The 104,295-nt window shown below is 59.4% G+C and carries 72 protein-coding genes and 5 pseudogenes; 31 read left to right on the forward strand and 46 right to left on the reverse strand.

Annotated features, from left to right (window positions below; translation table 11 throughout):
- Positions 1 to 272: 272 nt before the first annotated feature.
- The 6 genes and pseudogenes from ALO80_RS17130 to ALO80_RS17150 all read right to left on the reverse strand — a co-directional run bounded on the left by ALO80_RS17130 (position 273) and on the right by ALO80_RS17150 (position 8,547).
- A complete protein-coding gene (locus tag ALO80_RS17130) occupies positions 273 to 1,310 on the reverse strand; it encodes an LLM class flavin-dependent oxidoreductase (RefSeq protein WP_055009852.1) in 1,038 nt (345 codons plus the stop codon).
- A gap of 229 nt (positions 1,311 to 1,539) precedes the next feature.
- A pseudogene (locus ALO80_RS30890) lies at positions 1,540 to 1,685 on the reverse strand (fumarate hydratase C-terminal domain-containing protein); the annotation flags it as partial.
- 88 nt (positions 1,686 to 1,773) lie between these two features.
- Positions 1,774 to 4,224, reverse strand: coding sequence for an RHS repeat-associated core domain-containing protein (locus ALO80_RS17135; protein ID WP_055009853.1), 2,451 nt, complete (start codon positions 4,222 to 4,224; stop codon positions 1,774 to 1,776).
- On the reverse strand, positions 4,221 to 6,830 hold the full coding sequence (locus ALO80_RS17140) for a hypothetical protein (protein ID WP_055009854.1): 2,610 nt from the start codon (positions 6,828 to 6,830) through the stop codon (positions 4,221 to 4,223). Before ALO80_RS17140 ends, ALO80_RS17135 begins: the two co-directional genes overlap by 4 nt.
- A 118-nt stretch (positions 6,831 to 6,948) precedes the next feature.
- Positions 6,949 to 7,971 carry a hypothetical protein gene (locus ALO80_RS17145; RefSeq protein ID WP_055009855.1) on the reverse strand — a complete coding sequence of 341 codons (1,023 nt, stop codon included), beginning with the start codon at positions 7,969 to 7,971 and terminating at the stop codon, positions 6,949 to 6,951.
- A gap of 240 nt (positions 7,972 to 8,211) precedes the next feature.
- Positions 8,212 to 8,547: a hypothetical protein gene (locus ALO80_RS17150; protein ID WP_055009856.1), complete on the reverse strand. Its 336-nt coding sequence runs from the start codon at positions 8,545 to 8,547 to the stop codon at positions 8,212 to 8,214.
- 323 nt (positions 8,548 to 8,870) lie between these two features.
- Between ALO80_RS17150 and sfnG the strand changes: the two genes are divergently transcribed.
- Positions 8,871 to 9,971, forward strand: a complete 1,101-nt coding sequence (gene sfnG, locus ALO80_RS17155) for a dimethylsulfone monooxygenase SfnG (protein WP_055009857.1) — start codon at positions 8,871 to 8,873, stop codon at positions 9,969 to 9,971.
- 333 nt (positions 9,972 to 10,304) lie between these two features.
- Positions 10,305 to 11,897 (forward strand): sensor domain-containing diguanylate cyclase, encoded by a 1,593-nt coding sequence (locus ALO80_RS17160; protein WP_055009858.1) that lies wholly within the window; start codon positions 10,305 to 10,307, stop codon positions 11,895 to 11,897.
- A gap of 28 nt (positions 11,898 to 11,925) precedes the next feature.
- Here ALO80_RS17160 and ALO80_RS17165 read toward each other — a convergent pair whose 3' ends face one another.
- Both ALO80_RS17165 and ALO80_RS17170 read right to left on the reverse strand, forming a co-directional pair.
- Positions 11,926 to 15,069 (reverse strand): efflux RND transporter permease subunit, encoded by a 3,144-nt coding sequence (locus ALO80_RS17165; RefSeq protein ID WP_055009859.1) that lies wholly within the window; start codon positions 15,067 to 15,069, stop codon positions 11,926 to 11,928.
- 34 nt (positions 15,070 to 15,103) lie between these two features.
- Entirely contained in the window at positions 15,104 to 16,264 is a 1,161-nt protein-coding gene (locus ALO80_RS17170) for an efflux RND transporter periplasmic adaptor subunit (protein WP_055009860.1), read from the reverse strand.
- Positions 16,265 to 16,444: 180 nt separating this feature from the next.
- Between ALO80_RS17170 and ALO80_RS17175 the strand changes: the two genes are divergently transcribed.
- A complete protein-coding gene (locus tag ALO80_RS17175) occupies positions 16,445 to 17,002 on the forward strand; it encodes a TetR/AcrR family transcriptional regulator (protein ID WP_055009861.1) in 558 nt (185 codons plus the stop codon).
- Between the two features lie 15 nt (positions 17,003 to 17,017).
- Here ALO80_RS17175 and ALO80_RS17180 read toward each other — a convergent pair whose 3' ends face one another.
- The 11 genes and pseudogenes from ALO80_RS17180 to ALO80_RS17230 form a co-directional block, all read right to left on the reverse strand.
- On the reverse strand, positions 17,018 to 18,412 hold the full coding sequence (locus tag ALO80_RS17180; RefSeq protein WP_055009862.1) for an isochorismate synthase: 1,395 nt from the start codon (positions 18,410 to 18,412) through the stop codon (positions 17,018 to 17,020).
- Positions 18,409 to 18,729 carry an isochorismate lyase gene (locus ALO80_RS17185; RefSeq protein ID WP_054988058.1) on the reverse strand — a complete coding sequence of 107 codons (321 nt, stop codon included), beginning with the start codon at positions 18,727 to 18,729 and terminating at the stop codon, positions 18,409 to 18,411. The genes ALO80_RS17180 and ALO80_RS17185 overlap by 4 nt, the downstream gene beginning before the upstream one ends.
- Before the next feature lie 3 nt (positions 18,730 to 18,732).
- The gene (gene ybtE, locus ALO80_RS17190) at positions 18,733 to 20,313 is read right to left on the reverse strand and encodes a yersiniabactin biosynthesis salycil-AMP ligase YbtE (protein ID WP_055009863.1); all 1,581 of its coding nucleotides are present in this window, start codon (positions 20,311 to 20,313) and stop codon (positions 18,733 to 18,735) included.
- An 11-nt stretch (positions 20,314 to 20,324) separates the two neighbouring features.
- A complete protein-coding gene (locus ALO80_RS17195) occupies positions 20,325 to 21,089 on the reverse strand; it encodes a thioesterase II family protein (RefSeq protein WP_055009864.1) in 765 nt (254 codons plus the stop codon).
- A gap of 4 nt (positions 21,090 to 21,093) precedes the next feature.
- Positions 21,094 to 22,176 carry a Gfo/Idh/MocA family oxidoreductase gene (locus ALO80_RS17200; RefSeq protein WP_055009865.1) on the reverse strand — a complete coding sequence of 361 codons (1,083 nt, stop codon included), beginning with the start codon at positions 22,174 to 22,176 and terminating at the stop codon, positions 21,094 to 21,096.
- A pseudogene (locus ALO80_RS17205) lies at positions 22,173 to 31,686 on the reverse strand (SDR family NAD(P)-dependent oxidoreductase). Before ALO80_RS17205 ends, ALO80_RS17200 begins: the two are co-directional and overlap by 4 nt.
- Positions 31,673 to 32,899 (reverse strand): MFS transporter, encoded by a 1,227-nt coding sequence (locus tag ALO80_RS17210; RefSeq protein WP_055009867.1) that lies wholly within the window; start codon positions 32,897 to 32,899, stop codon positions 31,673 to 31,675. Before ALO80_RS17210 ends, ALO80_RS17205 begins: the two are co-directional and overlap by 14 nt.
- Positions 32,896 to 39,054, reverse strand: a complete 6,159-nt coding sequence (locus ALO80_RS17215; protein ID WP_055009868.1) for a non-ribosomal peptide synthetase — start codon at positions 39,052 to 39,054, stop codon at positions 32,896 to 32,898. The genes ALO80_RS17210 and ALO80_RS17215 overlap by 4 nt, the downstream gene beginning before the upstream one ends.
- A 60-nt stretch (positions 39,055 to 39,114) precedes the next feature.
- Positions 39,115 to 40,860, reverse strand: coding sequence for an ABC transporter ATP-binding protein (locus tag ALO80_RS17220; RefSeq protein WP_055009869.1), 1,746 nt, complete (start codon positions 40,858 to 40,860; stop codon positions 39,115 to 39,117).
- Positions 40,857 to 42,638 carry an ABC transporter ATP-binding protein gene (locus tag ALO80_RS17225; protein WP_055009870.1) on the reverse strand — a complete coding sequence of 594 codons (1,782 nt, stop codon included), beginning with the start codon at positions 42,636 to 42,638 and terminating at the stop codon, positions 40,857 to 40,859. The genes ALO80_RS17220 and ALO80_RS17225 overlap by 4 nt, the downstream gene beginning before the upstream one ends.
- Before the next feature lie 155 nt (positions 42,639 to 42,793).
- On the reverse strand, positions 42,794 to 44,797 hold the full coding sequence (locus tag ALO80_RS17230; RefSeq protein ID WP_055009871.1) for a TonB-dependent receptor: 2,004 nt from the start codon (positions 44,795 to 44,797) through the stop codon (positions 42,794 to 42,796).
- A 146-nt stretch (positions 44,798 to 44,943) separates the two neighbouring features.
- Between ALO80_RS17230 and ALO80_RS17235 the strand changes: the two genes are divergently transcribed.
- Positions 44,944 to 45,891, forward strand: a complete 948-nt coding sequence (locus ALO80_RS17235; protein ID WP_055009872.1) for a helix-turn-helix transcriptional regulator — start codon at positions 44,944 to 44,946, stop codon at positions 45,889 to 45,891.
- On the opposite strand, the gene ALO80_RS17240 is transcribed toward ALO80_RS17235, so the two are convergent.
- Positions 45,879 to 48,377 (reverse strand): TonB-dependent receptor plug domain-containing protein, encoded by a 2,499-nt coding sequence (locus ALO80_RS17240; RefSeq protein WP_055009873.1) that lies wholly within the window; start codon positions 48,375 to 48,377, stop codon positions 45,879 to 45,881. The two genes, ALO80_RS17235 and ALO80_RS17240, sit on opposite strands and share 13 nt — an antisense overlap.
- A 392-nt stretch (positions 48,378 to 48,769) precedes the next feature.
- Here ALO80_RS17240 and ALO80_RS17245 point away from each other — a divergent pair, with 392 nt between their 5' ends.
- The 6 genes from ALO80_RS17245 (at position 48,770) to ALO80_RS17270 (ending at position 54,852) form a co-directional block, all read left to right on the forward strand.
- Complete coding sequence (locus ALO80_RS17245) at positions 48,770 to 49,375, forward strand: SCO family protein (RefSeq protein WP_054985043.1); 606 nt, start codon at positions 48,770 to 48,772, stop codon at positions 49,373 to 49,375.
- Entirely contained in the window at positions 49,369 to 49,863 is a 495-nt protein-coding gene (locus ALO80_RS17250; protein WP_082441020.1) for a copper chaperone PCu(A)C, read from the forward strand. Before ALO80_RS17245 ends, ALO80_RS17250 begins: the two co-directional genes overlap by 7 nt.
- A gap of 243 nt (positions 49,864 to 50,106) precedes the next feature.
- Entirely contained in the window at positions 50,107 to 50,925 is an 819-nt protein-coding gene (locus tag ALO80_RS17255; RefSeq protein WP_055009874.1) for an energy transducer TonB, read from the forward strand.
- 113 nt (positions 50,926 to 51,038) lie between these two features.
- Complete coding sequence (locus tag ALO80_RS17260; protein ID WP_054985046.1) at positions 51,039 to 51,767, forward strand: MotA/TolQ/ExbB proton channel family protein; 729 nt, start codon at positions 51,039 to 51,041, stop codon at positions 51,765 to 51,767.
- Position 51,768: 1 nt separating this feature from the next.
- Complete coding sequence (locus ALO80_RS17265) at positions 51,769 to 52,170, forward strand: ExbD/TolR family protein (RefSeq protein WP_055009875.1); 402 nt, start codon at positions 51,769 to 51,771, stop codon at positions 52,168 to 52,170.
- Between the two features lie 279 nt (positions 52,171 to 52,449).
- Positions 52,450 to 54,852 carry a TonB-dependent receptor plug domain-containing protein gene (locus tag ALO80_RS17270; protein ID WP_055009876.1) on the forward strand — a complete coding sequence of 801 codons (2,403 nt, stop codon included), beginning with the start codon at positions 52,450 to 52,452 and terminating at the stop codon, positions 54,850 to 54,852.
- 272 nt (positions 54,853 to 55,124) lie between these two features.
- On the opposite strand, the gene ALO80_RS17275 is transcribed toward ALO80_RS17270, so the two are convergent.
- Complete coding sequence (locus ALO80_RS17275; RefSeq protein WP_055009877.1) at positions 55,125 to 56,162, reverse strand: ABC transporter substrate-binding protein; 1,038 nt, start codon at positions 56,160 to 56,162, stop codon at positions 55,125 to 55,127.
- Positions 56,163 to 56,395: 233 nt separating this feature from the next.
- On the opposite strand from ALO80_RS17275, the gene ALO80_RS17280 reads away from it, so the two are divergent.
- The 3 genes from ALO80_RS17280 to ALO80_RS17290 all read left to right on the forward strand — a co-directional run bounded on the left by ALO80_RS17280 (position 56,396) and on the right by ALO80_RS17290 (position 59,353).
- A complete protein-coding gene (locus tag ALO80_RS17280; protein WP_054985050.1) occupies positions 56,396 to 57,211 on the forward strand; it encodes a class II aldolase/adducin family protein in 816 nt (271 codons plus the stop codon).
- A 70-nt stretch (positions 57,212 to 57,281) separates the two neighbouring features.
- Entirely contained in the window at positions 57,282 to 58,190 is a 909-nt protein-coding gene (glsB, locus tag ALO80_RS17285) for a glutaminase B (RefSeq protein ID WP_055005549.1), read from the forward strand.
- Positions 58,191 to 58,255: 65 nt separating this feature from the next.
- The gene (locus tag ALO80_RS17290; protein ID WP_055009878.1) at positions 58,256 to 59,353 is read left to right on the forward strand and encodes a DUF1615 domain-containing protein; all 1,098 of its coding nucleotides are present in this window, start codon (positions 58,256 to 58,258) and stop codon (positions 59,351 to 59,353) included.
- Positions 59,354 to 59,360: 7 nt separating this feature from the next.
- Here the strand turns inward: ALO80_RS17290 and ALO80_RS17295 are convergent, their stop codons facing one another.
- Positions 59,361 to 59,786, reverse strand: coding sequence for a DUF1810 domain-containing protein (locus ALO80_RS17295; RefSeq protein WP_055009879.1), 426 nt, complete (start codon positions 59,784 to 59,786; stop codon positions 59,361 to 59,363).
- Positions 59,787 to 59,873: 87 nt separating this feature from the next.
- On the opposite strand from ALO80_RS17295, the gene ALO80_RS17300 reads away from it, so the two are divergent.
- The 6 genes from ALO80_RS17300 to ALO80_RS17325 all read left to right on the forward strand — a co-directional run bounded on the left by ALO80_RS17300 (position 59,874) and on the right by ALO80_RS17325 (position 67,582).
- The gene (locus ALO80_RS17300) at positions 59,874 to 61,685 is read left to right on the forward strand and encodes an ABC transporter ATP-binding protein (protein WP_055009880.1); all 1,812 of its coding nucleotides are present in this window, start codon (positions 59,874 to 59,876) and stop codon (positions 61,683 to 61,685) included.
- A gap of 90 nt (positions 61,686 to 61,775) precedes the next feature.
- The gene (locus ALO80_RS17305; RefSeq protein WP_055009881.1) at positions 61,776 to 62,813 is read left to right on the forward strand and encodes an NADP(H)-dependent aldo-keto reductase; all 1,038 of its coding nucleotides are present in this window, start codon (positions 61,776 to 61,778) and stop codon (positions 62,811 to 62,813) included.
- Positions 62,814 to 62,879: 66 nt separating this feature from the next.
- Positions 62,880 to 63,680 carry an SDR family oxidoreductase gene (locus ALO80_RS17310; RefSeq protein WP_055009882.1) on the forward strand — a complete coding sequence of 267 codons (801 nt, stop codon included), beginning with the start codon at positions 62,880 to 62,882 and terminating at the stop codon, positions 63,678 to 63,680.
- On the forward strand, positions 63,673 to 65,499 hold the full coding sequence (locus ALO80_RS17315; protein ID WP_055009883.1) for a glycoside hydrolase family 15 protein: 1,827 nt from the start codon (positions 63,673 to 63,675) through the stop codon (positions 65,497 to 65,499). The genes ALO80_RS17310 and ALO80_RS17315 overlap by 8 nt, the downstream gene beginning before the upstream one ends.
- 193 nt (positions 65,500 to 65,692) lie before the next feature.
- A complete protein-coding gene (gene norR / locus ALO80_RS17320) occupies positions 65,693 to 67,243 on the forward strand; it encodes a nitric oxide reductase transcriptional regulator NorR (protein WP_055009884.1) in 1,551 nt (516 codons plus the stop codon).
- 114 nt (positions 67,244 to 67,357) lie between these two features.
- Positions 67,358 to 67,582, forward strand: a complete 225-nt coding sequence (locus ALO80_RS17325; RefSeq protein ID WP_054985059.1) for a DUF6555 family protein — start codon at positions 67,358 to 67,360, stop codon at positions 67,580 to 67,582.
- Between the two features lie 21 nt (positions 67,583 to 67,603).
- Here the strand turns inward: ALO80_RS17325 and ALO80_RS17330 are convergent, their stop codons facing one another.
- On the reverse strand, positions 67,604 to 69,022 hold the full coding sequence (locus tag ALO80_RS17330; RefSeq protein WP_055009885.1) for an MFS transporter: 1,419 nt from the start codon (positions 69,020 to 69,022) through the stop codon (positions 67,604 to 67,606).
- A 316-nt stretch (positions 69,023 to 69,338) separates the two neighbouring features.
- On the opposite strand from ALO80_RS17330, the gene ALO80_RS17335 reads away from it, so the two are divergent.
- Complete coding sequence (locus tag ALO80_RS17335; RefSeq protein WP_162491686.1) at positions 69,339 to 70,646, forward strand: Nramp family divalent metal transporter; 1,308 nt, start codon at positions 69,339 to 69,341, stop codon at positions 70,644 to 70,646.
- 61 nt (positions 70,647 to 70,707) lie between these two features.
- Positions 70,708 to 72,159 carry an MFS transporter gene (locus tag ALO80_RS17340; RefSeq protein ID WP_055009887.1) on the forward strand — a complete coding sequence of 484 codons (1,452 nt, stop codon included), beginning with the start codon at positions 70,708 to 70,710 and terminating at the stop codon, positions 72,157 to 72,159.
- Positions 72,160 to 72,163: 4 nt separating this feature from the next.
- On the opposite strand, the gene ALO80_RS17345 is transcribed toward ALO80_RS17340, so the two are convergent.
- The 5 genes from ALO80_RS17345 to ALO80_RS17365 form a co-directional block, all read right to left on the reverse strand.
- Positions 72,164 to 72,364 carry a hypothetical protein gene (locus ALO80_RS17345; RefSeq protein ID WP_055009888.1) on the reverse strand — a complete coding sequence of 67 codons (201 nt, stop codon included), beginning with the start codon at positions 72,362 to 72,364 and terminating at the stop codon, positions 72,164 to 72,166.
- Between the two features lie 154 nt (positions 72,365 to 72,518).
- Positions 72,519 to 72,722, reverse strand: a complete 204-nt coding sequence (locus ALO80_RS17350; RefSeq protein ID WP_054985064.1) for a hypothetical protein — start codon at positions 72,720 to 72,722, stop codon at positions 72,519 to 72,521.
- A 63-nt stretch (positions 72,723 to 72,785) separates the two neighbouring features.
- On the reverse strand, positions 72,786 to 73,274 hold the full coding sequence (locus ALO80_RS17355; RefSeq protein ID WP_055009889.1) for a DUF3828 domain-containing protein: 489 nt from the start codon (positions 73,272 to 73,274) through the stop codon (positions 72,786 to 72,788).
- A 344-nt stretch (positions 73,275 to 73,618) separates the two neighbouring features.
- Positions 73,619 to 73,927 (reverse strand): RcnB family protein, encoded by a 309-nt coding sequence (locus ALO80_RS17360; RefSeq protein ID WP_054985066.1) that lies wholly within the window; start codon positions 73,925 to 73,927, stop codon positions 73,619 to 73,621.
- A 74-nt stretch (positions 73,928 to 74,001) separates the two neighbouring features.
- Positions 74,002 to 74,883 (reverse strand): SDR family oxidoreductase, encoded by an 882-nt coding sequence (locus ALO80_RS17365; RefSeq protein ID WP_055009890.1) that lies wholly within the window; start codon positions 74,881 to 74,883, stop codon positions 74,002 to 74,004.
- 88 nt (positions 74,884 to 74,971) lie between these two features.
- Between ALO80_RS17365 and ALO80_RS17370 the strand changes: the two genes are divergently transcribed.
- From ALO80_RS17370 to ALO80_RS17400, 7 genes are all read left to right on the forward strand, one after another.
- The gene (locus ALO80_RS17370) at positions 74,972 to 75,430 is read left to right on the forward strand and encodes a winged helix-turn-helix transcriptional regulator (protein WP_055009891.1); all 459 of its coding nucleotides are present in this window, start codon (positions 74,972 to 74,974) and stop codon (positions 75,428 to 75,430) included.
- A 138-nt stretch (positions 75,431 to 75,568) separates the two neighbouring features.
- The gene (mrdA, locus tag ALO80_RS17375; protein WP_054985069.1) at positions 75,569 to 77,458 is read left to right on the forward strand and encodes a penicillin-binding protein 2; all 1,890 of its coding nucleotides are present in this window, start codon (positions 75,569 to 75,571) and stop codon (positions 77,456 to 77,458) included.
- Positions 77,459 to 77,608: 150 nt separating this feature from the next.
- Positions 77,609 to 79,327 carry a ubiquinone-dependent pyruvate dehydrogenase gene (poxB, locus tag ALO80_RS17380; protein ID WP_055009892.1) on the forward strand — a complete coding sequence of 573 codons (1,719 nt, stop codon included), beginning with the start codon at positions 77,609 to 77,611 and terminating at the stop codon, positions 79,325 to 79,327.
- A gap of 415 nt (positions 79,328 to 79,742) precedes the next feature.
- Positions 79,743 to 81,659: a methyl-accepting chemotaxis protein gene (locus ALO80_RS17385; RefSeq protein WP_055009913.1), complete on the forward strand. Its 1,917-nt coding sequence runs from the start codon at positions 79,743 to 79,745 to the stop codon at positions 81,657 to 81,659.
- Positions 81,660 to 82,251: 592 nt separating this feature from the next.
- Complete coding sequence (locus ALO80_RS17390; protein ID WP_055009893.1) at positions 82,252 to 82,569, forward strand: hypothetical protein; 318 nt, start codon at positions 82,252 to 82,254, stop codon at positions 82,567 to 82,569.
- A gap of 214 nt (positions 82,570 to 82,783) precedes the next feature.
- Positions 82,784 to 83,302, forward strand: a complete 519-nt coding sequence (locus ALO80_RS17395) for a chalcone isomerase family protein (protein ID WP_055009894.1) — start codon at positions 82,784 to 82,786, stop codon at positions 83,300 to 83,302.
- A 17-nt stretch (positions 83,303 to 83,319) separates the two neighbouring features.
- On the forward strand, positions 83,320 to 83,853 hold the full coding sequence (locus tag ALO80_RS17400) for a DUF3833 domain-containing protein (protein ID WP_055009895.1): 534 nt from the start codon (positions 83,320 to 83,322) through the stop codon (positions 83,851 to 83,853).
- 36 nt (positions 83,854 to 83,889) lie between these two features.
- Here the strand turns inward: ALO80_RS17400 and moaA are convergent, their stop codons facing one another.
- The 9 genes and pseudogenes from moaA to ALO80_RS17445 all read right to left on the reverse strand — a co-directional run.
- Positions 83,890 to 84,888 (reverse strand): GTP 3',8-cyclase MoaA, encoded by a 999-nt coding sequence (gene moaA / locus ALO80_RS17405; protein WP_055009896.1) that lies wholly within the window; start codon positions 84,886 to 84,888, stop codon positions 83,890 to 83,892.
- Between the two features lie 294 nt (positions 84,889 to 85,182).
- A complete protein-coding gene (locus tag ALO80_RS17410; RefSeq protein ID WP_055009897.1) occupies positions 85,183 to 86,529 on the reverse strand; it encodes a cation:proton antiporter in 1,347 nt (448 codons plus the stop codon).
- A gap of 149 nt (positions 86,530 to 86,678) precedes the next feature.
- Positions 86,679 to 87,731 carry an ABC transporter substrate-binding protein gene (locus tag ALO80_RS17415; protein WP_055009898.1) on the reverse strand — a complete coding sequence of 351 codons (1,053 nt, stop codon included), beginning with the start codon at positions 87,729 to 87,731 and terminating at the stop codon, positions 86,679 to 86,681.
- A complete protein-coding gene (locus tag ALO80_RS17420; protein WP_055009899.1) occupies positions 87,728 to 88,912 on the reverse strand; it encodes an NAD(P)/FAD-dependent oxidoreductase in 1,185 nt (394 codons plus the stop codon). Before ALO80_RS17420 ends, ALO80_RS17415 begins: the two co-directional genes overlap by 4 nt.
- A complete protein-coding gene (locus ALO80_RS17425; protein ID WP_055009900.1) occupies positions 88,909 to 90,285 on the reverse strand; it encodes an FAD/NAD(P)-dependent oxidoreductase in 1,377 nt (458 codons plus the stop codon). Before ALO80_RS17425 ends, ALO80_RS17420 begins: the two co-directional genes overlap by 4 nt.
- Complete coding sequence (locus tag ALO80_RS17430; RefSeq protein WP_054985079.1) at positions 90,282 to 90,572, reverse strand: (2Fe-2S)-binding protein; 291 nt, start codon at positions 90,570 to 90,572, stop codon at positions 90,282 to 90,284. The genes ALO80_RS17425 and ALO80_RS17430 overlap by 4 nt, the downstream gene beginning before the upstream one ends.
- Positions 90,573 to 90,588: 16 nt before the next feature.
- Positions 90,589 to 91,383 (reverse strand): ABC transporter permease, encoded by a 795-nt coding sequence (locus ALO80_RS17435; RefSeq protein ID WP_055009901.1) that lies wholly within the window; start codon positions 91,381 to 91,383, stop codon positions 90,589 to 90,591.
- 3 nt (positions 91,384 to 91,386) lie between these two features.
- The gene (locus ALO80_RS17440) at positions 91,387 to 92,259 is read right to left on the reverse strand and encodes an ABC transporter permease (protein WP_055009902.1); all 873 of its coding nucleotides are present in this window, start codon (positions 92,257 to 92,259) and stop codon (positions 91,387 to 91,389) included.
- A pseudogene (locus ALO80_RS17445) lies at positions 92,256 to 93,173 on the reverse strand (ABC transporter ATP-binding protein); the annotation flags it as partial. The gene ALO80_RS17440 and the pseudogene ALO80_RS17445, both read right to left, overlap by 4 nt.
- A 102-nt stretch (positions 93,174 to 93,275) precedes the next feature.
- On the opposite strand from ALO80_RS17445, the pseudogene ALO80_RS29750 reads away from it, so the two are divergent.
- A pseudogene (locus tag ALO80_RS29750) lies at positions 93,276 to 93,389 on the forward strand (ABC transporter ATP-binding protein); the annotation flags it as partial.
- Positions 93,390 to 93,525: 136 nt separating this feature from the next.
- On the forward strand, positions 93,526 to 94,365 hold the full coding sequence (locus tag ALO80_RS17450; protein ID WP_055009904.1) for an IclR family transcriptional regulator: 840 nt from the start codon (positions 93,526 to 93,528) through the stop codon (positions 94,363 to 94,365).
- Positions 94,366 to 94,579: 214 nt separating this feature from the next.
- Here ALO80_RS17450 and ALO80_RS17455 read toward each other — a convergent pair whose 3' ends face one another.
- From ALO80_RS17455 to ALO80_RS17480, 6 genes are all read right to left on the reverse strand, one after another.
- On the reverse strand, positions 94,580 to 96,103 hold the full coding sequence (locus ALO80_RS17455) for a methyl-accepting chemotaxis protein (RefSeq protein WP_235812491.1): 1,524 nt from the start codon (positions 96,101 to 96,103) through the stop codon (positions 94,580 to 94,582).
- A 383-nt stretch (positions 96,104 to 96,486) separates the two neighbouring features.
- Positions 96,487 to 97,449, reverse strand: coding sequence for a class I SAM-dependent methyltransferase (locus ALO80_RS17460; protein ID WP_055009906.1), 963 nt, complete (start codon positions 97,447 to 97,449; stop codon positions 96,487 to 96,489).
- Positions 97,450 to 97,514: 65 nt separating this feature from the next.
- On the reverse strand, positions 97,515 to 98,219 hold the full coding sequence (locus ALO80_RS17465) for a YoaK family protein (protein ID WP_055009907.1): 705 nt from the start codon (positions 98,217 to 98,219) through the stop codon (positions 97,515 to 97,517).
- A 47-nt stretch (positions 98,220 to 98,266) separates the two neighbouring features.
- Positions 98,267 to 98,494, reverse strand: a complete 228-nt coding sequence (locus tag ALO80_RS17470; RefSeq protein WP_003317903.1) for a hypothetical protein — start codon at positions 98,492 to 98,494, stop codon at positions 98,267 to 98,269.
- 131 nt (positions 98,495 to 98,625) lie between these two features.
- On the reverse strand, positions 98,626 to 98,967 hold the full coding sequence (locus tag ALO80_RS17475) for an FKBP-type peptidyl-prolyl cis-trans isomerase (protein WP_055009908.1): 342 nt from the start codon (positions 98,965 to 98,967) through the stop codon (positions 98,626 to 98,628).
- A 137-nt stretch (positions 98,968 to 99,104) separates the two neighbouring features.
- Entirely contained in the window at positions 99,105 to 99,386 is a 282-nt protein-coding gene (locus tag ALO80_RS17480; RefSeq protein WP_055009909.1) for a hypothetical protein, read from the reverse strand.
- A 645-nt stretch (positions 99,387 to 100,031) separates the two neighbouring features.
- Between ALO80_RS17480 and ALO80_RS17485 the strand changes: the two genes are divergently transcribed.
- Entirely contained in the window at positions 100,032 to 101,600 is a 1,569-nt protein-coding gene (locus tag ALO80_RS17485) for a TerC family protein (protein ID WP_055009910.1), read from the forward strand.
- Between the two features lie 69 nt (positions 101,601 to 101,669).
- On the opposite strand, the gene ALO80_RS17490 is transcribed toward ALO80_RS17485, so the two are convergent.
- The 3 genes and pseudogenes from ALO80_RS17490 to ALO80_RS17500 all read right to left on the reverse strand — a co-directional run.
- A complete protein-coding gene (locus ALO80_RS17490) occupies positions 101,670 to 102,245 on the reverse strand; it encodes a GNAT family N-acetyltransferase (protein WP_055009911.1) in 576 nt (191 codons plus the stop codon).
- 59 nt (positions 102,246 to 102,304) lie between these two features.
- Entirely contained in the window at positions 102,305 to 102,985 is a 681-nt protein-coding gene (locus ALO80_RS17495) for a hypothetical protein (RefSeq protein WP_055009912.1), read from the reverse strand.
- A pseudogene (locus ALO80_RS17500) lies at positions 102,982 to 104,295 on the reverse strand (hypothetical protein); the annotation flags it as partial. The pseudogene ALO80_RS17500 and the gene ALO80_RS17495, both read right to left, overlap by 4 nt.

Consider the following 104,295-nt stretch of genomic DNA (forward strand, 5'->3'; position numbering starts at 1 on the left):
CAGAACCGCCGTGTGACGCGGAGCGTCACGAACTGCATTCCGACGCGGAGCGTCGGCACGATAATCATAATCATCCGTACTTTTAGCCAAACAGCTCTAAAATGCTTTTCAACCGCGATGGCACAGACAGGTGACTTGAGTTGAGTCCCAATCCACCTGGTGTCACAGAATCGCCGTGTGACGCAGAGCGTCACGAACTGCATTCCCACGCGGAGCAGGGAAACGATCAATTCTGAGCAGCATTTTCAGTGCTCCTCAGACAATCTCGACACTCAACGAAACACTGGCACCACGTGCTTGATGAACAGTTCGAGCGACTTTTTCTTCTCGGCGTGCGGCAGGCTGTTGTCGCACCAAAAGCTGAACTCGTCGACACCCAGCGCCTGGTAGTGGCGAATGCGCGGGATGATCTCCTCCGGAGTACCGATCATGGTGTTCTTGCGGATGTTCTCCAGCTCGAACTCCGACCGTTCCTTGAACTTCTCTTCCGGGCTGGGGGCCAGAAAGCCGTTGACCGGCGTCTGTTTGTTGCCAAACCACGCGTCAAAGGTACGGTAGAACTTCGCAATAGCGGTGGCACCCACCTTCCAGCCTTCAGGATCGTCCGCCGCATGCACATGCGTGTGGCGCAGCACCATCAGTTGCGGGCGGGGCACGTCCGGGTTGTTGACCAGCGCCGCTTCGAACTTGTTTTTAAGGTCGACAACTTCCTCATCGCCTTTCATCAATGGCGTGACCATCACGTTACAGCCGTTCTGCACGGCGAAGTTATGCGAATCAGGGTCCCGTGCGGCAATCCACATTGGCGGAGTGTTGATCGGCTTGGGCACCGAGGTCGAAGTGGGGAATTTCCAGATATCACCATCGTGGGCGTAGTCGCCCTGCCACAAGGCACGCACTACCGGCACCATCTCACGCAGCGCCTTGCCGCCTTCGGAGGCTGGCATGCCGCCCGCCATCCGGTCGAACTCCACTTGATAGGCTCCGCGTGCCAGGCCGACTTCCATACGCCCGTTGCTGATCACATCCAGTAACGCGCATTCTCCCGCCACCCGCAAGGGATGCCAGAACGGCGCGATAATGGTGCCCGCGCCCAGATGAATGCGAGTGGTTCTGGCGGCCAGATAGGCCAGCAGCGGCATAGGGCTTGGCGAGATGGTGTATTCCATAGCATGGTGCTCGCCGATCCACACGGTACTGAAGCCACCTTGCTCGGCCATCAGCGTGAGCTCGGTCAGGTCTTCGAAAAGCTGACGATGGCTGACACTTTCATCCCAGCGTTCCATGTGCACGAACAACGAAAACTTCATGACACTTACCTCGCTTAAATCCTGGCGCCTGCACGGGCGTGATGAGTTATTATTGTCTGATGGTATACCGTAATACTTTACGTGCAAGTGTTTTTTGCGCCCGATGTTGTGGCCGCACAAGAAGGCAGCCGAAAGGAAAAACACCTCATGGGGCGGTAATCGTGTTGCAGCTTTAAGCGCACAGCATTACAAGCGCACGTCAGGCTTTGCAGTTTGGCCAGAGACATTTTTATCGGGCTTCCATCGCCAGTCTGGCACTGATCTTCTTCCGCCAGAGGGCGGGACCGGTGATGTGTACCGATTTCGCCCCTTGCTGTCGACAGCGACAGTAACCGGCATGACGTTGACTTTGAATTCGTCGATCGCCTCCATGCCTGGTCAGGGCCGTGAAGGCGAGCGTCTGGTTTTCATGCCATTCGCGTCGCCCTCGGTAACGTCTTTATCTTGTCAGGTGACTGCTGCTTCAGACGGGATAAAACATTTTTGGTACTGCGAGTTCGAACTTGGGTGTGTCGATAAAAGGCCCGCGCTTGTTGGCGAATATCCTTTGCCACGCTGATATTTTCGACAAGGGTGCAGTCGTGCCCTGCATCGTTCTGTATGTACTCAATGGGATTTGCATGGTTGCAATTGTTCCAGGATAGACCTTGCCCGCGTAGGCTTGTACAGGACGCTTAAGCACGTTGGCGACAGTCTGTGCGGCGCCGTTTTCTGCCCCCCAGCAGGAAAGCAGGACGATTTTCTGATTGGCCGGGTAGCCGATTGCGTCCAGTTGAGGTGCAATCAGATTCCTGGCAACGTTTCTTGCCGAGTCGCCCACGCCCTCAGCGTTCATGAGCTTTCCGGTAATACCACCATGGGTCATGAATGCTGCATCGTCGGTGTCCCAGATGCGTTTGATAAAGGCGACACCAGGATCTCTTGCGGTTCTCTCGAAATAAATATCAGCCCTGCCTGAGCTGTATGCCGGCTTGATCGCGACCGACTTTCCGAATGTCGATCCAGCACGTCCGGGCGCGCGGGCCGCTCTGGCTGCCAGTTTGCCCATTATTGCCGGGGTCATCTCCAGTCCGATTCCGGCCAGGCCGGTGCCCAAGGATACCCATCCAAGAATGCTTGCGGCCTTCTGATCGTGGCCCGTAGCTTCCAGCACCATGGAGGCGATGCCGGTGCTCAGAGAAATGGCGCTCAGTGTGGCGGCACCGATCGCCATGGCGCCTGTTGCGCTGAGCGATGAAGCGCCGGCAGCAAACAGCGTGGCCAGGACTGGCGCAGCAGCGCCGAGTGTGGAAATCGTGGCCATTGCACCAATGGCCATACCTATGCCGCTCAGCGCGTAGGTCACCCAGCTATGGCCGTCCGGGTCGATGCGGTTTACCGGATCGCCGCCGCAGTAGGCATAAGGGTTCAGGCCGCCGTGACCGAAAGGACTTGCACTGTCGGGGCTGAGGAAGCACATGAGAACCGGATCGTATGGGCGATAGTCCCCAGGGATATACCAGCCGGTGAAGTCATCGACGCGCTCGCCGGCAAATCCGAACGGGTTGCGAGAATCACGGCGGGGTTCTGCACCATGAGGTGTATAGGTTCGTAAAGGCTCTTCGTCCTGTACGCGCACGCTGCCTTGCGCATCAGTGCCCAGTAGCAAGGTTTCCCGGACAGCGGCACTGAGTCGGCTCAGTGCAAACAATGACTGGCCGTCGCTGATCACAGCGCATGTTTCGCCCTGTCGTTGCTCGTGGGTCATCTGGTTGCTGCTGAAAAAACTGCGCGTCAGGTCGCCAGCGAGCAGGCGGTCGGTGAGGTGCCCCGACGGATCATAGCCATACTCGCAGGCGATGCCGTCGCGGCTGACCGTGACCAGCCGGTCCTGCTCATCCCAGACGAGACGGCGTCCCAGACTGTCCTCGATCACCCGACCACAGGCGTCATAACGCAGGTCTATGCGCAGAGGCCACGATGCGTGAGTGTGCGTGACTTTTATCACCCTGGCCGGGTCGGTCGGGGCATAAGTGAATGCGGCCTCGTCCTGGCTGCCATCGGTGAAATGACTGACTACCTTTTGGTAGCCGTCCAGCGCGTTGAGGGTAAATACCTGCGCCACGATGCGATTGCCGAATGGATCGGCAGGAGCGGCGGCTGGATTGGCGGTGTAGCGGATCAGTCGCCCGCGATCATCGTAGGCAAAAGTTTCCTCGCCACGCTCTTGGCCGTCATCCCATGAGCGCGATGTCATCCGGTCCAGAGAGCAGTAGCCCAAGGCTTGGGTAACCGTGCGGGCAGTGTCCTTGTCGATCACCTTGAAGGTTCGCGTGTGTTCGCGCCCCATTACGTCGTAGGTAAAGGTCTTGATCAGTTGTTTGCCACTGTCGGTATCACGCGTAACGACCGTGGCGGGGCGTGAAAAGTCGTCGTAGCCAAAGACGGTCTCAAGCGCCCCGACGTTCAATTGCTGCAATCGACCTACGCCATCGTAATGGCGTTCGTGGGTATTGCCTGTGGCGTCGTCGAAACCGAGTAGCAGGCCATTGAGCGAATACCGCCAGTGGGTAATGTGTTGCTGATCATCGACTGTCCAGACATCGCTTTCGGGATGACCGCTGGGGGTGTAGCTCCATTGCTGCCGCCCCAGCCCTCCTGTGGCACTGGTCGGCTGAGCCAGACGCGGGTGATAGCTGATTTCATCGGGTGTCTGGCCAGCAAGCTGCGTACCGAGCAATTGGTTACCCAGTTGAGGTTCGTAGATGAATGCGAGCCGTTTACCATCGGCCAACGTGTTGGCAGCAGGTGGTAGCTGTCCGGCCTGGTAATGAAACCGGGTGACACGTCCCCCCGTTTCGACGGTGAGCTGACGGCCCAGTCCATCGAACGACTGGCGTCCGATAACCATTGGAGTGGTGCTGGAGGTGGTCATGCTGATGCCTCCGTGGCGGGCGTGACGATAACTGTTTCGGGGTGGTGGCCATCGCTGTGCGGGGCAAATGTCCAATTGATGATCGTGCCGTCCGGCAAATGACGTTCGATGACGCGTGAATAGGCGTCAAAGCGCGATCCGGTGACGATATCCGCCTGGCCATGCACTTTGACGCGCTCTTCGATCACACGGTCCAGGCCGTCGCGAATCAGCACCGTGGTGCGGACCAGATGGTCGTTCTGGTCATACAGCTGTTGCTCTACAGGAGTTGTGGCGATATTGCTCAGGGTTACACTGCGCGGGCTTCGTTGCTGCGCAGACTGTTGCCATTGCTCGGTGCGCAGCGAGACCGGGTCGTGCCGGGTGTGTGCCACGACCCCGTCGGCTGTCTCGATGCATGACACACTGCCCCAGTCGTCATAACGAATGGCAGTGGTAGACTTCAGCGGCGTTTCGCTGCCGGGCAGCCAATCCTGGGCTAACTGGAGAACCGGGCGACCCAAGGCGTCGTATACAGTGTGCGCGATCTTGCGGAACGTCCCTGGGGCCTGGTCGATGTCGTCCAGTTCGACGCACACCACTCGTCCTTCGCCATCGAGCCAATTGCGCTTGCGTTGGCCGGTGACATCAGTCTGTTCGACCATGACGGGGTTGATCGCTTCATCCGCACGAAAAGTAAGCGCCACGGCGTCGCCTACGTGGTAGGCCGCGGTGGTGACCGCCTCGAAGTCGCTGCCCTGGGCGACGATCTTTCGGTTGATGCGGCCAAGCAGGTCGTATTCGTAACAGGTACGTACGCCTGATTCACTTTGCTCCAGCGTTGTAAGGCCGGTGATGAGTGATTGGCAACTGCTGCTGACGGAGCGGTTTTGCTCGTTTTTTTCAAAGCCTTCAACGGACACGTAGGTAACCCGTTGGTCCCCGTCGATTTCATAACGGTACGTAGTGATGGTATCCAGACCATTGAGCGTGTTGACCGAGCTGGCAAGGCTGCCATAGCAGGCGTTGCGGGCGGACACGTAGTGCTGGCGAGTGGTTTCCAGCAAGCGGTCGCGGGTAACGTCACGGGCTTGTTCGCTGACCACGATCGACTGCGACAGTCCGTCTTCCAGCAGCGACTCGAGCGCTTCGTAAGTGTACGCGATGGAGATGACTGAGGCCTGGTTCGCCGTATTCTGGTGGACAGGAGCCGGAACGATGGTTTTACTTTTCAAATACCTGACCATACCCAGCGCATCGGCAGGGCAGCCCTCGGCACCTTGTGCCGGGTAATACTCGCTGTGCTCCTGTACCCCGGTCGCATAACGGGTGTGCGTGACGTTGCCGTACTCGTCGTACCGGTACTCGGTCTGTTCGCTGCGGCGGGCATTGTCGTGGGCATGGTCGATATACGTGGTGATCGTGTTGTGCGGCAACTGGCACCAGGCCGGTTGCTGCTCCCATGTCAGCGCGGGATCGATGCCATAGAGGGTTTCGATCTGCACTTCGCAGTCTCCCTTCAGCGAAGTTTCCAGAGTCAGCAGGTGAAACCTGTTCCAGGTCCGGGTAATGGTCGCCAACAGCTGATTGTCGCTGTCGTGCTGGGTTTCGATGAGTTCATACTCATAATCGCGCTCGACCTGATAGAGGTTGTCCTCCCCGTGTTTCCAGTCGAAGCCCTGATCGCTGCCGAAACCGAGAAAGTTATGATCGCCGATCCATTGATAGGCACGATGCAGTTCACCTGCGCCTCCGGCAGAATGGGTCCAGGTCGCGACGCGCGGCAAATGCCGAAACGGTGCGGCTTCCGGCAGTTGATGCCCGTTTTCTCCAGTAGCCCAGTGGACGATATCCACGGCTCCCAAGGGCCCGGAAACCTCCACGGGAAATAGCAACTCAGCACCAGGGGCAACCGGTTGAGCCTGATAGCTGAACGAGAATGCTCGGTCGATTTCAGGCAGATAAACCTCGTTGAGCTGATCATTGCTCAGCATCAGGCGCAGGGCGGTGCAGGTATGGTCACTGTCCGGGTGGCTGATGAAGTGCACTTCGCCGTTTTTACTGACGACCTGCATCAAGGTTCCGTTTTCGTCACGAATAGTGTCGACGATGCACTGGCTCTCGCCGAACGGCATCCAGTCGATGAACAGGCGACGACCTTCCGGGCTGCGCATTTCGCTGAGCAGATAGTTGCCGCTGTCCTGTCGGGTGAGTATTTCGCTGTTTCCGGATTTCAGATCCACTCTGAAGGTGTTTTCGGCGGTCCGAATGACCCGCATGGCGCGCAGTTTGTAGTCGAGAAACGCCAATTCCCCGCCGATGTTCAGGTCGGAGTTTGCCCAGTCCACTGCAAATTGCTCCCCCGATACCAAACGCAACATGGGGGCGTCTGGATTGAGGTTCAGCTCGGACAGGTTCAGCGACCAACCCAGACCGAACCCCCGGTTTTGTGTCGAGCCCAGTGGGCTGAAGGCCAATGTCGGGGTAAGGGAAGGGCCTGCCAGATGATTGGCGGGTGCCAGTGGCAGGCTCATTGCCAACGTGAACTGCCCGGTACGTGGATCAACACCTGTTTTAACGAAGCCCAGAAAGTTGCTGGCCTGGGAATGGATTTGCTGAGTTGACATGGTTCACCTATATGCAGTCGCTGCACTAAAAGCGCGCAGTGATGAATGCACCGCCAGTGCGTGTCGTAGACGCATCAGGCGGCGGCATGATTTCCATACTATTAGCGTGCTTGTGGATTCAGTCGTAGCGTTTGAACGCTATGGTGTTGCCACTATCACCCTGAGTCAGCTCAATACGTGTTTCATTACCATACGGGTCCAGTAATCCCCATCGGCTTTGTTGACGATATTCGTTTGGCGGGTTTTCAAAAGGACCGTAGTACGTCTTGGCTCGAACAAAGTTCATATGGCCCGGTTTATTATTTACGGTAATGGTGCTGTCTTTAATTCTGAGCGTTAGCGCGGTGCCCATTTCAATCGCATAGTGAATGTAATAAAAACGGTAGTCTGTCCCCGTGACGGATGTCTGCCGTGAATAACAGTCACTGTAATAGCTGTGGTGCCGTGGTGTCTGCTCACCACCGGATGGACTGACTTGTGCAGCGGAGGGCCATCGCGATTTTCTGCGCCTGCCGGCCTGAGTTGACCAGACGTCTATGCCCGACCAGACCGGGTCGTACGGGATCGACTTAATGATTCGGCGGCCAGGGGCTTTGAATGTCAGGTAATAGATATCTATGTCAGTATCATGTTTGGATACCGTGTCCTCACGGGTGAGAACAAAGTCCTCGTGTTCGTAGCGCAAAGGAGTAAGCGATTCGATGATGATCGAAGAATTGAAAGCGCCCCCGTCAGTAACATGGTGAGTGTCTGCGTTCTTCGAGATACGGGCATAGACCCTGTCCAGCGAGCCGCCGACCCGGGAAGAGGAGATGTAAAAGCGTTGGCGAAGAACGGCGCCTTTTAGTTCCAGGTGAGCAAGCGGGGCAGAACCGGACGCGGCATAGTAGTCAAAAAGTGTATCTCTGGTCCGGGACACGCGAAGTTCATGGGTCAGCTCTCGATAAACCCCGTCATCGTCCAGGGTGACCAGCGTGATGGAGTTGAGTTGCTCGGTTGTGATCGTTCCATTTCCACGAGGCGAGACAGAGACTGTGGCCTCAAGCTGCTGTCTGCCATTACCGAAAACGCGGTTGGCGTTGGAGGTGACTTCTATTTTGAATTGACTGAGCCAGGTATTGGCCGTGTTGGAGATATTCATGATTCCATCCTTGGTTATGAATGGAATCGATTTAAGTACAGCTCGGCAACCGATCGGGTGTAAATATGTATTGCGTTTCGGCAGGTTTGTTACAAAAGGTTCAGGGCTTTCCGGTTGCACTGCCGGTTCATGGCGGCGCTTAAATACAAATCCGCCTAAGTGAACGGTATTGCCTCATGGAAGTGCTTTCGGGCGCAGTGCATTCAGTCAGGGTTATCGATGTACCGGGTCAGGGCGAGATCAGCTGCACGCTTCTGACTCGATGTAGTCGGCTGTGGAATCGCGAATCACTGGCCCCATGCCGCTGACGGCGCGGGCCTGCTCCATGATCTCAAGAGTAGAACCGGTGCCCACCAGGTTCACCGTGTGATTGGTGCAGTTGTAGACGCGCTTGGAGTAGATCACCCCAAGCAGGCCGTCGCGCCGAGTGATCACTACTCGTTCTTTCGCGTTGCCGCTTTTCTCGACCAGCGCGTGCTGCCCGGTGGGATCATGAGGTACGGATATGGTTTTGCCTTCGGCATGCGCCGACAGTGCGGGGATCATCAAGGCCAGAAAACAGGCATGCAATTTCATCGGTGCTCCTGCGGATGAATGCGGTTTCATTGGATCCAAAATTTACTCTGGTCAAGCGATTCTGAATAGCGGAGCAGAATGCCTTCCGTCGGTTTGTCTTTGCCGAGATAAGGTGACACGCGTGTCAGCGGATCGAGCAGGGCTGTTGCCCTGCCAACAGTGCTTCTACACCTTGCCGATGTACGGACAGTTGACGCTGCGAGACAGCCACGCTAACTGATTGATGCATATACATTTAATCATCTGGCACGGTTGCTGCTCTGCAGTTCTGCAAGCCCGTTCGACTAATGCGCTCGGGAAGCCGCAGTCAGAGGAGTGCCGATATGAGCCAATCTTCCATTAAATTTGCGTACTGGGTGCCGAACGTCAGCGGTGGCCTGGTCGTCAGCAAGATCGAACAGCGCACCAGCTGGACAATCGACTACAACCGCAAGCTGGCACAGATAGCCGAGCGGTCCGGCTTCGAGTATGCACTGACGCAAATCCGCTTCACCGCGGGTTATGGTGCCGAATTCCAGCACGAATCCGTGGCATTCAGCCATGCGTTGTTGGCGGCCACCGAAAAGCTCAAGGTAATTGCGGCGATATTGCCCGGGCCGTGGACGCCATCGGTTGCCGCCAAGCAACTGGCGACCATTGACCAGCTAACGGCCGGGCGCGTGGCGGTCAATATCGTCAGTGGTTGGTTCAAGGGCGAGTTTCAGGCCGTCGGTGAACCCTGGCTGGAGCACGACGAGCGCTATCGGCGTTCCGAAGAGTTCATACGCGCCCTCAAGGGCATCTGGACCACCGACAATTTTACGTTCAAGGGCGACTTCTACCGCTTTCACGATTACACCCTCAAGCCCAAGCCGATCCAGCGTCCTCATCCCGAGATATTTCAGGGTGGCAGCTCGCGCGCTGCGCGGGACATGGCAGCCCGGGTTTCGGATTGGTACTTCACCAACGGCAATACGGTGGAAGGCATCAAGGCACAGGTTGATGACATCCGGGCGAAGGCGGCCGCAAACGGCCATTCGGTAAAGATCGGCGTCAATGCTTTCATCATCGCCAGGGATAGCGAAGAAGAGGCACGTGCCGTGCTGGCCGAGATCGTCGACAAGGCCGATCCGGAGGCCGTGAATGCGTTTGGTGATGCCGCGAAACAGGCCGGCAAGGCCAGCCCGGAAGGCGAGGGTAACTGGGCCAAATCCACTTTTCAGGATCTGGTCCAGTACAACGATGGCTTCAAGACCAATCTGATCGGCACGCCACGCCAGATTGCAGAGCGCATTGTCGAACTCAAGTCCGTGGGCGTCGACCTGGTGCTTTCCGCATTCCTGCACTTTCAGGAAGAGGTCGCCTATTTCGGCGAGCATGTACTGCCTTTGGTGCGTGAGCTGGAAGCCGCAACACTGCGCAAACCCGTCGCTGCCACAGCCTGAGGCCGACGCACTCATATAACCTGTCGTGCCCGGTAAGCGAGCCTCGCTTACCGCTCCAGCAAAAACAGCCCCTTCAGAAAATCAGGTGCCACTGTGATCCAGTGCGCGCCTGCCTGCGTATGTTGAACCCCAATCAACCAATAGATCGCTGTGCGTGGCATTATGATGTCACTCTCTGGCATGCTTTATCGATGTCAGACCTTCAGGTATGGCCGAGCGCTTGCCGACAATGGCAGTTGATAGCGAAAAGGATTGTCGATGGCCCCTGAGCAATCAGGTGCGGTTTTCAGTAAAACCAGATGCACTGGTTCTCACCTGTTGTGGAGGCAAGTTTTGAAACGCGACCTTCGGCTTGCGTCATGGCTGATCTTCGTAGTGTGCGCCTGCGTGGTGATGTTGATGGCCTGGCAAGCATGGACCGCGCGCCGCAACACGCTGGAGAACATCCAGACCAGTACGATCAATCTGGCTGGGGCGCTGAGCACTTACACAGACGGCATTTTCAAACAAAGCGAGCTGATGCTGATCGGCCTGACGGAGCGCGTCGAAAAAGACGGTGCCGGGCCGGAGCAGATCGAGCGCCTCAGGTGGGTCATTGCCCGAGAAATGGGCGCGCTGCCGCAAATCGATACCGTTTCGCTGTACAACGCCGACGGGATTTGCACCTTTTCAACCAATCCCAAGGCTGTTGGCGTTAACAGTGCCCAGCGCGAGTTCTTCCAGCATCACTTGCAGAATGCTGGCAAGGCACCTTACATCGGTCCGACAATTCGCAGCCGCGCCTCCGGCAAATGGGTCATATCGGTCAGCAGGCGCATCAACCACCCTGATTCGAGTTTTGCCGGGTTGATGGTCGTGACCATCGGTGTCGATCACCTGTTGAAGTTCTATTCGGATATTCAGATTGGAAAAACCGGTGTCATCAGCCTGACGTCCACAGCTGGACAATTACGTGTCCGCTATCCCCACCTGGAAGCTGAAATCGGCCGTGACCTTTCATCCACGCCGATTTTTACCTCTGAACACAGCCGGCCCTTCGGCACCACTCAGTTCGTTTCCAGAATCGACGGTGTTGCCCGTTTTTATGCATTCAAGCGCAGCGACGTGTACCCGATTGTCACGGTGGTCGCGCTGGGTCAGAAAGAGGCCATGCTCGACTGGCTGGGCCAGACCAGACAGTCGATTCTGGTCATGCTGGTGCTGCTCGGGCTGGTGGTAGGCCTCGGCATCCGCTTGATCGGGCACATACATAGCCGCATAAGGGCGGAAGACCAACTGCTTGACTCCCAGGCAGCCCTCATCCAGTTGAATCAGCATCTGGAGTTCATTGCTTCTGAAGACAAGCTCACCGGGCTGGCCAATCGCAGACGTTTCGATCAATTTCTGGAAGTCGAATTCAAGCGCGCCAGGCGTGAGCGTAGCCTGTTGTCACTGATACTGATCGATGCCGATCACTTCAAACGCTACAACGATCACTACGGTCATCTGGCCGGTGACGAGTGCCTGGTGGCTCTTGCCCGCGTGGTCGAGCAATGCATCCGCCGCCCCGGTGATGTTGCCGCCCGCTACGGCGGTGAAGAGATCGCGGTGGTGCTGCCCGGCAGCGATGAGTCGAGTGCTCGTCAGGTTGCCGAGAACATTCTGCATGCTATTCGTAATGAGCGGATCGAGCACCCTGCCAGCCCGTTCGGCATCGTCACGGTCAGCCTCGGTGTGGCCACATTCATCGGCACTGATCGGCAACTCGACCAGCGCGGCCTGATCGAGCTTGCCGACCGTGCGCTGTATGGTGCCAAGTCACAGGGCCGCAACCGGGTGAATGTGGCATCGGAAATAGCGACCAGCACACTACCGGCCTGGACCCGCGTCAAGGCATCGTCAGACCGGCCATCCGGCCCCGGGCCAACAGCGGACCGACGGGACTGATGCCGTCGGCCCGACGTCTGAACGACTTTTACGGCTTCTGAGCCAGATGTGCATCGTCGGCAACCTGCTGCACATGTGGCTTGCGACGCAGCACTGACAGGAGCCAGACGAAGAATATCGGCACCAGAATAACGCCCAGCAACGTGGCGCTGAGCATGCCGCCGATAACGCCGGTGCCGATCGCACGCTGGCTCGCGGCACCTGCGCCGGTGGCGAGGGTCAGGGGCACAACGCCGAGGATGAAAGCCAGTGAGGTCATGACAATCGGCCGAAAACGCAGCCGCGCAGCCTGAAGTGCAGCGTCACGCAGCGAATGGCCTTGATCCCATAGCTCTTTGGCGAATTCGACGATGAGAATCGCGTTTTTCGCTGCCAGACCAATGATGGTGATCAATCCGACCTTGAAATACACGTCGTTGGGCATGCCCACGGCGGTGACTGCCAGCACCGAACCCAGTGCACCGACGGGCACGATCAGCATCACTACCAGTGGGATGGCCCAGCTTTCATACAGTGCGACCAACAGCAGGAACACCACCACCAGAGCGAGGGCGAACAACCCGGTGGCCTGGCCACTGGCGACCTTCTCCTGATAGGAGAGGCCGGTCCATTCGTAACCGATGCCTTGCGGCAGTTCGGATACGATCCGCTCGATTTCCGCCATCGCCTCGCCGGTGCTGACACCGGGCGGAGCGTCGCCAGCGATCTTGAACGTGGGGTAACCGTTGTAACGGGCGATCTGCACCGGGCCTTCCTCCCAGTGCGTCGAAACGAATGCACCCAGCGGCACCAGCGTGCCGCTGCTGTTGGGTACGTAGAGTTTGAGCACGCTTTCCGGGGTCATCCGCGAACTCTGCTCGGCCTGCACCACCACCCGCTGCTGACGTCCGGCATTGGCAAAATCGCTGATAACCGAAGAGCCGAACGCCGTGGACAGCGCATTGCTGATCGATTCGAAACTGACACCAAGCGCACGGGCTTTTTCGCGGTCGATGTTCAGGCGCAATTGTGGTGCCTCGGCCAGGCCTTCCATCATGGCGTAGAGAATCTTCGGGTTGCCATTGGCTTTGCCCAGCAGTTCGTTGCGCGCCGCCAGCAACGCTTCACGACCGAGCCCTGCACGGTCCTGCAAGCGCAGTGCGAAGCCGCCGGAGGTCCCCAAGCCTTCGATAGGCGGTGGTGTCACCGCCATCACCGTGCCGTCGGCAAGCCCGGCAAAGTGTTGGTTGAAGGCCGCCGCTTCTGCACCCGCCGACTGGTCCTTGCCACGCTCCGACCAGTCTTTGAGGGTCGGGAACGCCAGACCTGCGTTTTCACCCATGCCGGAGAAACTGAACCCCAGCAGCATGGTCACTGCACCGGTTGCCTCGCGTGACAGCATGTAGTTTTCCAGCAACTGCGCGGTGGCGTCGGTACGCGACCGGGTCGCCCCTGGAGGCAGTTGCACGTCGATGATCAGATAGCCCTGATCTTCCACGGGTACAAATGACTCTGGCAGGCGCAGGTAGAAGAAGCCCAGCAGGCCGACGATACCGATGTACAGGAGCATGTAACGCCCGGCGCGTTTGATCATGCTGGAGCTGACGCGCTCGTAACGGTCGGTGAATGCACCGAACAGGCGATTGAATCCGCCGAAGAAACCGCGCTTCTCATGGTGACCGGCCGGGATGGGCTTGAGCAGTGTGGCACACAGCGCCGGGGTAAAAGTGAGGGCAAGAAAGCCCGAGAACAGAATCGACACAGCCAGTGACAGCGAGAACTGCTGGTAGATCACCCCGACCGAGCCCCCCATGAACGCCAACGGCAGAAACACCGCGGCCAGTACCAGCGTAATACCGAAAATCGCCCCGGAGACCTGCTGCATTGCCTTGACCGTTGCGGCTGCCGGTGAAAGTCCTTCTTCGGCCATGATCCGCTCGACGTTCTCTACCACCACAATCGCATCGTCGACCAGAATACCGATGGCCAGCACCATGCCGAACATGGTCATCATGTTCACCGAGAAGCCCAGCAGGTACATGATCGCCAGGGTCCCGGCCAGGCACACCGGCACCACGATGGTCGGGATAAGCGTGTAGCGGATGTTCTGCAGAAACAGGAACATCACCAGAAAGACTAGCACCATGGCTTCGATCAGGGTGTAGATCACCTTGTCGATGGCCACATCGACAAAGCGCGAGGTGTCGTACGGCACCGAAAACTCGACGCCTTCCGGGAAGTTGGCTGACAGCTCGGTGAGCCGCTGCTTGACCGCTTTGACGGTCTCGATCGCGTTGGCGCCCGGTGACAGTTGCACCGCACCGGCCACGGCGCGTTGGCCGTTCAGACGTGATTCGAAACTGTAATCCTGGCTCCCGACAGCCACCCGCGCCACATCGGACAAATGCACCGCTGAGCCGTCTTCATTGGCGCGCAGGACGATGCGACCGAACTCTTCCGGGTTGTCCAGCGTACCTTTGACTGCCAGGGTTGCGGTCAGCTCCTGCAACGACGAGCCGGGGCTGCTGCCGAAACTGCCTGCAGGGACCTGTACGTTTTGCGCCCGTATGGCAGCATTTACATCGTCGATGGACAGCCCGAAACCGACCAGCTTCTGCGGATCGATCCAGACCCGCATCGCCGCTTCGGCGGCGAAGAATTGCAGCCTGCCGACACCGTTCACTCGGCTGATTTCATTGTTAACGTTGCGCGCGGCATAGTCGGCCAGTGCGACCGTGTCCTTGTCGGCCGAGTTGCCTGTGTAGTTGAGGGTGAAGATCATCAGGAACCCGGAACTGGCCTGTTCGACTTGCAGCCCCTGACTGAGCACGGTCTGCGGCAGCCGCGCTTCGGCTTTCTTGATACGGTTCTGGACTTCGACCTGGGCCATGTCCGGGTTGGTACCCGGTACAAATGTCACGTTGATCTCGGCGCTGCCGGTCGAGTTGCTGGTCGACTCGTAATACAGCATCCCCTTGGCACCGTTCAGCTCTTCCTCAATGACACTGGTCACTGAATCGACCAGCACTTTCGCGGATGCGCCGGGGTAGGTGGCAGTGATGGTGATCTGCGGCGGCGCGACGTCCGGGTATTGCGCCACCGGCAAGGCGGGCAGGGCCATCAGGCCGGCCAGCAGAATGAACAGGGCCAGTACCCAGGCAAAGTTGGGTCGTTTGATAAAAAACAGAGACATGGACGGTGATCCTCGATCGCGCTGAAGGCGGCTTTTATTGCGCTTTGGCCTGCTGTTGAGCGGATGGCGATCTGGGGGCGACCTTGTCACCGGGATTGAGCCCGGTCATGTTGCCGACGATGACCTGTTCACCGGCCTTCAGACCCTCGGTGATCTGCCAGCGCGAATTCTGCATCGCGCCGGTTTTGACCGGGCGGGCTTCGACCGTGCCGTCCCGGGCAATCACCAGCACGCGTGCTGCGCCGTCGCTGGAGCGCTGGACCGCCCGCTGGGGCACCAGAATGGCATTGCTGTCGACACGTTGCGGTGTGCGCACCCGCACATACATGCCCGGCAACAATACCGCTCCCGGGTTGGCAAAACGGGCCCGCAACAAGACCTGGCCGGTCGTTCGGTCGACGGCGACATCGGTAAACAGCAGGGTGCCGGTGCTCTGATAATCGCTGCCGTCGACGCTCAGCGACAACGCGCCTTCTCCTCCTTTGGGCAAGCGACCTTCCTGGATAGCGGCGCGCATCTGCAAGGCGTCGGCGACTGGCTGGGTAAAATCGGCGTAGACCGGATCGAGTTGCTGAATGGTTGCCAGTAGCGTGGTTTCGCCCTGACCGACCAATGCGCCCTCAGTGACCATTGCGCGGCCTATCCGCCCCGAAATAGGTGCCTTGACCGTGGCGTAGCCAAGGTCCAGCCTGGCCGTTTCCACGTCAGCCTGTGCGGATTTTTTAGCGGCGATGGCGTTTTGCAGTGCGGAGCGGGCGGTGTCGAAGGTCTGGCGACTCACGGCTTCTATTTCCACCAGCGATTCGTAGCGTTTAACCGTGGCCTGTGTCTCGAACAGCGTGGCTTCGGTGCGTGCCAGGTCCCCCTGAGCCTTGGACAGCGCGGCCTTGAACGGTGCCGGGTCGATCTGGAACAGCACCGCACCCGCTTTCACGTCGGCACCTTCCTCGAAGTTGCGGGTCAACACGATACCGGCCACACGGGCACGCACCTGCGCCACACGAACCGGTTCGATACGGCCCGGCAGTTCGTCAACGACGGTGAACGATTCGGCTTTGGTGGTGATGGCTTCCACTTCTTTGGGGGCCGTAGAGGCAGCATGATCCTGCGGCTGTTTCTGTTCGCACCCGGCAAGACCCAATGCGGCCAGCAGTGCTATCGCAGGCATGACACGCCATTCGCTCAAACTACTCATCATTCACCCGGCCGCAGCCCATCAGATGCTAAAGCCGCGAATGATCCACTGTGTACAGGTGTGAGTCAATATTGACTCATGTGAGACTTTAGTGACTAATTGTGTAGGTGCTTTGAGAACTCAGCGATGTTTCTGCACAATGCGCTGCCCGCCACTTATACGAGTTGAAGACGTACCCCAATGGAATTACCTGCTGCTGACGACAAATTTCTGAAGGCCCTGGCCGTTGCGCTGGTTGACCACTCCAACGGTACGCTCAAGGATATCGCTCAGGCGGCTGGTGTAAGCAAAGCGACACTCAACCGCTTTTGCGGTACTCGTGCCAACCTCGTGGAGATGCTGCTCAATCACGCCTCGGACCTGATGAATCAAATGGTCGTCGACGCGGACCTGCAGAACGCTCCACCGCTCGAAGCGTTTCAGCGGCTGGTGGACAACCACCTCATGCACCGCGAAATGCTGGTTTTCCTGGTGTTTCAGTGGCGTCCTGACTCGCTTGACGAAAGCTCCGGCGGTGGCCGCTGGTTGCCTTACTCCGACGCCCTCGACACATTTTTTCTACGCGGCCAGCGCGAAGGGCTGTTCAGAATCGACATCAGTGCCACTGTTCTTACCGAGATGTTCGCGTCGCTGCTGTCCGGCCTGGTCGACGCCGAACGCCGTGGCCGCGTGGCGCGCGCGGGGATGAGCGCGCTGTTGATCCAGTTTTTTCTGCAGGGCGCGGCGTCGGTCAGGTAGGCAGTCTGCGTTCGGTTACATCCATAACGCTTCGTTGGACGACTCCCCCAATGCCTCCCTCATGGTTTGCATTTTCAGATCGCTTTCCCGGTACTCGCTTTCCGGCTCGGAACCGCTGACCAGCCCGCAGCCTGCAAACAGGGTAGCTCTGTGTCCGTTCAGCAATGCCGAGCGCAGGGCGACCGCGAGCTCGCCGTTGCCCTGGTCGTCCAGCCAGCCGATCGGCGCTGCGTACCAGCCTCTGTCGAGTTGTTCATGGCTGCGGATATAGTCCAGCGCCTCACGGCGCGGCAGGCCGCCGACTGCCGGAGTCGGGTGCAGGCTTTGGGCGATCTGCAAAAGGCTGGCATTCGAGGCGAGGGTCGCTTTGACAGGGGTCAGCAGATGCTGGATATGCGGCAATTTGTGCAGTCGAGGCCGGCGGGCAATGTCCAGTTCCAGGCAATGTTCAGCCAGACCCTGTCTGATGCAGTCGATCACCATGGCGTGTTCGCTGTTGTCTTTATCGCTGGCCAGCAGTTGTTCACCCAGGCGCACGTCGTCGGCGCTGGTCGTTCCGCGTGGCGCGGTGCCTGCCAGGGCCATGGTCTGCAATTGGTCGCCTTGCACGGTCAACAGGCATTCAGGCGATGCACCCAGAAAACAACTGCTGCCACGAGCGAACGCGAACAGGTAGGCATTGGGCTGCCTGAGCGTCAGGTATTGCATGACCTGCTCCAGCGGATTGGCCACGGGAACATTCTGAGAGCGGGCCAGGACGACTTTTTTCAGTCCGCCACGATTGATCCGGCCGACCGCGTGAAGCACGTCCTGTTTCCATAGATGGGCCATGGACAAACGCACGAATCGATCCATTGCCCCGGGTCCACCGGGCAAGGGCCGTTGAAGAATGCCAGTCCATTCGTCTGCCAACATTCTGGCCAGTTGCCCGCAATCACTGCGCTCATCAATCAGCACATTGACGATCAGTTGCGTCCGGCCATCGGATTCATGAAGTTCGAAGCGCGGCAGTGTCAATGCCGCCTCGGGAAAGTCGCGCCATAGCCGTGTCGCAGGCTGCCGTCGGTCGAAGGCAAACCCGCCGAACAGGGTAGGGCGATGTTCGCCGTGCACCACCGCAGTCGCTGCCATGTCCCGCCAGCGTTTTTCCAGCGTCTGCCAACTGTCCGCAGGCCCGGCATTGAACTCATGCGCCAGGCCAAGGCCGATACGATAGCGATCCTGTGCCTGCACACGCCACAGGCAAGCCGGTTGAACCTGCTCGCGATTGGCGGCGAATAATCCGAGCGGTTCGACGCAAGGCGAGGGTGTGGAAAACGACGCCAGGATTCGAAGCTGACGGGAGCTGACTTGCGCCCGGGCGGTCTGCAGGCACTCCTGCAGACCGCTGAACGACGGCAGTCGATTCATGACTCATCCTCCGGGTTCAGCAGTTGCCAATGGGTGATCTGCTGGTTGATGAACCAGTGGATCAGATCCTTGAAGAAGTCCTCAGTCTCATCGACGGGCAAGCCGGCATCGCTGGCCCACTGGCGTCGTTCTTCAAGCATTGCGCGCACCCGCTCGGGTGCCGGAATAGCCTGTCGATTGGCCTTGAAGCGGGTAGCGGCCTGCACATAGGTCAGGCGCCGGGCAAGGATGTGCACAATCTGCCGGTCCAGCTCATCAATGCCCTGACGTATATCGCCGAGGTTTTCGCATTCAGGTGCAGACTTCACAACACTCATGGGTTACTCCCGGATTAACTGGGCCAGAACGGCGAGTTGGCGTTTGTCGATCTTGCCCACGGCCGTCAGTGGCCACGCAGCAACCCACTCGAACTGATCAGGCAGGCTGTTTTCGCCCAGCCCGTGCAGATGCAACTGGTCGCGAATGTGCTGCGCTGCACCCGTTGGCTTGTCGCCCAGAATGAACGCGCAGATACGCTCGCCCAGCAGCGAATCCGGCACGGCGATCACCACCGCCGATTCAATGTCAGGCAGGGCAGTAAGGTGATTTTCGATAAGTGCCGCCGAGATCTTTTCACCGCAGCGCTGGATTTGCTCCTTGATACGTCCTTCGACGATCAGGTTGCCGTCCGGCGTCCAGCGCGCAAGGTCTCCGCTGCGGTAGTAGCCCTCGCGGGTGAAACTGCGCGCGTTGTGTTCTGCCGCCTGGTAATACCCGGTAATGGTGTAGGGGCCGCGGGTCAGCAGTTCGCCGGTCTGGCCGGGAGCAACGTCGTGCAGGTCGGCATCGACCAGAAGAACCTCGTCGAACGGCGACAGCGGCCGTCCCTGAGTGTTGAGCACGACCTCCAGCGGATCGTCCGGCCGGGTGTAGCACAGCAGGCCCTCAGCCATGCCGAACACTTGCTGCACTCGGCAGTCCAGTGCCTCGAGTACCTGTGTAGCGAGTGCCGGGTCGAGTCGCGAGCCTCCGACCTGTAGCAGCGTCAGGCTGGACAGGTCGCTGTCTTCCCAGTCGCGTCCCTGAGCCCAGAGCTGCGCCAGCGGCGGAACCAGCGCCACATGGGTGACACCTTCACGCTGTATCAACGGCATGGCCACGTCGCAACTGGCGCTGTCACTCAGCACCACGGTTGCACCTGCGGCCAGGCTGCCAAGCACGCCGGGGCAGGCGAGGGTGAAATTGTGTGCGGTCGGTAGCACCGCCAGGTACACGCTGTCGTTGTCCAGCTCGCAAAGTCTGGCCGAGAGGGAAAAATTGTAGGCGTAGTCGGCATGGCTGCGCGGGATCAGTTTCGGGGTGCCCGTGGTGCCGCCCGAAAGCAGCAGCAGGGCCATGTCGCGCGGGTCTGTCATGGGATCGGCCGGGCAGGGCGCATCCAGCGCCGACATCGCTTTGAACGGTCCTGGTTCGCCGTCGACGATGACATGCATCAGTGAGGGCTGGTGTTCGATAATTTCGGCGGCCATGTCTCGAAAATCGAAGTCCCGAAGGCGATCGGGAATCAGGTAGGCCACCGGCTCGGCCAATCGGCAAAGGGCCGCGATGTCCTCTGCACGCTGGGTGGGCATGGCCAATACGGGCACTGCACCAACCCTCATCGTGGCAAAGAATGCACGGACAAAGCCGACACCGTTGGGCAACTGCAGCATGACCCGGTCACCGGCCGTGATACCCAGCGTTGAAAGGCCCCCGGCCAGACGGTCGACTTGCAGGTCCAGTTGCGCATAGCTCAGGCGCACAGCACCTGCGACCAGCGCGGTACGTGCGCCGTGCTGGCTCGCCCATCGACGCAGGCGTTGCGGGAGGGTCTGATCGGCGAAGGCGTGTAGCGGGTCTGCAAAGAGATGTTCGGTGTGCATGGTGTTTCCCGTTACGGATGGAAAGGGCTGATGCTCTGCTCGATGAACGTCAGCACGCGCGTGGCGAAAGCTCTGGGGCGTTGTGTGAGGTAGAAATGATCGCCGGCCATGACGTGTTGCTGAGATTCGCCACACAGCCAGTGCTGCCAGGCACTGACTTCGTCCTGATCGGCTTCGGGGTCGTGACTGCCATGCAGCAACAGGGTCGGCGTCTGCAGGCGCTGACGACTCGGATGCAACGGACGGTGATAGCTTTCCGTGGCTTGAAAATCGGCACGCAGCAAGGGCATGAACAGTGCCAGCAGGTCCGGGTTTGCCAGCAGCGCCTGGCTGACACCACCGATGGCCACCAATTGTTCGATAAAGCGCTGGTCGTCCAGGTGACTGAGCAGGCGCCTGCCGCTTAGATGGGGGGCATGACAGGCCGACAACACCAGTCCTGCGGGCGGCGTGCCTGCCTGTTCCAGCAACAGACAGGTTTCGAAGGCAACCTGCGCGCCCATGCTGTGCCCGGCCAGTATCAGGGGCTGGCGTTGTGTGGCTGGCATCGTCTGAATTTCGGTAGCAAGGCTTTCGGCGAGAGGTTGTACATGACGCAGACAAGGTTCGTGCATACGTTGATCGCGGCCCGGGTAGATCGCCAGCGTCAGGTCCAGGCCCGGTTCGTCGAGCCCGCGCCAGTTGTGAAATGCTCCGCCGCTGGCACCGGCAAACGGGCACAGCAGTATGTGGTTCTGGCACTGATCTGTTTGCAGAAACGGTCGCAACATCCCCATGCGATCAACCCTCCGCCCGCAGTTGCACGGCATCGATGATCGGCGGCTTACTGACCGTGCGCTGTTCGGCAGGTCCGGCACAGCGCAGGATGTCTTGCCAGAGTCTGGCCACCGCTAACTGATAATCAGCCTGCAGCCCGTCGATACGGGGCTGGCCCTGCAGGATTGCCAACAGTTGTTGCAGCAGCCAGCCGACCCCGGCGGGGCCTTCGATTTCATGAGCGCTTCGCCAGTGGCTCGCTGCCGGGTGCAACGGCATCGCGGTGGCTTGCTGCAGATAGTCGGCCTTGCTGGTGTACAGGGTCTGCCGATCATCGTCATGTGCTTCGGCATGCAGCACAGGTGTCCAGTTTACCGGCCCATAGCTGGCATCCAGCGAAAGGTAGCCGCTGGGCCACGCCAGGTTCAACTGATGCATGACCAGGCTGTGCAGGTCGGGATCATCGGCCGCCATCCAGCTTTGCAGGCGCAGCAGCACGCGGCTGTCCGGCAGGTTCAGCGACAGGGTATGAAAGTCATCGTCGCAATCGAGCCGGCTGACACTGACGTGTCCTGCCAGATCACAGCCAAGTGCCTGAAACAGCAGGTCCAGGCCCGAGTAGAGCAGCTGTCGACTGGTGGTCAGTTGTGCCAGATTGGGCCTGCGGCCGTCGAGCAGCCGCGAGATGCGCTGCGCTGTCCCTGTCCAGCAGCGGCCTGCATCGGTGTGCGGGTAAAAACTGTTGACGATGTACTGACAGCCCATTCGGGCGGCCAGTTGTTGATGCCGGCCGATTTCATCCGGGTGTACCGGGTGCTCTTGAATGACATGCAGCCCACGCCGCAGCAGGCTGTCGGTCAATTGCCCGCCAGCCCCGCCGACCACGGCCGAGCGCACCACCACGCAGGCAATATCCAGATCGTCCGGCAGTTGCTCGACATCGGTATACAGCGCTATGCCAAACGCATTGGCCAGCGCTCTGGCACGTGGGCTGCCGTTGGCCAGCAGCCCGGCCAGTTGCAAGCCGGGCCGTTCGACGAGAAAACTGTTGACGTAAAGCTCTCCGAACTTGGCGCCGACAATAAGCACCTTCAATGGTGTATTCATGGGTGACTCTCCTTATTGAGTGGCGGCCAGCCAGGCGCTGATCGACGCCGCAGTACGCTGGACCTGATCCCTGTCGAGCAACAGTTGCCAGTGATCACACGGCATCGATTCGCGGTGTGCCGTCGCAGCCCGGTCCTGCCAGTCCTGCTCTGCAGGTCGCCAGTGCTGCGGACGGCTTTCGGCGCTCAGCCACAGACAGGGAAGGTCCAGCCGTGGTGGCTGCGGGTGTTGCGCCAGCAGCTTCATCAGGTGCTCGATGCGTTGCAGCCACTGTTCGGCCTGCTGCGGTTGCGGTGGGTTTTTCAGCACGCCGGCCTGCGTGGCGCTGTTTATGAAGACGTTCAATTGTTCAGCGGGCGGCAACCGTTCCAGATCGTCAGGCAGTGCAATGCCTTTCGAGCCCTCGGCCATAAGGCGCAACAGGCCCGGGCGATCCTCGAAACTGAAGTCCTGACGGCAGACCGGGTCGAGGAGAATCAGGCGGACCTGCTCGCCCTGGTGCCGCAGCAGGCGCGCAGTTTCTTCGGCCACGAACGTGCCGTAAGACCAGCCCAGCAGCACATAGGGCCCGCTGGCCTGTTGACGACGAATCGCCTGCAGATACCGAGCGGCCAGCGCCTTCAGCGAGTCGCTGCCCAGAGCATCCGTCGCGTGCAGGCCGAATACCTGCATGTCCAGCGCCTTTGCCAGCGGCAGATAGGCACTGACTTCGCCATCCGAAGCATGGAAGACGAACAGCGCACGTTCGTTGCGACCTCTGACCAGTGCCAGAGGGTTGTCATCGGTCAGGGCGCTGGGGCTGGCCAGCGTGGAGCAGAAATCACTCAGCCGAGGGTTATCGAACAGGTTGCGCAGGCTGCTTGCGGAATGCCCCATGCGGTTCAGGCGAGCGATCATGCGCGTGGCAATCAGGCTGTCGCCGCCGCTGAGGAAAAAGTTGCTGTCGGCGTCAATGTCTTGCCCGAGCAGTTCCCGCCAGAGTTGCAAGACAGCATCCTGCAGTACCGGATCAACGTCCTGACGCGGCGTGGATTCGCCGGCCTGTTGCGGAGTTTGTCTGGTTGCAGGCGCAGTAAACACATGCTCAACCTGACGCAAGGTCAGGGGCCATTGCGCGGGATGTGGCTCCAGCTGTTCAGCCACGGCAGCCAGGTCCAGATGGCTGACGCCTTCGGCACGGGCGAGCATGAAGTGCTGACGCATGCTGTCGTCAGCCCGTTGCGGCCAGTTCATGACCCAGCTGAATCCCGACGCCTGCACAGCGCTGCGCCAGCGCGGCAGATCGAGCATGGCCTTGTCGTCCTCGCTGCGTTCGTCTGCAAAGTTGCTCAGTCCTTCGATAAAACCGATGCTCGCCAGTTGCAGCGCGCTGTCACGTTCGGTGGCCTCCAGCAACAGTAGATGTCCGCCGCTGCGCAACAGACGGTGCAGACGCTTCAGCGAGCGTGTGACATGCGCGGCGTCGTGCATCACATTGACCGCTATCACCAGGTCGTAGCCTTGCGCCGGGTGCTGGCTGAAATCCACTGGTTGGTTGACATCGAGAATCGAGCAGGTCAGCTGCGGCCAGGCCGCGAAATCTTCCCGCGCCTGGGTGAGGAACAGGCTGGAAACATCGGTAAAGCGGTATTCACTCAGATGGCTTTCGAGCATCGGCAACACATGGCGGGTTGTCGCGCCGGTGCCCGCACCGACCTCCAGCACTCGCAAGTCGCGTCGCGTTCCTGCCAGGGCTTTGGCGGTCTGCGCCAGTGCGCTGTTCAGGCAGTGCAGCACCGGGTTGTTGCTGTAGAGGGCCTTCACAACGGCATCGCTGTTACCGAACAACAGGCTTAACGGCGAACGATCACCACGCAACAGTTCTGGGTGCTGCTCGATACAGGCGTCAAGATACGTGCCGAGTGTCTGGCTCCACTCGGCGTCGGGAAGTGTTTCGCCATAGCCATTAGCAGCCTGATGTGGCAAGGCCAGATAATGCTGTCCTTCCTTTTGCAAGTGACCTTGCTGACAAAGCATCGCCAGCCACTGGCGCAACAGTCCCGCAAATTGCGGCATCGCTCCCAGCCGAGTCATCACCTGCGCCAGGTCATGGCGCTGACCGGCTTCGCTGAACAGTCCGTGTTTTTGCAGGGTGCTCAGAATGCCCTTGCGAGCACGGCTTTCCAGGGCCTGCCAGGTCAGATCAACCTCTTGGCGTTGCCCTTCACTCAGCCGCGGCAATTCGCTCAGTGGCAGTGGCAGTGGCAGTGGCAGTGGCAGCGGTGCATGAATGCCATCATCGACCGTACTCGGCTGCTGGCTGAGCAACTCCCCAAGCAGGGTGCGTTTTTCTCTATCGACACTGACGCGCGCGGTCTGCACACCCGGCGCACGGCGCAATTGCGCTTCAAGCAGTTGCGGGTCAAAACGCTCGCCGTCCAGGTTTACCGACCAGTCATGGCGCGGCAGCTCGGGCGGGCGGTCGAAGCCTTGCGGTTGGTCGGCCAGCGTTTTCAACAGGTCGCAATAGGTCTGGAACAGGCTGTCAATCAAGCCGTCGGCAAGCACGTCCTCCATGCAATACCAACTGAACACCAGCTCACCGTCGATTTCCATCACCTGATGGTCAAGCCAGACTTGCGGCGTTTGAGTAAAAACGTACACCGGGTCGCCGAGGGTCGAGGTCATGGCCTGATCGATGGCTTTGCCGTCCAGCGACATGCCGAGCATGCTGGTGAACACCACAGGCATCGCTGGTTGACGGGTATGGCCCTGGCGGCGTCCGAGCTCGCGCATAAGCTCTACGCCGTTCACTGCGGTGTGTGCCAGGCGCTGCCAGAGTCGTGCCTGTGTGTCGATCATGACCTGGCTCGGGCTCTCACCGTGTCCCAACTGGAAATCGATCAACAGCACTGACGTGAAGTCGCCAATCAGTTGCTGAACCTGCGGGTGCAAGGCTCTACGGTTGAAGTAGGTCAGGTTGAGGGTGAATTCCGGAGTGCGGCTGACGCTTTCCAGGGTCTGCGCGAATAGCGCCAGCAGCGCGGCAGAGGGCGTCACGCCCAGGTGCTGGCAGTGCGCCTTGAAGCGGTTCCATCGCGATGCGTCGAGGCGGGCCTGAACGGTCCGGAAACGTGGCTGGCCCTTGGGCAGTTCGTCTGCCAGCGGCAGTTGCGGCGCGCCAGGCAGTTGCTCGAGGGTGTCCTGCCAGTAGCGCCAGGACTGTCGCCATTGCAGGCTGTCGCGCTGCGCCAGGTCAGCCATTACGTAGTCGCGGAAGGTCAGTTCGAGAGGATCGAGTGCCTGACCGGCGTAGGCGATGGCCAGATCGTCCATCATCACTTTGAAGCTCTGCACATCGAACAGCAACAGATCAAGGTTCATGTGCAGGCGGCAACGCCCGGCGTCCAGTTCGCTGACCGTGACTTCGAACAGCGGCCAGCAGTCACTGGGCAGCACACGATAAGACATCTCTTCACGGATGCTGAGCAGGCGTTGTTGCTGTTGTTCCGCGGGCAGTTCGCGCAGGTCGTTACGTGGCAGGTGATACCAGGGTGTGTGTTGCAGGATGCGCTGACGGCCGTCACTGTCGATCACCATGCGCAGCATGTCATGGCGAGCGATCAGAGCGTTCCAGGCGTGCTCGAAGCGGCCCAGGTCAAAATCGGCATATGCCTTGTCCCATTCAAACAGCACATGGCAGGCCACACCGCCGTAATCAATCAGGTCGGTACGACCCAGCCAGTAAGCATGCTGGATCGGCGTCAGTGGGAAGGGCTCGAAACGGCTGTCAGGCTGCGGCACGATTGAAGGGGCACTGTCGGCAGCCGCCGTTTTCCCTGTACTCGACAATAACAGTGCGCTCAGGCCGCGAATGCTCAGGTCTCTATAGGCTTCTCCGGCATCCAGACGAATGCCCAGTTGGCGCTGGATGTCGCTGCTCAGCTCAAGGAACAGCAACGAATCGAGACCCAACTGCATCAGATCCTGATGCTGCGCGGGTGCAGCGTCAGGGCTCAGGCGCAACTGACGGCAGATGCAGGCGCTTAGCCATTGGCTAAGCGCCTGCTGATCGACCTGCCGATCGCCGGTCATGCCGGGTGCGGGGAGAGCATCGTTCCGGGAAGAGCCTTTTATGGGCGAACGAGTCACGGGTTGCTCGATAGTCTGCGTCAGCAATCGGCGGCGCGGGTCGATGCGTTCAGGGTCTATGCGCATCGCCAGATGCCACGGCACACCGCGCATGACTGCCTGTTCCAGGTGCCACAGGCCTTCGCCGGTTGTCAGCGTACCCATGCCGCCCTGCGCCAGCCGGGCATGCAGTTTATCGTCGGCTGCGCGTCCGGTTTCACCCCAGGCACCCCAGGCAATACTGACGGTGTGCAGGCGGGCGTCGACCTGCGATTCGGCGAGCCCGTCCAGATAGGCACTGGCCAGTGCATGAGCCCCTTGACCAGCTGCGCCCAGACTGGCGGCTGCGGAGGAATACAGCAGCAGGTAGCGACCCTGGTCGGCAAGTGCAGCCTGCAACTGGCGGGCTGCCGAGCATTTGACCTGCAACAGCGGTTGCATGCGCGCAGCGTCGAGGTTGCTCAGCGGGGTGTCGTCCAGCAGGCCGGCGCTGTGAATCGCGCCGCTCAGGCCGCCGTCGGCGTGTAGTTCGTCGAGGCAGGTCGCCAGCGCAGCCTGGTCGCTGATATCACAGACTACCCAGCGTATTTCACAGCCGTATTGCTGTTGCAGCGTATCGATCCATTGTTCGCCATCATGCGGACAGCGCGGTGCGAGCAGGGCGATCCGCGATGCCCCCTGATCGATCAGCCAATGAGTGCTCAGACGACCCAGTCCGCCAAATGCGCCGGTCACGATATGCCAGCCAGTGTCCTTGAAACTTTGCGCAGGCAGGCTTGCGCTCTGATGAGGCTGGACGCTCAGTGTCTGCACTTGTGCGACACCCTGGCGCACCGCAATCCAGCGTTCACCGTTCTGCGCAGCGCTCAAGCCTGGTAGAAGGTCTTGCCAGTCGCTGCCGTCCAGGTCAATGACAGCCAGAGCGCGCTGTGGTTGTTCGGCACAGGCAACCCGCAGCAACCCCCACAGCGCTCGTTGCTCGGGACATACAGTGCGATGTGTACCCGGTGACCAGGCGTTGCGGGTTACCACCAGCAAGGGGTGGTCAGTGGCGGTCAAGGCCTTGAGCACCTGGCTGGCAACTTCTGCCAGCGTGCCGTCCTCGACGATCAGCAGGCACGCTGTGGCGTTTGGGTCATGGGCAATACCAGCCTCGGCCAGGGCCGCCCGGACACTGGCCGGTTCGATGCACAGCGGCGCATTCGACGTATCGGGCACCTTGGTCGCTGTCCACTGCCAGGTGTAATGGGTGCCAACGGCAGTCTGCGGCGCGGGCAGCGTAGAGCGGGGCGCAGGCTGATTATCGGCGCTGCCCAGTAGCTGCCAAAGCCCTTGATTGTTGCAATGTCCGAGTTCGACCCGTGCAACCCCGAACGGGTCGGCGCTCCAGCGCAGGGTCAGGTCTGCCAAGGATTCGGGCAGCGGTACGCTCCGGGCGAATACCGGCGTGCGACGCGTATCGCCGTAGCGCGCCGCCAGTTGCTCGCATGCGTGCTGCAAGCGGGTCTGCCAGCGCTGCGGCTGGCCTGCGCAATCCGTCCAGTCAGGTTGATAGAAGTGTTCGCCGAGCTGCCTGCCCAGTACCGCGTTGCCGCTGTCGCGACCGACACTGAGCGGGGCGTGCGCAATGTTCGCTGCCTGAGTCCGCGCCAGCAGGATGTGTTCGCTGATGCCGGAGGTGGCGCTGCCATCGTCAGGCAGCCAGTCCAGGCGTGCGAAGCCGTGTTCCATGCATTGTTGCTGCCAGTGTTCGGTGGACAGAAACAACTCGCCGCCACGTGCCTGCTCGTCATGCAGCGGCAATACCAGCGGACCGAAGACAAAATCGAACAGGCGCATCGGGCGAGTGATTTCACGCATCAGCAAAGCGCCACCCGGCTTGAGCAACGGTCGCAGGTTTTGCAGCGTATGACCTATATGCTGCGTGGCATGGATCACGTTGGCGGCGACGATCAGATCATAGTGTTCAGCTGGAAAACCCTGCTCGGCGGCAGGTTTTTGCAGATCGAACAGGGCGTACTCGACAAAGTCGTATTCGCTGAACTTTTCTTCGGCACGACGGCTGAACAACGCTGATATATCGGTGAAGCAATAACGTACATCGGCGACGCTGCTCAGCTCCGGCAGCAGCCAGGCCGTGGTGCCTCCTGTGCCACCACCGACTTCCAGAATCCGCAGCGGGCCGCGTCCGGACTGCTGGTGTTCGCGGATCAGCCCGCTGACCACGCCTGCTGCGATCTGGTTGAAGTAACGGCCGAAGCTGAATTGCTGATACAGCACTTCCACGCCGCTGGAGGCGCTTTCCGGGAAAATTACCGAGACTGGCTCGACGGCTCCGCTCATCATGGCGAAAAGTTGCTCGCCTGCCCGCTCAACGGTGTCGGCGATCACGTCCAGCCCTTCGCAGCAACTGCGCAGTTCTGCGAGCAATGTCGGGTACTGCCCGTGCGGCACGGGTCTGGCGCTTCGATAAAGGCCGCGCTCATTGGCGTAGTAGCCATCCTCGACACAGGCATTGAGCAACCGCACCAGCAGTTGCCGATGACGTGGCAACAGCCGACCGCCGCGCAGAATGCTCAGCGGGTCGACGCCCCGGTCGATGGTGTCCTGAACACACTGGCGAACCATCTGGTCAACATAGATCGCATGCAGGCGGGTCACACATTGATACAGGCGCTCCAGGCGTGGCAGGTCCAGGTGGGCACCTTCCTGCAACGCAACCTTGCGACCGGCTTCCAGCAAAAGATCCTGCGTCGTCGCGACAGGCTGCTGCGGCGCATCGCACCAGTAGCGTTGTTCATCGAAGGCATACAGCGGAGCCTGGACACGCGTGCCGACCGAGGGCAGCAGGGTGCGCCAGGGCAAGCTGGCACCGGCGGCGAACAGGCGCAACAGGCTGTCATGCAGGACGGCGGTGTGCGGTTTGTGTCGGCGTGCGCTGGCGATCCAGTGCACACCGGCGTGTTCCAGACGCGTGCCTATCCCGGTCAGCGGTGCATCGGCACCCAGCTCCAGTGCGATCGTCAGGCCCGTTTGCACTGCATGAGTCAGCGCCTGGTGGTAGCGCACCGGTTCACGCAGGTGCCTGCGCCAGTAATCGCCGCGTTCCAGTTCAGCCTGGGCGAGGGGTTGGCCGGTCAGGGTCGAGATCAGCGGTACTTTCGCAGGGGCCGCGCGCAGCCCCGCACTGGCCTGCTGGAATTCATCGAGAATCGGCTCCAGCAAGCGAGAATGTGCTGCGCCCGCCACGCTCAGGCGATTATGACGAACGTGTCGCTCTTGCAGCGCTTGCGCCAGCGCATCGATGCCGTGACGGTCACCTGAGGCCACCAGATGCTGCTCGGCGTTGTGCACGGCGATTTCCACGCCATGTTCGAGCGCCAGAGGCTGTAGTGTTGCCACGTCGCAGAATACCGCGAGCATTGAACCTTGCGCCGCGCACTGATTCATCAACCGGCCACGGGCGATCACCAGCGGCAAAATGTCTTCCAGCCGATAAATCCCGGCGATGACCACCGCGGCAAACTCACCTACCGAATGGCCGATCAACAGGTCCGGGGTCATACCCGCTTCGCGCCAGTGAGCTGCCATGGCCACTTCAAAGGCAACGATGGCAGGTTGCGCGTAATCCATGCGGTCGATCAGCGCTTCGTGCTCGCCGAACATGACCGACTGCAACGAGGGTTGCAGGTGCGCGGCGCAGACTGCAAAGCTGCGGTCCAGGCTCTCGCTGAAGGCTTTCGACTGACCGTAAAGGCTTTTGCCCATCCCGGCCCACTGACTGCCTTGACCACTGCACAGCCAGACCTGCGCGCCCTGGCCTGGCTGGCCTTCATACAGCAAGGCATCGCTGCCACCCTGGGCAAACGCCTGGAGCGCCGGGGCGGTTTCTTCGTGCAACGGCACCGCCAGACGGAACGGCAGGTCCAGTTGCCGGGCATGCAGCGCCGTGTGTGCAAGGTCAGCGGCAGCGTCTGCGGCATACAGACGTTCGGCGTAAAGGCCCGCCAGCTGGCGCAACGAGTGCTGGCTGGCGGCGCTGAGCAACAGGGCACTGGCCTGCGCTTTCGGGCATGGTGCGCGCAATGCGTCGGGCAGGGCTTCGACGATCACATGGCAGTTGGTGCCACCAATGCCGAATGACGACACACCGGCACGGCGCGGCCCTGCTGGCCATGCCCGGTCCTGGGTAGGAATATAAAACGGACTCTGTTCAAGCTGCAGCGTCGGGTTGACCTGCTCGACATTGATGCTTGGCGGAATACGCCCATGATTGACCGCCAGAATAGTCTTGATCAGGCTCGCGATGCCGGCGGCAGTATCCAGATGGCCAAGGTTACCTTTCACCGAGCCCAGGGCACATCCACCGATATCCGTGCGTCGTGCGAACGAATCGCGCAGCGCTTGAACCTCGATGGGGTCGCCGAGCGGGGTGCCGGTACCATGTGCTTCGAGCATGCCAATGCTGGCGCAGTCGATATCGGCCAGCAGCAGGGCATCCTCAATGACTTCACGTTGACCGACCACCGAGGGAGCGGTGTAGCCGACCTTGTGATGACCGTCGTTATTGATCGCGCTGCCACGTAGTACCGCCAGCACCGGATCGCCGTCACGCAAAGCGTCTTCCAGTCGACGCAGGGTCACGGCACCGACGCCGTTGCCGGCAAAGGTACCCTGGGCACTCGCGTCAAAAGGGCGGCAGCGGCCGTCCGGCGAGAAAATCATCCCTGGCTGGTAAAGGTAGCCGGCCTGTTGCGGAAACGACACGGCTACGCCACCCGCCACGGCCATCTCGCATTCGCCGCTGCGCAGACTCTCGCAGGCCATATGCACCGCGACCAGCGAGCTTGAGCACGCGGTCTGCACGCTCATCGCAGGGCCGCGCAGGTTGAGTTTGTAGGCGGCGCGGCTGGCCAGGTAATCCTTGTCGTTGCCCATCAGCGCCTGCAGGCCCTTGACCTGTGCGACTTCGGTGACGCGAATAGCGTCTCGGCCCGGGTATGTACTCATGCGTCCCGAGGCAAATACGCCTGTTTTATGCGCGACTTCGCGGGGTGCGAAGCCGGCGTGTTCCAAGGCATGCCAGACGATTTGCAGGAACAGCCGCTGCTGCGGATCGATGGATTCCGCCTCCTGACGCGAGTAGCCGAATAGCGCGGCGTCGAAGCGGTCTGCGTCGTCAATCACCGCGGCGACATTGACGAAGTCCGGGTTATCGATCAGTTCCGCGGACAGTCCTGCGGCGAGCAGCTCTTCACGGCTGAAGTGGCGGCTGCACTCGCGACCGGTCAGCAGGTTCTGCCAGTACTGGGCACTGTCGCGGGCTTCGGGAAAACGGCAGGCCAGGCCGATGACCGCAATGGGCTCGCTGGTGCCGTAGGTTTCTTCAAAGGTGGGCATGGAGGACCTCGTGTGCAGGCGTGGAAGACGGGCTGGCAGGCGTGCTGCGCTCAAGGCGGCGACACAGGTGCCGGGCAGGCCACAGGCAGATGAAGGCAATGCTCGCCAGTATCGCGAGCAGTGGCGGATAGCCCAGGTAATGAGCCGACTGCAGAGCTGCGATCGATGCCAGCATGGCAATTGCAGCATCGACCGACTGCAGCAGGGCGTAATCGGAGGCCGGCTGGTGCGGGCGGACCACGCCCATCAGCAGGTTGTAGAGGGTGACGAAGCCAATCGCGGCGGCGATATTGACCAGACTGAACAGCGTCAGCCATGCAGCAAGGTCGTAGATACGTGCGCCAAGTGCTGCCGCGAGAGCAATGAGCGCGTGCAGCAACATGGCCGGCAGCAGGCACCGCCAGGCACCGAAGCGCCTCGCCATCCAGCCGCCGAGCAATACGCCGATGGCACTGGCGACTGTGCTGTACAGCGTCGAAGCCATACCCAGCTCGGCGAGGCCCAGGCCATTGTCCATCAACAGCACGGTCTGAATCGCCATCAGTCCGCGCATTGCCAGGTAGTAAATGGCTGTCAGGCACAAGGCCGGCCACAGCGCAGTGAAGCTGCTGCGATCCAGCCTTGGCTTGACCGCCGGCTTTTCAATGCTATTGCTGGCCGGCAGCAATCCCGTCGGCAGCAACAACAGCAGCGAGACCATCGACATGCCGATGAAACCGATACGCCACCCCCAGCGCTCGGCCAGAAACAGGAACACAAATGAACCGAACACTATGCCGAGGTAACTGCCGCCCACTTGCGCGGTGTTGGCAAACGGACGGCTGGCGGCGTCGCAGGTCGTGATCGTGATGCCATCGGCGTAGATATCATGACTGGCGGACAATAGCGCCAGCAGCATCAGCCCGGCCATGATCGGATAGAGTGAGTGCTCAGGGGCCAGAAAGCTTATCCCCAACAGCGTCAACGCCATACCCAGTTGCAACAGCACCAGGCTGCCCAGGTAGTGATTGCCACGCAGTGCCAGGCTATGACGCTCGCACCAGGGTGCCCAGAGAAACTTGGCTATCCAGGGCAGGAACGTCAGTGACAGTAGGCTGAGACTGGCCAGATCCAGCCCCTGATGGCGGAAATAACCGACCACACCCTGCAACATCAGTGCGGTGAGCATGCCTTGGTGCAGGTAGTAACACCAATAGGGCAGGTAGCGGCTCATGACCCGCCTCCGGTGCGCCGCAACCTTCTGGCGTTTCTCTGCGTCAACTGGGCGTGCCGGGGTTGTTCCCGCGCATCGTTTGCCGGTTGCGTCCGGCTCAGGTGCCGCGCCAGCGCTCGGGCGTTGGGGTAGCCGAACAGATCGGTGGCCTGCAAATGCCGATGGCCCTGCTGGGTCAGCTTCACATGCAGTTGCACCAGCTTGAGCGAACTGGCACCTGCGTCGAAGAAGTTTTGTCGGCAGTCATGCAACTTCAGACCGACCACCTCCTGAAAGGCATGCCGGATCTGTTCGACAATCTGTTCATCAGCCTGTTGCTCAGGCTCATGAAGCAGCGGCTGAATGCGTGGCAACATCGCCACACCCGCACCAGGCTGTCCGGGGGTAACCAATTGTTCCAATGACAGGGCCCAGGCCTGGGGTTCATTGGCCAGGCGGTTGAGCAGGGCAAGGTACTGATCGAACATGCTGCGCAGGACGCTCGGTTCGAACAATGCCTCGACCGCGTCCCAGTTCAGGCACAGATCGCCTTCGGACTCGTATACCTGATGATCCAGCCAGACTTGCGGGGTCTGCGAAATACCCCAGACCGGCTTGAGCCATGACGATTGGGCCATGAAACGGCCCTTGTCGAACCCCAGTGCGCTGGTAAAGACCACCGGCATTTGCGCCGCAGCCATGCCGTGGCGACTGGCCAGTTCACGCATGACACGGATCGCAGAGTGATCGCGCTGGGCGAGATCGCGCCACAGCCGCTGCTGCAGGCGCTGAGCACTGCCTATCCAGTCGGCGACGGGCTGCCAGGCCAGGAGTAACAGCGAGGTGAAGTCACCCAGCACCCGGTCGATATGCGGATGCAGCGGTTGACGGTCGAACAGGGTCAGGTTGAGACTCAGCTCTCGCTGACTGCTCCATGCCGACAGCACTGCGGAAAAAGCGCTGAGCAGCAGCCCCGAAGGCGTCAACTGATGCCGATGGGCCTGGTCTTTCAGACGTTCCCAGCAGGCGGCGGGCAGACGCTCGGCCAGGCGCACAAAGTGTGGCGTACCGACGTCGCCCGGCGCGCAACGCAGCGGCAGACGTGGTGCTGGCGGCAGATCATCGAGACGCCGTTGCCAGTACGCCTGAGCACCGGGTGAGGGCGGCAGGCTGGCGCGCAGGCGCTGATAGTCGCGGAAGCCGATATCGACAGGGGCCAGCACTTGCTCGGGATGCAGGTACAACGTCTCGAGCTCGGCCAGCAGGATCTGCATGCTCATGCCGTCCAGCAGCAGGTTGTCGAGGCTGATAAATATCCGGCTGTGCGAGCTGCCGTCTTCGACTATTTGCGCATCGAACAGCGGCCACTGCACGGCATCGAGCACCTGATGGGACAATCGTTCGCGCAGTGCGATTGCTTCGCTGCCATCCAGTGTGGTCACCCGGTGACGTCGAGGAATGAACGCCGGCACCTGCTGCAGAACCTGCAACATGCCGTCACGCACCACAGCACGCAGTATGTCGTGACGCTCGATGAGCCGCTGCCAGGCATTTTCAAACAACGGGATATCAAGCCGTTCGACGCTGAACTCGACAAAGAAATGCGCGCCCACACCGCCCAGCACAAACCCTGACTGACGCCCGACCAGATAAGCCTGTTGTATTTCACTCAGGGCAAACGGCTCATATCGGCCTGTCGGGTCATGCTCAAGCCTGGCCGTTGGCCGCGACTCTTCCACCAATGTTGCGGCAAAGGCATGCAGGGCGGGAAAGTTGAACAGATCATCGAGCCGGGCGCGGTAGCCGTGGCTGCCCAGTTCACCGATCAGCCGGGTTGCCAGGAGGCTGTCGCCGCCAAGCTGAAAGAAGTGGCTGTGGCGATGCAGTGCGCCGGTTTGCAGCAGGTCCTGCCAGAGCTGCGCCACCACCTGTTCGCGAGCGGTCTCGGGCGCTTGATACTGATCGGGATGTGCACTGGCTGGTTTGCACAACTGCCCCAGTGCCTGATGGTCGATCTTGCCGTTGGCGGTGAGTGGCAGTGCGTCGAGAAAGTGCAGGCGTTGCGGGATCATGTAACCGGGCAGTTCGTTGGCCAGCGCCTGGGCCAGCCGGGCTGGGTCAGGGCGATACAGCGCGTCGGGTGCGCGCAGGATCAGGCGTTGCATGGTGCCCAGTCGGTCCATTCCGTGCGGGGTCAGTCCGGCCTGGGTCAGTAACGCTTGCCAATGTTCGGGGTCGCGCAACTGTGCTGCTGCACTGTGACCGTGGCTGAGCAGGTCGGCGCTGATCAAGCTCAGCGCCGAGGAGTGAGCCAGTTCCAGCACGCAGATCGCAGCACCAGGTGCGCAGAGACGTATCCATCGGGCGAGCGCTGCTTGCGACGTTTCAATGCGATGCAGTTGATTGTTGATCAGCAGCACGTCGGCGCTGTGGGCAAGCGTCTGACGCGCACTGTCGGTGTCTCGGAGAGCACTGCCATGCGCGAAACCTGCGAGACGTTCGCCTGCCTTGAGGACCATTGCCTGTGACGCATCAAGGGCGGTGTACTGCACCTGCGATGCGTCGAGTCGCTCCAGCAAGAACAGCCCGGTCACGGCGCTGCGGGCACTGGCTTCGATCAGTCGTACCGGGCGTTGCAGGCGACGACTCAGATCGGCCAGCGAGATTGCCAGCGCGTCGAGGGCTTCGCGACTGCCGGACGCATGCATCAGCAATTGCTCGGGAGCCCAGTAAGGATGCTCGAGCAGGGTCTGAGCACTGCGCTTGTCATGGAGTATGTCGCGCAATGTGTCGTGGTGCGCATGCAGGGCTTCTGTCAGCGCATAGGCAGAATCGTCGTGCGGCGTTGTGTTCGTAGCGGAGTGGCTGAGTCGCCACGCGCCTTCGGCATCGCGCTGCAGGTGGCCTTGTGCGGCCAGCCACTCCAGCCAGCGGTTCAGCAACGGTTGCCAGTGTTCCTGGCAACCGTAGGACTGCACCACCGTAGCGGTGCTGACAGGGTCGTTGAGGTGTACGCCATTAAGTGCCAGGTGCCGGACCAGAAAATTGGCCAGCAGACCCTCCGTGGCATCCGTCGCTGCGGTTTCGGGCCTCAGCCAGTCAGCGTAACTGGACGGTGTGAGCGGGTCGGCTTCCACGGCGCTGCAAAGGCTGGCACCGTTCGGCACGACGAAGGCCACCAGACTCCTTTCCCGGTCGCCCGGTGCCATGCTGACGGCTGCCTTGACGCCTTCGAGCCGGTTGAACGCTGCATCGATTTCACCCAGTTCGATGCGGTAGCCACCGACCTTGACCTGCTTGTCGCGACGGCCAAGGAATTCCAGCGTACCGTCCGGCCAGTAACACCCCATGTCGCCCGTGCGATACCAGCGCTCACCGGCCACGTCGACGAACTGGCGGGCGCTGCGTTCGGCGTCATTGAAATAACCCTGGGCAACACCCACACCGCCTATCCACAGCTCGCCAGCTACCCAATCCGGGCAGTCTCGTCCCAGTTCGTCGACCACGCGATAGCGCTGGTTGGCCAACGGCTGGCCGTAGGGAATCGAGCGCCAGTGCGGCTCTACCCGATTCACCGTGCAGGTATTGGACCAGATCGCCGCTTCCGTCGCGCCGCCCATGGCGACAAACCGGCCATCGTCGCGGTACCGGTGATAGCGTTCCGGCAAGTCCAGCCCGATCCAGTCGCCGGAAAGCATGACCAGCCTCAGGCTCGCCGGAATGTGCAGATCGAAGCCTTCGCTGTAGGTCAGCAACATGTCCAGCAGGGCGGGCACACTGTTCCACAGGGTAATGCGATGCTGATCAATCAGCCTGCACCACAGCGCCGGGTCGCGACGTTGCTGTTCGTTGACCAGCACCAGTGAAGCGCCTGCGCCGAGTACACCGAAGATGTCATAGACCGAAAGGTCAAAGTGCAGCGCCGACAGGGCCAGCACGCAGTCTTCGGGGCCGACGCCATGTCGCTGGCTGATGTCCATGCAGGTGTTCAAGGCACTTTGGTGGCTGATCACCACGCCCTTGGGTTCGCCGGTCGAACCCGAGGTGTAGATGATGTAGGCCGGCTGTTGTGCGCTGACCGGCACCTGGTGCCGAAGCGGCTCGCTGCGGATTGCCTGCTGCCAGGTCAGGGCATTGCCGATGTCGCGCTCCTCAGGCTCATCGGCGCTGGTCAGCACGCACCTCACCCCGGCCCCTGCATAGATACCGATGCGCCTCGCCAATGGCTGGTCCGGTGGCACCGGCACATAGATCGCACCCGCCTTGAGAATGCCCAGTACGCAGATAATCTGACCAATGTCCTTGGCCATACTGACAGCAACCGTTTCGCCCGCTTCGACGCCCAGGGCCTGCAGGCTGCCTGCCAGCCGGCTGGCTTGATCGGCCAGTTGGGCGAAGCTCACCCGCCGCTGGTCCTGAATCAGTGCGGTAGCCTGCGGGGTACGTTCTGCCTGGGCGAAAATCGCGTCGTGCAACAAACCCTCAGGGAGAGGCTGCCTGGTGGCATTGGCTTGTTCGCGGACAGCCCGCTGGGCTGAGGGCATCAGTTCCGGCAAAGGCCGTGACCACTGCGCGGGGGTTGTCACCAGCGCCATTACCTGCTCGAAGTAGACGTCGAACAGCGTTTCGGTCAGCCCCTCGGGAAACAGCTGGTCATTGCTGTCCCACTGCAGATAGACCTGCTCCTGATGCTCGAACGCGAGGTGGTCGATCCACACCTGTGGGGTCTGGGAAATGCCCCAGCCGGGTGCACCCAGCGTGTCCTCCGTGGCTTCGCCAAACAGCGGGCGGCCGAGGTTGCTGGTGAACACCAGAGGCGCACCGTGCGGATGGCGCTGGCGTTTCTTCAACTCGCGCAGCACCTCGACCCCGGACCACGCGCTGTGTTCGTAAACCTCGGCAAACGACTGCTGATTGGCCCGCGCCAGTTCAGCGAAGGTTTGCCCGCAGCAGTTCACTGGCAGCGTCAGGATATTGGTGAAGTCGGCGATCATGCCGGCGACCGCAGGGTTCAGAGGCTGGCGGTCGAACAGGGTGAGGTTGAGCAGCAGCGATTGTTGCCCGCTCCAGCGTCCCAGCACCGCACTGAATAGTGTGGCCAGCGCCATGGTCGGGGTAACGCCGGCGGCTCCGGCGTGGTCTTTGAACGCCTGCCACTGCGTGGCATTCAGCTGCCCGCGCCGGCGGCAGATGCGCACCTGTCCGATGCGCTCGGGGTCCTGCGCCAGTGGCAGGATCGGTGCGAGGGGCAGGTCGTCCAGACGCTCGAGCCACCAGGTTCTGGCGTGCTGGATGCGCGTCTGACCATCGCGTTCGAGCTGTGCCAGGTAACTGCAAAAATCGTAATCGACGGGCGAGGGCGCAAGCGGGCGTTCGTCGATCAGCGCGATCAGTTCTTCGAACAACTGATTGAAGCTGGCGGCATCAGCGACCAGCAGGTCAATGTTGACCAGCAGTCTGTTCCGCCCGTCGGGCAACAGGCACAGCTGGAAATCGAAGGTCTCGCCGTTCTCGACATTCAGACGCCGATGCCCCAACTGTTCTCGCAGCTTCAACAGTTTTTGCTGGCGGTACGCGTCATCCTTGTCACGCAAATCATGAACCTTGAGACCCGGCCATGCCGAACGCGCCTGCCATTGTTGACGACCGTTGGCCAGAAATCGCGTCTTGAGCATCGGGTGACGTTCGATCAGTCGATAGATCGCCGCTTCCAGTACCTGCGGTGTCAGGCCGTGGCCATCGAACTCCTGATACAGATGGCAGCCGACGCCCCCCAATGGCTGCTCGCTGGAGCGCCCTACCAGATAGGCGTGCTGCACGCTGGTCAGCGCGAAGGGCTGGCCGCCACTCATGAGTGGCAGTGCCTGATCTTTCCGAACAGTCTCGGCGGTATCGTTATGAATGGCCGCAGTGCCCAGCAATTGCTGCCAGCCGTGCAGCGTCGGCTGGTCATAGAGGTCTTTGAGGGTCACTTTGAAACCCTGGCGGCGAAACCGATTGAGCCAGGCCATCAGGTGCATCGAGTCCATGCCCAGCTTCAACAGGTTGGCGTCTTCAGCGAGCAGTCCGGGAGACAGACGCAGTTGCCTGGCAATTTCCTCTGCCAGCAAGGCGGGGTCGAATGCTTCAGGTGGCGTACCGCGAGCAGTCGAGGCTTTTCTGGTCGATGTGTACATGGTAAGACTCCATCCAGACAAGTACTCGTGCCGCGCTCAAGGTGGCGCGGCGCAGGGGTTTCAGGTGTGCAAGTGCCAGTTCCTTGCCTGGCTCTGGCGGTTCCACAGGCGGGCGTAGAGCCCTTGCCGCGCCAATAGCTCATCGTGGCGGCCCTGTTCCACAATGCGTCCGCGATCCATGACCAGAATCTGGTCGGCGTGCTGGATGTTGTGCAGACGATGGGCGATGACCAGCACTGTACGATCGCGTACCAGCGCGTCCAGGCCCCGTTGAATAGCGGCTTCCGAAGACGGATCGACGCTTGAGGTGGCTTCGTCGAGCAGCAGGATCGGGCTGTTCTTGAGCAGCGCCCGAGCGATTGAAAGGCGTTGCCGTTCACCGCCCGATAGCCAGCCGCCGCCCTCGCCAATGCGCGTGGCATAGCCCTCGGGAAGCGCCTCGATGAATGTGTGGGCGTGGGCCTGGCGGGCAGCGTGGATGACCTCTTGCTCGGTTGCGTCGGGTCTGCCGACCAGCAGGTTGTCGAGCACCGTGCCGGAGAACAGCGTGACGTCCTGAAAGACCATCGATATCTGCTTTTGCAGGTAATCGCTGCCGATGTCCCGTGCCTCGATGCCGCCAATGCGTAACTCACCGCTGTCGATGTCCCAAAGGCGGGCGACCAGATGCGCCAGGGTACTTTTTCCCGCGCCGCTGGGGCCGACCAGCGCGGTCAGGGTCCCGGCGGCAAGGCGGCACGAAAGGCCATCGATAACCGGCGCCTGCTCTTCGGCGTAGCTGAAATTCACTTCTCTGAGTTCGATATCGAAGTGCGCGGGCTTGCGCGGCTGAATGGGTTCTGGCATCGGTTTCAGATCCAGCAATCGCTCGGTGCGCATCAGCGCACGATGGCCAAAGCGCAGCAGCAGAACGGAGAACCCCAGGTCGATGCTCTTGCGATACAGCGGCCAGGCCAGCACGGTGAAGATAATCAGGTGCTGGATGCTCATCTGACTGTCGAGCAGCAGGTTGCATCCCAGCAATACCATGAGGATGAAACCGGCTTCGATGACCAGGCCGAACAGGCCGACCCACACAGCCGGTTTCAGTTCGATGCTGACCATGGCCTGGTGTTGCTCGTCCAGGACTGTATTCAGACGCTGCAAAGCGCTGCCGAAACGGCCGAAGCTACGAATCACCGCAATGCCCTGGATGTATTCCAGCAGCGCTGACTGAGTGCGGTTGCTGGTGGCCAGCAGTTGGTCGGCGTGGAGCAGCGTTTTACGTATCGCCACATAGATCGTCAGCGCGGCCAGCGGCAACATGGCCAGCACCGCGCAGGCAAGGAGGGGTTCCAGCCAGAACAGCAGAATCAGAATAAACGTCAGTTCGGCCAGCGACAGGGCGAACACCCCGAGGAAGTGCGACCACAGGTGCTCGACCATGGCCAGATCACTGGTGACCTGCGCGCTGATTTCGCCGCTGTTGGCCGTCGCGAACCAGCCGAGCGGCAGTTTCTGCAAATGGTCGACCAGACGCAGACGGGCATTGGCCATCATCGCGTAGGCACCGGTAAATATCAGCGGTGTGCCGAGGGCTCCCACTGCGATTCGTGCCGCCAGACAGGCAAGCATGCCCAGTGTCAGCCAGACCACGTCCCAACCCTGAAGCCTACCCTCGAACAGGCTTGCCAGCAGCCAGTACAACAGCAGATAAGGAGCGGCGCTCAACAGGCCCTCAACGACCGCCAGGCGCAGCCCTTGATTCAGGCGTGGATCGCGTTGCCCTGCCAGGCGTTCGCCCGCACGCATCAGACTGTAAATCATGCGGGTTCTCCACTGCTCAGTTGCCATTGGCGGATGCGGGTGTGGTCCTTCCAGAGTTGCTGATACAACTCGCAGCTTTCGAGCAATTGCTCATGGCGACCGGTGCCGAGTACCTGCCCCTGATCGAGGACGACGATGCGGTGTGCGGTGATGACGGTGTGCAGGCGATGGGCAATCATCAGGACGGTTCGGCCACGGCACAGATTGGCCAGTGCCTGCTGGATCAGCACCTCGTTTTCGCTGTCTGCGTAGGCCGTGGCTTCATCGAGAATCAGCACCGGTGCGTTCTTCAGCAGGGCTCTGGCAATCGACAGGCGCTGACGTTCACCCCCTGACAACTGCGCGCCGCCTTCGCCAATGGGCGTGTGGTAGCCCTGCGGCAGGCGCTCGATAAAGTCATGGGCGCACGCCGCACGTGCTGCGGCCTCGACACTTGCCAGATCGGCGTCGGGGTTTGCCAGACGCAGATTGTCGAGCACGGACCCGTCAAACAGATGAACGCGCTGGAACACCGTCGCGACCCGATCGAGCAGCGCCTGCAATGGCCAGTCGCGCAGCTCGGTGCCGCCCAGCGTAATGCTGCCGCTGTCGGCGTCGAACAAGCGACTGACCAATTGCGCCACGGTGCTTTTACCGGAACCGCTGGGGCCGACCAGCGCGGTCAACTGGCCCGCCTGAGCGCTGAAACTGACCTGATCCAGAGCCTGCCTTTCGCCGTAGGCGTGGCAGACGTTTTCCAGCCGCAGGTCCAGCGGTGTGTCGGGAATCTGCAGCCCGGCGTTGTCGCTCAGTGGCGAGGTGAGCAGCACACTGTTGATCCTGGCCAGCGCCGCGTTGCGCTGCACCTGATCGCCGAGCATGTAGGTCAGGCGCAGCAGGGGCAAAAGGGCCGCGGGTGCAAGCAACAGGAACAGCAGCAGAGTGTCCAGCGTGATGTCGCCATCCAGCAGCAACCACGCCCCCAGCGGAGCTACAACCATCAGGCTCGCGCTCAGCAGCCCCGAGAACACCACCCAGAACAGTGAACTCTTGCGGGCAAAGCCGGCTACCCACTCTGCTGCGCCACGTATATCGCTGCTCAGAGAGCCAAAGCGCAGGCTGGTCAGGCCGAAGCTTTTGACCACCTGAATGCCTTGCAGGTACTCGCTGAAACTTTGTGAAATACGTTGTTGCAGACTTTGCCATTGCGCCATGCGCGCAGCCGAGCCTTTCACCATCAGCATCTGCGCAAGAAACGCCAGCGGCAGCGGGGCGACACAGGCGAGTGCCAGCCGCCAGTCAACGATGAACAGGACAAGCAGTGTCAGTGGCGGCATGACTGCGGCTGAGATCGAATCAGGCAGCGAGTGCGCAAAGAACCCTTCAAGCGAAGCGACATCGTCATTCAATGTGCGGCGCAGGTCGGTGCTGCTGTGCTGGCTGAAAAAACTCAGCGGCACCTCACCTAAATGCCGGGCAATCCGGCTGCGCAGCCGACGCAGCAGTGCGAACGCTGCCAGGTGCGCGGTAACATGACTGAAGGTCATAAGCAGCCAGCGCAGCAGCACCGCCGCCAATGCCCAAAGGCCCCAGACCAACGCGGCATGTGCATCAGGCACGGGGCTCAGCAAAACCTGCGCGATCTTGTAGACGCACCACAGCGGCACAAGGCTCAGCAGCGTGGAAACCACAGCACAACTGATTGCCAGGGCAAACATCCCCGGAGCCAGCTTTAGCAGTCCGGTGTGGCTGAGTGGCCGGGTTGTGCTCGGGTCGACAGCATCATGATCGCGGGTCATTCGGCACTCCTTGGGTGTCCGTACCTGTCATATCGCCATGCAGCGGCTGACGGACGCCCGGTGGGCGACCGGCGTTGTTGCCGATGAATGGAGCCGGTGGTTCTCGAGCCCGGCTCATGTGCAATCGCGCGCGAGCCAGGCCAGGGATGTTCGGGTCAAAAGGTGATTTTGGTACTCAAGCCCAGTTCCCGGCCTTGCCCTGGCTGGCTGAACTGTGCGCCGCCGGACAGGTAGGAGTAGGTGCGGTAGTCCTTGTCGCCGAGGTTGTTGCCATACAGCGCAAGCTCCAGATCGGGCTTGGGCAGCCACGCCAGTCGAGCATCCACCAGGCTGTAGCCGCCCTGCGATACCTCGTTGTCGACGTCGAAATAGTGTTTGCCGGTGTAACTGATCCCGACACTGGGCCGCACTTCGCCCAGCAGCCCGTCAAAGTAGAAGCTGCGTTCGGCCGATGCGCGCAAGGTCCGTCCCGGCGTGTACGTCAGCCTGTTGCCCTGACGGTCGGAATCGAGCATACGGTTGCGGTTGACGGTACCCGCCAGCCGAATCAGGGTCGCTTCATCCGCGTGCCAGTCCATGGACAGCTCGGCGCCTTCACTGCGGGCCTTGCCGATGTTGCTCAGCGACTGGGTGCCGGTGCCCGCTGCGCCGATGAATTGCTGTACATCGTCGATATCGATGCGATACAGCGCGGCGTTGAGCCACAGGTGCTTGTCCAGAAGGCTGGATTTGACGCCTATTTCGGTGTTCAACGACTTCTCCGGCGAATACGCCACGGCATCAGGTGTGATGGCACCGATGCGGTTGTAACCGCCCGCCTTGTAGCCCTTGCTGACCGATGCGTACAAGCGCGTGTCCGGGGTTGCCTGGAAGCCCAGGGCAATCTTGGGAGTGGTGCTGGTAAACGTGTCGTTGCCACTGTAGACAAAGCCTGGCGTAAAGGCTGCGTCGATCTGGGTGTAGTCGGTTTCGGCTTTCTCCACGCTGTGGCGCGCGCCCAGCGTCAGGTCCCAGCGCGGGGCCAGGTGCCAGGTAAACTCGCCGAACACGGCTTTCTCGGTGCTTTCGATGCGGCTGTCGGCCACGCCATAAACCCCGAACAGCGGGGCGCTGCGGTCCGGTTCACGCTCTGAGTGACTGCGGCTTTTCTGCCAGTACAAACCACCCACCGCATCCCAGGCACGGTCGTCGCCCTGGGTGGAAAGACGCAGTTCCTGGCTGACGGTGCGCTGGCTTTCGGGCCACTGAAAACCCAGATCGCCGTACACCCGCTCATGGCGATAGTTCTGTAGAGAGGTGATAGAGGTCAGTTTCAGTGCGTCGCTGAGGTTCCAGTCCAGGGTTGCACTGCTGGTTTCAACGCGCCGCACGTAGACCGACTCCATCAACGGTACGCTCGCCCGGCGTTTTTCATACGTGGCGTCTGCCAGGTATTGCTCGTTGTAGGAGGTCAGGCGATCCCGGGCATAAGCCAGCTTGAGGCTGAAGTCTTCATTAGGTTTGAAGGTCAGCCCGACATTGCCGCCGCCGTTGTCGCTGTCACCATGATGCTCGCTGCGGGTCAGCTCGCCGTCGGTGTCGTCGTGATACACGGTGCCTTGAATGAATAACGTGTCGTCCACCAGCGGCGTCGAACCCGTCGCCGACACTTGTTGGTGCAGATTGCTGAAGCGGCTTTGCAGCGTCGCGGTCGGCGTGTTGTCCGGTTGACGGGTGAGGATATTGAGTGCCCCTGCATGGGCATTACGGCCGTAGAGCGTGCCTTGCGGGCCTTTCAACAGCTCGATGTGTTCAATGTTGAGCAATTGCTGATTGAAGGTGCCCAGGTATTGCGGCACTCCGTCCACATAAATGCCTACGGGCGCGTTGTAGGGGTCCGATGAGGACACGCCGCGCAGACTCAGGCTGGGAAATACACCGGCACCCGTGTTGCGAATCAACAGTTCCGGAAATACTCTCTCGAGGTCGCCGCTGTTGTAGACATTGGCACGCTCCAGATCCGCCTGCTCTGCCACCGAAAGCGCCAGGTCGGTCTGGTCCTGGGATTGCACGCGCTTGCCAGCGGTAACCTGCATTTCCGGCAAGGTCATGACGTCGTCGGCCAGCGCCTGATGGGAAACTGCAAGCATGACTGCCAGGCTGAGTAGAGAACGTTGCATGAATAGACTCGGGTGAGAGGGAATGAGCGCATTCTCTGGACTTAACCGTTTCATTGCGCGTGCGATCAGGGTCGAAATGCGCGCAATCGGTACTTTAGTTGATAAGTGTTATCATTTGAGTCTGATTCCCAAACGAGTGCATCCCGATGAGCCTCAATCATTATTGCGCTGACTATGAGCTGCCCAAGGTCCTGACGGATGATGTGGGGGACGAGCTCGATATCCGACTCATTGACTGGCAGGTCGACGAAGACCGGCATCTGGACGCCTTCTGTGAGGCGTCACTGACAGTGTCGTACCACGCCAACTGCTCCGGCTGGCGCTATTTCGCCGATACCTCGCCGCTGAGCTGGCGTGAAGATCACTGCTGCCTGTTCCATTCGACGGTACCTGTCAGGGGCGAGGGTTTCGTGCCCGGTGGTACCTGCTGGCGCGGTGTGAATATCAGCTTTGCCGCGCACCGGCTGGGCATGCTCGATCTGGCCGGGCAACTGTTCGATTATCAGGGACCTTGGGAAAACACCCGCTCCAGGGACCGCACGGCACGGCTCGTACAGTTTCCGGCGCCGCAGGTGGTAAGGCGGATCGGCCAGGAGATGCTGGGTTGCAAACTTGAGGGTGTCGCCAGGGACCTGCTGCTGCGTGGCAAGGCCTACGAAATGCTTGGTCAATTGACTGCTCATATCCAGGACCTGGCGCATTTCACCGGGCTTAACGCGGGAGGCCGTGACCTGATGCGCGTCGAGCGGGCGCGCAAACTGCTGGAAACACACCCGGAGCAGGACTGGACCATCGAATCGCTGGCCCAGTCGGTGGAGCTCAACACCAAAAAGCTCAAACAGGGGTTTCGTCAGAGCTACGACAGTGGCGTCTACAGCTATCTGCAGAAAGTCCGCATCGAGCGGGCGGCACAACTGTTGCGGCGACAGGGAGCGGTCAGTGAAGTGGCGGCGGCGGTGGGTTACTCCAGCGCCAGCCACTTTGCCAAGGTGTTTCGGCGCTATTACGGCGTAAACCCGCTGCATTTCAGCGCGATGGCCGTGGAGAATACTCACGACCTCGCGGTGGCTACACCGACGCGTCAGAAATCATAGGCAATTTTGCTGTACCAGAACCCTCCGCCTGGATAGAACGGTGAGTTGCCATACAGGTTGAGTCCGACGGGTGAAGGGATTGCGTGCTTGTCCGGACGCACATCGAAGATGTTGGTGCCGCCAAGGCTGAGGGTGATGTTGTCGTAAAGGGTGTAGGACACATCCAGGTCGGTGATCCACTTCGCTCCGAAGCTGCGATCACCGCTTTCCAGTTGCTGGAGGGTCTTGACCTTGCCGTAACGAGTGGTCTGCAGGTTTACGCCCAGATCGCCCAGCGTCCATTTGCCACCCAGCACCCACTTGGTCTTCGGTTGCGCGTCGGTCAGATCGCCTTCGCGGGCGCGGCCTACCCAGGTCAGGCTGCCGCCGGGGTTGCTGCCCAGGCCTTGCAGAGCCGCGGGTGCATCCTTGACGTCAGTGATGACAGTCTTGTTGTAATTGAACCCGGCGCTCCAGCGCACATCGCCCCATGACCCATACTGGCTGGAGTGATCGAGGACGATATCCAGACCGCGCGTCCGTGTGTCGAAGGCGTTGGCGTAATACGAAGTCCAGGTGCTGGTGTCCACACCTTGTGCGGTGAGAACAGGTGCCAGGGCGGGGCCGTACAGGCTTTCGGTGCGAGCGATGCGATCGGCGATCTCGATCCAGTAGGCGTCGGCTGTCAGGCTGGTGCGCGGTGCCGGTTGCCAGGTCACGCCAACGCCCAGATTACGTGATTTCTCCGGGTCCAGCGTGGTCGCGCCAAGCGCCTGGGCCAGCGCCGAGTTGACCGGCGCGATGCGCGTCACGGCGGGCACGATTGTGCCGTCCGGCGCGGCGCCGACCCGGTTGTCCGAGATGCTGTAGCCGATCTGGGTCAGCGAGGGCGCGCGAAAGCCCGTGCCCACGGTGCCGCGTACAGCGAAGGTGTCAGTGAATTCGTAACGCGAGTTGAGCTTGGCGCTGAGCGTGTTGCCTGAGTCATCGTCGAAGTGCTCGGCGCGCAACGCCAGATCGACGAACAGGGGTTCTATCGGAGTGATGCCAAAATCGACGTAAGCTGCATAATTGTTACGTTGCAGGCTGGTGGCGTCCTGCGGCGAGATGACCGCTGCGGCCTGCGCGGCTATCGACGCCAGTTGCCCGGCCAGCGGGTTGGCCTGGCCATTGGGCAGGGTTGCCGGAAAGCGATAGCCGCCGACCTGATAGGCCTGCGCATCTCCTGAAAAGGTCCGGAAACGTTCCCAGCGATGCTCAAGCCCTGCAGACACTTGCAGCGGCACGCCAAACAGTCCGTCAAACGCGCGGGTGACGTCGACATTGTTGACCCATTGTTCGAATCGGTAGGTCGCCAGATCATCGAACGAAGTCGGGGACGTCGGTCCCAGCGACGGGTTGAGGGTCAGATCGCTGTACTGATGGTTGTTGTTACGCCCGTACGTGGTGCTCAGGTCCCAGTTCCAGCCCAGAGACTCGCCCTTGCCGCCAATCAGGTACTGATAGTCGGTGTCGTCCAGATTGTTCAGCGGGTAATAGCCATCGGCAAACAGTTCGGGAATATTGGCGTTGCTGTTGGGGTAGCGGAAGTAGTTGTTGATGACAGCCTCGCGTTGTCCGTAGGTGCCGTAGGAATACAGCGCGGTTTGATCATTCAGAGGCAGTTCGGCGTTGTACGCCAGGTTGAACGCTTTGATCTGCGGGTCACCGTTCTTGACGCCGACCCGATCCCAGCTCGCCTCACGAGGGTCGCCGGGGAAATAAGCAGTGTTGCTGGCTTTCTCGTTCCAGCTGGCATCGCCACGTTTGCGGGCGTCGGCCGAAAGGTGCAGAAAACCGCCGTCACCCAGTTCGAAGCCGGTGTCACCTTCGAACTTGGTAACTTCGCCTTCGCCGCTGTACAGCTTGCCGTAGGTCACGCCCAGATGGCCGCCCTCGGCGCTGTCCTTCAGAATCACGTTGATTACCCCTGCGATCGCGTCCGAGCCATATTGTGCGGCGGCGCTGTCCTTGAGCACCTCGATGCGCTCAACCGCGCTGATCGGGATCATGTCGATGTCCACCGAGTTCGCGCCGCTGCTGTCGGTTGAACCATTGGCGGGCAGGGCGCTGTTATGGCGGCGTTTGCCATTGACCAGCACCAGCGTGTAGGCCGGTGCCAGGCTGCGGTTGGACAGGGGGCGGATGGTCGAGTTATAGCCCGCCACATTGGTGCCATAGTTGAAAGACGGCAACAGTTTGGCGATGGCCTCGGTCAGGTCGGCGCGACCGGTTTTCAGTAACTGATCGCTGGTCACGATATCAACCGGGGCCGGGCTGTCGGTGACGGTGCGCTGGGTACCGCGAACCCCGGTGGATATCACCGTGACTTTTTCCAGGCGAGCCTCATCGTCGGTCGCTTCGTCGGCGGCATGGGCCGGGTTCATGAGGCCCATGCCGACGAACGCGATACTCTTGATCAACGGGTTGCGCAGGCAACGGCGAGGAGTGTGGACGGGTGGGGTCATAACAGAGCGATCCTTGGTAGTGCTGAAAAAGTCCTGGGCACCTCCACACGGCAAGGGTCGGTCTGCTGGCGAATATAAGGTTATGAAACAAGGCTGTGAAAGGCCTTTTGGCTATATGCTAATTATGAAATTAATAAATTATATTTTAGTTTTAAATGCATTGATTGCATTTAAATCGGGGGCATGAGCGACAGGGGAGAGGGGTTCAATGTAGCTCCGCAGGCTGTGCGGTTTTGTCGCATGGCCTATTGCGGCCCATGAGGGCGGCGTTTGCGCGCCTGCTCATGGTTTGATACAGGATTGGCGGTATTCCCGACTGCCCTTGAGTGGTAAATTCGCCGCCTTTGAATTTGTCTGAACTCACGCGCCTTATCCTCCAGGGGACGCAAGACATGACGCAACATCTGACCCGCCGCGAGGTGGTCGCTGGCCTCTCGTTGCTGAGCCTGGGCCTGCTGGCTGGCTGCGGCAATTCCAATGCGTTGCCGTTCAAGCATGGCAAGGACATGAGCAACGAGATTGTCGGCCGTAACTTCCGGCTCAAGGACTCGCAAGGCAACGTCAAGACCTTGTCCAGCTTTCGCGGCTTGATGCCGATGATTTTCTTTGGCTTTACTCAATGCCCTGCCATCTGCCCTACGGCCCTGGCGCGGGCTGCACAGATCAGAAAACTGATGGGTGAGGAGGGCAAGACACTCCAGGTGGTGTTCATTACCCTGGACCCGGAGCGTGATACGCCCGAGGTGATCGACGCTTATGTAAAGGCTTTTGATCCAACCTTTGTCGCGCTGTCCGGCACCCTTGAAGAAACGGCCGCAACGGCCAGGGAGTTCGGCGTATTCTTTGAAAAGGTCCCGCTGGGGGATACCTACACAATCTCGCACACCGCCACCAGTTACGTCTACGACACTCGAGGCGTATTGCGCCTGGGGTTGTCGCACAGGCTATCCGCCCAACAATGCACTGAAGATCTGCTCACTTTGATGGAAGTATGCTGATGACCGTTCTGATTCGTAATGCGGTAAAGCCGCTGTTGCTGACCCTTTCGCTGTTGGGCCTGAGCGCTCAGGCCCTTGCCGAAACGCGTGTCGATGATGCCTGGGTCCGTGCCACCGTGCCAGGCCAGCCTGCCACTGGCGCGTTCATGCGCATTACCTCGACCGTTGACGGTAAGCTGGTCGACGTCGCCTCGCCTGTGGCCAAGACCGTGCAGATCCATCAGATGAGCATGAAAGGCGATGTGATGAGCATGCAGCGCGTGGAGTCGGTCGACCTGCCGGCAGGCAAACCGGTGGTGTTCGATTCCAACGGTTATCACGTGATGTTCATGGGCCTTGCAGCGCAGGTCAAAGAGGGTGATCAGGTTCCCCTGACCCTGACCGTGGAAAACGCCACAGGCGGGAAGGAGTCCGTTCAGGTCACGGCGGTAGCCAGGTCACTCACCGAAGATGACCACAGCGGGCATGGAGATCACAGCGGCCATTGAGCCTGCAGAATCGGGCTCGGAGCATGGTCACGTCAGGGACATCCAGGCCATGCCGCATTCCGCGCCAGTCCAGGGAGCAATAAACCAGATCTTTATATGCTTTTAGGATCTAAGCAGCGAACCAAATATTCTTTTCAGGAACAAGCCTCTTTCAGCGATGATTGCCTTGCCATATCAACTTTGGAAAGGTGACTGATACCAACAGAACCTGGATTTTTATCATGAAAATGCAGGAGTGTATCAATGGGCAATGTCCAGACCGCAGCCAGTGCACATGATGTGCCTTGGCGCCAGACGCCAAGCGGCGACCTGGTCGATCTGGGGCGTCCTTTCCGTGCGCCCCTGGCGTTATCGCGGTTGCAAAGTATCCCCAAGCCCATCCTTAAACGGCGCGAAGCCATCCTGCTGAGTGCGCTGGCGCTGGTGCTGCACGGCACGGTCATCTACTGGTTGAGCCAGAACCCGACGCCAGTGCTGCCGGTGGTGCCGCCGGAAATTCCGCCGATGACCATCGAATTTTCCCAGCCTGCACCGCCGGTTGTCGAGACGCCACCGCCACCGCCTGAGCCTGTCGTGCAGCCGGTGGTCGAGCCGCCACCTCCGGTCGAGGATGAACTGGCTGTCAAGCCGCCACCGCCCAAACCGATTCCGAAACCCAAGCCGCAGCCACCCAAGCCTGTGGTCAAACCAGTGGCAAAACCGATCGAGCAACCAGCGCCGCCCGTGCCTGCGCCACCTGTCGCTGCGCCTGCTGCTCCCGCGCCGCCAGCGCCCAAACCGGTAACTCCGGCTTCTGCGAGCGCTGGCTACCTGCGCAACCCGGCCCCGGAATACCCGTCGCTGGCCATGCGTCGCGGCTGGGAAGGGACTGTGCTGTTGCGCGTCCATGTATTGGCCAGCGGCAAGCCTGGCGAGATACAGATACAGAAGAGCAGTGGCCGGGACCAACTGGATGACGCTGCACTGGCCGCTGTTAAACGCTGGAGTTTTGTCCCCGCCAAGCAGGGGGATGTCGCCCAGGACGGCTGGGTCAGCGTGCCCATTGATTTCAAGATCAAATGAGGTTTCAAGACCCATAACCCGAAATTCGATTGACCTGGCGAGCTACCTGAACCAAAGGCGCATCGCGACACACCCTATGCCTTGTTCCGACTTTGTTCACAGAGAGCTGCGCCATGAACCTGATTGCTTCGCCTTTTGAATCCATCGAACACGCGGTCATCTGGCTGCTGGTTATCTTTTCCGTTGCCACCTGGGGCCTTGCTCTGCTCAAGGGCGTGCAGTTTTCGCGCCTGAAGTCCCAGGATCGCAAGTTCCACAAGCAGTTCTGGGCGGCATCGAGCCTGGATTCCGCTGCACAACTGGCCCAGGAACAACCGGGCGCTGCGGCGCGCGTTGCTCTGGCCGGGTATGCCGCCATTCAGGTGCCGGACGGCGCGCAGGCCAACGACCTCAGTCAGTCCATCAACCATCAGGACCGCCTTGAGCGTGCCTTGCGTCAGCAGATCGTTCGAGAGCGTCGCTCGCTGGAGACCGGTCTGGCGATTCTCGCCAGCATTGGCAGCACGTCGCCTTTCATCGGCCTGTTCGGTACGGTCTGGGGCATCATGTCCGCGCTCAAGGGCATCAGCGCAGCCGGTTCGGCAAGCCTGGAAACCGTGGCCGGTCCGATCGGTGCCGCGCTGGTGGCAACCGGTGTCGGCATCGCCGTCGCAGTGCCTGCGGTGCTGGTCTACAACTACTTCCTGCGACGTCTGAAGTTGACCGCCGCCGATCTGGACGATTTTGCCCACGATTTCTACAGCCTGGCGCAGAAGAGTGCGTTCCGCGTACTGCTGCACCCGGTCCTCAAGTCTGGCGCTAACGCAGGGCAAGCCGGGCAGAAAGTGAAGGAGGCATCCTGAAATGGCTTTTTCCACACAAGACACCGATGAAGTGCTGAGCGAGATCAACGTCACGCCGCTGGTGGACGTGATGCTGGTACTGCTGGTGGTGTTCATCGTCACCGCGCCGCTGTTGACCAACTCGATCCCGATCAACCTGCCCAAGACCGAATCGGTTGCGCCAGTGGAGCAGAAAGACCCATTGGTGGTAAGTATCGACGGGCAGGGCAAGTTGTTCATCAACAAGGATGAAATTCAGCCTGACCTGTTGGAAACCAACCTCAAGGCTGCCAAAGACAAATCACCGGACGTGCGTGTGCAGTTGCAGGCGGATAATGGCGTGAACTATGGCGAAGTGGCACGAGCAATGGCCTCCATCGAGCGTGCCGGGATTACCAAACTGTCGGTGATCACCGCCAGGTAGTGGGTTTGTCTCCCAAGGTTTCATCAGTTTTGGGCCGCATCCTCAGGCAGGTGCGGCCTTTTTTTGTCCGCGTTTCAGGTCTTTTTCAGGCGTGACACAAATGCAGATGCTTATTCTTTATTGGTATTTAAATATTTATATCAATGTCATTAAGCTATAACGCATCGGGCTACCGGAATACCAATCAGACACCGTAATGATCGCCACCGTCCACCGCACGGATCGCTCGTTGTAACCAGAACACAGTTTCTGGATCAAGGATTTTCAAGGGGTAGTGGTATGGGGAATTTCAAACGAAGTGTAGTGGCCACGGCGGTTTTTTCAGCCAATTTGCTGAGCGTCGCCGGGATCAGTGCAAGCGCTTATGCTGCAGAAGTCACGGATGAACAAAACAATCAGGGCGCATCCACCCTGGGTACGGTGATCGTTACCGGCACCCGGGCACAAGAGCGCACCGCCAGCGCCTCGCTCTCGCCGATTGATGTGATTTCCGGTGACAGCCTGCGCAGTTCCGGCTCCAGCGAGTTGGGCACGGTGCTGGCGCGCTTGATCCCGTCGATCAATTTTCCACGGCCCAGCCTGGTGGACGGTGCAGAGCTGACGCGTCCGGCGCAACTGCGCGGCCTGTCGCCGGATCAGGTGCTGGTGCTGGTGAACGGCAAACGCCGCCACACGTCAGCCTTCGTCAACCTGGGTGGAGCGGTAGGCCGTGGCTCGGCACCTGCCGACCTGAACGCCATCCCGCTGTCGGCCATCGACCATATTGAAGTGCTGCGCGACGGTGCGTCGGCGCGTTACGGCTCCGATGCGATTGCCGGGGTGATCAACATCATCCTCAAGAGCGCCGACCATGGCGGCTCGATTTCCAGCCAATACGGCCAGTACAAGAAAGGCGACGGGATTCAGCGTCAGGTATCCGGCAATACCGGTTTTGCGCTAGGCGACAACGGTACTTTCAACCTCTCGGGTGAAGGTGCCGACAACGACTACACCAACCGCGCCGGCGATGACCTTCGCGCCTCCAGTGTGGGCTCCACTACTTATGGTCAGCAGGTATTCCGCCAGGGCGAGCCGCAAACTCATGAGGGCAAGCTGCAGTACAACGCCGAATACAGCTTCAATGATGCGGCGGAGTTCTACAGCTTCGGTGGTTACAGTAAACGTCGTGGCGAAACCGCTGCGTTCTATCGACCGAGCAACGCGTCCAACAACATCGCTGCGATTTATCCCAACGGCTATCTGCCGCTGATCAATGGCACGCTTGAAGACACTTCGCTGGTTGCCGGACTGCGCGGCGAGCTCGCGGATGACTGGCACTACGACCTGTCCGCCAACTACGGGAAAAATACCTATGAACTGCGCACCAGGACCATCAATACGTCACTGGGCCTGAACACACCGCGTTCGTTCTATAACGGCACGCTGACCAACGACCAGAAGCAACTGAGCCTCGACCTGTCGCGGGAATTCAGCGCAGCGTGGCTGCCTTATCCAGTGTCGGTCGCGTTTGGGGCCGAATACCTGCGTCAGGGCTATCAGATCGAAGCAGGGCAGGCGGAGTCGTATTTCCAGACCGGCAGTTCCGGACTCGGCGGCTTCCGCGCCGCCGATGCTGGCAGCTACTCGCGACACAACGTTGCCCAGTATCTGGATGTGGAGACCAATCTGACCGAGAAACTCGGTGTATCGGCGGCCGTTCGGCACGAGGACTACAGTGATTTCGGCTCCAATGTCAGTGGTTCGTTTTCGGCGCGTTACGACTTCACTCCTCAGGTCGCTTTGCGAGGCAGCGTGTCGACGGGCTTCCGCGCACCTTCACTGGCCCAGCAGAACTTTACGTCTACGTCGTCGCAGCTGATTGGCAATACGATCCAGGAGGAGGGCACGTTCCCGGCCGGCAGTAACGTTGCACAACTGTTGGGGGCTGAAGATCTGAAGCCGGAGAAGTCCCGCAACTACAGCCTGGGCCTGGTGCTCCAGCCGCTGGACAGCCTGACCGTAACTGCCGACGTTTACCATATCGACATTCAGGACCGTATCTCGCTGTCTTCCAACCTGGTGCTCAACAACACGGCCATCAACTATCTGCGCAGCAATGGTGTGGGTGACATCAATTACACCAGCGCGCGTTACTTCACCAACGCTACCGACACCAGCACCGACGGCGTCGACCTGGTGGCCAATTATCGCTACCAGTTCGATAACGGGGTGCGCTGGAACAGCACGCTGGGTTACAACTACAACCACACCAAAGTCACCGACGTGAAAGCCAACCCGGCAATTCTCGATCAGTTGGGCGTGAACCTGGTTCGGGTAGACCGCAGGGAACGCATCGGATTGCTGGGTGACACGACACCTCAGCACAAACTGACGCTGGGCAATGATCTGACGTTTGGTAACTGGGCGCTGCATTCCAATCTGGTTCGCTACGGCGAGTTCACCAGCTATCAGGCCGACAAGGTCAACGACCAGACCTTCAGCGCAGCCTGGCTGCTGGACCTGGCGGTGGACTATAAACTCAAGAGCTGGGTCTTTACCCTGGGCGGCGACAACGTCACCGACAAGTACCCCGAGAAGCTCAACGACTTTTCGTCCAGCGGCGGCAACCTGGCCTACAGCACGTTTTCGCCTTACGGGTATAGCGGGGCGTTTTACTACGGCAAGGTGACATACAACTGGTAATTTGATTTGTTGCTGATTGTTGTCCCAATGCTTCGCGTGATACACAAGTCTGAATGACGGGCTTCTGCCCGGGGGCGTGGGAGCGAACTTGTTCGCGAAGACGGTGTTTTAGACGATGCATTTTCGGCAACTATACCGGCCCTTTCGCGAACAAGCGAAGCGTCGCCCGGTTCGCTCCCACGGCCTTCGGCCAGAATCAAGAGCGGACTTGTGTATAACGCTGAGCACAAAGCGTGTGAGCGACTGTTGCGTATAAGGATCAGTGCGAGAACTCAACTGCCCTGCAACGGGGTGGCATCCTGAAAGAAGTAATCCTTCCACGACGCTGGCTTGTTCTTGATCGCGCCGACGCGATACAGGAACTCGGCCAGCGGGTAGGTGTTTTTCGGGGTAATGGTGAACTGGAACTCTGGCTGATCAATGATCTTCAGCAGTTCGGCACGGTCGATCTTCGCCTTTGTGACGCGCAGGTAGGTATCCGCTGCGGCACCGATGTCTTTGCTGACGAACGCTTCTGCCTCGGCCAGCGCTTCGATGAACGCTTTGTAGGTTTTCGGGTTTTCCTCGCGGAATTTCTCGGTGGCAAACAGCACGGTAGGCGAGTTAGGCCCGAGCAGATCATAGGTATTGAGCACCACATGCACGTTGGGGTTTTTCAGTTCCTGATCCTGATAGGGCGGGTTGGAAAAATGCCCGGTCAACTCGGTTCCGCCAGCGATCAGACTGGCTGCAGCGTCTGGATGTGGCAGGCTCAGGGTGTATTTGTCCAGCCGGGCATATTCCTTGTCGCCCCAGAGTCTGGCGGCGGCGAACTGCAGGTAGCGTGACTGCACCGAAACACTGACTGCTGGCACCGCGATGCGATCCTTTTCGGTAAAGTCGGCGATGGTTTTGACGTCGGGATTATTGCTCACCAGGTAATACGGGAAGTTACCCAGCGATGCGACCGCCTTGACGTTCTGCCTGCCCTTGGTACGGTCCCAGATAGTCAGCAACGGGCCAACTCCGGCACCGGCGATATCGATGGAGCCTGACAGCAGCGCATCGTTGACCGCCGAGCCACCGGATAACTGCGTCCAGTCCACCTTGATCTCCACACCGTCTTGCCTGCCGTGTTTCTCGATCAGTTGTTGATCGCGGACCACATTGAGCAGTAGGTAGACAATGCCGAACTGCTCGGCGATGCGAATTTCACCTTCAGCCTGCGCGGTGGCCGGTGTGACCAGGCTGGCGCTCAACAGCGCAGCGCCAAGTCCTAGGGCCGCGGTCAGACGGCTGATACGGCGCAGAACGGTTGTGGATCCGGACATGCAGTGCTCCAACAAGACATTTGAGATGCGCTGGAGCATATCGCTATATAAAAATTTATTTAAATAACCTTAATGAATATGGATAGATTGCCTGTTGCCCTGCGAGGCGAGCACGCTGACTGCTCCTAATATTCCTTATTTTTATAATTAGCTTATAAGTAAATGTGATTTTTAATTGAATTGTTATGCGCCTAGTCTTACTGATCAGTTCGCAGTCATTCAGGAGCAATACCATGAGCAACGTCAGCACTTTGCCACTCCAGTCAGGTACGACGCCGTCGAGTACCGGCAGTGTGCGCGACAGGGTTTCGCCGGAGGAATGGGAGGTCCGGGTCAAACTGGCGGCCGCCTACCGTCTGGCCGCGCTCAAGCGCTGGACCGACCACATCTATACGCACTTCTCGGCGCGAGTGCCGGGGCCGGACGAGCACTTTCTGATCAACGCGTTCGGTCTGCTGTTCGATGAAATCACCGCGTCCAACCTGGTCAAGGTCGACATTGACGGCACGATTGTCGATGACCCGACCGGGCTGGGTATCAACTACGCCGGGTACGTGATTCACAGTGCCATTCATGCTGCGCGCCACGACCTGCAGGCGGTGTTGCATACCCACACGCGTGACGGCATCGCCGTGTCAGCGCAAAAAGACGGGCTGTTACCGATTTCCCAGCACTCCATTGCCTTCTCCGGGCGTGTGGCCTATCACGGTTACGAAGGCATTGCGCTGGACCTCAGTGAGCGTGAACGGCTGGTCGCCGATCTGGGCGACAAGAGCGTGATGATCCTGCGCAACCATGGACTATTGACCGGCGGGGTGAGTGTAGAGCATGCGTTCCAGCAACTGCATGCCCTTGAGTACGCCTGCAATATTCAGATTGCGGCGCAGTCTGCCGGCAACGCCGAGCTGGTGTTTCCGCCACAGGAGGTCATTGCCAAAGTGGAGGAGCAGGCCAAGGCCATCAAGGATGGCCATGGTCCGGGCGTCGCACGGCACTGGAATGCGCTGATCCGCGAGCTGGAGCGCAGCGGCACCGACTACAGGACCTGAGTCTGCAACACAGTGATGCGAGGCGCTTGGGGTTGGTGTAGTGTGCGCAGCCAAAACAAGGGGCGCACCTATGCAAGACCTGCTGAACGAAATCCTCGATGAAGTAAGACCCTTGCTTGGTCAGGGCAAAGTGGCCGACTACATTCCCGCGCTGGGCGGGGTCCGGCCTGATCAACTGGGCATTGCAGTGTATGGCAACGATGGCCAGGTATTCAGCGCCGGCGATGCCGAAACACTGTTTTCGATACAGAGTATTTCCAAGGTGTTCAGCCTGGTGCAGGCTATCGGCCACTCCGGCGAAGATATCTGGCAGCGTCTGGGGCATGAGCCCTCCGGGCAGCCGTTCAACTCGCTGGTGCAGCTGGAGTTCGAACGGGGCAGACCGCGTAATCCGTTCATCAACGCCGGCGCGCTGGTGATCTGTGACATCAATCAGGCACGCTTTGCAGCTCCGTCGCTGTCCATGCGTGACTTCGTCCGGCGCTTGTGCGGCAACCGGGCGATCACCTCCGATTCCAAAGTCGCCGAATCCGAATACCAGCACCGTTCGCGCAATGCCGCGGCAGCCTATCTGATGAAATCCTTCGATAACTTCCATGGCGATGTAGAAGACGTGCTGCGCAGCTATTTCCACCACTGTGCGCTGAGCATGAACTGCATTGATCTGGCGAAAGCGTTCGGTTTTCTGGCCAATCAGGGGGTCTGTACTCACAGTGGCGAGCAGGTACTTACCGCACGCCAGGCGACTCAGGTCAACTCGATCATGGCCACCAGCGGTCTTTACGACGAGGCCGGTAACTTTGCCTATCGCGTCGGCCTGCCGGGCAAGAGCGGCGTAGGCGGTGGTATCGTTGCGATTGTGCCGGAGCGCGCTTCGGTCTGTGTGTGGTCCCCGGAGTTGAACGCAGCAGGCAATTCCCTTGTCGGTATGGCTGCGCTGGAAAAACTCAGCGCAAGGATCGACTGGTCGGTTTTTTAAAGCCTTTTGGAAATGAACGGTGCTTTAACGGCGCTTTGAAGTGCGAATCCGGCAGGAGTCATGGATTGAATCGAAGGCTAGGCAAATTGCTCGTCCTGAGCATCGGGCTGTTGGTGCTGGCAGGCTGTGGCAGCCAGAGTGTCCAGGAACCCGAACTGAGCCCGGAACAGGCGCGCGCGCAGATCGTGCGGCTGATGCCTGCCGCTGTCTCGGATCGGCAGGCCTGGGCAACGGATATACATGCCGCCTTTGCCGCGCAGAAAATCCCCATGACCACCGAAAACCTGTGCTCGGTATTGGCCGTGACCGAACAGGAGTCTACCTTTCAGGTGGACCCTGCGGTGCCGGACATGGGCCGGATTGCCCGCGCCGAAATCAATCGCCGTGCTGCGCGCCTGCATATCCCCGGCGCGCTGATAGCCACCGCCTTGCGCGTGCGCTCACCGGACGGCAAAACCTATGGCAAGCGGCTGGATGCGGCTCGCACCGAGAAAGACCTGAGCGCGATCTTCGATGATTTCATCGGCATGGTGCCGTTGGGTCAGACACTGTTCGGCAACTTCAACCCGGTCAAGACCGGCGGGCCTATGCAGGTCAGCATCGCCTTTGCCGAGAAGCACGCCGAGGATTATCCCTACACGGTCGATGGCTCGATCAGACGCGAAGTCTTTACCCGCCGTGGCGGTATGTATTTCGGTATTGCTCATCTGCTGGGTTATCCGGTGCACTACACCGAGTCGCTGTACCGCTTTGCCGACTTCAATGCCGGCTGGTACGCGAGCCGAAATGCAGCCTTTCAGAACGCAGTGAGTCGTGCTAACGGCATCGAGCTGGCGCTTGACGGCGATCTGATCCGCTTTGACTCCACTTCGCCAGGCTCCACCGAGCTGGCCGTGCGCACGCTGGGTGATCGATTGGGCATGAACAAGTCGCAGATATGGAACCAGCTCAAGCAGGGCGATACCCTGGAGTTCGAAGAAACCGATCTGTACAGCAAGGTGTTCGCATTGGCGGACAAGGCGGCGGGAAAGCCTCTGCCAAGAGCGATCCTGCCCGGCATCACGCTGAAAAGCCCGAAAATCACCCGTAACCTCACGACTGCCTGGTTCGCCGAACGCGTAGACGACCGGCGCGAGCGTTGCGTGCAGCGTGCGCCCAAGTGAAGTTGAATCATCGTGACAGGAAATTCACCGTCATTGCGTCCCGCTCGCCCCCGAAAAACGTATCCAGCACCTTTTGAAACACCTGCCGTTCAGGTGCGGCGATGGCAAACAGGGTCATACTCGAATGCAGTTTCATGTCATCCGGCGAGTCGAATATCTGTCTCGCCGAGCGTTCTGTGTGAGTCGCGATGATGCTGGCACAACGCTCCATACGCGGGCCCAGCACGGGGTGTTGCGGGTAAGCCCGAGCTTCGTCGAGATCAGTGATTGCGTAGTGCCGTGCCATGTCGCTGCGCCCCAATCCCCGGACCTGCGGGAACACAAACCACATCCAGTGGCTGCGTTTTTGCCCGGCTTCAAGTTCCATCAGCACCTGCGGGTAAACCGGCTGCTGGGCATCGACAAAGCGTTGCAGGTTGTAAGCATCGTTCATGATCAGCGTCCTGTTTTTTAACGAACCTGTGGTCGTATGATGGCCGTCCGACAAGGGGGTTCGACCTGTCTCAAGAGTTTTTAGCGTATGCCGGTTTTCAAACGTTTCACGTCGTTCATGCAACAGGCCTTGCGGGCCATGCACCTGGTCTGGACCACTTCCCGAGCGCTTTCCGTCGGTTTGATCATTGCCACACTGGTCGCAGGCTTGCTGCCCGCGCTGGCGGCCTGGCTGGGGCAGCGGATTGTCGATGCCGTGGTCAGCGCCATGCAATTGCATGCCAGCGCAGGCGAAGCTCCGCTTTGGCCAGTGTTGCGCTATGTGCTGCTGGAGGCAGGCGTACTGGCGCTGCTGGCGGGGGCGCAACGCGGGCTGTCGGTGCAGCAGGCGCTGCTGCGGGTACTGCTGGGGCAAAAGGTCAATACGCTGATTCTGGAGAAGGCCCAGACCTTGTCACTGTCGCAGTTCGAGGACTCGGAGTTTTACGACAAGCTGGTACGGGTCCGGCGTGAGGCCTCGACGCGGCCGTTGGCCCTGGTGACCAAATCACTGGGGCTGTTGCAAAACCTGATTTCGCTGATCAGTTTCGCGGTGTTGCTGGTGCATTTCTCGCCCTGGGCGTTGTTGATTCTGGTGTTGGGTGCGCTGCCGGTGTTCTTTGCGGAAGCGCACTTTTCCGGCGACGCATTCCGCCTTTTTACCCGGCGTGCCCCGGAAACCCGTCGACAGAACTACATCGAAACGCTGCTTTCCCACGAGGGCTATATCAAGGAGGTCAAGCTGTTCGGCTTCGCACCTCTGCTGCTTCAGCGTTACCGCGAAACCTTCGAGCGTCTGTACGCCGAGGACCGTCGTTTGACGGTGCGCCGTGACGGATGGGGTTTTTTGTTGGGGCTGCTGGGCACGGCTGCGTTTTATCTGGCGTACGCCTGGGTGGTGGTGGACGCAGTGCACGGGCGGATCACCCTGGGACAGATGACCATGTACCTGGTGCTTTTCAAGCAGGGGCAGGCTGCGGTCAGCAGCAGCCTCAGTGCAATCAGTGGTTTGTATGAAGACGGGCTGTACCTAGCCGATCTGTACATTTACCTGGGCCAGCCAGTCGCACCGTCTGCCGGCAGTCTGACTCAGGGCACGCTGCCCGGCGATGGTCTGCGTGTCGAGAACGTGAGCTTCACTTATCCGGGCACCAGCCACCCGGCACTGGAAAACATCGATCTGCATCTGGCACCGGGCCGCAGCGTGGCGCTGGTGGGCGAGAACGGCTCGGGGAAGACCACTCTGATCAAGTTGCTGACGCGCCTTTATCAGCCTGATCAAGGTCGTATTCTGTTGGATGGCAGCGATCTGCAGGAATGGGACGAAGACGCCTTGCGCTCACGCATCGGCGTGATTTTTCAGGACTTCATTCGCTATCAGTTTCTGGTCGGTGAAAACCTCGGGGTGGGCGATACACACGCCTTCCACGACGAAACCCGCTGGCGCGAAGCTGCTGCGCAAGGCATGGCGGCGCAGTTCATCGAACAGCTCGACAAAGGCTATGCCACACAATTGGGTCGCTGGTTCGCGGGTGGTCAGGAGTTGTCTGGCGGCCAGTGGCAGAAAATCGCGCTGTCACGTGCCTATATGCGCCGCGACGCCGATATTCTGATCCTCGACGAACCGACCGCCGCGCTGGATGCCGGGGCGGAAGCTGCCGTGTTCGAGCATTTTCGCGAGTACGCCAAGGGGCGTATGACACTGCTGATTTCTCACCGTTTTTCCAGCGTACGCAATGCCGAGCATATTGTCGTGCTGGAGCATGGGCGGGTACTTGAACGCGGTGACCATGACAACCTGATCGCTGCCGCAGGGCGCTACGCCACGCTGTTCGATCTGCAGGCGCAAGGTTATCGCTAGATAAAAAGTGTTGCAGTGAGTGCCCAGTCGGCGTTTTATGGGAGCCCTGTTTTTCACGCCGTTATTTTTTTGAATCAAACGGAGACATCGATGCAATTTCGTAAATTGGGCAAAACCGACCTGTCGGTCAGCGCGATCTGTCTGGGCACCATGACCTGGGGCGAGCAGAACACCCAGGATGAAGCATTCGAACAGATTCGTATGGCCAAGGATGCCAAGGTCAACTTTCTCGACACCGCAGAAATGTACCCGGTGCCGCCGCGTGGCGAGACCTACACCAAGACTGAAAGCATCATTGGCGAATACTTCAAGAAGTACGGCGACCGCAGTGACTGGGTGCTGGCCAGCAAGGTTGCAGGCCCGGGGCGCATGGAGCACATTCGCGATGGCAACCCGCGCCTGGACCGCAAGAACATCACCGCTGCGCTGGACGCCAGCCTCAAGCGCCTGAACACCGATTATCTGGACCTGTACCAGTTGCACTGGCCGGATCGCAAGACCAACTTCTTCGGCGTGCTGGGCTATACCCATGACCCGGATGACCAGGCGGTAGAGATCCAGGAGACCCTGTCGGTACTGGCTGATCTGGTCAAGGACGGCAAAATTCGCCACTTCGGCCTGTCCAACGAGACTCCATGGGGCACCCAGCGTTTTCTGCACCTGGCCGAAACCCTTGAACTGCCGCGTGCTGTCTCGATCCAGAACCCCTACAACCTGCTTAACCGTACGTTTGAAGTCGGTCTGGCGGAAATTGCTATTCGCGAACAGATCGGCCTGCTGGCCTATTCGCCACTGGCGTTCGGTGTACTGGCCGGCAAGTATCTGGACGGCGCACGTCCGGCCGATGGCCGCCTGACCCTGTTCGAACGTTTCCAGCGCTACAACAATCCGCAGGCCGTCAGTGCTACTGCCAAGTACGTCGCATTGGCCCGCGAACACGGCCTGGACCCTTCGCAGATGGCGCTGGCCTACGTGACCAGCCGTCCGTTCGTGACCAGCAACATCATCGGTGCGACGAAACTCGATCAACTGAAGATCAATCTGGAGAGCATCGACGTCACGCTGTCCGATGAGGTCATTACCGGCATCGAGGCCATCCACACCGCGCAACCCAACCCGGCCCCCTAAGCCGAACTGAACTTACTTTCAGCCTCGTCAGTCAGCACTAGTACGCTTACTCCGAGGCTGAAATCGATGCACATCTCACTCAAGCAACAAGTCGCAATCGTCACCGGAGCCAGTTCCGGTCTGGGCGCAGGTGCTGCGCGAGCGCTGGCAGATGCCGGTGCCGCAGTGGTGATCAACTACAACTCCAAGGCTGAACCTGCCGAAAAGCTGGCCGAGGACATTCGCGCTGCTGGCGGTCAGGCGCTGGCTGTAGGTGCCGATGTGTCCAGCGAAGAGGACGTCGAGCGGCTGTTTGCACAAACGATCGAGCACTTCGGCGCACTGGACATTCTGGTCGCCAACTCCGGGCTGCAGAAAGACGCGGCCATTGTCGACATGAGTCTGGAAGACTGGAACACAGTCATCAATGTCAATCTGACCGGGCAGTTTCTCTGCGCCCGTGCCGCTTTGCGCCAGTTCATCAAGCAGGGCATGCGCCCCGGTGTATCGCGGGCGATGGGCAAGATTATCCATATGAGCTCGGTACACCAGTTGATCCCGTGGGCCGGGCACGTCAATTACGCCGCGTCCAAAGGCGGTGTCGATCTGTTGATGCGCAGTATTGCCCAGGAAGTCGGCGAGCTGAAGATTCGCGTCAACAGCGTTGCACCGGGTGCCATTCGCACGCCGATCAATGCCGATGCGCGCAAGGGCGATGCCGAGAAGGAAATGCTCAAGCTGATCCCTTATGGCCGTATCGGTGAGCCGGAAGACGTCGCCAATGCGGTGCTCTGGCTGGCCTCAGACGCTTCGGATTATGTGCATGGCACCACGCTGTTCATTGACGGCGGCATGACCCTTTATCCGGAGTTCCGTGGCAATGGCTGACTTTCCCGAAGAAGCGCAAAACCGTATCGAGAACCACGGCATCATTGGTGACATGCGAAGTGCCGCCCTGATCGCCGACACAGGCAGTATCGATTTCTGCTGCTGGCCCGATTTCGACAGTCCGTCGATTTTTACCGCGCTGCTGGACACCCCCGATGCCGGGATCTTTCAGTTGGCTCCCGATCTGCCTGACGCCCGAAGGCTGCAGATCTACCTGCCGGACACCAACGTCCTGCAAACCCGCTGGATTTCCGAGGACGCGGTGGTGGAAGTCACCGACCTGATGCCGATTGGCGAAGATCAGGCTGATCTGCCGCGCATCGTGCGCCGGGTCCAGGTGCGCTTTGGCGAAGCCACGATTCGCATGCGTTGCCGGGTGCGCATGGACTACAGCCGTGCCGAAACCACCGCGCGTATGGACGGTCAGGATATCTGTTTCGAGGCCGATGGACAGCCGGGCATGCGTTTGTCGGCTGCGACGCCGCTGCACCTTGTGCAGCAGGATGCAGTGGCTGAGTTTCACATGCAAAAAGGCCAGACCATCGAGTTCATCCTTGGCGGAATCGACGACCCGAATGTGGCTGCGGGCAAGTGCTCACGCTATTTCGATGACACTCTCAAATTCTGGCGGCGCTGGGCCGGGCAGTCGCAGTACAAGGGTCGCTGGCGTGAAATGGTCACGCGCTCGGCGCTGGCACTCAAACTGCTGACCTCGCGCAAGCACGGTGGCATTGTCGCAGCCGCGACGTTCGGTCTTCCGGAAACCGAAGGCGGCGAGCGTAACTGGGACTACCGCTACACCTGGATCCGCGACGCTTCATTCACCGTGTATGCCTTCATGCGCCTGGGTTACGCCGATGAGGCGAATGCGTTCATGGGGTGGGTACGCGGGCGACTGGACGACTGCTGTGAGCAGACCGAGAAACTCGGCATTCTCTATGCCCTTGATGGGCACGCAGAATTGCCCGAAGACAACCTCGATCATTTGTCCGGTTATGGCGGGGCGCAGCCGGTCCGCATCGGCAATGAGGCCTACAAGCAGGTTCAGCTGGATATCTACGGCGAACTGATGGACGCCGTGTACCTGGCCAACAAGTACGGTGACGCTATCTCTCATGATGGCTGGCAACATGTCGTGCGTCAGGTCGATTACGTATGTGAGCACTGGAGCGATCGCGATGTCGGCATCTGGGAAATGCGCGGCGGCGATCAGCATTTTCTGCATTCGCGATTGATGTGCTGGGTGGCGCTTGATCGGGCGCTGCGCCTGGCGTTCAAGCGTTCACTGTCAGGGCCGTTCGAGCGCTGGACCAAAGTGCGTGAAGAGATCCACAACGATATCTGGAAGAACTTCTGGAACGAGGAATTGGGCCATTTTGTACAGCACAAGGGCAGTCGCAATCTGGACGCTTCGATGTTGCTGATGCCATTGGTGCGTTTTGTCGGCGCCAATGACCCCAAGTGGCTGGCAACGCTGGACGCCATCGAGGCCGCGCTGGTGCGAGACGGAATGGTGTTCCGATATCGCAACGATGATGATCACGATGACGGTCTGGCGGGTGAAGAGGGCGCGTTCGTGGCCTGTTCGTTCTGGTACGTCGAATGCCTGGCCCGTGCCGGTCGGGTCGAGCAGGCACATCTGGAGTTCGAACAATTGCTGCGTTACGCCAATCCGCTGGGTTTATATGCCGAGGAGTTCGATGGGCATGCGCGCCATCTCGGCAACACTCCGCAGGCATTGAGTCACCTTGCGCTGATCAGTGCTGCCAGTTTTCTGGACCGCAAACTGGGTGGCGGGCAGGCGCTCTGGCAGCCTTGAAGGGCTGTATGAGTGGGTCATGGATGAACGTCGAGGCGTTCGTCCATGCTCGGGTCATCTGCCTTGCAATCAGGCCTCACGGGAATACCGGGACAGGTGCTTCTGTAAGTGAGCGCACGATAAAACGATCCCCGACAATCCTTCGACCTGGCGAGTCATAATGACGTTTTTCTGACCGTCTGCCGGAGTCTTGATGACCCATCTCCTGTTGCGTGAGCTGATACCGTTGGTGGCCGATCTGTCCAGAGAATTGCCGGACGAAGAGCGTTATCGACGCCTGCTGCGCTCGCTGCGCCACTGGTTGCCCTGTGACGCTGCGGCACTGCTCAGGCTTGATGGTGATGTGCTGGTTCCGCTGGCGGTCGACGGGCTCAGTCTGGATACGCTCGGGCGTCGCTTTCGGGTCAGCGAGCATCCGCGCTTCAAGGCGCTGCTCGCCAGCGACGGGCCAGTGAGGTTTTCTGCCGATTGCGACCTGCCTGACCCCTACGACGGTCTGGTCGACGGTCACGGCGCGCTGGAAGTGCATGATTGTGTGGGCTGCGTCCTGTCTGTTCAGGGTCGGTCATGGGGACTGATCACCCTGGATTCGCTGGACCCTGCGCGCTTCGGCAGTGTCGACGCGGATAATCTCCAGGCCTTCGCCAGCCTTGCGTCGGCTACGGTCATGGCGGGCGAGCGCATCAATCAGCTGGCGCGAAACGTTGAAGATCAGCGACAGCTGGCGGAGGTCTACAAGCGGGCTGCAGGCGGGCAGGCACCGCGCGAGCTGATCGGTCAGAGCACCGTGCATCAGTGTATGCAGCAGGAGATTTTATTGGTCGGCAACAGTCCGCTGACGGTATTGATCAATGGCGAAACCGGCGTCGGCAAGGAACTGGTGGCCGAGTCGATCCATCTGCATTCGCCACGGGCGCACAAGCCGCTGATCAGCATCAACTGTGCGGCGCTGCCTGAAATGCTGGTCGAGAGCGAGTTGTTCGGGCATGTCAAAGGCGCCTTTTCCGGAGCGGTCAACGGGCGTAGCGGCAAGTTCGAACTGGCGCATGGCGGCACGCTGTTCCTTGATGAGGTGGGTGAACTGCCATTGCCGGTGCAGTCCAAGCTGTTGCGAGTGCTGCAAAGCGGCCAGTTGCAACGAGTCGGCTCGGATCAGGAGCATCATGTGGATGTGCGCATCATCGCAGCCACCAATCGTGACCTGGCCGAGGAAGTGCGGTCTGGCCGGTTTCGTGCGGATCTCTATCATCGGTTGAGCGTTTACCCGCTGCACGTACCCGCCTTGCGCGAGCGCGGGCGCGATGTGTTGCTGCTGGCCGGGTACTTTCTCGAGCAGAACCGCGTTCGTATGGGGCTGCGCGGATTGCGCCTGAACGCTGAAGCGCAACGACTGCTGCTCGCCCACCACTGGCCGGGCAACGTTCGTGAACTGGAACACCTGATCAGCCGGGCGGTGCTCAAGGCGCTGTCTGCCAGTCCGCAAAAACCACGCATCCTCACCGTCGAAGGCGCAGCACTGGGGCTCGACGGCCCGGCAGCGACGACAGTGCAATTCACGACCGGGATAGCCCCTGCAGAAGCCGAACAGGGGGCAGGGCTCAAGGCGTCGGTAGATGCTTTTCAGCGTGCCTTGATTGTTGATTCGCTTGAGCGCCATCAAGGCCGATGGGCCCGAGTGGCGCGCGAGTTGTCGGTGGACAGGGCTAATCTCAATCGACTCGCCAGGCGGCTGGGGATTCGTTGATACCGTTGGCTCACCGTGTTCGTTGGTCGCCGGCAGTAAAAAAGAATGAATTTCTGTGCAGTGAATGGAGTCACCTATACTTCAAGCCACTGCTGAAAAAGGATCAGGCTTTCAATGGCACTTCCAAAGCACTACCGCATTGATTATCTGTTGAATGGTTCGTTCAAGAGTTTTTATATACGCACCGAGAACATGGACAACGCTGAAGCCTGGCATTACGCAAGTGTCGACGCTGGCCTTGCGCGTATACCCAAGTACCGATTGGAGAAAGTTGCCAAAGTGTCCAAACCCTACGCAGAACATTTTGGTGTGACCAATGTGGAGTGGGCTCAGGCCTGAGCACACTCCACTCGCGTGCCTTCAACGGTGTGCGATCTGCTCCAGCGCCAGGTTACGCGTGCGCGGTCCGAACCGGCCAATGGTGACGATCACAATCAACATGCTGCCAACGATGAACGCCAGCACGCCCGGCGTGCCGAAGTGATCGAGAAAAATCCCGATCAGCAGGCTGCTGAACACCGTTGAAAGGCGGCTGAATGAGTAACAGAAGCCTACGGCGCGAGCGCGGATATTGGTTGGGAACAACTCGCCCTGATAGGAGTGGTAACTGAAGCTAAGCCACGCATTGCAGAATGTGATCATGATGCCGCAGAAAATCAGGCCTGCTGCGCTGGTCTGGAAGGCAAACAGACTGCCAAAGATCATCGCGCCCAACGCCGAGCCGACGATTTGCCATTTGTTCTCGAACCGGTTGGCAAACTTCACGAATAACAATGGGCCGAGCGGGTACGCCAGTGTGATTACAAACGCGTAGCCCAGGCTGTGCGTGACGCTCAGGCCCTGGCCGGAGAGCAGGGCGGGCAGCCAGTTGCCGAAGCCGAAAAAGCCAATCGCCTGAAAGACGTGAAATAAGATCAGCATCAATGCACGGCGGCGATAAGGTGGTTGCCACATATCGGCAAAGCGGCCGATGCCCGACAGTGCAACCTTCTCCGGCTCAGGTTCATCCAGCGGCTTGCCCTGGTCTTTGATACAGCGTGCTTCAATTCCGTCCATGATGTGTTCGGCTTCGTCGAAGCGGCCCTGCTGTGCCAGCCAGCGCGGTGATTCCGGCAACGCGGAACGCAGCCACCAGACAAACAGCGCAAACACGGCGCTGCCGATCACCACCCAGCGCCAGCCGGAAAAACCGAAGGGAGCCTGTGGCACCAGCCACCACGACATCAGCGCTACGCTGGGGACTGATAGAAACTGGATGAAAAAAGCAAAGGCAAATGCCGAACTGCGTATGCGTTTGGGCACCAGCTCCGACAGGTAGGTGTCGATGGTGACCAGCTCGACGCCCAGGCCGATACCTACCACAAAGCGCATGCCTATGACGCCGAGAGCAGAGCTCTGCAAGCCCATGATTACTGTGGCAACGGTGTACCAGATCAGGGCGAAGGTAAAGATTGCGCGGCGACCGTAGCGATCAGCAATCGGACTGATCAGGCTGGCACCGAAAAACAGGCCGAGAAAGGTTGCCGAGGCGAAAGCCGCCTGATCGGAAAAGCCGAACAGACCCTGACTGCCGGTGGCAAAGATTCCGTCGCGGATCAGGCCGGGGCTGATGTAAGCCGTCTGGAACAGGTCGTAAAGCTCGAAAAAACCGGCGATGGACAGCAGGGCGACCAGTTTCCAGATAGTGGCAACCGCAGGTAGTCGATCAATACGCGCCGAAATATACGCTGCCCGCAGCTGATGGGACGCGGGTGCTCCTGACTGAGGTGATGAGTTCATCGATGGCCATCCTGAGTTCTTGTAAGCCTTGAATGGTACTCTTTACAATTTGTAATCATTGGCCTTTTAATGCAGAAAATTCTATTTAAAAGATGAATAATTGTTTAGCTGGAAGGGTTTTTGAGGGTTTATCCCGTGTGGCTATGCCTTTACGCCATTTATATGGTCAGTGACCTACAAAGCAGCGTGAGCTGCGAGTGGTTGCACGTGTGCGAAACAGGGAGCACGAACCCAGCAAGGATGTATCAACATGTGTCGCAAAACCTTAGGATGACGGTCTTCGTCTTCTGCATGCCGGTTTCCCGTGACGTACAAACTGCCCACCACTGCAACAGCTCCTTTCTGCCCCTCGGCGACTAACGACAGTGTGACCATTCCGCCGAATGCGTCCTTGCTACGCAAGATGATGCTGTTCGTGGGGCCTGGCCTGCTGGTTTCCATTGGCTACATGGACCCTGGCAACTGGGCGACGGCTATTGAGGCCGGGTCGCGTTTCGGCTACTCACTGTTGTTTGTGGTGGTGTTGGCCAGCCTGTCGGGAATGGTCTTGCAAAACCTCTGCTCACGTCTGGGCATTGCCACCGGACGCGATCTGGCACAGTTGTCTGCCGCCCGCTACAGCCGTAACGTTGCCAAAGGTCAGTGGCTGCTTGCAGAGCTGTCGATCATTGCCACCGATCTGGCAGAGGTGCTGGGGGCAGCATTGGCGTTTCATCTTCTGCTGGGGGTTTCCATCACCACCGGTGTGGCACTGACGGCCTTCGATACCTTGATCGTGCTGGCCTTGCAGGGTGCCAATTTTCGGCGCCTGGAAGCTATCGTGCTGGGCTTGATAGCAACCATTGCCAGCTGTTTCGCCGTCGAGTTGTTTCTGATTAAGCCATTCTGGCCGGATGTCGTCGCGGGGCTGCAACCGAGTTGGGATGTGCTGAGCAGCCAGGAGCCGTTGTACATTGCCATCGGTATTCTGGGTGCCACCGTCATGCCGCATAACCTCTATCTGCATTCGTCGGTGGTGCAGACCCGAGTCAATGGTTCGGACCAGGCCAGCAAAGCCAGCGCCATTCGCTACGCACGACTGGACACCATCGGTTCGCTGAGCCTTGCGCTGCTGATCAATGCAGCGATTCTGATCCTTGCCGCTGCCGCGTTTCACAAGACCGGGCATACCGAAGTGGTCGAGATTCAGGACGCCTATCACCTGCTCGATCCGCTGGTGGGCGGTGCCATTGCCAGCGTACTGTTCGGCATCGCCTTGCTGGCGGCGGGGCAGAGCTCGACATTTACCGGGACCATCGCCGGGCAGGTGGTGCTCGAAGGTTTCCTCCAGGCAAAAATTCCCTGCTGGCAACGACGCCTGATCACCCGGGTGCTGGCCCTGATTCCGGCGCTGATCGGTGTGGTCTGGCTGGGCGACAGTTCGGTGGGCAAGATGCTGGTGCTCAGCCAGGTCGTATTGAGCCTGCAATTGCCTTTTGCGCTCTGGCCGCTGATTCGCTTCACCAGTGATCCGCAATTGATGGGGCCGTTCGTCAACAGCCGGTTGGTCCAGACTGCCGCCTGGGCACTGTTCGGTTTGATCTCGGCGGCCAATCTGACGCTGCTGTGGTTCTGGGTCAGCTGAACTTGGTCGTCGGAAGCGACTCTCAACCCTGACACCAACGTCAGCTGTCAGGTAGCCGGTCATGAGCACAACGAGTGAAAAGGGCGCAGTGTTCGAGACCGACTTGCCGGCACGTCTGGACCGCCTGCCCTGGGGACGGTTCCATACCCTGCTGGTGGTAGCGCTGGGTGTCACCTGGCTGCTTGACGGCCTGGAAGTGACCCTTGCAGGCTCGGTGGCGGGCGCTTTGAAAGCCAGCCCGGCGCTCAACCTGACCAACAGCGACATTGGCCTGGCAGGTGCTGCGTATATCGCCGGGGCCGTGCTGGGCGCGTTGTTGTTTGGCTGGCTGGCAGACCGCCTCGGACGCCGCAAGCTGTTCTTCATCACCTTGCTGCTTTACGTCGGGGCGACCGCCGCGACCGCGTTTTCATTCAGTGTCTGGAGCTTCATGCTGTTCCGCTTTCTGACCGGTATGGGCATCGGAGGCGAGTACACGGCAATCAATTCGACCATTCAGGAGTTCACCCCGGCCCGTTACCGCGGCTGGGTGGATCTGACTATCAACGGCACGTTCTGGCTGGGCGCTGCTCTCGGCGCGATTGGCTCGATTGTATTGCTCGACCCGCAATGGGTCGGCGCCGAGCTGGGTTGGCGGCTGTGTTTCGGAATCGGCGCGGTACTGGGCCTGCTGGTGCTCTTGATGCGCCTGTGGCTACCGGAAAGCCCGCGTTGGTTGCTGATCCACGGCCAGGCCGCGCAAGCCACGAAGATCGTCGAGCAGATAGAGGCGGATTTTCGCCGCCAAGGCCATGTATTGCGTCCAGTAGAGGGCAAACCGTTACGCCTGCATGTGCGCGACCATACGCCGTTGGGTGAGGTTGCCAGAACGTTGCTGGTGACGTTTCGCCAGCGTTCGCTGGTAGGCCTCACACTGTTGACGGCGCAGGCGTTTTTCTACAATGCGATCTTTTTTACCTACGCGCTGGTACTGACCGATTTCTACGGCGTGCCAGCCGAGCGCGTTGGCTGGTATGTGTTGCCATTGGCGCTGGGCAACTTCTGCGGTCCATTGCTGCTGGGAAGGCTGTTCGACGTGATCGGGCGGCGGGTGATGATCAGCACGACCTATGGCGTGTCTGGCGTGCTGTTGGCGATCAGTGGTTATCTGTTCCAGCAAGGTTTGCTGGACGTGACGCAGCAAGCCATTGCCTGGATGGTGATTTTCTTCTTTGCTTCGGCAGCGGCCAGCTCGGCCTACCTGACTGTGGCCGAAACCTTTCCGCTGGAAATCCGCGCGTTGGCGATTGCGGTGTTCTACGCCTTCGGCACAGGACTGGGCGGAATGATCGGTCCGACTCTGTTCGGTGAACTGATCGAAACGGGTGAACGCAGCAATGTGCTGATCGGCTATCTGATCGGGGCGGGCTTGATGTTGCTGGCGGCGTTGGTGCAGTCGATATGGGGTGCGGCTGCCGAGCGCAAATCTCTGGAAGAGGTAGCCAGGCCGTTGTCGCACGCCGGGGACAACTAGAAGGTCAGTTACCGAACACGCCGCGAAGGCCGTCTACCGATGCACGCAAACCGATGATCCGCTCGCTGACTTCTTGCGCTTCGTGCGGGCGAGAGGTGCGTTCAAGGTACAGGAGGTGCCCGGCCATGTTGGCCGAGACACGCTCAAGGTCGTCGGCGGTGCGCCTGACGTAGGCCTGGATGTCTTTCAACTGTTCGACTTGCACGGATGGCTCCCCTTATAGGTCGCATCCGAGCGCACTAAATGAATGGGTGGCTATCATGAGTCCACCCAATCGAGTTATCGGCGGCTAGATTAGCTTTCTTTAATGCCGCAGGTAAATAAAGACGCCGATAAAGTTTTGCGCTGTGTCGACCCGCCTAATCGTCCTCCTGCTCATCATGTTCCGAGTAAGAATCCAGTAACTCGGCCAACGCCAGCGTGCGGTCGAGTCCGCTGCGGCTGGACATGATTTCGGCCACGGCCTGTGTGGCGGCAACTCTGGCAGCTTCGCGCTCGGCATCGGTGTTATTGGGCGTGGCGGCCTGCGCAGCCTCAATAATCGATTGCTCAAAGGTATTCATGATGCTCGCTCGTAAGGTTCAAGTGCCTGTGATACCGAGAATGACGGACTGTTTCAAGGCCGATCAATCACCTTCGTAGGGAAATTCTTCCAGCGTCTGCATCAACGCGACGCCCTGTGGTCCCTGAAGGTTGTCCAGCACCCAGCAGCCATTGGCGTTTTTGGCCAGCAGCAGGCGAGTGGTCTGGCTGGTGACCGGCTGCTGAGGGGCATCCTTGTAACCCAGGTTGTAGGTCATCTCGACGACAGCCTGTTTATCGGAGTTGGACACCAGCTTCCAGTCGATGGGCTTCTGCACGTCACCGTCCTGCGCATCGGTCCACGGGTTGGCACTGACTGCGCACTGATCGCCGTTCTGGCACGCCCAGTCCTTCTTGAGCAAGCTCAACAGGGGTTTGGACAGATAGTCAGCGCCACCTTTGCCGTTCAGGTAGAAATCCTGGTGCTTGTCATAAATCCAGCGCGCGGTATCCGTCGGGTTCGCAGCAGGGCAGGCCGCGTGGGCAGTTGATGAAAGCAGGCAGGCAAAGGCAATGGCGAGGGTTCTGGACATGGAGCGGACTCACAGAGAGGGTGGCAGTGATGATTACATGCAGATGACAATGCATTTGTAAGCCAAGCGGACAAAAAAGCAATGGTTTTGGTCATGTACAGCATAGGGCGCTCCGGCAAAAGCCGATTGCGGGTAATTCATTTCGCACACTGTAGGCCGCCGTTACTCCCTTGATCCGGGCATTAGCGCGTATTAAAGAAGGGTTTCATGAGGCTGCTCATATTGATGAAGGCGTTTGGACAGAGGGTATATATCGAATCAGAGTCTGTGCTGGCATGCTCGCCTTCAAGCCTGCGTCACTTGAGCTTGCTCGCGCAGGGCGCGAGCAACAAGGAGGGTAGCGCTTACTTCTTGACCGGCACGATATCCATGATGTTGCCGTTGACTTTCTGGAATCGCACGTATTTATCGTTGATTTTTACCCATTCGCTTTCCTTGGCAGGCGCTTCCAGGCCTTTGCTCTTCCAGTCCTTCACTTCCAGATCGCTGCGGCGATATTTTTCCGGCACGCGGGAGCCCAATTCCAGTTCATGGACGTTGTCCTTCGATTCGGTGACTTTCGGGTCCGCCGTCTCTGCGGCGTGAGCGGGCAGAGTGACGGCGGAAAAACAGCCAAGCAAGGTCATGCAGGCGATCAACGATTTGCGATTCATGTGAAGACTCCCGGTCTTTGGTATCAGGCGATGGCTTAATGCCTCGTAATAAATGGGACCTTCATGGCTGCAAATCATTCGATCGGGTTTGCCGTTTTCAGCCTTATCAGTGCCTCGGCAATGGTTGCAGAGAGCGGGGTAGTCGGGCGGCCGATCAGCTCGCTCAACTGGCGACTGTCATCGAACAACGCACCCTTGGCTGCGGCTGCATCGGAATCTGCCAGCAACTGCGCAACAAAATCAGGCAGACCCGCCTCGATCAGTGCGGCTTCGAACTCGGCTTGCGGGAGGTTGACGTAAGACAGCGCCTTGCCGCTCTGTGTCGTTAACAGCGCCGCGAATTCCGCCAGAGTGTAAGGCTCGTCGCCAGCCAGTTCGTACACCTTGCCGGCCTGTTCCTGTTCAGAGGTCAGCAGGACCGCGGCCGCTTCTGCGTAGTCCAGACGCGAAGCAGAACTGATATGGCCCTGATCTGCACTGCCCATCACTGCGCCATGTGCCAGTGCACCCGGAATGCCTGCCGTGTAGTTTTCGGTGTACCAGCCATTGCGCAGCAAGGCGAACGGCACGCCACTGGCGCGCAGGTAATCTTCGGTTTCACGGTGCTCTTTGGCGAGGCCCAATACTGAAGTATCGGCATGCAGAACGCTGGTATAGGCCAGCAATTTGACCCCGGCGCGCTTCGCCGCATCAATCACGGCCTGGTGTTGTGGCAAACGCTGGCCTATTTCGCTGGAAGAAATCAGCAGCACTTTGTCGGCTCCGGCAAACGCGCTGTCCAGCGTCGAGGGCTGTGAATAGTCGGCCTGACGAACCTGAATGCCCCGCGCCGACAGATCGGCGGCCTTTTCCGGACTGCGCACAGCTGCAACGATCTGCGCAGCGGGTACGCGGCGGAGCAGCTGTTCGATAACGATACGGCCAAGCTGGCCGGTGGCACCGGTGACAACGATCATGGAAAGATTCCTTGAATCAGATTGAAATGAAGCGCCAGCATAGTCATGATGCTTACCTTTCGTAAGTACGTACAAAAAGGTAAGTGTCATGAATGAATTTGCCGCCTCATCCGGCGTTTTGCAGCCAGACCTTTCACAGCAAAGCGCTGAAACCGCCGAATCAATGCTGGCGTTTGTTCGTCAGGGGCGGGTACTGGCCGCAGACTGTCCTTCGCGGGTTGTGCTCAACCATGTCTGCAGCCGATGGGGCGTGCTGGTACTGGTCGTACTGCGCAGTGGCATGCATCGCTTCAGCGAGATACGGCGCAAGATTGGCGGCGTGAGTGAGAAAATGCTCGCGCAAACCCTCCAGCATCTGGAACATGATGGTTTCGTCAGCCGCAAGTCGCTCCCGGTGGTTCCGCCACATGTTCAATACCGGTTGACCCCGATGGGCGAGGAAGTCGCCTTGCAGGTCGAGACGCTCGCCACCTGGATCGAGACCAATCTGCCCAGCATCATGCAGGCCCGAGAAGCATCGAATGCAGCGCAGAACACGCCTGAATGAGTCTTTTCTGACAGATTTTTCATCCTGCGATAGTCCGCTCAATCGCCTGCAATCAGCCGCTTCTTGGTATGGTGCGCGCCGAAATCTTTGTTTACACGTTCAGTTGCGCTGTGTGCCCTTCACCGAGAAGCTGTAGAAATGCCCAATCCAATTCCCCTGAAAGACCACGAAAAAGAAACGCGGCTGGTCAATCAGCGCCTGATTGCCTGCGCTGTGCTGGTCGGGCTGTTGGCTGCCTGCCTGGTGGCGCGGATGTACTTCCTGCAAGTCACCGAGTTCGATTATCACTCGACCATTTCTGAAAACAACCGCGTGCATGTACTGCCGATCCCGCCCGAGCGCGGTTTGATTTTTGACCGCAACGGCGAAGTGCTTGCCGACAATCGACCCAGTTTCAACCTGACCCTGACCCGTGAACGCGCTGGCGACTGGCACAAGGTGATCGATGAGCTGATGACCCTGCTGGAGTTGCCCGACGAAGACCGGATCCTGTTCGACAAGGAGCTGAAGCAGGTTCGTCACCCGTTCGAACCGGCGACACTGCTGTATGAACTGACCGAAGAGCAGATCGCGACGCTGGCGGTCAATCAGTACCTGCTGCCGGGCGTGGATGTGGCGGCGCAGTTCGTTCGCCATTACCCGTTGGGCGCCCATTTCGCTCATTCGATCGGCTATGTCGGGCGCATCAATGAAAAGGAAGCGGCCCACCTCGACAACGAGTACCGCGGCACGCAGTCCATCGGCAAGACCGGTGTCGAGCGCTTCTACGAGTCCGAGCTGCACGGCCACGTCGGCTATGAAGAAGTCGAAACCAATGCCCAGGGCCGCGTATTGCGCGTGCTGAAACACACTGACCCGGTGCCTGGCAAGAACATCACCCTAACGCTGGACGCGCATTTGCAGGCCGCAGCGGAAAACGCGCTGGGTGATCGACGCGGCTCGGTGGTCGCTCTGGACCCGGAAACCGGCGACGTGCTGGCGATGGTCAGCAAACCAAGCTTCGACCCTAATCTGTTCGTTACCGGCATCAGCTTCAAGCAATATGCGGCGCTGCGCGACTCCATCGACCGGCCGCTGTTCAACCGCGTGCTGCGTGGCCTGTATGCGCCGGGCTCGACGGTAAAACCGGAAGTGGCGATTGCAGGTCTCGACAGCGGCGTGGTCACAGCTTCCACAAAAGTCTTCGACCCCGGTTATTTCCAGCTCCCGGACTTCGACCACAAGTACCGTAACTGGAACCACAGCGGCGATGGCTGGGTGGACATGGATACCGCGATCATGCGTTCCAACGACACGTACTTCTACACTGTGGCGCACAAGCTGGGCATCGACCGCCTGCATGACTACATGACCATGTTCGGCATCGGTCAGAAGGTCTCGCTGGATATGTTCGAGGAATCGGCCGGGCTGATGCCATCACGCGAATGGAAACGTGCCACGCGTCGACAGGCATGGTTCCCCGGTGAAACGGTGATTCTCGGCATCGGCCAGGGCTACATGCAGGTCACGCCATTGCAGTTGGCCCAGGCCACCTCACTGATTGCCAGCAAGGGCGTCTGGCATCGACCGCATCTGGCGATGGAGGTTGGTAATACGGCACCCGTCGACGAGCATCCGATGCCGAATATCGTGCTGCGCGACCCCAACGAATGGAATCAGGTCAATACCGGCATGCAGATGGTCATGCACGACCCGCGCGGCATTGCGCGGGATGCCGCCAAGGGTGCTCAGTACCGTATCGCCGGTAAAAGCGGTACGGCGCAGGTGGTCGCGATCAAACAGGGCGAGCGTTACAACCGTCTCAAGACTCTCGAGCGTAACCGTGACAACGCCTTGTTCGTCGGCTTTGCGCCAGCTGACCATCCCAAAATCGTCGTGTCGGTGACCATCGAGAACGGCGAGGCCGGAGGCAGGGTCGCGGGGCCTGTGGTCCGGGAAATTCTCGATGCCTGGCTGCTCGACAGCGAGGGCAAGCTCAAGCCGCAATATGCCGTACCCGCCAAGGCAACGGGCAACCCGCACGCCTGAGCCGTTTGCCGATGCAAGCAGCTTGACCGAGCCCTGAACAGGGCTCAGGTTTTCTGAACTGTCGAGAATCCGCCGGGTCGACCACAACAGGCGTGGCAGAGCGCTGCGCGCGTTTTACCGAACTCATAATTGCCTCGACAAGGAACCCTAATGTCCAAGACCATTGCCGATCATCTCGCGCAAACCCTCGCAGCGGCAGGCGTTTCCCACATCTGGGGGGTGTCCGGTGACAGCCTCAACGGCCTGACTGACAGCCTGGAACGCACCGACTCGATTCGCTGGATGCACACCCGTCATGAAGAAGTCGCAGCCTTTGCTGCCGGTGCCCAGGCGGCGTCCAGCGGCAAGCTGGCGGTCTGCGCTGGCAGCTGCGGGCCGGGTAACCTGCACCTGATCAACGGTCTGTATGACTGCCACCGCAATCGGGTGCCGGTGCTGGCAATTGCTGCACATATCCCGTCTTCGGAAATCGGCCTGGACTATTTTCAGGAAACTCACCCGCAAGAGTTGTTCAAGGAGTGCAGCCACTTCGTCGAGCTGGTCAGCAACCCCGAGCAATTTCCGCGTGTGCTGGAACGTGCCATGCGTGCGGCGATCAGCCAGAAAGGTGTGGCGGTTATCGTCTTGCCAGGCGACGTAGCACTCAGCGAGGCACCTGAAGTTGCCGCGAAATGGATCGAGGCCACGCCGCCCAGCGTTGTCCCGGCAGAAAGCGACCTGCAGTCGATGGCCGATATGCTTAACGACTCAAAGTCCGTAACCCTGTTGTGCGGTGCCGGATGTGCCGGGGCTCACGAGCAGGTCCTCGCGCTGGCCGACACGCTGGGTGCACCGATGGTTCACGCGCTGCGCGGCAAACAACACGTCGAGTACGACAATCCGTTCGATGTCGGCATGACTGGCCTGATCGGTTTCAGCTCCGGCTATCACGCCATGCTGTCCTGCGACACGCTGGTGATCCTCGGCAGCAGCTTTCCCTATCTAAATTTTTATCCCGAGAAAGCCGATATCATTCAGATCGACCTCGACCCGACTCAGTTGGGCCGCCGTACGCCGGTAGCGCTGGGGCTGGTCGGTGGGGTGCGGGAAACCCTCGAGGCGCTTCAGCCAAAGCTGAAGCCCCACGCAGATCGTCGTTTCCTCGACAAAGCCCTGAAGCACTACGCCAAGGCCCGCGAAGAGCTTGATGAGCTGGCAACGCCTACACCAGATGGCACCCCCATTCATCCGCAATACCTCACCCGACTGGTCGACGAACAGGCGGACGCCGATGCGATCTTCACCGTTGATGTCGGCACGCCAACGCTGTGGGCCGCGCGCTACCTGCACATGAATGGCAAGCGCAGTCTGCTTGGCTCGTTCAACCATGGCTCGATGGCCAACGCCTTGCCACAGGCTTTAGGGGCCAAGGCTGAACATCCGGATCGTCAAGTCGTAGCCCTTTGCGGCGACGGCGGCCTGTCCATGTTGCTGGGAGACTTGCTGAGCATTCGTCAGTTGAACCTGCCTATCAAAATGGTGGTGTTCAACAACAGCTCGCTGGGCTTTGTCGACATGGAAATGAAAGCCAGCGGCTATGTGCCGCATGGCACTGACCTGCATGAAACCAATTTCGCCGGTATTGCGCTGGGCGCAGGCATTCTCGGTCTGCGGGTGGAGAACGCCGAAGAGCTTCCGGCAGCGCTGCGCAAGGCGTTCGATCATCCCGGACCGGTGCTGATCGATGTCGTCACTGCCAAACAGGAGCTGGGCATCCCGCCGAAAATCAAGCTGGCGCAGGCGAAGGGTTTCAGCCTGTACATGATGCGCGCGATCATGAGCGGGCGGGGCAGTGAAGTGCTGGAGCTGGCCAGGACCAACCTGCGTTAATACGTTATAAAGCTTATGAGTTGAATAAAAAAAGTTGCAACTTCTATCTGCTGAGATTGTCGCCGCTGTTGCAGGCGACCCTCTCGGTATCTTTATATTTCTTTTCTCAGGATGACTGCCCAAGGCGGTCATCTTTTTGTGGATCCAAACTTTCCGCACCCTCTGCTTTATTGAGTTCGCTATTTGAACTAACAAATTCAAATAGTTGGTAAAGCTTCTCGGCAGACAGCCGAGACAGTGATACGGAAGCAAGACCGGCTACGGCAGGCTGATTACCCAACAGTCCTTGGCGACAAGAAAACGTCGACGCTACAGAACGTTACGCCCTGGATAGTCTTTATAGAAAAGTCTGCATGTCATGAGGTCTGCAATGCTTAGAAATGCTCCTTTGAGTATGAAACTGCTGCTTATTTTAATGTTTCCCCTGCTGGGCTTTCTTGCCTTTGCAGGTATTTTCGTGGCTGACAAAAGCGAGAACCTCGGTGACATGAGGCGCGCAGTGACAGCCACCAGTGCTGCACAGAAACTGAGCTACGTGGTCACTACCATCCAGCGCGAACGCGGGGCCAGCGGCGTGTTCCTGGGCAGTGGTGGCAAGTCCATGCAGGACAAGCTGAAGGCCTTCCGTCAGGATACCGACAAGGCGATAAGCGAGATGCGCGCCCAGTCGACCGACGGTATTCCCTTTCCGGACAAAGTCTACCGCGCACTGGATGACCTGACCGCGCTGCGCCTCAAGATCGATACGCTGGGGATCAACAACACCGAGTCCTCTACGCGATTCACCGACGTTATCAAAACACTCGTCGGATTCTCCTATTCGCTGGAAGCGAGTATCGAAGATCCGGAAATACTGCGTGGACTGAGTTCGCTCAACCAATTCGTGGATATGAAGGAGCGTGCCGGTCGCGAGCGCGTACTGCTCGTTCAGGCATTCAACCAGAACCGCTTTGATGCGCCACTGTTATCGCGCTTCAGTCGTAACCTGGGAGAGTTCTCCGGTTACCTCGAAGCATTTCAGCGCTGGTCTCCGGAGGCATTCAAAACCAAGTTGAATGATGTTCTACAACAGCCGGGATCACTTGAAGTCGCCCGTTTGCAACGGCTGGGTTTCGATACACCGTTGGGCGACCCGCTCAACGTCAAGCCGGAAGACTGGTTCAACCTTGCAACCGCGCGTATCGACATGATGGCTCAGGTAGAAGCAGAGCTTGGCCAGAACGTCGTCGGCGTGGCAACGGACGCGAGCAGCTCCGCTCAAAGCAGCCTGTACGTGGCGGTTGCCACTGTCGTCCTGATGCTGATCGTAGTGCTGTGGCTGGCTTCGGTGGTCATCCGCAATATCAAGATTGCGGTTGTCGATGTTAACCGTACATTGATGGCACTTTCTACCCGCGACCTGACCGCGCGAACCCGCTATATCGGCAAGGATGAATTTGGCGAGATCTCGCGCAATCTGGACAACATGGCGCAGCAGATCAGTGAGGTTATCAGCGAAATCGGCAGCGCCACGGCGCAGGTAGCCACCGCCGCCGAGCAGTCTTCTGCAGTGGCGTTGCAAACCAGTCAGAACGTGGCGCAACAACGTCAGGGCACTGACCAAGTCGCCACGGCCATCAGCGAGATGAGTGCCACGGTCAAGGATGTCGCGCGCAGCACTACCGACGCTGCCGAGATGTCGCAACGTGTCAACAACAGCACCGTGCAGGGCAAGACCGAAATCGATAACACCATCGGTCTGATTCAGGGGCTTTCGGTGCAGGCTGAAGAGACTTCACGGATCATTGAAGAGCTCAAGGGCGAAAGCAACTCGATCTCCTCGGTGCTGGATGTCATCCGTGGTGTCGCCGACCAGACCAACCTGCTGGCCCTCAACGCAGCCATCGAAGCTGCACGTGCAGGCGAGCAGGGGCGCGGTTTCGCAGTGGTGGCCGATGAAGTGCGCAACCTGGCCAAAAAGACTCAGGACTCTACCGTCAGCATCCAGAAAATGATCGCCAACCTGCAATCCGGCTCCGAACGCGCAGCTGCGTCGATGCAGGAAACCCTGGGCAAGGCGCAGGAGGGTGCCAGCAACGTGGTACGCGCTGGCGAGCTGCTGGAAGAAATCGCCGAAGGCATCGCGACCATCAGCGACCGCAACATCCAGGTCGCTTCGGCCGCTGAAGAGCAAAGCCTGGTGGCTGAAGAGATCCACCGCAACGTGAATGACATCAACTCGCTGGTCATTCAGGTGAGTGCAGGTGCCGAGCAGACTGCCGTGACCAGTCGCGAACTGGCTCGATTGGCAGAACAGCAGCAGGGGCTGGTGGGACGCTTTAAAGTGAGCTGACGGTAACAGAGTTGTGTGTTGTGGGAAGGCCTGGAAGCGAAAGCTTTCAGGCTTTTTTATTGCGCGATATGTTCAGGTGGCTGTGACTATTCAGTCAGGTTTCTGCGTAACTACCGGTCCCTCATGCAATTATGTAGTGACTAGAAATAATCACTACATAATCGTTGACGTACCCTTTTTCCTTTTGCATTATGCAGCTGTCTCCCCGATCGGGAGCGCTGCAAAAGGTGTGATGAACAGGCTCGGCAAGCCGTCGAGATGTTCCCGGATGTAGGCTGCCCACAAGGCAGATTGATGGAGCTGAACTGGCATTTGTCGTCGATAAGGGCGAGAAGCTGGCGAAATGTCCTCATGATGCTTGTAACGGATCGATTGCCGATCCTGGGCCGGGTCTTTGGGTTTCGTGACTGCTTCTTGCTGTTTTCTCTACGCTGATGCCGTTGTGTAGCGGCTTTTCATCAAGGCTACCTGCATGTCCTTGAGGGCCGGAACTGTAATCGACGACCACTCGACCGTGTTGCGTTGATAAGGCTCCGGCGCATGAACTTGATGTATAAATTTTTGAACAGCCTACGAGCGAAGGAGCATCAACATGAATATCAACACCCAACCGACTATTGATGAACTGGCTCGTCTGTTTGCCGCGCGCAAGGACACGCTCGACGACCACATTGTATGGATTGCCGAGTCAGGCGAAGTTCGCGTAGACGCCATGTCGCCCTATACCCAGGAGCGTGAGTTCCGTGATGCGCACCCGCACATGCGGGCATCGCTGAAGATGTTTCGTCGTGGTCAGGGTTATGTCGGCAAAAAGGCCGCTGCCGATCGCGCATTCATGGAGAACACATTGCAGGCGCTGAAAAGCGAATGGCAGAAGGCTCGCCGACCAGCGCATTCCCAAGTGGCCTGAGCCCGAAGCACCGCAAGTCCTGAAGCCTGTTCCCGATTCTGGTCGGGAACAGGCTTTTTGGTTTTCGGCGCTGAAAGGGTAATGGTCTGATGAGTTGTACAAAGTGTTTTTGGTGGTATAGATTCCGGCCATCAGTCAGCTACTCTGACCTTTCTGATTCTCTCTGCCGCGCGTGCCACGGCAGCGTCTGTACAGTCCTTAACAGAGGTTGCCGATGCGCGTGCCACGATGGCTATGGTTGCTGATTGTGCTTAGCGGCAGCGCTTCGGCGGATTGGCGCGAAGCACTGCCCAATGCTCAGGTCGTCGGCGGCGGGGACCTCAGCCTGTTCGGCTTTCGTATCTATACAGCCCGGTTGCTCAGCCCCACCAAGCCCTTCGTCGCCGATGCCCCGCTGGCCCTCGAGCTGACTTACCACCGCGCCATTGATCGTGAAGATCTGGTCGACGCCAGTATCGATGAGATCAAGCGTATTTCCGGTAATCAGGTGAACGAACGGCAACTGACTGAATGGCGTCAGCAGATGAACCAGTCATTTGTCGACGTCCGGCCGGGCATGAAGATTACCGGCGTCTACCTGCCTGGACGGGAAGCACGTTTCTACGTTGGCGACACGCTTCAGCATGTAGTGCCCGACAGCCAGTTCGCCAAGGCTTTCTTTTCTATCTGGCTTGACCCGAAAACCCGTAACCCCGAGCTTCGTGAACAACTGCTCGGCAGTAAAGGCTCATGACCCGTCAAGGAGGGTGCATGTTGAGAAAGTGGATGTTGATGTTATGTATGGGTCTGATTTTGAGCGGCTGCGGTGGGGTGCCGGTGACCCGTTACAGCCAGGAAGCACCGAAACTCGATCTTCGCAAATACTTCACGGGGCGCGTCGAAGCCTGGGGAATGTTCCAGAAGCGCTCTGGCGAGGTCACCAAGCGCTTTACGGTGCTGATCGACGGGCACAGTGAAGGCGAAGTGCTGGTTATGCACGAGGCCTTTAGCTACAGCGATGGCACCAAACAGGTTCGCGAGTGGCGTTTGCGTCCTGACGGTCCGGGACGCTGGAAGGGCACGGCAGGCGATGTTGTCGGCGAGGCTTACGGCGAAGTGGCGGGCAACAGCTTCCACTGGAACTACGTGCTCAGACTGCCGGTGGACGGCACCGAGTATGACGTCAGCCTGGATGACTGGATGTACCTGATCGACGAGCAGACCATGGCCAATCGTTCGTCGATGACCAAGCTGGGTGTCGAAGTAGGGCAGATCACCTTGTTCTTTCGCAAAGCCGGCAAATAAATAACGCCTCGTGTGAGGCGTCGTTCAGGGCGGCGGTCAGCCGCCCGTCATGTTCATGAAGCGCACGACTTGAACGCCATCGTCATGCGTGAAGTTGTGGCTCCACGGTTTGATCTGCATGGCCTCGATGATGGCTTTTTCAAGTTTCTCGGGCTGACCGGGGTTGGCGCGCAGTACCGCTTTCAGGTCCACGGAGTGCTCGTTGCCCAGGCACAGCAGCAATCGGCCTTCGACCGTCAGACGCACACGATTGCAGGTGCCGCAGAAGTTATGGCTGTGCGGGGAGATGAAGCCGATGCGAATGCCCGGCGCTTCGGCCAGACGCCAGTAGCGCGACGGCCCCTGAGTCGAGTCGGTGGAAGGCACCAGCGTGTAACGTTCGGCAATACGTTCGCGAACCTGATCGCTTGAATAGAAGGATTCGGCACGGCTGTGTTCGCTGATGATGCCCAGCGGCATCTCTTCGATAAACGAGACGTCGAGGTTACGATCGATGGCAAACGCCAGCAGGTCGTTGATCTCATGGTCGTTGCGACCGTGCATGACCACGCAATTGAGTTTGGTGTGCACAAAGCCGGCAGCATTGGCCGCATCGATACCAGCAATGACCTTGTGCAGATCGCCCGTGCGGGTCAGTTCGCGGAAACGGTGCGGGTCAAGGCTGTCCAGGCTGATATTCAGACGCGTGACGCCCGCCTCGAACAGCGGCGCGGCCAGTTTTTCCAGCTGCGAGCCATTGGTGGTCATGCACAGTTCACGCAGGCCGGGCAGCGCAGAGATCTTTTCACACAGATCGACGATACCCGAGCGTACCAACGGTTCACCGCCGGTCAGGCGGATTTTGCGCGTGCCCAGCGCCACGAAGCGCTCGGCCACCTGAAGGATTTCCTCCAGTGACAGAATCTGTTGCCGAGGCAGAAACGTCATCTCTTCGGCCATGCAGTACACGCAGCGAAAATCGCACCGGTCGGTAACCGACATGCGCAGATAATCGACTTTACGTGCAAAGCGGTCCATCAGGACGGGTTCTGACATTTCACCTTCTAAATGATTGAGTGGGCTGTATTACCGGGTTTGGAGGACAGCGGGCTACAGGGGTTCAGCTCTTTTCCAGGACTTGGTGTATCAAGCCTGATTGCAAGCTGGCAAAGTGCCTTTGGCTGTTTTGCATATTAGCTGGCCGCCTCCGGATTTGCACCGACTGCGGCGTATTGCTTTGCCATGCATCGCTATATGGCGGCCACGCTACCGAGTCGAAATGCCGCAGTCCAATTGCTTGTTCCAATACGCTCATCGAGCTGCTCTATGGCCCTCTGCCGTAACGGGCAATCAATCAGGACTGGCGGCGGTACTGCGCTCATAACGCTCCAGTAAAGGCTGAATACTGATGCCGTGCACCAGGATGCTCAGCGCGACGACCGAGAGAGTCATGCCGATCACAACGTGGCCGACATCGTGCGCCAGGCCGTGCGACAAGGCAAAGCACAGGTAATAAAGACTGCCGATGCCCCGGATGCCAAACCAGCCCACCAGCGCTTTTTGTCTGACGTTGAGCAGGCGGCGGCTGACCAGCAGCCAGACACTCGCGGGGCGAATGACGCAAAACAATGCCAGCCCCAAGCCAATGGCCCGCCAGTCCCAGTACATCGCCAGCGCTGCACCCAGCAGGGTGATCAGCAACACTTCCATCGCGCGCTCGACGAGGCTGCCGAACGCCAGCATGTCGCCCATCATCACGCCGGCGGCCAGCTGCGAATCGCTCATGTCGTCGCCTTGCGCGACGGTGCCCTGTTCCAGGGACGCAGTCATATGCCCGAGGACCGGTTGTGCAACATGCTCAGAGGGCAGTTCAGAACGCGTGACCCTGACTTCGGCCTGACGCAGGCCGAATCCGGCGGCAAACACTGAGAGAAAGCCGAACGCCCCGACACCTTGCGCGACCACATAGGCCAGGGCGATCAGCGCCAGTGCCAGAAAGTCATTGGGCGAGGTGGTGCTGTCGGCGTTCTTGATGCGCAGAAAGATCATCAGATGGCCGACCCCACGGCCCATGCCGTAACCAATCAACAAACCGGCCGGCACCGCCCAGATCAGGTCCTTGATCAGCCATCCCTGGACCCAGTCGCTCATCGCGCCCCCGGAACTGAGGTACAGCAAGGCAAAGATCACGAATGGAAAGGCCGTGCCGTCGTTGAGGCCCGCTTCGCCGGACAGGCCGAAGCGCAGGCGGTCCTGATCCTGAGCATTGTTGACCTGAACCATCCCGGCCAGCACCGGGTCGGTCGGCGACAGCATCGCGCCGAGCAGCAACGACACGCCCCAGTCCAGGCCGATGGTGTAGTGGCCTGCCACCGTCACGCCGCCAATGGTCGCCAGCATGACCGGCCCGGCCAGCCAGTAGGCTGAGTGCCAGGCTTTGCCACGCAGGGGAAGGCGCAACTTGATGCCTGTGCCGAACAGGGAAAACAGCACCGCCACTTCGGTCAGACGTTCCAGCCACTCATAGGATTTTTCGAAATCCAGATCGACGATATCCAGGCCCATCGGACCGATGCCAAAACCGAACCCCAGGCATACCGCCGAGGTGGTGACCGGCATCCAGCGCAAATAGGAGGAAGTGAGCGCCAACAGCATCAACAGCACGCCAAGCACGCCCATGCAGACAATAAAACTCATACAGAAAGAACCACCGTTAAATGCGCCCGAAAAAGTGGGCGTAACGGTGGGACTCCCTTGCGCGGTAATAAGTTGAAATAATTTGCCAGGTGGCAATCAACGGGTGACGTTTTGCAGGCGGCGATACCTGTCGAGCTGGCCGCAAACGTCTATCGCTCGATACTGCGGCTCCAGCGCGCGTTCCACTCCGGGCGGATCTGATTGACCTGATCCCAGTCGATGGTTACGGCTGTTTCCAGGTATTTTTCCATGGCCTCGACCTGGGCACGCGTCTTGTCCGTGGTTGGCGTTTTCGGGTTTGACGGGATCTGATCGCCAAACTCCAGCGCAGGTGCCTGTGCTTCCGGCGTCAGCAAATAGGCGGCCAGCTTCTGGGCCAGCTCCGGCTGGCTATTATTGGCGATTGTGCATTCAGCCACGTTCAACACAACACCGCCTTCCTTGGGCGATGCGTACTCCACTGGCACGCCCTTGATCTTCAAGGCGGTCACCTGCGTCGGCGTCAACGGGAACAGCGCGGCTTCGTCGGTCTGGACCATTTCCGAGATCTTTGCCGAGCTGGCGATGTATTCCAGCACGTTCGGGCCGATGGTTTTCGGCCAGGCCTTGAAGCCTGGTTCGACGTCTTTCTCGCTGCCGCCCTGGATCCGGTTGAACATCAGGAAACCATGCAGGCCGAAGGTCGAAGAGGCCAGTGACTGGAACACGACCTTGTCCTTGAAGCGCTTGTCGGCCAGGTCCATCCACGAGGTGGGCACGTTCCAGCCCTTTTCCTTGAACATTCGCGTGTTGTAGGCAAGGCCGGTTACTCCCAGGCTGACGGCGGCGGCCTGCTCCTTGATTTTGGCCTTGGCAGGCAGGTCGGCCAGGCTGGCGCTGGGTTGCAGGGGGTCGCACAGGCCCATGGAGATGGCCCGGTACATAATGCCGTCGTCGAGAAACATGACATGCATCTGCGGGTTGTCTTTACTTGCCTGCACCTTGGCGAGGATATCGGCTGACGTGCCTGGAACGATCACTACCTTGACGTTATTGGCCTTCTCGAAGGCGGGCAACACCTGATCGGCATACAGGCGCTCCATGGTCCCGCCGTTCATGCCAAGGTACAGCGTGGTGTCGGCCTGGGCAGGCATACAAAACAGTGCAGCCGCCAAGGGCAGGCATGACAGGCCGGTGAGGGCGAGACGTTGGGTGTTTTTCATGGGGACGACCTTCCTCTGTGCAATGGGATGATGTTCGTAGCGGATTCGATAGCCTTGAATTGAGCGGTTGCCTGCCGGAAGCGGCCGATGGAAAACGCCTCGAGCGAGATAAGTGATGCGCCGTCGCAAACCCATTCGGCCAGCGCTTCGCCAGCCGCCGGACCGATCTGGAAACCTGCCCCGGCAAAACCGAAGCCGTGCAGCAGGCCCGCTTGGGTGAGGCTCGGACCGAGCACGGGTTCACGGTCCGGCAGATAGCCTTCGGTGCCGCTCCAGGTGCGGATGGCCTGGGCACCGGCAAGTGGCGGGTAGAGTTCGACGGCGTTACGCAGGATGTCCAGTACTGCCGCCTGTCCCGGTCTGGCGCGCGCCGGATCGATGGCAAAACCTTGTCCGCCGCCCAGTACGCAATTGCCGCGTGCCACTTGCCGGGCGTAGATGCCGCCACCTTCGACACCGGTGCTGACGTCCATGAACAGCGGCAACGGTTCTGTCACCAGCATCGCCGGATGCCCTGAATACATAGGCACCGGTTCGTGAAATTGCGCCGCCAGTTCTCCAGCCCACGCCCCGGCGCAGTTGAGCAGCCAGGGAGCTCTCAGGGTCAGGCCACTGGCAGTTGTGACGATGAAGGCGTTGCCGTCATGGCTGACTTCGCTCGCCTGCGCCTGCTCGAATACCTGTGCCCCAGCCCGTCGAGCAGCGCGGGCAAAGGCGGGCGATACCAGACGCGGATTGGCGTGCCCGTCGTCGGCACACAGCGATGCGCCCACCGCGACGTCGCCTGCCCAGGGATAGCGGGCGCGCAGTTGATCGCGATCGAGCAATTGTAAATCCAGGCCGAATCCCTGGCTGGCTTCGGCGTAGGCGCGCAGGGCATTCATGTCCTGTTCGCTGCGTGCCAGTTTGAGGTGGCCCGAGCGCTGGTATTCGCCGTCGATGCCGATCAGTTCGCGCAGGTTGCCCCAGATCTGGTGCGCCCGCTGCGACAAGGGCAACTGCGATAATGGCCTGCCCTGACGGCGTACGCCGCCGTAGTTGACACCGCTGGAGTGCGAGCCGCAAAAGTCGCGCTCCAGCACGGCCACACGCTTGCCCTTCAGTGCAAGCGCCAGGGCTGCCGACGAGCCGACAATACCGCCGCCGATGACAATCGCATCGGTTTCAATCAGTGTGCTCATGATTGCTTCTCCACTGATTGAAGCGCCAGCCCGAACGGCAGCGGCTTGATCGGGGCCTGGCCACGCAGACGGCCTATATGCTCCACCGGCCGACCGCTCTCGCGAGCGATGATCTCTGCCGCTGCCAGGCCGCACATCCGTCCCTGGCAGCGGCCCATGCCGACTCGGCACAGGGCCTTGACCCGGTTGATCTCCCAATGGCCATCCTGAACGGTCGTGCGAATCTCACCCGCTGAGACTTCTTCACAGCGGCATACCACGGTGTCATCCGCCACGCGGGCGGCCCAGTCCTCTGGGAACGGGAAGGCGGTTTCCAGCCCGTGGCGAAAGCGTTCGATGCGTTGCAGTGCGGCTTGCAGATCCCGGATACGCAGGGCGTCGACAGTGACGCCAATGTCTTGCAGCAGCCCGAGGGCGGCGAGTTCTCCGGCCATCTCCGCAGCGTCCGCGCCCATGATTCCAGCGCCGTCGCCTGCCAGATACACGCCTGACACGCTGCTGCGCCCGCAGTTATCACGAGCAGGCAGCCACGCGCGGTTGAGCGGGCTCCAGTCGAATGCACAGCCGAGCAAGTCGGCCAGTTGTGTCTCGCTGCGCAACGCATGGGCAAAGGCTACTGCGTCGCAGGCCAGCAGGTTCGATTGGCCATTACGTTGCCATTGAATGCCGGTCGCACGCTGTTCACCCTCTATGCGCGTGAGGTGTACGCCTTGATGCACCGGAATGCCACGGGCGCTCAGCCATGCGCGGTAATACAGGCCCTTCGCGAGGGTTGCGGGTTGGCCGAGCAACGCAGGCAATGCTTTGCACTGCGCCGAAAATGGCGCGCTGTCGAGCACTGCCAGCACGTTTGCGCCGGCTTTGGCGTATTGGTAGGCAACCAGATACAGCAAGGGTCCGCTGCCGCAAAACACCACGCGTTCGCCAATCGCACAGCCCTGATACTTGAGCGCGATCTGCGCGGCGCCCAGGCTGTAAACGCCAGGCAAGGTCCAGCCGGGGACTGGCAGAATTCGGTCGGTTGCGCCTGTAGCGACAATCAGCCGGGTGAAATCGATAGTCCCGGCTGTTCCGTTTTGCAGGGTGTCGAGCTGATGGCCCTCGGCGTTCCAGACCAGCGTTTGCGGGCGGTAGTCAATCTGCTCTGCGAGCGCGTCGAGAGTCTGGTGCACTGCGATGGCCTTGCTGCTTTCGAAACCGTAAAGCGCCTTGGCCGAGCGCTGGAAGTTTTCCGGCTGGCGGCGGTAGACCTGGCCGCCGCCGCGCAAGCCTTCATCGATAAGGCAGGCCTTGATACCGTGGGCCAGCAGGGTCTGAGCGGCGCGAATGCCAGCCGGGCCTGCGCCGATAATGGCAATGGCCTGATCACTCATACGCAGCGCCCTGGTTCACGAATCACCGCCTGGCCGGCTTCCAGCAGCGTCGAACAGGCACGCACTCGCTGTCCGTCACCCAACCTTACCCAACAGTCCTGGCAGGCGCCCATCATGCAGAACCCGGCGCGCGGCTCGGCACTGAAATCGCTGCCTCGCACGTACTCGCTGGCGGTCAATACGGCGGTCAGCAAGGTGTCGCCCAACAGACCGCTGGCCGGTTGGCCGTCAAGGGTAAAGGGCAGAACCGGGCGGTCATGTTCGGTCAGTCGTTTCAGCAATGCCATAACGTCAAAGCTCCGGTTAGTGTTTGCCGACCAGCACGCGATCCAGTCCATAGACCCGGTCGAGCAGGATCATGGTGGCGGCGGTGAGCGCGATGACCAGTGCCGACACGGCGGCCATCATCGGGTCGATGGATTCGGTGGCGTAGACGTACATGCGCACCGGCAGGGTCTGGGTGGCGGGTGACGTGACAAAGATCGACAGCGTGACCTCATCGAAGCTGTTGATGAATGCCAGCAACCAGCCGCCCGCTACGCCGGGCAGGATCATCGGCAGGGTGATCTGCCGAAACAGGATGAAACGGCTTGCGCCCAATGACTCGGCGGCGTGTTCGGCGCTGCGGTCGATACCGATCGCCGCAGCGAGCACCAGACGCAGCACATAGGGCGTGATGACCAGCACATGGGCAAAAATCAGCCAGGTGAAGCTGCCGTTCACGCCCATCAGTGCAAACAGACGCAGCATCGCCACTCCCAGCACCAGATGCGGAATGATGATCGGCGAAAGAAACAGCGCATTGAAAAAATTGCGGCCAGGGAAAGTATGTCGGGTGATTGCCAAGGCGGCAGGCACCGCTATCAAGGTCGCCAGAGTCGCGGAGACGAATGCCAGCATCAGGCTGTTGTAGAACGAGTCGATAAAGTCTGCACGTTCGAACACTGCCTTGAACCAGCGCAGCGAGAAGTCGGTGGTGGGCAGGCTCAGGGTGTTTTCCGGGGTGAACGCCACCAGACACACCACGACCAGTGGGGCCATCATGAAAATCACTACCAGCGCATGAAACGAGAGGGCCAAAGGACCGTTCTTGGACATGGATCATTCCCCCAGAGTTTTTTTGTAACGGCCTTCGATCATGCGGTTCCAGGACAGCATCACCAGCAGGTTGACCAGCAGCAGGGCCACGGCCAGGGTCGCGCCCATCGGCCAGTTCAGTTCCGAGAGGTATTGGTCGTAGATCACCGTGGCGACCATCTTCAGGCGTCGACCGCCAAGCAGGCCGGGAATGGCGAAAGAGCTGGCGGCGAGGCCGAACACAATCAACGAGCCAGACAGCACGCCGGGCATGACCTGCGGCAGCACGATCGAACGCATGACTCTTGCCTGACTGGCACCCAGCGACAGCGCGGCCTGTTCGGCAGTGGGGTCGAGCTTTTGCAGCGATGTCCAGACCGGAATGATCATGAAGGGCAACATGACGTGGACCAGGGCGATGATCACCGCAAAAGGGGTGTAAAGCAGCTTCACCGGCCGCCCGCCCATAAACTGGATAGCCTGATTGATCAACCCGTCCGCCCCCAGCAGCAGGCTCCAGCCGAACGCTCTGACCACGACTGAAATCAGCAAGGGTGTCAGGATCAGAATCAGGAAGATCGAGCGCCACGGTGTCCCCATCCGGCTCAGAATGTAGGCCTCCGGCACACCGATCAGCACGCACAGCAGGGTCACCAGCGCACTGATCCAGAAGGTGCGCAGGAAGATTTCATAGAAATACGAGTCGCTGACCACGGCCATATAGTTGGCCAGCGTGTAGCTGTCGCTTTTCACCCCGACCTGATAGTCGAAAACGTTGAACGACAGCAGCAGGGTCAATCCCAGGGGTAGCACCAGCAAGCCGATATACAACGCCAGTGCCGGGGCCGACAGCCAGTAACCGCGGCCGCCCTGACGCATTTCGGTCAGCAGACTCATGTGCGCACCTCGTCGGCATCCAGCACGCGCAGCAACTCGGTGGGCCAGTCCATGTCGACCGCTGCGCCTTGTTCCAGCGGTGCCTGGCCGTCGTTGCGGCGTACCACGGTCACTTCGCCGATGTCGGTGTGAATCCGGTACAGCCACTGGCTGCCGAGAAAGTAACGCATGACGATGCGCCCGGACAGCCGTCCGCAGCCAGGTGCCACCAGATCGATCTTCTCCGGACGCAGGCTGAGGGTCAGCGCGCCATTGCCGGGCAGTTGACGAACCTGCGGGCTGCCAGTGCTGTCCAGATCGCCCTGCAACATATTGGCTTTGCCGACAAAGCCCGAGATGAAGCGTGTACGCGGGTGCTCGTAAAGTGTGTAAGGCTCGTCGATCTGGGTGATGCGCCCGGCCTGCATGACAACCACCCGATCACTGATCGACAGGGCCTCGGCCTGATCGTGGGTGACCATCAGCGTGGTAATCCCCACTTCATTCTGAATGCGGCGAATCTCGAACTGCATCTCTTCGCGCAGATTGGCATCCAGGTTGGACAGCGGTTCGTCGAGCAACAGCACCGGCGGTTCGATTACCAGCGCCCGCGCCAATGCGACGCGCTGCCGTTGCCCACCAGACAGTTCGCGCGGGTAGCGCTCGGCATGCTGGCCAAGACGCACCAGTTGCAGCACCCGGTTGACTCGCTGTTGCAACTCGGCGGCAGGCACTTTGCGCATGCGCAGGCCGAATGCAACGTTGTTGGCGACGGTCATGTGGGGAAACAGCGCATAGCTTTGAAACACCACGCCCAGGCCCCGACTGCTGGGTTTGGCGTGAGTGATATCGCGACCGTCGAGCACGATGCGCCCGTCACTGACTTCAACGAAGCCGGCGATCATTTGCAGGGTGGTGGTCTTGCCGCAGCCGGACTCAGAGCGAGCACCAACGTCCACAGAGCTGTATGACTTCATTTCGCATCTGCCCATGACAAAAGCGTGCCTCGGCGCGCATGCATAAAGGTGGAAGCAGGTATGGCATTTCTGCAGCTCGAAGGTCTCTCCAAGCGCTACGGTTCCATAGACGCAGTGGTCGCCACGAATCTGGCCGTCGACAGGGGCGAATTCTTTTCACTGCTCGGCCCATCCGCTACCGATGATTGTTCAAATCGCCCCTGTGGACTGAGAGTAGGACGAAGGCTAGGATGGGCTCAATAAGCAATTTCACTGAATAACATTTTTCTTTTAGTTAATTCTCTCAGTGAAAAAATAGCGGGCGTTATCAATGAAAAATTTCACTGATCGGAATAGTGACGCTACGCAAGTCGGTGTTGGCGCTGTTTCCCGGCTGTTCGCCGTATTGCGGTGCCTGGGCGATTGTGACGAAGGCGGCGAGCGGGTCACGCAGTTGGCGCAGCGGGTCGGGTTGTCACAACCCACCACACACCGCTTACTGCGCAGTCTGATGGACGAAGGCATGGTCGAGCAGGACCTGCTCAGCAAGCGCTATCGGTTGAGTATCGAGTTCTTTGCGTTGGCTGCAAAAGCCGGCAACACCGGTAATCTGCGCGACGTGGTGCGGCCCAGCCTGCTGCGCCTGTCTGCGTCGTTGGGGGACTCTTTGTTTTTACTGGCACGCAGCGGTTTCGACGCAATCTGCCTGGACCGCAGTGAAGGTCCTTACCCGATCCGCACGTTTACCGGCGACATTGGTGGCCGTGTCGCGTTGGGCGTGGGGCAGGGGAGTCTGGCGATTCTGGCTTTTCTGCCTGAGGAAGAGCGGGAGACAGTCATTGCCTACAACCTGCCGCGCCTCAAGGATTTTCACCTGTACGACGAGGTGTTTCTACGCTCGGAGGTCGAAAACGTGCGCCGCCTCGGCTACGCCGGGCGTAATACCGGGGCGCTGCCAGGCATGGCCGGGCTGGCAGTGCCGATCCTGGACCGCAGCGGTCGGGCCGTGGCGGCGCTCAGCGTGGCGACCATCACTGATCGATTGGGGCCTGATCGTCTGACGACCGTGGTCGAGTTGCTCAAGCGCGAAGCCGCAGTGATCAGTGCCAGAATCAACCCGTTCGACCCTTCGCTGCGACGACCCAGCCAGGTATTCGGGCAGGCGGAATAGCGCAGCGATGAGGATATCTCGCCAGGCCTGACTGAAATTATCGCGATTGCAGCGACCCGCCAGGACAACGTCAAAGGTACCCAGAACGCCGGTCATGAGCTGAAAGACCGGTCAACGCGCATCGACAATGTGATCTCGCGTGATCCACTTCGCATGCGCTTGCGCCTTTCCGGCCCTGGTAAGGCGCAAAAGCGCAGCTCAAGTCGGCTGTTGGTCAGACTGAAAACTTCGCCACCATACGATTCAGGTCCACGGCCAAGCGGGACAGCTCCTGGCTCGCAGTAGACGTCTGGCTGGAAGCTGAAGAACTCTGCGCCGACAGGTCGCGAATACTCACTAGGTTTTCGTCGACCGAGCGTGCAACGTGCGCCTGCTGTTCAGAGGCGGTCGCAATCATCAGGTTGCGTTCATTGATGTGGCTGATCGATGAGGTGATGTCCTTGATCGCGATGCCGGCTTGCTGGGCGATCAGCAGGGTTGCGTCGGTTTCCGCATTACTCTGCTTCATCGACTGGACGGCTTCATTGGAGTTTTTCTGGATCCCCTGGATCATCTGTTCAATTTCCTGGGTAGACGTCTGCGTGCGGTGCGCCAATGCCCTCACCTCATCGGCGACGACCGCAAAACCTCGGCCCTGTTCGCCGGCGCGTGCGGCCTCGATAGCGGCGTTGAGCGCCAGCAGGTTGGTCTGCTCGGCAATGGCCCGAATCACGTCCACGACCTTGGCAATGCTCTGTGCCTGGCTGGCCAACCCTTCAACTTCAGCGCCGGTTCTGTCCACCGTAGTACTGAGTTTTTCCAGTGCTGCAATGGTCTGGCCCACGCAATCCTGGCCGGTCTGCGCCGACTTTTCACACGCTTGGGTAGAGGTCGAGGCCGCGACGGCATTGCGTGCCACTTCCTCGATGGCCGCCGTCATCTGGTTGACCGCAGTGGCCGCCTGCTCGGTTTCCTGGGTCTGGCGTTGTATGCCCTGCGTGGAATCCTGTGTGATCGAGCTCATTTCTTCGGCTGCCGAGGCGAGCAGGCCGGAAGCGTCGGAAATATGCTGAATCGTGTCCTTCAGGCTGGAAAGCATTGCCGCGCTGGCTTTTTGCAATTCGGTCAGTTCGTCGGCACCGTTGATTTCCACCGTCGTACGCAAATCACCTTCGGCGATACGGCGTGTGGAATCGAGCAGTGCCTTGACCGGTCTTGCGATGCTGCGGGTGAACACTGTTGCCACGATCAAGGTAATGACGACGGCAAGAATAATCAGCGTGAAGGTGACGGTTCGCCCGCTTTCATAATTCCTGTCGGACACCTGGCCAGATTGTTCGGCCCCTTTGAGATTGACCTCTATCAACTTTTCTATCGAGGCCTGTAATGCCTTTGCCTGCGGGCTGGTGACGTCGCGAATGAATACGAATAATTCACTGTCGGATTTGCGAGTACTGAGTTCAACAAGTTCATCGATTTTGGCGATATAGGCCACGGCGTCGGCCTTTACTTTACGGTAGGCATCTTCTTCTTCCGGACTCGATACCAAAGGACCGTAAGTGTCAGCGTTTTGCAGTAACGAGTTTTTTAATCCATTGAGCTTGTTCATTGACTCGGCAGACCGTCTGTCGTCATCCATGACAAAGCGCCGAGCGTCGAGGCGATAAAGCAGACCGGCGGTCTCGATACGGCCTGCCTGCCTTACGCTGGGCAACCAGTCGTTCTGCAGTTGTTTGGCGGACTGGTGAAGCCCGTCCATCTTGAGGAGCGCATGGGCGCCGAGACCGGCGAGCAGCAGGCAAATAATGCCGAAGCCGAGAAACGCCCTGAGGTTCAATCCGATATTTCTTATTGGCATTATGGATCCCCTTTGTGTCACCACTTCATGGCGGGGGCCATTGTACAAATGTGGGCGACTTGATATCACTCTAGTGGCGTGGTTTAAAAAAAACTACTGCCCAGCGTAAAAATTTTTACTCTTTATTCGGGAAGTATCAAGGAGCGGAAAGTTGGTTAATAGTCAGACTTTTATAGAGGCATATTCTTGAGTGAGAAAAGGTTGTCAGTGTACTTCCCGTCACATTACATGCATCGTTGCAGTCGCCAGCGACACCCGAGTGCCGCTGGCCGGAATTTTCGCCGTCAAGCCCATCCCGAGCGGTTCAACCCTTCTGCCTTGAACACCAGGGCTTTCAAACCACCGTCGACCCGAGCATCCGGGAATTCCGGCGGGTTCTCCAGGCGCTGTTCGAAGCGCAGGCAGGGCGCCTCGATTGCGGTGTGCTGAATCAAAAACTCGGGCCCCAGCGCGGGGTCGTTCATGCACGCCAGTACCGACCCGTCTTCATCGAGCAGTTCCGGCAGGCGGCGCAATACCCGCTGGTAGTCCTTGTCGAGCATGAAGCTGCCTTTCTGAAAAGACGGCGGGTCAATGATGATCAGATCATAAGGGCCGGAACGGGTGACTTTAGCCCACGACTTGAACAGATCATGCCCGAGAAAGGTGACGCGGCTGAGGTCCTGATCATTGAGCCGGTGATTCTCTCGGCCACGATTCAGGGCTGCCCGGGCCATGTCCAGATTCACCACATGGTCGGCGCCGCCGGCCAGGGCTGCCACCGAGAAGCCACAGGTGTAGGCAAACAGATTGAGGATGCGTTTGCCTTTTGCCTGAGCCTGTACCCATTCACGGCCGTAGCGCATATCGAGAAACAGACCGCTGTTCTGTTTCTTGCCGAAGTCGACTTTGTAGCGCAGGCCGTTTTCGGTGATCACCCATTCATCCACGACTTCGCCGGACAGCCATTGCGTGGTGCTCTGCGGCAGATAGCGGTGTTGCAGCAGCAGGGTGTGAGCCTGACTTTGCTGCCACTGCGACGTGTCGATCAATTCATTCAGCAGCTGTGTCAGTGCTTCCAGTTCGTGCTCAAGAGGGGCCTTGAACAGCGAGACCAGCACCACCCCCTGCATCCAGTCGACGGTAATGTGCTCCAGTCCAGGCCATACTCGACCACGGCCGTGAAACAGGCGGCGGGTTTCAGTCGGGACGTTGTTCAAGGCGGCAAGTAGCTGCTGTTGCAAGATGGCGAGTGCTTCAGAGGTCATGACGAAGGTCGGTTGTGAACGGCGGCGTATGGTAAACGTATTTCAGCGGATGGGAATCGCAGGGTTCAGCGTGGGATGTAGTGGCGTTGCCAGCGATGGGGAATTTTCAGTGAAACCAGCCCCAGCAATGCCGACAGGCCTGCGCTGATCAGCAGGGCATTGAGCCCCAGGTGTTGCTCGAGGATTGCGCCGACCACCGCGCCGACAAACATGCCGACCCACGGGACCAGCTGCACGCGCCAGCCATCTCGGCGTTCACCCAGCATCCAGCGGCCCAGACCACGACCGAAACGCGACAGTGCACCGGTCACGTAGGTCAGGCCGACCGGTAACCCGTTGACCTGTTCGACAGCAGCATTGAGCATGCCCATCGCCAGGATGGCCCAGACCAATGCCAGCATGTTGCTTTCCAGTGGCCACGCTGCGGCGGCGCACAGCAGCGTGGCGATCGCCAGCAGCAAGGGCAGGGCGCGTCTGCCGCCAAGCCGCGCAACTACCACGCCCAGCGCGTTGCCGGCAATGAAAGCAAGGATTGCGAGGGTCAGACGTACCGTCACACTCAGGTCGCCATCACTGATCGCGACTGCAAGCCGGGTGGTGTTGCCACTCATGAATGAAACGAAATCGCCGGTTGCCATAAAGCCAATGGCATCGGTCATGCCAGCCAGCACCGACAGGCTCGCGATTAGACACATGCCGACCCGTCCACGCCATTTCTGCATGCTCAGTTGCCGTGGGCTGGCGCTGATTCTGGCGGGCTGTGGCAGCATCGAAGGCCCTCTGGACCGAAAGCACGACTGAACTCGGGTACTGCGATTTACAGCGGCTTGGCGCGCACGATTCTCTTGGCCTTGACCTCATCGGCATAGGCTTTGAGCTGATCGGCATCGCTGTAGAGGCGGTTGACCATCTGCAGCACTGCAGTGACGTCTACATCGTTCATTTGCGAGGCCAGTTTGAGAATTTCTTCCGCCGTGTTTTCCAGATTGGTTGCTGTCCCTTTCAGGTGCCGCTTCAGCTCCTGAGTCGACTTATTGAGCGCCATACGTGTTCCTGTGCCAAGACCTTGAATTCCATACCCGGAGCATGGCTTTTTCCGCGATAACAAGCAATCAGGCGTGTGCCTGTATCTCCCAGGTTATCGGCCGATTCATGACGATCTGCAAGGCGTGGTGCTCAATCGTCGCGGGTCAGCACTTCAAGCAGTTCGATCTCGAACGTCAGGTCTGCGCCGGGTTTGATGTGCGCGCCCATGGTTCTGTCGCCGTAAGCCAGATGGGCCGGGACGAACAGCTTGCGTTTGCCTCCCACTTTCATGCCCATCAAGCCCTGATCCCAGCCCTTGATGACGCGCCCGGTGCCGATCACGCACTGAAACGGTTTGCCGCGCTCGTGTGAGGAATCAAAGACGGTGCCGTCTTCCAGGGTTCCGGTGTAGTGCGTGGTGATCAGCGCACCCTTGACCACTGCCTTGCCCTCGCCGGGGTGCAGATCGGTAATTTGTAACTCTCTGGTCATTACGCGGCTTCCGGTTACAGCGCGCTCTGTCATTGGCGCGAGCGGGCTTTCTCGCAGAAAAGCGTGCCCATGACAAGCCGTTGAAACGAAAATGGGGAAAGCTTTCGCTTCCCCCATTTAGTTGAACCCAGCAGCTGTCAGAGATTCTGCGAACTGACGACCATGGCTTGGGCGATGTTCTCTTTCTGCTCCTGAGTGAAGCCGTCCCAGATGTTGGTCTTGGCGTAGTAACCCAGGCCAGCCAGGCAATAAAGGCTGAGGGTCAGAACAATGACGATCGAAACGAAGGTCCAGCGGCCTTCATCATCGTTTTCACGTGTGAAGCTGCGCGAATAGCTGTCCTCTGCGTTGCGAAAAAACAGCGCGGAAGATAGGCGCTTGAGCCACTGGAAAAAATGAACAACAACGATGCGCAGCATGGGTAAATCACCTCAAAGGTCAAGAAAACGGGTTGCCGGGATGCCAATGAGGCATCGGATGCAAAAGCTGAAAACGAAAAAAGCCCGTCTATGACGGGCTTTCTTTTTATGATTCTGTTCAGGCGAGCAGTGGATAGCGATGTGAAGCTGATCGCGAGGAGCACTGCGCATGCATGACGTTATGGAAACATTTTAAAACAAATGGCGGGGCGCATCTACCCGCGACATTCTGTTGTCAGACAACTGGTAGTGCCTGGAGGTGTGACAAAACGTCGCCCCATGTGCGTGTGCTGCTCGGCAAGCAGCATGCCTCGCGGTCAAGTCTTGTAATACTTTCTCAACGTACGAAACATCTACAGGTATTGTACGATCAGCGCCCGTATTAATTTTCAGGACTGTATGAATACCCTCCAGGAGCCTCCGAGTTGTCCTCCTCCCATCGCTTATGGCTGGCCGGTGATCTCAATGTTACCGAGCAGGCCGCTTCATTCGAACGTCTTTCTATTTAACCTCCTGCACTGCCTGGATTCCGGCAGACCTTCGCGTCCTGACGCTGCAACGCCATGCCTGACGTTCAGCCATGGTGGCTGGTCTACAGTGACCCATACCAACCCCTGTCATTTTTATCGTGAGGCTGCATAAACCATGGAATGGATCGCTGATCCCACGGCATGGCTTGGCCTGCTGACCCTTATCGTGCTGGAACTGGTACTGGGTATCGACAACCTGGTGTTTATCGCCATCCTTGCGGACAAACTGCCCCCTGAACAACGTGACAAGGCGCGCGTCATCGGCTTGTCGCTGGCGTTGATCATGCGCCTTGGCCTGCTGGCGAGCATCTCCTGGATGGTGACGCTGACCGAGCCGCTGTTCGAGGTATTCGGCAAGACGTTCTCCGGCCGTGACCTGATCATGCTCTTTGGTGGTGTGTTCCTGCTGTTCAAGGCCACCATGGAGCTGCACGAACGGCTGGAAGGCCATGTCGCCCAACGCGCCGGTAATGCGGGCTATGCGTTGTTCTGGCCTATCGTTGCGCAGATTGTCGTACTGGACGCCGTGTTCTCGCTGGATGCGGTGATTACCGCCGTGGGCATGGTCGAGCACCTGTCGGTGATGATGATCGCCGTGATCTTCTCCATCGGCCTGATGATGATTGCCAGCAAGCCGCTGAACAAATTCGTCAACAGCCGCCCCACGGTGATCATGCTGTGTCTGGGCTTCCTGATGATGATCGGCTTCAGCCTGACTGCAGAAGGCCTGGGTTTCCATATTCCCAAAGGCTATCTGTATGCGGCCATCGGCTTCTCGATTCTCATCGAGGTGTTCAACCAGATCGCCCGCAAACGCAGCAAGAAGTCTGCTAACGGGCACCTGCCACGCCGCGAGCGTGCAGCCCATGCGGTGATGCGTCTGTTGGGCGGACGCAAGCTGGAGTCAGGTGATGTGGATGAAGAAATCACCGACATGCTTGAGGGCGAAAGCAGCGAGCCGGTGTTTGATCGTCGTGAGCGGGTGATGATCAGTGGCGTACTGCAACTGGCAGAGCGGCAGATTCGCACGGTGATGACGCCAAGGGCCGAAATCGACTATATCGACCTGAACGACAGCGCCGAGAAGATCCGTCTGAAACTGATGCACTCGTCCTACTCGCGCCTGCCGCTGATTGGCGAGCGCGGTATCGATGAGCCGCTTGGCTTCGTGCACAAGAAAGAACTGTTCAAGGAGCTGCTGTCCGGCAACGAGCCCGACTTGAAACTGATGTCGCGCAAGGCAATCAACCTGCTGGAAAGCTTCACCATCCTCAATGCCCTGGAGCAGATGCGCAAGGAGTCGACGCACATTGCCTTCGTGGTCAACGAGTTTGGTGACTTCATCGGCGTGTTGAGCATGACCGACATTCTCGAGTCCATCGCTGGCCAACTGCCTGACGCCAGCGAAGTGGAAGGCCCGGACATCGTCGAGCAGGGCGAGGACTTCGTAGTATCGGGTGCCTTGAACCTGAGTCTGATTCGCGAGCGCACCGGCTTTCAGGCCAGGGCGACCGAGGATTACCAGACTTTGGCCGGATTGGTCATGAGCCTGCTGGATCGTTTGCCTTCCACCGGCGACAGCCTCAGTTGGCAGGGCTGGGACCTGCACGTTGTCGGTGTGGAAGAGCGCCGAGTGACTCGGGTCTTGTTGCAGAAGCAGCCCGATGCAGGCTCTGGCAAATAAGCACCGAGCAATAACAAAAACGGGGCCTTCTCATGGTGAGCTGGCCCCGTTTTCATGTGTGCGTCATGCTTATTTTCGACGCGGACGCGACACCACGGATTCGATATTCTTGCGGCCGATCAGCTTGGGCTGCGCAGGCTCTTCGGCCACCGGCTCGTCAGCCAGCCACTTGAACATCACCAGACAATCCACCAGGCCCAAACGGGCATGACGATAAGCCTTCGGCAACCGCCCGACGGTCTCGAAACCCAGCTTGTTCCACAACCCGACCGCCACCTCATTGCTGGCGACTACCGAATTGAACTGCATCGCCAGAAACCCGCTGTCGCGTGCCAGTTGCTGCGAGTGCTCGCACATCAACCGCGCCACACCCCGACCACGCGCAGCGTCCGTCACCATGTAGCCACAGTTACAGACGTGATTGCCCGGGCCTGCCGCATTGGCCTTCAGGTAATAACTGCCTAAAAGCTGGCCATCTTCCTCGGCAATCAGGGTATGCAGAGGCAGCTTCATCCAGACATCGCGAGCCTGCTCCTGAGTGAGGGCAGGGTCGTAGGCGTAGGTTTCCTGAGCGATGACGACAGCCTGAAAGGTGGGCCAGAAGCGCTCGAAGTCTTCCGGTGTCATGGGGCGAATCTGGATCATGGTGAGGCCTTGGTGGGTAGGGCTTGAATTCCGGCGTGTACGTTAGCTTGGGCGTGCTACTACTTCCAGGCTTTTTCAGTGAACTCGGCAGTGGAGGGGAGCACTGTATGGAGAAAATCCAGGTACTTGTTGAACAGTACCTCGTGCTGAAAGCGGGCTTCGAAGCCTAGTGTGACGTCAGTGCGGTGGGTGATGATCATCAAGCGTTTGCGGTCGACGGTGACAAAGTTGTACTCGTCCCATGGCAGGCTTTGTTCGTGGTGGATGGGATTTTCCCAGTTGAGTAGCTTGATGGCTGCGATACAGGCCATGGCTACCGGGCCGACCAGGAAGAGCATTGATCCGGTGAGTATGGCTACGAATACGAACAGCATGATCACGGCAATGGCCATGCCTTTGAAAAAGTAAGAGGCGAAGTCGGGGTAGTGAAGGTAGTACTCTACGAGGGCGTGGTTGGTGGTGATGGTGTAGTTGTAGATGGTTTTTTGGCGGATGAGCAGGCATAGATAATAAGCAAGAATTCCCGCAAGCGCGAGTATCGTGCCTACTAATGAATAGAGACTGTCTGAAAACATTATCCAGCCTCCCCAAATGAAAAGTGTGCTTCCTGTTAGGTAGACTGCGATAAATGTTGACTGAGTTATCATCATTTCTCTGGGCGATCTCGCAAGTGTTTTGATTTTCCAGTTCAGAACGTCTTTACTTATCGACAGATACAAGGCTTTTTCTTGCTGATTCATACAGGTATATCCTCTGCTACTTCCAGAGTCGGTGTGCCAATTCTGCTTGATGCCTTCACTTCAAGCTCCACAGCAGCCAAACCATCGATAGCAGTATCGCCTCTTGTGCCAAGCTCCATCTGAAACAGATAGCTTCTATCGTCCTCGCCAGGATTGATCAGAGTGACCGGGTACCAGATTTGCAGCTCCAAATATGTTGCGTCCATGTCGAGCGGCACCCAGGTTTCCCAGATGAGGTCTTCATTTTCAGGTGGCATGAGAGGATAAGTGAAATCTTCACTTGCCTCGCCAGCTGGCTTGTTGGTAAGCATCCCGAACTGTTCGGCCTTCCTGAATTGCCCACGGTCCAGAAAAGCTTGATGCAGTGCGTCGTCTATTTTTTCTATAGGTAGCACGCCCCATGGTCGCTTGCTGCTCACTATGTTGAAGTGCACGGACTCCCCGCGTACCAGATTTGGCAAGCGTACTTGTACTCCAGCGCCATTTTGTACCGCTACGCTGTAGTAATCGCCTTTGCCAAGATAACGATTCTCATAGTGCACGGTGCTTTTGACATGAATCTGCGGAGACAATTGAATTTCTATCAATGCGCGTACATCGTCACTCTTGCCTTTGGCAGTCTTGGGGTAGCGATAGTCTAAGGTTTTCGACCAACAGCACTTGCGTAGCCACCAGCCCACGCTGTCTTGCTTGAAATAACTCAAAGCCATCGTAGTAAAAAGATATATAGAACCTATTACGAGCAGCGCCACACTGAACCATGGGCTCATCGCAACAATTGTGAAGACGCTTGCAGGGGACAACCCGGCCATCAATTGAAAAGTTGAGCCTACTCCCATTGCGAATATAGAAATGCCCTTTACAATAATCGCGTCCTTTTCCTCTGATGTTTTCGCTGCGTAGAAATCATTTCTGACATCAAATAGTTCAAGCGTAACCGCCGCCAGCCCAAACCCACCCATAGCCACCATCGAAACCCTGAACCCACGTATGGCATCACCCCATGCGAGATTTCCCTTCGCCCTCCAATAACCCGCAGAGCGATCCAGAATCCCCACATTCTTGCCATCAATCAGCACCGGCGTTGCATCCCTGATCACCGCCCAAGGCGCTTCAACAAATACCGCCATCAACAGGTTCAAGCTATACCCCAACCCATACGCAACCTTGCCGATGTCCTTGGCACTGAAGTCTCCATCCCGAGTCAGGTCGCGATAGGTTAAGGCGGTGTTGATGAAGTTGAGCATGATCACGCCCCAGGTGATCGAGCCGGCAATCCCTCCCAGTCCATCGAGCCAGCGCCTGGCGGT

Origin of the sequence: Pseudomonas caricapapayae, assembly GCF_001400735.1 — a bacterium.
Taxonomy (GTDB): Bacteria; Pseudomonadota; Gammaproteobacteria; order Pseudomonadales; family Pseudomonadaceae; genus Aquipseudomonas; species Aquipseudomonas caricapapayae.

What these genes read in the sequence shown, in the direction of transcription:
- ALO80_RS17300 (WP_055009880.1), top strand. Translation starts at nt 59,874, where the DNA reads ATGCCGGTTTTCAAACGTTTCACGTCGTTCATGCAACAGGCCTTGCGG.
- ALO80_RS17465 (WP_055009907.1), bottom strand. Translation starts at nt 98,219, where the DNA reads ATGCTGCCACAGCCCGCCAGAATCAGCGCCAGCCCACGGCAACTGAGC.
- ALO80_RS17165 (WP_055009859.1), bottom strand. Translation starts at nt 15,069, where the DNA reads ATGTCTCTGTTTTTTATCAAACGACCCAACTTTGCCTGGGTACTGGCC.
- ALO80_RS17260 (WP_054985046.1), top strand. Translation starts at nt 51,039, where the DNA reads ATGAACCTGATTGCTTCGCCTTTTGAATCCATCGAACACGCGGTCATC.
- poxB (WP_055009892.1), top strand. Translation starts at nt 77,609, where the DNA reads ATGTCCAAGACCATTGCCGATCATCTCGCGCAAACCCTCGCAGCGGCA.
- ALO80_RS17385 (WP_055009913.1), top strand. Translation starts at nt 79,743, where the DNA reads ATGTTTCCCCTGCTGGGCTTTCTTGCCTTTGCAGGTATTTTCGTGGCT.
- ALO80_RS17180 (WP_055009862.1), bottom strand. Translation starts at nt 18,412, where the DNA reads ATGAATCGACTGCCGTCGTTCAGCGGTCTGCAGGAGTGCCTGCAGACC.
- ALO80_RS17410 (WP_055009897.1), bottom strand. Translation starts at nt 86,529, where the DNA reads ATGAGTTTTATTGTCTGCATGGGCGTGCTTGGCGTGCTGTTGATGCTG.
- ALO80_RS17400 (WP_055009895.1), top strand. Translation starts at nt 83,320, where the DNA reads ATGTTGAGAAAGTGGATGTTGATGTTATGTATGGGTCTGATTTTGAGC.
- norR (WP_055009884.1), top strand. Translation starts at nt 65,693, where the DNA reads ATGACCCATCTCCTGTTGCGTGAGCTGATACCGTTGGTGGCCGATCTG.
- ALO80_RS17225 (WP_055009870.1), bottom strand. Translation starts at nt 42,638, where the DNA reads ATGACCCGCGATCATGATGCTGTCGACCCGAGCACAACCCGGCCACTC.
- ALO80_RS17490 (WP_055009911.1), bottom strand. Translation starts at nt 102,245, where the DNA reads ATGATCCAGATTCGCCCCATGACACCGGAAGACTTCGAGCGCTTCTGG.
- mrdA (WP_054985069.1), top strand. Translation starts at nt 75,569, where the DNA reads ATGCCCAATCCAATTCCCCTGAAAGACCACGAAAAAGAAACGCGGCTG.
- ALO80_RS17230 (WP_055009871.1), bottom strand. Translation starts at nt 44,797, where the DNA reads ATGCAACGTTCTCTACTCAGCCTGGCAGTCATGCTTGCAGTTTCCCAT.
- ALO80_RS17245 (WP_054985043.1), top strand. Translation starts at nt 48,770, where the DNA reads ATGACGCAACATCTGACCCGCCGCGAGGTGGTCGCTGGCCTCTCGTTG.
- ALO80_RS17135 (WP_055009853.1), bottom strand. Translation starts at nt 4,224, where the DNA reads ATGACCACCTCCAGCACCACTCCAATGGTTATCGGACGCCAGTCGTTC.
- ALO80_RS17360 (WP_054985066.1), bottom strand. Translation starts at nt 73,927, where the DNA reads ATGAATCGCAAATCGTTGATCGCCTGCATGACCTTGCTTGGCTGTTTT.
- ALO80_RS17200 (WP_055009865.1), bottom strand. Translation starts at nt 22,176, where the DNA reads ATGAATACACCATTGAAGGTGCTTATTGTCGGCGCCAAGTTCGGAGAG.
- ALO80_RS17210 (WP_055009867.1), bottom strand. Translation starts at nt 32,899, where the DNA reads ATGAGCCGCTACCTGCCCTATTGGTGTTACTACCTGCACCAAGGCATG.
- ALO80_RS17295 (WP_055009879.1), bottom strand. Translation starts at nt 59,786, where the DNA reads ATGAACGATGCTTACAACCTGCAACGCTTTGTCGATGCCCAGCAGCCG.
- ALO80_RS17175 (WP_055009861.1), top strand. Translation starts at nt 16,445, where the DNA reads ATGGAATTACCTGCTGCTGACGACAAATTTCTGAAGGCCCTGGCCGTT.
- ybtE (WP_055009863.1), bottom strand. Translation starts at nt 20,313, where the DNA reads ATGCACACCGAACATCTCTTTGCAGACCCGCTACACGCCTTCGCCGAT.
- ALO80_RS17430 (WP_054985079.1), bottom strand. Translation starts at nt 90,572, where the DNA reads ATGGCATTGCTGAAACGACTGACCGAACATGACCGCCCGGTTCTGCCC.
- ALO80_RS17310 (WP_055009882.1), top strand. Translation starts at nt 62,880, where the DNA reads ATGCACATCTCACTCAAGCAACAAGTCGCAATCGTCACCGGAGCCAGT.
- ALO80_RS17170 (WP_055009860.1), bottom strand. Translation starts at nt 16,264, where the DNA reads ATGAGTAGTTTGAGCGAATGGCGTGTCATGCCTGCGATAGCACTGCTG.
- ALO80_RS17215 (WP_055009868.1), bottom strand. Translation starts at nt 39,054, where the DNA reads ATGTACACATCGACCAGAAAAGCCTCGACTGCTCGCGGTACGCCACCT.
- ALO80_RS17365 (WP_055009890.1), bottom strand. Translation starts at nt 74,883, where the DNA reads ATGATCGTTGTCACCGGTGCCACCGGCCAGCTTGGCCGTATCGTTATC.
- glsB (WP_055005549.1), top strand. Translation starts at nt 57,282, where the DNA reads ATGCAAGACCTGCTGAACGAAATCCTCGATGAAGTAAGACCCTTGCTT.
- ALO80_RS17370 (WP_055009891.1), top strand. Translation starts at nt 74,972, where the DNA reads ATGAATGAATTTGCCGCCTCATCCGGCGTTTTGCAGCCAGACCTTTCA.
- ALO80_RS17315 (WP_055009883.1), top strand. Translation starts at nt 63,673, where the DNA reads ATGGCTGACTTTCCCGAAGAAGCGCAAAACCGTATCGAGAACCACGGC.
- moaA (WP_055009896.1), bottom strand. Translation starts at nt 84,888, where the DNA reads ATGTCAGAACCCGTCCTGATGGACCGCTTTGCACGTAAAGTCGATTAT.
- ALO80_RS17195 (WP_055009864.1), bottom strand. Translation starts at nt 21,089, where the DNA reads ATGGGGATGTTGCGACCGTTTCTGCAAACAGATCAGTGCCAGAACCAC.
- ALO80_RS17235 (WP_055009872.1), top strand. Translation starts at nt 44,944, where the DNA reads ATGAGCCTCAATCATTATTGCGCTGACTATGAGCTGCCCAAGGTCCTG.
- ALO80_RS17255 (WP_055009874.1), top strand. Translation starts at nt 50,107, where the DNA reads ATGGGCAATGTCCAGACCGCAGCCAGTGCACATGATGTGCCTTGGCGC.
- ALO80_RS17150 (WP_055009856.1), bottom strand. Translation starts at nt 8,547, where the DNA reads ATGAAATTGCATGCCTGTTTTCTGGCCTTGATGATCCCCGCACTGTCG.
- ALO80_RS17420 (WP_055009899.1), bottom strand. Translation starts at nt 88,912, where the DNA reads ATGAGCACACTGATTGAAACCGATGCGATTGTCATCGGCGGCGGTATT.
- ALO80_RS17275 (WP_055009877.1), bottom strand. Translation starts at nt 56,162, where the DNA reads ATGTCCGGATCCACAACCGTTCTGCGCCGTATCAGCCGTCTGACCGCG.
- ALO80_RS17435 (WP_055009901.1), bottom strand. Translation starts at nt 91,383, where the DNA reads ATGTCCAAGAACGGTCCTTTGGCCCTCTCGTTTCATGCGCTGGTAGTG.
- ALO80_RS17395 (WP_055009894.1), top strand. Translation starts at nt 82,784, where the DNA reads ATGCGCGTGCCACGATGGCTATGGTTGCTGATTGTGCTTAGCGGCAGC.
- ALO80_RS17450 (WP_055009904.1), top strand. Translation starts at nt 93,526, where the DNA reads ATGAAAAATTTCACTGATCGGAATAGTGACGCTACGCAAGTCGGTGTT.
- ALO80_RS17265 (WP_055009875.1), top strand. Translation starts at nt 51,769, where the DNA reads ATGGCTTTTTCCACACAAGACACCGATGAAGTGCTGAGCGAGATCAAC.
- ALO80_RS17475 (WP_055009908.1), bottom strand. Translation starts at nt 98,967, where the DNA reads ATGACCAGAGAGTTACAAATTACCGATCTGCACCCCGGCGAGGGCAAG.
- ALO80_RS17390 (WP_055009893.1), top strand. Translation starts at nt 82,252, where the DNA reads ATGAATATCAACACCCAACCGACTATTGATGAACTGGCTCGTCTGTTT.
- ALO80_RS17280 (WP_054985050.1), top strand. Translation starts at nt 56,396, where the DNA reads ATGAGCAACGTCAGCACTTTGCCACTCCAGTCAGGTACGACGCCGTCG.
- sfnG (WP_055009857.1), top strand. Translation starts at nt 8,871, where the DNA reads ATGAGCCAATCTTCCATTAAATTTGCGTACTGGGTGCCGAACGTCAGC.
- ALO80_RS17495 (WP_055009912.1), bottom strand. Translation starts at nt 102,985, where the DNA reads ATGAATCAGCAAGAAAAAGCCTTGTATCTGTCGATAAGTAAAGACGTT.
- ALO80_RS17185 (WP_054988058.1), bottom strand. Translation starts at nt 18,729, where the DNA reads ATGAGTGTTGTGAAGTCTGCACCTGAATGCGAAAACCTCGGCGATATA.
- ALO80_RS17130 (WP_055009852.1), bottom strand. Translation starts at nt 1,310, where the DNA reads ATGAAGTTTTCGTTGTTCGTGCACATGGAACGCTGGGATGAAAGTGTC.
- ALO80_RS17460 (WP_055009906.1), bottom strand. Translation starts at nt 97,449, where the DNA reads ATGACCTCTGAAGCACTCGCCATCTTGCAACAGCAGCTACTTGCCGCC.
- ALO80_RS17485 (WP_055009910.1), top strand. Translation starts at nt 100,032, where the DNA reads ATGGAATGGATCGCTGATCCCACGGCATGGCTTGGCCTGCTGACCCTT.
- ALO80_RS17480 (WP_055009909.1), bottom strand. Translation starts at nt 99,386, where the DNA reads ATGCTGCGCATCGTTGTTGTTCATTTTTTCCAGTGGCTCAAGCGCCTA.
- ALO80_RS17415 (WP_055009898.1), bottom strand. Translation starts at nt 87,731, where the DNA reads ATGAAAAACACCCAACGTCTCGCCCTCACCGGCCTGTCATGCCTGCCC.
- ALO80_RS17350 (WP_054985064.1), bottom strand. Translation starts at nt 72,722, where the DNA reads ATGAATACCTTTGAGCAATCGATTATTGAGGCTGCGCAGGCCGCCACG.
- ALO80_RS17470 (WP_003317903.1), bottom strand. Translation starts at nt 98,494, where the DNA reads ATGGCGCTCAATAAGTCGACTCAGGAGCTGAAGCGGCACCTGAAAGGG.
- ALO80_RS17425 (WP_055009900.1), bottom strand. Translation starts at nt 90,285, where the DNA reads ATGAGTGATCAGGCCATTGCCATTATCGGCGCAGGCCCGGCTGGCATT.
- ALO80_RS17140 (WP_055009854.1), bottom strand. Translation starts at nt 6,830, where the DNA reads ATGTCAACTCAGCAAATCCATTCCCAGGCCAGCAACTTTCTGGGCTTC.
- ALO80_RS17250 (WP_082441020.1), top strand. Translation starts at nt 49,369, where the DNA reads ATGCTGATGACCGTTCTGATTCGTAATGCGGTAAAGCCGCTGTTGCTG.
- ALO80_RS17305 (WP_055009881.1), top strand. Translation starts at nt 61,776, where the DNA reads ATGCAATTTCGTAAATTGGGCAAAACCGACCTGTCGGTCAGCGCGATC.
- ALO80_RS17355 (WP_055009889.1), bottom strand. Translation starts at nt 73,274, where the DNA reads ATGTCCAGAACCCTCGCCATTGCCTTTGCCTGCCTGCTTTCATCAACT.
- ALO80_RS17145 (WP_055009855.1), bottom strand. Translation starts at nt 7,971, where the DNA reads ATGAATATCTCCAACACGGCCAATACCTGGCTCAGTCAATTCAAAATA.
- ALO80_RS17340 (WP_055009887.1), top strand. Translation starts at nt 70,708, where the DNA reads ATGAGCACAACGAGTGAAAAGGGCGCAGTGTTCGAGACCGACTTGCCG.
- ALO80_RS17440 (WP_055009902.1), bottom strand. Translation starts at nt 92,259, where the DNA reads ATGAGTCTGCTGACCGAAATGCGTCAGGGCGGCCGCGGTTACTGGCTG.
- ALO80_RS17240 (WP_055009873.1), bottom strand. Translation starts at nt 48,377, where the DNA reads ATGACCCCACCCGTCCACACTCCTCGCCGTTGCCTGCGCAACCCGTTG.
- ALO80_RS17330 (WP_055009885.1), bottom strand. Translation starts at nt 69,022, where the DNA reads ATGAACTCATCACCTCAGTCAGGAGCACCCGCGTCCCATCAGCTGCGG.
- ALO80_RS17270 (WP_055009876.1), top strand. Translation starts at nt 52,450, where the DNA reads ATGGGGAATTTCAAACGAAGTGTAGTGGCCACGGCGGTTTTTTCAGCC.
- ALO80_RS17455 (WP_235812491.1), bottom strand. Translation starts at nt 96,103, where the DNA reads ATGGACGGGCTTCACCAGTCCGCCAAACAACTGCAGAACGACTGGTTG.
- ALO80_RS17220 (WP_055009869.1), bottom strand. Translation starts at nt 40,860, where the DNA reads ATGATTTACAGTCTGATGCGTGCGGGCGAACGCCTGGCAGGGCAACGC.
- ALO80_RS17325 (WP_054985059.1), top strand. Translation starts at nt 67,358, where the DNA reads ATGGCACTTCCAAAGCACTACCGCATTGATTATCTGTTGAATGGTTCG.